87 protein-coding genes, 1 tRNA gene, 2 pseudogenes and 1 riboswitch are annotated in these 107,582 nt (G+C 70.8%); of the genes and pseudogenes, 20 read left to right on the top strand and 70 right to left on the bottom strand.

The window, feature by feature from the left end:
* Positions 1-129: 129 nt before the first annotated feature.
* The 3 genes from uvrB to rpsA form a co-directional block, all read right to left on the bottom strand.
* Entirely contained in the window at positions 130-2,250 is a 2,121-nt protein-coding gene (gene uvrB / locus Aut01nite_RS38060) for an excinuclease ABC subunit UvrB (protein WP_043523760.1), read from the bottom strand.
* Between the two features lie 266 nt (positions 2,251-2,516).
* Positions 2,517-3,704, bottom strand: coding sequence for a dephospho-CoA kinase (gene coaE, locus Aut01nite_RS38055; RefSeq protein ID WP_043523761.1), 1,188 nt, complete (start codon positions 3,702-3,704; stop codon positions 2,517-2,519).
* A gap of 151 nt (positions 3,705-3,855) precedes the next feature.
* The gene (gene rpsA / locus Aut01nite_RS38050; protein ID WP_043523762.1) at positions 3,856-5,358 is read right to left on the bottom strand and encodes a 30S ribosomal protein S1; all 1,503 of its coding nucleotides are present in this window, start codon (positions 5,356-5,358) and stop codon (positions 3,856-3,858) included.
* Positions 5,359-5,710: 352 nt separating this feature from the next.
* On the opposite strand from rpsA, the gene Aut01nite_RS38045 reads away from it, so the two are divergent.
* On the top strand, positions 5,711-6,499 hold the full coding sequence (locus Aut01nite_RS38045) for a class I SAM-dependent methyltransferase (RefSeq protein ID WP_239124637.1): 789 nt from the start codon (positions 5,711-5,713) through the stop codon (positions 6,497-6,499).
* A 95-nt stretch (positions 6,500-6,594) separates the two neighbouring features.
* Here the strand turns inward: Aut01nite_RS38045 and Aut01nite_RS38040 are convergent, their stop codons facing one another.
* Positions 6,595-6,987: a hypothetical protein gene (locus tag Aut01nite_RS38040; protein WP_152628579.1), complete on the bottom strand. Its 393-nt coding sequence runs from the start codon at positions 6,985-6,987 to the stop codon at positions 6,595-6,597.
* Positions 6,988-7,240: 253 nt separating this feature from the next.
* On the opposite strand from Aut01nite_RS38040, the pseudogene Aut01nite_RS38035 reads away from it, so the two are divergent.
* Positions 7,241-7,366, top strand: a pseudogene (locus tag Aut01nite_RS38035) (DUF3140 domain-containing protein); the annotation flags it as partial.
* A 31-nt stretch (positions 7,367-7,397) separates the two neighbouring features.
* On the opposite strand, the gene Aut01nite_RS38030 reads toward Aut01nite_RS38035, so the two are convergent.
* From Aut01nite_RS38030 to Aut01nite_RS37990, 9 genes are all read right to left on the bottom strand, one after another.
* Entirely contained in the window at positions 7,398-7,721 is a 324-nt protein-coding gene (locus tag Aut01nite_RS38030; protein ID WP_043523764.1) for an ArsR/SmtB family transcription factor, read from the bottom strand.
* Positions 7,722-8,042: 321 nt separating this feature from the next.
* The gene (polA, locus tag Aut01nite_RS38025; RefSeq protein WP_043523765.1) at positions 8,043-10,745 is read right to left on the bottom strand and encodes a DNA polymerase I; all 2,703 of its coding nucleotides are present in this window, start codon (positions 10,743-10,745) and stop codon (positions 8,043-8,045) included.
* A gap of 94 nt (positions 10,746-10,839) precedes the next feature.
* Complete coding sequence (locus tag Aut01nite_RS38020; protein WP_043523766.1) at positions 10,840-11,550, bottom strand: ABC transporter ATP-binding protein; 711 nt, start codon at positions 11,548-11,550, stop codon at positions 10,840-10,842.
* On the bottom strand, positions 11,540-12,478 hold the full coding sequence (locus Aut01nite_RS38015; protein ID WP_052163440.1) for an ABC transporter ATP-binding protein: 939 nt from the start codon (positions 12,476-12,478) through the stop codon (positions 11,540-11,542). The genes Aut01nite_RS38020 and Aut01nite_RS38015 overlap by 11 nt, the downstream gene beginning before the upstream one ends.
* The gene (locus tag Aut01nite_RS38010; RefSeq protein WP_373871566.1) at positions 12,471-13,583 is read right to left on the bottom strand and encodes a branched-chain amino acid ABC transporter permease; all 1,113 of its coding nucleotides are present in this window, start codon (positions 13,581-13,583) and stop codon (positions 12,471-12,473) included. Before Aut01nite_RS38010 ends, Aut01nite_RS38015 begins: the two co-directional genes overlap by 8 nt.
* A 38-nt stretch (positions 13,584-13,621) precedes the next feature.
* Positions 13,622-14,614 carry a branched-chain amino acid ABC transporter permease gene (locus Aut01nite_RS38005; protein ID WP_043523768.1) on the bottom strand — a complete coding sequence of 331 codons (993 nt, stop codon included), beginning with the start codon at positions 14,612-14,614 and terminating at the stop codon, positions 13,622-13,624.
* 64 nt (positions 14,615-14,678) lie between these two features.
* A complete protein-coding gene (locus tag Aut01nite_RS38000) occupies positions 14,679-15,833 on the bottom strand; it encodes a branched-chain amino acid ABC transporter substrate-binding protein (protein WP_043523769.1) in 1,155 nt (384 codons plus the stop codon).
* 243 nt (positions 15,834-16,076) lie between these two features.
* Positions 16,077-16,835: a hypothetical protein gene (locus tag Aut01nite_RS37995; protein ID WP_152628580.1), complete on the bottom strand. Its 759-nt coding sequence runs from the start codon at positions 16,833-16,835 to the stop codon at positions 16,077-16,079.
* A 398-nt stretch (positions 16,836-17,233) separates the two neighbouring features.
* Entirely contained in the window at positions 17,234-17,848 is a 615-nt protein-coding gene (locus tag Aut01nite_RS37990; RefSeq protein WP_043523771.1) for an ANTAR domain-containing response regulator, read from the bottom strand.
* 125 nt (positions 17,849-17,973) lie between these two features.
* Here Aut01nite_RS37990 and Aut01nite_RS37985 point away from each other — a divergent pair.
* From Aut01nite_RS37985 to Aut01nite_RS37975, 3 genes are all read left to right on the top strand, one after another.
* A tRNA-Leu gene (locus Aut01nite_RS37985) sits at positions 17,974-18,060 on the top strand.
* Positions 18,061-18,350: 290 nt separating this feature from the next.
* Positions 18,351-18,854, top strand: a complete 504-nt coding sequence (locus Aut01nite_RS37980; protein WP_236642614.1) for a hypothetical protein — start codon at positions 18,351-18,353, stop codon at positions 18,852-18,854.
* Between the two features lie 177 nt (positions 18,855-19,031).
* Positions 19,032-19,907, top strand: a complete 876-nt coding sequence (locus tag Aut01nite_RS37975) for a hypothetical protein (RefSeq protein WP_236642607.1) — start codon at positions 19,032-19,034, stop codon at positions 19,905-19,907.
* 511 nt (positions 19,908-20,418) lie between these two features.
* On the opposite strand, the gene Aut01nite_RS37970 is transcribed toward Aut01nite_RS37975, so the two are convergent.
* The 4 genes from Aut01nite_RS37970 to gltB all read right to left on the bottom strand — a co-directional run bounded on the left by Aut01nite_RS37970 (position 20,419) and on the right by gltB (position 29,278).
* Positions 20,419-21,288, bottom strand: coding sequence for an acyl-CoA thioesterase (locus Aut01nite_RS37970; RefSeq protein ID WP_152628581.1), 870 nt, complete (start codon positions 21,286-21,288; stop codon positions 20,419-20,421).
* A 2-nt stretch (positions 21,289-21,290) separates the two neighbouring features.
* Entirely contained in the window at positions 21,291-22,727 is a 1,437-nt protein-coding gene (gene pyk, locus Aut01nite_RS37965; RefSeq protein ID WP_043523774.1) for a pyruvate kinase, read from the bottom strand.
* A gap of 517 nt (positions 22,728-23,244) precedes the next feature.
* Positions 23,245-24,714 carry a glutamate synthase subunit beta gene (locus Aut01nite_RS37960; protein ID WP_043523775.1) on the bottom strand — a complete coding sequence of 490 codons (1,470 nt, stop codon included), beginning with the start codon at positions 24,712-24,714 and terminating at the stop codon, positions 23,245-23,247.
* Complete coding sequence (gene gltB / locus Aut01nite_RS37955) at positions 24,707-29,278, bottom strand: glutamate synthase large subunit (RefSeq protein WP_052163442.1); 4,572 nt, start codon at positions 29,276-29,278, stop codon at positions 24,707-24,709. The genes Aut01nite_RS37960 and gltB overlap by 8 nt, the downstream gene beginning before the upstream one ends.
* Before the next feature lie 226 nt (positions 29,279-29,504).
* Here gltB and Aut01nite_RS37950 point away from each other — a divergent pair, with 226 nt between their 5' ends.
* Positions 29,505-30,323, top strand: coding sequence for a GNAT family N-acetyltransferase (locus Aut01nite_RS37950; protein WP_236642608.1), 819 nt, complete (start codon positions 29,505-29,507; stop codon positions 30,321-30,323).
* A gap of 428 nt (positions 30,324-30,751) precedes the next feature.
* On the opposite strand, the gene Aut01nite_RS37945 is transcribed toward Aut01nite_RS37950, so the two are convergent.
* The 5 genes from Aut01nite_RS37945 to trpC form a co-directional block, all read right to left on the bottom strand.
* Positions 30,752-31,930, bottom strand: coding sequence for an FAD-dependent oxidoreductase (locus tag Aut01nite_RS37945; protein ID WP_043523778.1), 1,179 nt, complete (start codon positions 31,928-31,930; stop codon positions 30,752-30,754).
* A gap of 16 nt (positions 31,931-31,946) precedes the next feature.
* A complete protein-coding gene (gene lgt / locus Aut01nite_RS37940; RefSeq protein WP_083998662.1) occupies positions 31,947-33,047 on the bottom strand; it encodes a prolipoprotein diacylglyceryl transferase in 1,101 nt (366 codons plus the stop codon).
* 79 nt (positions 33,048-33,126) lie between these two features.
* The gene (trpA, locus tag Aut01nite_RS37935; protein WP_043523779.1) at positions 33,127-33,927 is read right to left on the bottom strand and encodes a tryptophan synthase subunit alpha; all 801 of its coding nucleotides are present in this window, start codon (positions 33,925-33,927) and stop codon (positions 33,127-33,129) included.
* A complete protein-coding gene (gene trpB / locus Aut01nite_RS37930) occupies positions 33,924-35,165 on the bottom strand; it encodes a tryptophan synthase subunit beta (RefSeq protein ID WP_043523780.1) in 1,242 nt (413 codons plus the stop codon). Before trpB ends, trpA begins: the two co-directional genes overlap by 4 nt.
* The gene (gene trpC, locus Aut01nite_RS37925; protein ID WP_043523781.1) at positions 35,162-36,028 is read right to left on the bottom strand and encodes an indole-3-glycerol phosphate synthase TrpC; all 867 of its coding nucleotides are present in this window, start codon (positions 36,026-36,028) and stop codon (positions 35,162-35,164) included. The genes trpB and trpC overlap by 4 nt, the downstream gene beginning before the upstream one ends.
* Before the next feature lie 357 nt (positions 36,029-36,385).
* On the opposite strand from trpC, the gene Aut01nite_RS37920 reads away from it, so the two are divergent.
* On the top strand, positions 36,386-36,670 hold the full coding sequence (locus Aut01nite_RS37920; protein WP_043523782.1) for a hypothetical protein: 285 nt from the start codon (positions 36,386-36,388) through the stop codon (positions 36,668-36,670).
* Here the strand turns inward: Aut01nite_RS37920 and Aut01nite_RS37915 are convergent.
* Genes Aut01nite_RS37915 through hisI form a run of 3 tightly spaced genes read right to left on the bottom strand, consistent with a single transcriptional unit; the run spans position 36,667 to position 39,064 of the window.
* Positions 36,667-37,197, bottom strand: a complete 531-nt coding sequence (locus Aut01nite_RS37915; protein ID WP_043523783.1) for a Trp biosynthesis-associated membrane protein — start codon at positions 37,195-37,197, stop codon at positions 36,667-36,669. The two genes, Aut01nite_RS37920 and Aut01nite_RS37915, sit on opposite strands and share 4 nt — an antisense overlap.
* Positions 37,194-38,705 carry an anthranilate synthase component I gene (locus Aut01nite_RS37910; protein WP_043523784.1) on the bottom strand — a complete coding sequence of 504 codons (1,512 nt, stop codon included), beginning with the start codon at positions 38,703-38,705 and terminating at the stop codon, positions 37,194-37,196. The genes Aut01nite_RS37915 and Aut01nite_RS37910 overlap by 4 nt, the downstream gene beginning before the upstream one ends.
* Positions 38,702-39,064 carry a phosphoribosyl-AMP cyclohydrolase gene (gene hisI / locus Aut01nite_RS37905; protein ID WP_043523785.1) on the bottom strand — a complete coding sequence of 121 codons (363 nt, stop codon included), beginning with the start codon at positions 39,062-39,064 and terminating at the stop codon, positions 38,702-38,704. Before hisI ends, Aut01nite_RS37910 begins: the two co-directional genes overlap by 4 nt.
* Before the next feature lie 189 nt (positions 39,065-39,253).
* Between hisI and Aut01nite_RS37900 the strand changes: the two genes are divergently transcribed.
* Complete coding sequence (locus tag Aut01nite_RS37900) at positions 39,254-40,915, top strand: hypothetical protein (protein ID WP_043523786.1); 1,662 nt, start codon at positions 39,254-39,256, stop codon at positions 40,913-40,915.
* Between the two features lie 113 nt (positions 40,916-41,028).
* Here Aut01nite_RS37900 and Aut01nite_RS37895 read toward each other — a convergent pair whose 3' ends face one another.
* Positions 41,029-41,766 carry a DUF2470 domain-containing protein gene (locus Aut01nite_RS37895; protein WP_043523905.1) on the bottom strand — a complete coding sequence of 246 codons (738 nt, stop codon included), beginning with the start codon at positions 41,764-41,766 and terminating at the stop codon, positions 41,029-41,031.
* A 70-nt stretch (positions 41,767-41,836) separates the two neighbouring features.
* On the opposite strand from Aut01nite_RS37895, the gene rpsD reads away from it, so the two are divergent.
* Positions 41,837-42,445, top strand: coding sequence for a 30S ribosomal protein S4 (gene rpsD / locus Aut01nite_RS37890; RefSeq protein ID WP_043523787.1), 609 nt, complete (start codon positions 41,837-41,839; stop codon positions 42,443-42,445).
* A gap of 109 nt (positions 42,446-42,554) precedes the next feature.
* On the opposite strand, the gene Aut01nite_RS37885 is transcribed toward rpsD, so the two are convergent.
* On the bottom strand, positions 42,555-44,315 hold the full coding sequence (locus Aut01nite_RS37885) for an ABC transporter ATP-binding protein (protein WP_043523788.1): 1,761 nt from the start codon (positions 44,313-44,315) through the stop codon (positions 42,555-42,557).
* Positions 44,312-46,075, bottom strand: coding sequence for an ABC transporter ATP-binding protein (locus tag Aut01nite_RS37880; RefSeq protein ID WP_173476650.1), 1,764 nt, complete (start codon positions 46,073-46,075; stop codon positions 44,312-44,314). The genes Aut01nite_RS37885 and Aut01nite_RS37880 overlap by 4 nt, the downstream gene beginning before the upstream one ends.
* A gap of 105 nt (positions 46,076-46,180) precedes the next feature.
* On the opposite strand from Aut01nite_RS37880, the gene Aut01nite_RS37875 reads away from it, so the two are divergent.
* The gene (locus Aut01nite_RS37875; protein ID WP_043523789.1) at positions 46,181-46,807 is read left to right on the top strand and encodes a TIGR03085 family metal-binding protein; all 627 of its coding nucleotides are present in this window, start codon (positions 46,181-46,183) and stop codon (positions 46,805-46,807) included.
* Between the two features lie 65 nt (positions 46,808-46,872).
* Entirely contained in the window at positions 46,873-48,168 is a 1,296-nt protein-coding gene (locus tag Aut01nite_RS37870) for an APC family permease (protein WP_043523790.1), read from the top strand.
* Here the strand turns inward: Aut01nite_RS37870 and pdxR are convergent.
* Both pdxR and Aut01nite_RS37860 read right to left on the bottom strand, forming a co-directional pair.
* The gene (gene pdxR / locus Aut01nite_RS37865) at positions 48,057-49,463 is read right to left on the bottom strand and encodes a MocR-like pyridoxine biosynthesis transcription factor PdxR (protein WP_043523791.1); all 1,407 of its coding nucleotides are present in this window, start codon (positions 49,461-49,463) and stop codon (positions 48,057-48,059) included. The genes Aut01nite_RS37870 and pdxR overlap by 112 nt on opposite strands.
* Positions 49,454-50,329 carry a carbohydrate kinase family protein gene (locus tag Aut01nite_RS37860; RefSeq protein ID WP_052163443.1) on the bottom strand — a complete coding sequence of 292 codons (876 nt, stop codon included), beginning with the start codon at positions 50,327-50,329 and terminating at the stop codon, positions 49,454-49,456. The genes pdxR and Aut01nite_RS37860 overlap by 10 nt, the downstream gene beginning before the upstream one ends.
* Positions 50,330-50,473: 144 nt before the next feature.
* Between Aut01nite_RS37860 and Aut01nite_RS37855 the strand changes: the two genes are divergently transcribed.
* Positions 50,474-52,297, top strand: a complete 1,824-nt coding sequence (locus Aut01nite_RS37855) for an AMP-dependent synthetase/ligase (protein ID WP_043523793.1) — start codon at positions 50,474-50,476, stop codon at positions 52,295-52,297.
* Between the two features lie 380 nt (positions 52,298-52,677).
* Here the strand turns inward: Aut01nite_RS37855 and Aut01nite_RS37850 are convergent, their stop codons facing one another.
* The 4 genes from Aut01nite_RS37850 to yczR all read right to left on the bottom strand — a co-directional run bounded on the left by Aut01nite_RS37850 (position 52,678) and on the right by yczR (position 59,146).
* Entirely contained in the window at positions 52,678-55,623 is a 2,946-nt protein-coding gene (locus tag Aut01nite_RS37850; RefSeq protein WP_052163444.1) for an NHL domain-containing protein, read from the bottom strand.
* Positions 55,608-56,600: a COG1470 family protein gene (locus Aut01nite_RS37845; RefSeq protein ID WP_043523794.1), complete on the bottom strand. Its 993-nt coding sequence runs from the start codon at positions 56,598-56,600 to the stop codon at positions 55,608-55,610. Before Aut01nite_RS37845 ends, Aut01nite_RS37850 begins: the two co-directional genes overlap by 16 nt.
* Before the next feature lie 36 nt (positions 56,601-56,636).
* Positions 56,637-57,611, bottom strand: coding sequence for a hypothetical protein (locus Aut01nite_RS37840; protein WP_043523795.1), 975 nt, complete (start codon positions 57,609-57,611; stop codon positions 56,637-56,639).
* Positions 57,612-57,691: 80 nt separating this feature from the next.
* Positions 57,692-59,146, bottom strand: a complete 1,455-nt coding sequence (gene yczR / locus Aut01nite_RS37835) for a MocR-like transcription factor YczR (RefSeq protein ID WP_043523796.1) — start codon at positions 59,144-59,146, stop codon at positions 57,692-57,694.
* Between the two features lie 58 nt (positions 59,147-59,204).
* Here yczR and yczE point away from each other — a divergent pair, with 58 nt between their 5' ends.
* Complete coding sequence (gene yczE / locus Aut01nite_RS37830; protein WP_236642609.1) at positions 59,205-59,828, top strand: membrane protein YczE; 624 nt, start codon at positions 59,205-59,207, stop codon at positions 59,826-59,828.
* A 25-nt stretch (positions 59,829-59,853) separates the two neighbouring features.
* Positions 59,854-60,282 carry a hypothetical protein gene (locus Aut01nite_RS37825; protein ID WP_043523797.1) on the top strand — a complete coding sequence of 143 codons (429 nt, stop codon included), beginning with the start codon at positions 59,854-59,856 and terminating at the stop codon, positions 60,280-60,282.
* Positions 60,283-60,342: 60 nt separating this feature from the next.
* Here the strand turns inward: Aut01nite_RS37825 and hisF are convergent, their stop codons facing one another.
* Both hisF and Aut01nite_RS37815 read right to left on the bottom strand, forming a co-directional pair.
* Complete coding sequence (gene hisF, locus Aut01nite_RS37820) at positions 60,343-61,104, bottom strand: imidazole glycerol phosphate synthase subunit HisF (protein WP_043523798.1); 762 nt, start codon at positions 61,102-61,104, stop codon at positions 60,343-60,345.
* On the bottom strand, positions 61,101-61,985 hold the full coding sequence (locus Aut01nite_RS37815; protein WP_052163446.1) for an EamA family transporter: 885 nt from the start codon (positions 61,983-61,985) through the stop codon (positions 61,101-61,103). Before Aut01nite_RS37815 ends, hisF begins: the two co-directional genes overlap by 4 nt.
* 72 nt (positions 61,986-62,057) lie before the next feature.
* On the opposite strand from Aut01nite_RS37815, the gene Aut01nite_RS37810 reads away from it, so the two are divergent.
* Positions 62,058-62,966 (top strand): LysR family transcriptional regulator, encoded by a 909-nt coding sequence (locus tag Aut01nite_RS37810; protein WP_043523799.1) that lies wholly within the window; start codon positions 62,058-62,060, stop codon positions 62,964-62,966.
* Here the strand turns inward: Aut01nite_RS37810 and priA are convergent.
* The 6 genes from priA to hisD are packed head-to-tail and all read right to left on the bottom strand — an operon-like array spanning position 62,932 to position 67,666.
* Entirely contained in the window at positions 62,932-63,651 is a 720-nt protein-coding gene (priA, locus tag Aut01nite_RS37805; protein ID WP_043523800.1) for a bifunctional 1-(5-phosphoribosyl)-5-((5-phosphoribosylamino)methylideneamino)imidazole-4-carboxamide isomerase/phosphoribosylanthranilate isomerase PriA, read from the bottom strand. The genes Aut01nite_RS37810 and priA overlap by 35 nt on opposite strands.
* Before the next feature lie 17 nt (positions 63,652-63,668).
* Entirely contained in the window at positions 63,669-63,986 is a 318-nt protein-coding gene (locus tag Aut01nite_RS37800) for a hypothetical protein (protein WP_043523801.1), read from the bottom strand.
* A complete protein-coding gene (gene hisH, locus Aut01nite_RS37795; protein WP_043523802.1) occupies positions 63,983-64,600 on the bottom strand; it encodes an imidazole glycerol phosphate synthase subunit HisH in 618 nt (205 codons plus the stop codon). Before hisH ends, Aut01nite_RS37800 begins: the two co-directional genes overlap by 4 nt.
* Positions 64,597-65,208 carry an imidazoleglycerol-phosphate dehydratase HisB gene (hisB, locus tag Aut01nite_RS37790; RefSeq protein WP_043523803.1) on the bottom strand — a complete coding sequence of 204 codons (612 nt, stop codon included), beginning with the start codon at positions 65,206-65,208 and terminating at the stop codon, positions 64,597-64,599. Before hisB ends, hisH begins: the two co-directional genes overlap by 4 nt.
* Entirely contained in the window at positions 65,205-66,359 is a 1,155-nt protein-coding gene (locus tag Aut01nite_RS37785) for a histidinol-phosphate transaminase (RefSeq protein ID WP_083998663.1), read from the bottom strand. The genes hisB and Aut01nite_RS37785 overlap by 4 nt, the downstream gene beginning before the upstream one ends.
* Positions 66,356-67,666: a histidinol dehydrogenase gene (gene hisD / locus Aut01nite_RS37780; protein ID WP_043523804.1), complete on the bottom strand. Its 1,311-nt coding sequence runs from the start codon at positions 67,664-67,666 to the stop codon at positions 66,356-66,358. The genes Aut01nite_RS37785 and hisD overlap by 4 nt, the downstream gene beginning before the upstream one ends.
* A 265-nt stretch (positions 67,667-67,931) precedes the next feature.
* Between hisD and Aut01nite_RS37775 the strand changes: the two genes are divergently transcribed.
* Entirely contained in the window at positions 67,932-68,639 is a 708-nt protein-coding gene (locus Aut01nite_RS37775) for an LON peptidase substrate-binding domain-containing protein (protein ID WP_043523805.1), read from the top strand.
* Positions 68,640-69,145: 506 nt separating this feature from the next.
* On the opposite strand, the gene Aut01nite_RS37770 is transcribed toward Aut01nite_RS37775, so the two are convergent.
* The 27 genes from Aut01nite_RS37770 to Aut01nite_RS37640 form a co-directional block, all read right to left on the bottom strand.
* Positions 69,146-70,252 carry a hypothetical protein gene (locus Aut01nite_RS37770; protein ID WP_201775474.1) on the bottom strand — a complete coding sequence of 369 codons (1,107 nt, stop codon included), beginning with the start codon at positions 70,250-70,252 and terminating at the stop codon, positions 69,146-69,148.
* A 30-nt stretch (positions 70,253-70,282) separates the two neighbouring features.
* On the bottom strand, positions 70,283-73,816 hold the full coding sequence (gene dnaE / locus Aut01nite_RS37765) for a DNA polymerase III subunit alpha (RefSeq protein ID WP_043523806.1): 3,534 nt from the start codon (positions 73,814-73,816) through the stop codon (positions 70,283-70,285).
* Positions 73,817-73,917: 101 nt separating this feature from the next.
* Positions 73,918-75,393, bottom strand: coding sequence for a MinD/ParA family ATP-binding protein (locus tag Aut01nite_RS37760; protein WP_043523807.1), 1,476 nt, complete (start codon positions 75,391-75,393; stop codon positions 73,918-73,920).
* 185 nt (positions 75,394-75,578) lie between these two features.
* A complete protein-coding gene (locus tag Aut01nite_RS37755; RefSeq protein ID WP_043523808.1) occupies positions 75,579-76,586 on the bottom strand; it encodes a hypothetical protein in 1,008 nt (335 codons plus the stop codon).
* A 15-nt stretch (positions 76,587-76,601) separates the two neighbouring features.
* Positions 76,602-77,534: an RluA family pseudouridine synthase gene (locus Aut01nite_RS37750; protein ID WP_043523809.1), complete on the bottom strand. Its 933-nt coding sequence runs from the start codon at positions 77,532-77,534 to the stop codon at positions 76,602-76,604.
* Positions 77,531-78,145, bottom strand: coding sequence for a signal peptidase II (gene lspA, locus Aut01nite_RS37745; protein WP_083998667.1), 615 nt, complete (start codon positions 78,143-78,145; stop codon positions 77,531-77,533). The genes Aut01nite_RS37750 and lspA overlap by 4 nt, the downstream gene beginning before the upstream one ends.
* Positions 78,118-78,537, bottom strand: a complete 420-nt coding sequence (locus Aut01nite_RS37740; RefSeq protein ID WP_043523810.1) for a TraR/DksA family transcriptional regulator — start codon at positions 78,535-78,537, stop codon at positions 78,118-78,120. The genes lspA and Aut01nite_RS37740 overlap by 28 nt, the downstream gene beginning before the upstream one ends.
* 293 nt (positions 78,538-78,830) lie before the next feature.
* Positions 78,831-79,139 (bottom strand): DUF167 domain-containing protein, encoded by a 309-nt coding sequence (locus tag Aut01nite_RS37735; protein WP_043523811.1) that lies wholly within the window; start codon positions 79,137-79,139, stop codon positions 78,831-78,833.
* On the bottom strand, positions 79,136-79,933 hold the full coding sequence (locus Aut01nite_RS37730; protein WP_043523812.1) for a hypothetical protein: 798 nt from the start codon (positions 79,931-79,933) through the stop codon (positions 79,136-79,138). The genes Aut01nite_RS37735 and Aut01nite_RS37730 overlap by 4 nt, the downstream gene beginning before the upstream one ends.
* A 32-nt stretch (positions 79,934-79,965) precedes the next feature.
* Positions 79,966-80,781: a DivIVA domain-containing protein gene (locus Aut01nite_RS37725; protein WP_043523813.1), complete on the bottom strand. Its 816-nt coding sequence runs from the start codon at positions 80,779-80,781 to the stop codon at positions 79,966-79,968.
* A 43-nt stretch (positions 80,782-80,824) separates the two neighbouring features.
* Positions 80,825-81,130: a YggT family protein gene (locus tag Aut01nite_RS37720; protein WP_043523814.1), complete on the bottom strand. Its 306-nt coding sequence runs from the start codon at positions 81,128-81,130 to the stop codon at positions 80,825-80,827.
* Positions 81,131-81,175: 45 nt separating this feature from the next.
* Positions 81,176-81,895, bottom strand: coding sequence for a cell division protein SepF (locus Aut01nite_RS37715; RefSeq protein WP_043523815.1), 720 nt, complete (start codon positions 81,893-81,895; stop codon positions 81,176-81,178).
* A gap of 257 nt (positions 81,896-82,152) precedes the next feature.
* Positions 82,153-82,860 (bottom strand): YggS family pyridoxal phosphate-dependent enzyme, encoded by a 708-nt coding sequence (locus tag Aut01nite_RS37710; protein WP_043523816.1) that lies wholly within the window; start codon positions 82,858-82,860, stop codon positions 82,153-82,155.
* Between the two features lie 113 nt (positions 82,861-82,973).
* Complete coding sequence (gene ftsZ / locus Aut01nite_RS37705; protein WP_043523817.1) at positions 82,974-84,101, bottom strand: cell division protein FtsZ; 1,128 nt, start codon at positions 84,099-84,101, stop codon at positions 82,974-82,976.
* A gap of 295 nt (positions 84,102-84,396) precedes the next feature.
* Entirely contained in the window at positions 84,397-85,164 is a 768-nt protein-coding gene (locus Aut01nite_RS37700) for a cell division protein FtsQ/DivIB (RefSeq protein WP_052163447.1), read from the bottom strand.
* A gap of 4 nt (positions 85,165-85,168) precedes the next feature.
* Positions 85,169-86,572: a UDP-N-acetylmuramate--L-alanine ligase gene (gene murC, locus Aut01nite_RS37695; RefSeq protein WP_236642616.1), complete on the bottom strand. Its 1,404-nt coding sequence runs from the start codon at positions 86,570-86,572 to the stop codon at positions 85,169-85,171.
* A gap of 55 nt (positions 86,573-86,627) precedes the next feature.
* Positions 86,628-87,734, bottom strand: coding sequence for an undecaprenyldiphospho-muramoylpentapeptide beta-N-acetylglucosaminyltransferase (gene murG / locus Aut01nite_RS37690; protein WP_043523820.1), 1,107 nt, complete (start codon positions 87,732-87,734; stop codon positions 86,628-86,630).
* The gene (locus Aut01nite_RS37685; protein WP_052163448.1) at positions 87,734-89,158 is read right to left on the bottom strand and encodes an FtsW/RodA/SpoVE family cell cycle protein; all 1,425 of its coding nucleotides are present in this window, start codon (positions 89,156-89,158) and stop codon (positions 87,734-87,736) included. Before Aut01nite_RS37685 ends, murG begins: the two co-directional genes overlap by 1 nt.
* Positions 89,159-89,355: 197 nt before the next feature.
* Complete coding sequence (locus tag Aut01nite_RS37680) at positions 89,356-90,033, bottom strand: collagen-like domain-containing protein (protein ID WP_052163449.1); 678 nt, start codon at positions 90,031-90,033, stop codon at positions 89,356-89,358.
* Positions 90,034-90,247: 214 nt separating this feature from the next.
* Complete coding sequence (mraY, locus tag Aut01nite_RS37675) at positions 90,248-91,366, bottom strand: phospho-N-acetylmuramoyl-pentapeptide-transferase (protein ID WP_043523821.1); 1,119 nt, start codon at positions 91,364-91,366, stop codon at positions 90,248-90,250.
* Positions 91,363-92,742, bottom strand: coding sequence for a UDP-N-acetylmuramoyl-tripeptide--D-alanyl-D-alanine ligase (locus tag Aut01nite_RS37670; RefSeq protein ID WP_043523822.1), 1,380 nt, complete (start codon positions 92,740-92,742; stop codon positions 91,363-91,365). Before Aut01nite_RS37670 ends, mraY begins: the two co-directional genes overlap by 4 nt.
* Positions 92,739-94,244 (bottom strand): UDP-N-acetylmuramoyl-L-alanyl-D-glutamate--2,6-diaminopimelate ligase, encoded by a 1,506-nt coding sequence (locus Aut01nite_RS37665; RefSeq protein ID WP_043523823.1) that lies wholly within the window; start codon positions 94,242-94,244, stop codon positions 92,739-92,741. The genes Aut01nite_RS37670 and Aut01nite_RS37665 overlap by 4 nt, the downstream gene beginning before the upstream one ends.
* Before the next feature lie 56 nt (positions 94,245-94,300).
* Complete coding sequence (locus Aut01nite_RS37660; RefSeq protein WP_043523824.1) at positions 94,301-96,586, bottom strand: penicillin-binding transpeptidase domain-containing protein; 2,286 nt, start codon at positions 96,584-96,586, stop codon at positions 94,301-94,303.
* 5 nt (positions 96,587-96,591) lie between these two features.
* On the bottom strand, positions 96,592-97,035 hold the full coding sequence (gene ftsL / locus Aut01nite_RS37655) for a cell division protein FtsL (RefSeq protein ID WP_052163450.1): 444 nt from the start codon (positions 97,033-97,035) through the stop codon (positions 96,592-96,594).
* 248 nt (positions 97,036-97,283) lie between these two features.
* A complete protein-coding gene (gene rsmH, locus Aut01nite_RS37650; protein WP_083998669.1) occupies positions 97,284-98,372 on the bottom strand; it encodes a 16S rRNA (cytosine(1402)-N(4))-methyltransferase RsmH in 1,089 nt (362 codons plus the stop codon).
* 272 nt (positions 98,373-98,644) lie between these two features.
* Positions 98,645-99,076 (bottom strand): division/cell wall cluster transcriptional repressor MraZ, encoded by a 432-nt coding sequence (gene mraZ / locus Aut01nite_RS37645; protein WP_043523825.1) that lies wholly within the window; start codon positions 99,074-99,076, stop codon positions 98,645-98,647.
* A gap of 720 nt (positions 99,077-99,796) precedes the next feature.
* Positions 99,797-100,585, bottom strand: a complete 789-nt coding sequence (locus Aut01nite_RS37640) for a C40 family peptidase (RefSeq protein WP_052163451.1) — start codon at positions 100,583-100,585, stop codon at positions 99,797-99,799.
* 54 nt (positions 100,586-100,639) lie between these two features.
* A riboswitch (cyclic di-AMP (ydaO/yuaA leader) is annotated at positions 100,640-100,825 on the bottom strand.
* Positions 100,826-101,210: 385 nt separating this feature from the next.
* Between Aut01nite_RS37640 and Aut01nite_RS37635 the strand changes: the two genes are divergently transcribed.
* Genes Aut01nite_RS37635 through Aut01nite_RS37625 form a run of 3 tightly spaced genes read left to right on the top strand, consistent with a single transcriptional unit; the run spans position 101,211 to position 103,921 of the window.
* A complete protein-coding gene (locus tag Aut01nite_RS37635; RefSeq protein WP_043523922.1) occupies positions 101,211-102,431 on the top strand; it encodes a Mur ligase family protein in 1,221 nt (406 codons plus the stop codon).
* Complete coding sequence (locus tag Aut01nite_RS37630) at positions 102,421-103,143, top strand: type 1 glutamine amidotransferase (RefSeq protein WP_043523826.1); 723 nt, start codon at positions 102,421-102,423, stop codon at positions 103,141-103,143. The genes Aut01nite_RS37635 and Aut01nite_RS37630 overlap by 11 nt, the downstream gene beginning before the upstream one ends.
* 49 nt (positions 103,144-103,192) lie before the next feature.
* Positions 103,193-103,921: a TVP38/TMEM64 family protein gene (locus tag Aut01nite_RS37625; protein ID WP_043523827.1), complete on the top strand. Its 729-nt coding sequence runs from the start codon at positions 103,193-103,195 to the stop codon at positions 103,919-103,921.
* Between the two features lie 223 nt (positions 103,922-104,144).
* On the opposite strand, the gene leuS is transcribed toward Aut01nite_RS37625, so the two are convergent.
* A complete protein-coding gene (leuS, locus tag Aut01nite_RS37620) occupies positions 104,145-106,946 on the bottom strand; it encodes a leucine--tRNA ligase (RefSeq protein WP_373871565.1) in 2,802 nt (933 codons plus the stop codon).
* A gap of 462 nt (positions 106,947-107,408) precedes the next feature.
* Between leuS and Aut01nite_RS37615 the strand changes: the two are divergent.
* Positions 107,409-107,582, top strand: a pseudogene (locus Aut01nite_RS37615) (AAA family ATPase); the annotation flags it as partial.

Here is a 107,582-nt window from a genome sequence, read left to right as displayed (position 1 = left end):
GCCAGCACTGTCTCACCAACCCCGAGACAACCGTGAGAGCCAGCTGACAGGAGCCGGCGCCCTGGGAACGCTTGTGCCCATGCCACCCGGCGGGATGTGGCATGGGCACGCGTGGATCGCCGGGGATGGTTACTGGACGCCGGCGGAGTCCATGCCGCGCAGCTCCTTCTTCAGCTCGTGGATCTCGTCGCGGATCCGGGCGGCCAGCTCGAACTGCAGCTCGCGGGCCGCGCCGAGCATCTGGTCGTTGAGCTCCTGGATGAGCTGGGCGAGTTCGGCCCGGGCCATGCCGGCGCTCGCGGCGGGAGTGGCGGCGGACCGGCCCCGGGCGCGGGTCTCGGCCACCGACGCCTTGCCGCGGGACATCTGCCGGCCGCTGCCGCTGGCGGCCGGGCTGCCGACCACCTCGTCGGTGTCCTCGGCCTCCTTGTAGATGTCGTCGAGGATGTCGTGGATCTTCTTACGGAGGGCCTGCGGCTTGATGCCGTTGGCCTCGTTGTGGGCGATCTGCTTGGCGCGGCGGCGGTCGGTCTCGTCGATGGCGTCACGCATCGACGGGGTGATCTTGTCCGCGTACATGTGGACTTCGCCGGAGACGTTCCGGGCGGCACGGCCGATGGTCTGGATGAGCGACCGGCCGCTGCGCAGGAAGCCCTCCTTGTCGGCGTCGAGGATGGCGACCAGCGACACCTCGGGCAGGTCGAGGCCCTCCCGGAGCAGGTTGATGCCGACCAGGACGTCGTAGTCGCCCTTGCGCAGCTCCTTGAGCAGCTCGACGCGGCGCAGCGTGTCCACCTCGGAGTGCAGGTAACGGACGCGGATCCCGTTCTCCAGGAGGTAGTCGGTGAGGTCCTCGGCCATCTTCTTGGTGAGGGTGGTGACCAGGACCCGCTCGTCCCGCTCGGTGCGCAGCTTGATCTCGTGCATCAGGTCGTCGATCTGGCCCTTGGTGGGTTTCACCACCACCTGCGGGTCGACCAGGCCGGTGGGGCGGATGACCTGTTCCACGAACTCGCCCTGGGCCTGCCCCATCTCCCAGTTGCCGGGGGTGGCGGAGAGGAACACCATCTGGCCGACACGCTCGAGGAACTCGTCGAAGCGCAGCGGCCGGTTGTCGGCGGCGCTGGGCAGCCGGAACCCGTGCTCGATGAGGATCCGCTTCCTCGACGCGTCGCCCTCGTACATCCCGCCGATCTGCGGGATGGTCACGTGCGACTCGTCGATGACGGTGACGAAGTCGTCGGGGAAGTAGTCGAGCAGGGTGTAGGCGGGCTCGCCGAAGGTGCGCCCGTCCATGTGCATCGAATAGTTCTCGATGCCGTTGCAGAAGCCGACCTGGCGCATCATCTCGATGTCGTAGGCGGTGCGCATCCGCAGGCGCTGCGCCTCCAGGAGTTTGCCCTGCCGCTCGAACTCGGCCAGCCGCTCCTCCAGCTCGGCCTCGATGTCGCGGATCGCCCGCTCCATCCGCTCCGGGCCGGCGCCGTAGTGGGTGGCCGGGAAGATGATCAGCTCGTCGACCTCGCGGACCACGTCGCCGGTGAGCGGGTGCAGATAGTAGAGCTTCTCCACCTCGTCGCCGAAGAGCTCGATCCGGATGGCCAGCTCCTCATAGGCCGGGATGATCTCCAGGGTGTCGCCGCGGACCCGGAACGTGCCGCGCTGGAAGGCCATGTCGTTACGCGAGTACTGGATGTCGACGAGGCGGCGCAGCAGCTTGTCACGGTCGAAGTCCTCACCGACCTTGACCCGGACGGCACGATCCACGTACTCCTGCGGGGTGCCGAGGCCGTAGATGGCGCTGACGGTGGCCACCACGATGGTGTCGCGCCGGGTGAGCAGCGACATGGTGGCCGAGTGCCGCAGCCGCTCCACCTCCTCGTTGACCGACGAGTCCTTCTCGATGTAGGTGTCGGTCTGGGCGATGTACGCCTCGGGCTGGTAGTAGTCGTAGTAACTGACGAAATATTCCACGGCGTTGTTGGGCAGCAGCTCGCGGAACTCTTTCGCCAACTGGGCGCACAGGGTCTTGTTGGGGGCGAGCACCAGCGCGGGCCGTTGCAGCCGCTCGATGAGCCAGGCCGTGGTCGCGCTCTTGCCGGTGCCGGTGGCGCCGAGCAGGACGGTGTGGCGATCGCCGCGGCGGACCCGCCGCTCCAGCTCGTCGATCGCGGCGGGCTGGTCACCCGCGGGCTGGTAGTCGCTGATGACCTCGAACCGGCCGTCGAGTCGTGGGATGTCGAGCGCCATGCCACCACCGTACGTGGGGGGTATGACAAGTTCGCGAACCGGCGTGCTCAGGGTGCACATTCAGCGGGCTTCACGGTCCCGGCCGGGCTGCCTACGCTGGACGGGCAGGCCGCTCGCGGCGGCTGCCGGCAGCATGCGGGTCACACGGTCCCCTGCCGCCGCACCACGGTCGCTGCGCCCCGGACGCCCTGGCGAGCGCACCCGTGGTGGGTCAGCGGACCCGGCCGCCGCGAGAGTCCTGGTCAGAATGGCCGCGAGAGTCCCGGTCAGAAGAGTGGCGGCTGCCAGCCGGTCGTCACCGCCCAGTCGTCGGCGGCCCGCGCCTCGGCCGCGAACCACGGCTCCTTCGCTTCCGCGTACGCCGCACGGTCGTGATGTTCGGCGGCCAGCCGCTCCTTGGCCGCCGCGTAGGCGTCCCGGGCCTCCGGCACCGCCCGCAGGTGGTCACGCATCAGCAGGGCGAACCGCCAGCCCGGCGAGCCGGCCACTCGGACGTGCAGGTTGACCCGGTAACCGGGGTCGGCGCAGCCGTGCAGCCGTTTCGGCCAGGTGCCGCCGGGGATGCCGTGCGCGTGGTCGGCCCAGTCCCCCGGCCGGGCCGGGAAACCGAGCTCACCGAGGCGCCCGGCCAGCGTGTCCGCCTCGTCGAGGGTACGCACGCTCAGCATCAGATCGATGATGTTCTTGGCCGGGAGCCCCGGCACCGCGGTGGATCCGATGTGATGGACGTCATGTCCGCTGCCGAGCCCATGCTGGATCCGGGCGATCAGCCGGGCCGCCGTCCGCGGCCACTCCGGGTCGGCCGGCAGGATCCGCAATCGTGGGCTCTTCACCACGGAACGCCCGGCCCGCAGGTTCCGCTCGAACTCGGTCAGCCGGTCGCGCCACAGCTCGTCCACGCGGGCGTACAGGCCGTCCAGGTCACCCTCGTTGACCAGGACCACGTCGGCGGCGGCCCGGCGCTGCTCGTCGCCGGTCTGCGCGTCGATCCGGGCGGCGGCTTCCGCCGCGGGCATGCCACGCAGGCGGGTGAGCCGGTCCAGCCGCAGGTCACGGTCGGCCAGGACGACGATCACCAGGTGGTACGTGGCCGCGAGCCCCGCCTCGACCAGCAACGGCACGTCGTTGACCACGATCGCGTCCGGCGCCGCCGAGGTGGTCAGCTCGACGGTCCGGGCTCGTACCCGGGGATGAATGATCTTCTCCAGGCGGCGGCGGGCCGCCTCGTCGCCGAAGACCTTGGCCCCCAGCGCCGGCCGGTCGAGCGTGCCGTCGGCGGTGAGCACGCCGGACCCGAACGCCCCGACGATCTCGGCCAGCCCGTCCGTGCCCGGCTCGACCACCTCGCGGGCCAGCAGGTCGGCATCGATGATCACCGCGCCCCGCTCGGCGAGACGGCGGGCGACCGCACTCTTGCCGGCACCGATTCCACCCGTCAGTCCCACTCTCAGCATGGGCTAAGTATCGCCAGATGTTCTTGGCGGGCGGAACCGGGAGGCCGCGGTGTTCCGCCGGACGGCGAAAGGCCGCCCCGACCGGAATCGGGACGGCCTTTCTGGGTACTACCGGCTGCTTGACTCGCGTCAGGCGGTGCCTCGCGTCAGATCACTTGCCGCCGGCCAGCTTCTCGCGCAGAGCCGCGAGAGCCTCGTCGGTGGCCAGGGTGCCCGCCGGCTCCTCCGCCGAGCGCGCCGGACCCGACGAGCTCGAGGTGGAGGTCGACGACGAGGTGGTCACGCCGCCGGCCGGAGCCGGGTTGAGCGCGGCCTCGGCGTCGGCGTCGCGGGACGCCTGAACCTGCTTGGTGTGGGCCTCCCAGCGCTCGCGGGCGTCGGCGTACTGCTTCTCCCACGTCTCGCGCTGCTTCTCGAAGCCCTCGAGCCACTCGCCCGTCTCCGGGTCGAAGCCCTCCGGGTAGATGTAGTTGCCCTCGGCGTCGTACGTCGCGGCCATGCCGTAGAGGGTCGGGTCGAAGTGCTCCTCGCCCTCGACGAAGCCCTCGTTGGCCTGCTTGAGCGACAGCGAGATCCGGCGGCGCTCCAGGTCGATGTCGATGACCTTGACCAGGACGTCCGAACCGACCTGGACGACCTGCTCGGGCAGCTCGACGTGACGCTCGGCCAGCTCGGAGATGTGCACCAGGCCCTCGATGCCGTCGTCGACGCGGACGAACGCGCCGAACGGGACGAGCTTGGTGACCTTACCCGGCACGATCTGGTTGATCGCGTGGGTCCGGGCGAACTGACGCCACGGGTCCTCCTGCGTCGCCTTCAGCGACAGCGAGACGCGCTCGCGGTCCAGGTCGACGTCGAGAACCTCGACCTCGACCTCCTGGCCGACCTCGACGACCTCGGAGGGGTGGTCGATGTGCTTCCAGGAGAGCTCGGAGACGTGCACCAGGCCGTCCACGCCGCCAAGGTCAACGAAGGCACCGAAGTTGACGATGGAGGACACGACGCCCTTGCGGACCTGGCCCTTCTGCAGCTTGTTGAGGAACTCGGTACGAACCTCGGACTGCGTCTGCTCGAGCCAGGCGCGGCGGGACAGAACCACGTTGTTGCGGTTCTTGTCCAGCTCGATGATCTTCGCCTCGAGCTCGCGGCCGACGTAGGGCTGCAGGTCGCGGACGCGGCGCATCTCGACCAGCGAGGCCGGGAGGAAGCCGCGGAGACCGATGTCGAGGATGAGGCCACCCTTGACAACCTCGATGACGGAGCCGCGAACGACGCCGTCGTCCTCCTTGATCTTCTCGATGGTGCCCCACGCGCGCTCGTACTGCGCACGCTTCTTCGAGAGGATCAGGCGACCTTCCTTGTCCTCCTTGGTGAGGACGAGGGCTTCGATGTGGTCGCCAACCGACACCACTTCCGCGGGGTCCACGTCGTGCTTGATCGACAACTCGCGCGAGGGGATGACACCCTCGGTCTTGTAGCCGATGTCGAGCAGGACCTCGTCCCGATCGACCTTGACGACGGTGCCTTCGACAATGTCGCCGTCGTTGAAGTACTTGATGGTCTCGTCGATGGCCGCGAGGAATGCTTCCTCGGATCCGAGATCGTCGACGGTGACCTTGTTGGCGCTCGAGGTGGCCTCGATGCTGCTCGTCATGTGGACAGTTGCTCCGAACGGAATGGATTGGTGGTGTCTCTGCGCTCCACGGAACTGCCGCTGGAAGCGACACGAGCGAGCTGGACGACCACTCCGTCGAGCAGTCTGTTCAATGCAGTCGATCATGTCGGGACCAGCGACCACGGAACCTGCTCCCTGCCGAGGCACACGATCCGCGAGCGCATCGACTAGCTTACCGTGCGCATTACCACAGGTTGCAAGCCCTCCTGAGGAGCGCGGCACATTGTGGGTCGGGAACCCGTCAGCATGCCCTTTATGAGGTGATTCGGGACGGCCGACACGCCTGCCGTACCGTTGCCGGGTGACCTCACCGGACCTTTCCCACGGTCGCGTGACCGAGACCGAGGCGCGCCGGGCCAACCGCTCCTGGTGGGACCTCGACGCCGACGACTACCAGGACGAGCACGGCGTCTTCCTCGGCGACGTCGACTTCCTCTGGTGCCCCGAGCGGCTGCGGGAGGCCGACGCGCGCCTGCTCGGGCCCGTACCGGGGAAGAAGATCCTGGAACTGGGCGCCGGCGCCGCGGCAGCCAGCCGGTGGCTGCGCCGTGAGGGCGCCCACCCGGTCGCCCTCGACCTGTCCGCTGGCATGTTGCGGCACGCACGCGACGCGGCAGAGCGCAGCGGGGTACGGGTTCCCCTGGTCCAGGCCGACGCGCTGGCCCTGCCGTTCGCGGCGGAAACGTTCGACATCGTGTGTACGGCGTTCGGGGCCATCCCGTTCGTGGCGGACTCGGCGGCCGCGATGCGGGAGGTGGCCAGAGTGCTGCGGCCCGGCGGAAGCTGGGTGTTCTCCGTCACACACCCGATGCGATGGATCTTCCTGGACGAGCCGGACGAGCACGGGCTGCTGGCGAGGAACTCGTACTTCGACCGCTCGCCGTACGTGGAACGTGACGAGGACGGCGAGGTCACCTACCTGGAGCAGCACCGGACCCTCGGCGATCGGGTCAGGGAACTGGTGGCGGCCGGGTTCGTGCTGCGCGATCTGGTCGAGCCGGAATGGCCGGAGGGCCACGAGCAGATCTGGGGGCAGTGGAGCCCGCTGCGTGGCCAGCTCTTCCCCGGCACCGCGATCTTCGTCTGCGACATGCCCAAGCCCAGTAGTCGAAAGTCATGAAACAGGTGCTCACCACCTGAGTCATCAGCGTGCGACGCGTCATTCCGCTCCGAGTCACCGAAGTCACCCGGAGCGTAATGCACGTTTCCCAAAGATCAGACGCAGTTGGTCTGGTAGGTCACGTAGACCTTCGAAGTGCTTGGGATTCTCCGCCAGTTCCGGATCTGGTCAGCGCCGAGCGACGTTGTAGTGGCGCCTTCCCTGACGGTTCCGGGACACTGCAGCTTGAAGGCGTCGACATCCGTCATGCGCGCCGGCGAACTCTTGCCCGGCAGGAGCACCACAACTGCACCGGTCGGGCCGCTTGCACCCCACCGGGTGATGAAGACAGCCTCGGTCGAGTTGTTGTATACCTCACCACAGATAACCGAGGTGGGTAAGGTAGAGCACTCAGCGGCGGCAGCCGGCGATGCCGGAACCACAGTCACGACCAGGGCGGCGGCTAGCGAGCCAGCGGCAGCGGTGATTCGCCGGGTCAGCTTCGTCAAGACACACTCCACTCTTAGATGAACATCGACGGATTCCTCCGCAATGTCCAGCAATCTTAAGCACGTCGATGCAAGAGTGGGAAGCGCCAAGGTCGCCAGGCGACTAGAGTAGACAAATGCGAATATTTGTTACGCATAACAAGCCGACAAATATCGCAGAAGGTGCCAAGGTGGGTTGGTGGAGCCATGATGAAGCGTCCACAGCACCGTCCCGCAGAAAATCACCAGGCGGACCGAGACCGCGGGCCGACGAGCAGCACTGCGGCAGGTGGTCGGGTACGTGCACCGGCACCTGGCGCAGCGCCCGGACGGCGACGTCACCGGCACCCGCTGGCGGCACTCGCTGATGCACTGGGGCCACGACCCCCTGAAGAAGTGACCGGGCGCCGTCCGCGGTCGCCCCAGCGCCGTCAGGCGGGGGTGAGGGCTGCGCGGTCGGCGACGAGGACGCCGGCCAGGCGGGTGAGCTCGGCGGGAAGCGCACGGTAGTAGACCCAGGTGCCGCGGCGGGTGCCGTGCACCAGGCCGGCCTCGCGCAGGATCCGCAGGTGGTGGGAGATCGTCGGGCCGGTCAGGGAGAAGGCCTCGGTCAGGTCACACACGCAGATCTCGCCGTCGGCGGCTGAGGCGATCATCGACAGGAGGCGGAGCCGCACCGGATCGCCGAGCGCCTTGAAAGTCCCGGCGAGACGCCCTGCCCGGTCGAGGTCCAGCGGCCCCTCGGTGAGCGCCACACCATCCTGCCCGGCCGCGGCTGCCGCAACGGCCGCACCCGGTGCCGCGGCAGCGGCAGGAACGCTCGGGGTGGCGGAACCTGTCGGGGACACCCGGCTCCGATGAGGAGCGATCCCCGGGCGAACCTCCATCGACGTCGATTGACTCGGCATCGGCCCAGGGTTTCAGATCAGCGCAAACAGCGCACGAGCACCACCCGGTCGGGTGCCCGGCAGAGTCACGGGATCACCCGACCGAGCAACACCGGCACACCCGAGGTCAACCCACCGTCACGGTACGCATCCGCGCCGCCCTCCTGGTGGAGGCGGCGCGGGCGGGTGTCAGTGGTCGGCGCCATTCCAGTCGCGGCCGGTGCCGATGGAGACCTCCAGGGGGACCGACAGCGGGTAGGCGCTGCCCATCTCGCGGCGGACCAGCTCCTCGAGGGTGTCGCGTTCGCCGGGGGCGACCTCGAAGACCAGCTCGTCGTGGACCTGGAGGAGGACGCGGGAGCTGAGGCCGGTGTCCTTCAGCGCCTCGTCGACCCGCAGCATCGCGATCTTGATGATGTCGGCGGCGGAACCCTGGATCGGCGCGTTCAGGGCCATCCGCTTGGCCATCTCCTGGCGCTGGCGGTTGTCGCTGGTCAGGTCGGGCAGGTAGCGGCGGCGGCCGAGGATGGTCGCGGTGTAGCCGTCGGTGGTGGCCTGCGCGACGACGGTCTGCAGGTAGTCGCGGACGCCGCCGAAGCCCTTGAAGTACTCCTCCATGAGGCCCTTGGCCTCGTCGTTGGAGATGCTCAGCTGGTTGGACAGGCCGAAGGCGCTCAACCCGTACGCCAAGCCGTAGTTCATGGCTTTGATCTTGCGGCGCTGGTCGGGGGTGACCTCGTCGAGGCCGACGTGGAAGACCGAGGAGGCGGTCGCGGCGTGGAAGTCGGCGCCGGAGTTGAACGCGGCGATCAGCGCGTCGTCGCCGGACAGGTGCGCCATGATCCGCATCTCGATCTGGCTGTAGTCGGCGGTCATCAACTGCTCGTAGCCCGATCCGACGATGAAGGCGCGGCGGATGCGGCGGCCCTCCTCGGTGCGGATCGGGATGTTCTGCAGGTTGGGGTCGGTGGAGGACAGCCGGCCGGTGGCGGCGACGGTCTGGTTGAAGGTGGTGTGGATGCGGCCGTCGTCGGACACCGACTTGAGCAGCCCATCGATGGTCGACTTGAGCTTGGCGACGTCACGGTGGCGCAGCAGATGCTCCAGCAGCGGGTCGCCGGTCTGCGCGAACAGGCTGGTCAGCGCGTCGGCGTCGGTCGTGTAGCCGGATTTGATCTTCTTCGTCTTGGGCAGGTTGCGCTCGACGAAGAGGATCTCCTGCAGCTGCTTGGGCGAACCGAGATTGAACTCGCGGCCGACGACCTCGTGGGCGGCCTGCTGCGCGGCTTTCACCTCGGCGGCGAAATGCGACTCCAGCTCCGACAGGTAAGCGGTGTCGGCGGCGATGCCCCGCTGCTCCATCTCGGCGAGCACGACCGACAGGGGCTGTTCGACGTCGGCGAGCAGCCGCACCGACTCGCCGCCGTCCCGGGACAGGTCGGCGATCAGGACGTCGGCCAGCTCGAGGGTGGCCCGGGCCCGCAGCATCACACCCTGCTCGGCGGCGTGGTCGTCACCGTCGCCCTCGAAGCTGAGGGCGAGCTGGCCGTTGTCCGGCTCCTCCACCTTGAGCTCGCGCTTGAGGTAACGCAGGGCGAGGTCGTCGAGGCCGTAGGTGCGCTGGTCGGGCTTCGCCAGGTACGCCGCGAGGGCGGTGTCGGTGGTGACGCCGGCGAGCCGCCAGCCGTGGGCGTGGAAGGCGAGCAGGGCCGGTTTCGCATCGTGCACGACCTTGGGCCGGGCCGGCTCGGCGAGCCAGGCGGCGACGGCACGCTCGTCGTCCTCGTCGAGGGCGGTGGGGTCGAACCAGGCGGCCGGGCCACCGGCGGTGGCGACGGCGACACCGGTGAGGGTGCCGGTGCCGCGGCCGAACGTGCCGGTGACGGCGACGCCGACCGGGGCGGTGCCGGCGTGCTCGCGCAGCCAGGCGGCCACCTCACCGGTGCGCAGGACCTGACCGTCGATCTCGAAACCGGCCTCCGCCTCGGCCTCCGGCTCAGCCGTGCCGAGATAGGAGTAGAGCCGCTCGCGCAGGACCCGGAACTCCAGGGCGTCGAAGAGCTGGTGGACGGCCTCCTGGTCCCAGCCCTCCCAGCGCCCGTCCGCCGGCCGGACCGGCAGCTCCAGGTCGCGGACCAGGTTGTTGAGCTCGTAGTTGCGCAGCACGTCGGCGAGGTGGGCCCGCAGGTTGTCGCCGGCCTTGCCCTTGATCTTGTCGACGTTGGCGACGACACCCTCGATGCCGCCGAACTCGGTGATCCACTTCGCGGCGGTCTTGGGACCCACGCCGGGGACGCCGATCAGGTTGTCGCTGGTCTCGCCGACCAGCGCGGCCTTGTCCCGGTAGAGATGCGGCGGAACGAGCTGTTTCTCCTCGACCAGGGCCGGGGTCATCCGCCACACCTCGGACACGCCACGGCTCGGGTAGAGCACGGTGATGTGGTCGTCGACCAGCTGAAGGGCGTCGCGGTCACCGGAGGAGATCAGCACCTCCATCCCGGCGTCCCGTGCCTGGCAGGCGAGTGTGGCGATGACGTCGTCGGCCTCGAAGCCGTCCTTCTCCACGACGATGATGCGCAGCGCCGCCAGGATCTCCTTGATCAGGCTGACCTGACCGTGGAACTCCTTGGGCGTCTCCTTGCGGCCGGCCTTGTACTCCGGGTATTTCGCGGTGCGGAACGACACCCGGGACACGTCGAAGGAGACCACGATGTGCGTCGGCTTCTCGTCGCGCAGCATGTTGATCAGCATGGAGGTGAAGCCGAACACCGCATTCGTGTGCTGGCCGGTCGCCGTGCTGAAGTTCTCCTTGGGCAGCGCGTGGAACGCGCGGTAGGCCAGGGAATGGCCGTCGAGCAGCAGCAGGCGGGGGGTCACGGCGTCGTCGCTCACGCCCCAGGACTCTAGTCGCCGGGTCTGACAAGTTCCGCGCACACCACGGGGCGGCCCTCCCCGGAAGGGAAGACCGCCCCGTGATCAGGATCGCTCAGGCGACGCCGAGGTACGCCTCCTTGACCGCCGGGTCGTGCAGGAGGTCCTGACCGGTGCCCTCCTTGACGATCCGGCCGGTCTCCAGCACGTACGCCCGGTGTGCCCGCGACAGCGCCTGCTGCGCGTTCTGCTCCACCAGCAGCACCGTGGTGCCCGCCTGGTTGATCTCGACGATGATGTCGAAGATCTGCTGGATGATCATCGGGGCGAGGCCCATCGACGGCTCGTCCAGCAGCAGCAGCTTCGGCCGGCTCATCAGCGCCCGGCCGACGGCCAGCATCTGCTGCTCACCGCCGGACAGGGTGCCGCCCGGCTGCTTCCGCCGCTCACGCAGCCGCGGGAACATGGTGAGCACCTTCTCCAGGTCCTCCGCGATCCCCCTGCTGTCCTTGCGGGTGTAGGCGCCCATGTCCAGGTTCTCCAGCACCGTCATGCCGGGGAAGATCTGCCGGCCCTCGGGGGACTGGCACAGGCCGCGGATGACCCGCAGGTCGGCCCGCAGCTTGGTGATGTCCTCACCGTTGAAGGTGATCCGGCCACTCGACAGCGACCGGGTTCCGGAGATGGCCCGCATCGTGGTCGTCTTGCCGGCGCCGTTCGCGCCGATCAGCGCCACGATCTCACCCTCATTGACGGTGAGGTTGATGCCGTGCAGGGCTTCGATCCGCCCGTACGACACCGTCACATCGTCCAGCTCAAGCATCATCGGTGGACTCCCCCAGGTACGCGGCGATGACCTTCGGGTTCCGGCTGACCTCAGCCGGTGAACCGTCGGCGATCTTCCGCCCGAACTCCAGCACCACGATCCGGTCGGTGACACCCATGACCAGGCGCATGTCGTGCTCGATCAGCAGCACCGTGATGCCCTGAGCCCGGATCTTACGGATCAGCTCGAGCAGCTCCTCCTTCTCCGCCGGGTTGAAGCCGGCGGCCGGCTCGTCCAGGCAGAGCAGCTTCGGCTCGGTGCCGAGCGCCCGGGCGATCTCCAGACGGCGCTGGTAGCCGTACGGAAGGTTGCGGGCCGCGTCGTTGGCCCGGTCGGCGATGCCGACGAACCGCAGGAGCGCCAGGGCTTTGTCCTCGGCCGCCCGTTCCTCCAGGATGTGCCGGGACAACCCGAACACCTTCGCGAAGGCACGGCGGGCCTGCTGCCACGCCCGGACCGCCCCGTTACCGGAGTCGACCCTCGGCAGCTCGTGCTCCTTGGGCCGGACCCGGTAGAGCCGGAACAGCGCCCCCGGCACGCTCGTCTTGTGCCGTGAGTCGGTGCCGACCATGACGTTCTCCAGTGCACTCATCTCCGGGAAGAGACGGATGTTCTGAAACGTCCGGGAGATACCCATCTGGCTGATCTGGTGCGGCTTGCGGCCGGTCACCTGCTGCCCGGCAAACCGGACCGCACCCGACGTCGGCTTGTAGACGCCCGTCATCACGTTGAACGTGGTCGTCTTACCGGCACCGTTCGGGCCGATCAGGCCGAGGATCTCGCCCTCGTGGATGTCGAAGGCGACCCCGTCGAGGGCGACCACGCCACCGAACCGCAGTGTCACGTTGTCGATCTCGAGCAGCTTCTTACCGGGCGCCGGCGGGGCCGGCACGTCCCGCGCCGGGACCGTGGTGGTCTCGTCAGACATGAGCGGGCGCCTCCTCTGCCTCCGCCGCACGATCCTTCAACTCTCGGGCTCTCCGCCGGCTCGGGATCAGGCCCTGCGGGCGCAGGATCATCACCAGAACCATCGCGACACCGAACGCCAGGAACCGGTAGTCGGCAACTCCACGGAACCGTTCCGGCAGGTAAACCAGCAGGAACGCACCGAGCGACACACCCATCATGTTGCCCGAGCCACCGACCACGACCATCGCCACGAACAGGATCGACGTCATCGGGTCGAACTTCGTCGGGTCGATGAACGCCTGCCGGCTGGCGAACAGCACACCGGCCACACCACCCAGCGCCGCGCCGATCGCGAACGCCCACAGCTTGAACTTGAACGGGTTCACACCCATCACCGCCGCGGCGTCCTCGTCCTCACGGACCGCCAGCCAGGCCCGGCCGACCCGGCTGTGCTCCAGCCGCCGCACGAAGAACACCATGATCAGTACGAAGGTGATCGCCAGCCAGTACCACGGCTTCAGATCGATCAGCCCGAACACCGTGTTCGTCGCCGACGGCGGGCCCTCCGGCCCGGGAATCGCCGAGATGCCGGCGTTGCCGTTGGTGACCGTGGTGACGTTCTTCGCCACGATCCGGATGATCTCACCGAAGCCGAGCGTGACGATCGCCAGATAGTCACCGCGCAACCGCAGCGTAGGCCAGCCCAGCAGCACACCGGAGACCATGGCCAGCGTGATCGCGATGAACAGGCAGATCGCCCAGCCCACCGCCCACGTCGCCGGCAGGTCGAACCTCTCCTGAATCGCCTTCACCACCGGCGAGTTCACCGACCCGAACAGGCCGACACCGTAGGCGCCGATCGCGAAGAAGCCGATGTACCCCAGGTCCAGCAGACCGGCGAGGCCGATCACCACATTCAGGCCGATCGCCACCAGCACATAGATGGCACACGTGAACAGCGTGCCGGCCCAGCTGCTGCCGCCCTGGATGTAGTCGGTCCGGAACCAGGTCAGACCGGGAATACCGAGCAGGGGCAGGTAGTAGAGGAACGCCACGAACGCAACGAAACCCAGCGACCGCTGCCACTTCGGCAACGCCCGCCACCGGTCCCCGACCGCTTCCATCCGGCCCACGTGGGGCGCTGTCGCATTCACACTCTGGCTCATGCGCGGGCCCTCCCCAGCGACTCGCCCAGCAGACCGGTCGGACGGAACATCAGCACCACGACCAGCACGACGAAGGCGATGACATCCTCCCACTGACTGCTGAACAGGGTGGCGCCGTACACCTCCACCAAGCCGAGGAACAGGCCGCCCACCAGCGCACCGCGCAGGTTGCCGATACCACCGAGCACCGCGGCGGTGAACGCCTTCAGGCCCAGCACGAAACCGATCGTGTTCTGCGTGACGCCGAACCGCATGTTCCACAACAGCGCGGCCGCGCCCGCCATCGCACCACCCAGCACGAAGATCAGCATGATCACGCGCTCCTGGTTGACGCCCATCAGCGCGGCCGTCTCCGGGTTCTGCGCCACCGCCCGCACGCCCCGGCCGTACCGGGTCTTGTTGATGAACCGGTCCAACGCGAACATCATCAGCATCGCCGACACGAAGACGATCGCCTGAACGTTGGTGACGCTCGTGTCACCGATCGTGAACAGATTCTTGTGCTCCAGAACCGTCGGCATACCGAGCAGCTGCCGCGGACGGCTGAACAACGTCGACATCGTGAAACCCGAGTCACCGAAAAGCTTCGGCAACAGCACGCCGAACACCTCGACGAGCACCAGCGAGACGCCGATCGCGGTGATCAGGAAGACGAGCGGCGGCGCGTTCTTCTTCCGCAACGGCCGATAGGCGACCCGCTCGATCGCCAGAGCCGTGCCGCCCGAGGCGACCGCCCCCACGATCAGACCGACCACGAGCGCGATGATCGCCGTACCGAGCGGGGGGTTGTTCTGCAGGCCCATCGCGGTCCACGTGCCGAACACCGCGAAGGTGCCGACCATGAAGACCTCGGAATGGGCGAAGTTGATGAGGCGCAGGACGCCGTAGACCAGGGTGTAACCGAGCGCGATCAGCGCATAGATCGCACCCTTGGACAGGCCATTGACGGTGTGTTGGCCGAATTGGCCGATGAGTTCGTCGAAATTCACCAAGTTCTCCTTGCGATGAAGACGGCCGGGGCGTGAACCCCGGCCGCACCCTCAGCGCTTATCGTCAGCTGAGCTTGAGCTCCTGCAGCGGCTCGAACGTGGTGCCCTTGACCTGGTACGACCAGATCACGACCTTCGTCGGGTCGACGTCACCGTTCTCAGCGAACTTGATGTACTTCGAGACACCCTGCTTGTCGTACGCCTTCACGAACGCCAGGATGTCGGCCCGCGACTTCTTGCCGGCCTTGAACGCGTCGATGTAGATCATCGCGCCGTCGAAGCCCTCAGCACCGTACGAACCCGGCGCGATCTTGTACTCCTTCTCGTAGTCGGCCGAGAAGGTGCCACCCGCCTTGGCGGCCGGCAGACACGGGCAGGTGATGATCGCGCCCTCGGCACCGCTCTGCGCACCCTGCGGGAACGCCGGGTCGTACAGACCGTCCGGGCCGACGAACTTCGCCTGCACACCAGCGGCCCGCATCTGGCGAACCAGCGGAGCGGCCTCACGGGTGTAGCCACCGTAGAAGACGAAGTCGGCCTGCGCCGCCTTGATCTTCGAGATGGTCGCGTCGAACTGAGCCTGCTTCTCCTGGATCTTGTCCTTGCCGGCCAGCGAGGTACCCAGGTTCTTCTCCAGCTCGGCAGTGATGCCCGCGCCGTAGGCGGAACCGTCGTCGATCATGAAGACCTTCGCCGCGTTCTGCGACTTCAGGTACGTCGACACAGCACCAGCCTGCGTGCCGTCGTTACCGACCACACGGAAGAAGGACTTGTTGCCCTTCGCGGTCAGGTCCGTCCGGGTCGCGGACGGGCTGACCATCGCCAGACCAGCGGCCTCGTACACCGGCATCGTCGCGTCCGACTCACCGGAGAAGTGACCACCGATCACACCCAGGAACGACGGGTCGCCCGCCACCTGGCTCGCGATCGGCGTCGCCTGCGCGGCGTCACCCTGCGTGTCGAACTCCTGCAGCGTGATCTGGCAGTCCGCGTTCGCCGCGTTGTGCTGCTTGATCGCCAGCTTGGCGCCGTTCAGCGACGGAATCACCAGACCGGCATTGTCACCCGTGAACGCGCCGAAGATCGCAATCTTGCCGCCACAACCCGCCGCAGCGGTGCTGCCCGTGTTCCCGCCGCCCGAGTCCTGGCAGCCAGCCGCAGCGAACATGGCGGCAGCGAGACCGACCGTCCCGAGAACCCGTGAATAGTTACGCCTCAAGGCTTCTGACCTTTCATCCTGGTGCAGGATTCGGCGTACCGAGGCCGGGCGGAGACCACAAGATCTTCATCCCCCCGCTCGCCCACGCACCACGAACCTGCGCACTGCTCGTGTTGGCGCAGCGTACTGGGCTCCGCATCGACAGTTAAGAACTTGGAGCCACACTTGCCAAACCGTTACCGAGAGCCACTCGAACGACCCACTGAGAATGATCTTCACGGACCATCCCCCAGCAGGAAACCTTCACGTCGCCGAAACGGCCGTGAAAACACGACCCGAAACCCCGTCATCCGACGACACCACCAAAAGCCCCGGACCAGCCGAAACAGACAGACCGCTGCCCGACACCCCCCGAACCGCACGCGGCGACACCAGCGGCCGCCACCCCGACCCGCCATCGTCGGAGACCCACAACCCGAACGCCGACCCGTCGCCCACCGCAGCCACCAACCGCGAACCCGACACCGCCACCGCCCGAACCCCCGACCACGCCGACGGCGACACCGAACCGAATGACCCCACCGGCCGCCACCGATCCGACTCCAACCGCCACACGCCCAGCGCCGAACCCCGCAACCCCAACGCCACCGGCACCCCACCCGCCAGCGCCACCCGCTGCAACTCCTCGTACTCCCCCGACGCGCCCTCCGCCGTCAGCCGCCGCCACACCCCGTCACCCGACGACCGCCAGCCCACCGGATCACGATCCGGACGGCCCGCCGGCATCAACCCACCGGCCACCACCCAACCACCGTCCACCGCCACCGCATCCGCGGCCCACGTCACACCCGACGCGTCCGACGCCAGACCCGGCACACCCTCCGCGACCTCGAACGCCGACCCGTCCGCCGACGACCACACCGCCGCACCCGACACCCGGTTACCCGTGATCAGGAACCCCGGCGGACCCGCCACCAACCGCGACACGTTCACCGCCGACGGACCACCGAACAACTCGAAGCGCGCCGAAACCTCCCGCAACACCCCGCCGCCGTCCAGCAACCACGAGCTCGTCCGCGGGTTACCGTGCGCACCACCCGGCTTGTCACCGACCGCCACCAGCCGGCCGTCCCGGCACGCCGCCGAGAACAACACGTTCTGCTTGCCGTAGAAACTCTCCGCCGCCACCGACACCGGCGACCACGACACCCCGTCCGCGCCCGCACGCCACACCGCCGGACTCGTCACCCTCGCCGCATCACGCACCCCGCCCACCACGAACCAGGCACCGCCACACGCCACCGCATCCCGCACCACCGGCGCGCCCGACACCCCCGCAGCAAGCGGAAGAGCCGCCTCCCGCCAGTCCAGAGACAGGGGAGACGGCTCAGCGTCAGAACTCGACGAGCACCCGACGACCGACAACAACAACGCTGTCACCACCGCGGCGCCCGCACGTCTCATTTCGGAGGTTCCCCCTCAGCCTGCTGCTCAGCCAGAATCCGGTCCGCGACCTCACGCATCGTCATCCGATGATCCATCGCCGTCCGCTGAATCCACTTGAACGCCTGCGGCTCGGTCATCGAATACTTCGTCATCAGCTCGCCCTTGGCCCGCTCCACCGACTTCCGCGTCTCCAGACGCTCCGTCAGCCCCGCCACCTCGGACTCCAACACGGCGATCTCCGAGTACCGCGACAACGCGATCTCGATCGCCGGCACCAGATCAGACTTCTGGAACGGCTTCACCAGGTACGCCATCGCACCGGCGGCACGCGCCCGCTCCACCAGATCACGCTGGCTGAACGCCGTCAGGATCACCACCGGCGCGATCCGGCCACCCGCGATCCGCTCCGCGGCCGCCAGCCCATCCATGATGGGCATCTTGATGTCGAGGATCACCAGGTCGGGCTTCAGATCCTCGGCCAGGCGCACGGCCGTCTCGCCGTCACCGGCCTCCCCGACGACGTCGTAGCCCTCCTCGACGAGCATCTCGGCGAGGTCCAGGCGGATGAGGGCCTCGTCCTCGGCGATGAGCACCCGCTTGCGCTCGGCACCAGCCTGCGTGTCGGCCACGGAAACCCCTACCCCCAGAACGTCGATGACGCGACACCCCGTATGTGGGTGTCGCCGCCCTAAGCCTAGTAGGTACTCTGTCACTTGCTCGGGTTGGCGTGACCTTGTCTCGCCGGGTCGAGCATGCCGGGGTGGTGGAATCGGTATACACAAATGACTCAAAATCATTCGCTCGAAAGGGCATGCGGGTTCGACTCCCGTCCCCGGCACCAGAAAAGTTGTCATACCCCCATCCGATGATGGGGGTATGCATCCCCCTCAGGTCCATGCGAGAGCTTTGAAGCTGAGAGCCGAAGGCGTTCCCTTCGGTGAGATCTGCCGCGATCTTGGATTGCCACGGCGCACGGTCGGTCACTGGTTCTATGGGGACCGCCCACGAAGACGGGCGGAACGTGAGGCTAATCCGTCGCGGTGCGCACGCTGCTCGGACCCACCAGCCGATCTTGAGAATCAGCGGGATTACGCCTATCTATTAGGCCTCTACCTGGGCGACGGTCACCTGGTGACCTCGACGAAGGTGCCGGTTCTCCGCGTCTATTGCACGGCCGGCTGGCCTCGGCTCGTCGATGCCTGCGAGACGGCGATGCTGCGCGTGCTGGCCAAGAAGGTGCAACGCGTCAACCGCACCGGCTGCATCGCGGTCCAGAGCTACTCGAATCACTGGCCCTGCCTTTTCCCGCAGCATGGGCCGGGGACCAAGCACACAAGAGCAATCATCTTGGTGCCATGGCAGGAGCAGATAGTCGATCACCACGCCGAGGAATTCCTTCGCGGGCTGTTTCACTCCGATGGCTACCGTGTCATCAACCGGATAAGGCGCCCGAAGAAAACGTATGAGTATCCGCGCTATCACTTCTCGAACGAGTCCCTCGACATCATGGGGCTGTGCCGGAAATCGCTCGACCAGCTCGGGATCGGATGGCGGATGTGCAAGCCCAACATGCTGTCGGTGGCCCAACGCGAGGGGGTGGCGCGACTCGACGAGTTCATCGGACCAAAATCGTGAGCCGCGTTACTCCGTACCAGCAAGCGGTCTTGATCTTGGTTTGAGGCGGCCCGGAGGGGTCCCGGGGCGCGCCCAATCTGGGCGAACGGCGGGCCGGTGAGTGCGCTGGATGCTGTCATGGCAGGGACAGCTTCAGCGGGAGGCCTCATGTTGTCGTCCGGTTCCGCACCTCTGACCGTGAAGCGCGCGAGCATCTGGGGTTTCCTGCTGTTCGCGGCGGCGGCGTGGCTGGTGATCGGCTGGGCGGTGTTGCGGCTGGAACCGAGGGATGCGGCGGCGGTCGCGGGTCCGGTGGTGCTGTTCGGTGCGGTGTGTGAGGGTCTGCGGACGCTGGCCGGGACGAAGACGTGGTGGTTGAACGCGGGGCTGGCGGTGTTGTTCGCGGCGACGGGCGGGGTGTTGCTCGCCGAGGCCGGGAGCGGTTCGTCGTTCACGGCGCCGGCGTCGCTGGTGGGGTGGTATCTGTTGGTTCGCGGCGCGGTGGATGTCGCGGTGGGTTTCATGACCCGGGGGCAGGATCGGGTGTGGGGCCTGCTGGTGACCGTGGGTGTGCTCGAGACGGGGCTGGGGTTCTTCTCGGCGAGTCCGTTCGCGCGGGCCGCGGATCTGGTGCTGGTGGTACTGGGCGCTCTCGGGATTCTGCGGGCGGTGGCGGATCTGGTGACGGCGTTGCGGTTGCGGGAGATGGCGCCGCCGCGGCGGGATGTCCTCGAGTTGCCGCCGGAGCGGGCCGCCGGGGTGGCGGGGTACGCGGCAGGGCTGGCGGACGGGGAAGGCGCACCGCGGTCGCGGGCGCGGCATCGGGCCCGGCCGGGTGGTTCGACGGTGACGGAGCCGGCCGCGGTGGGGCGGCATGCGCAGGACAGCTTTCATGATCATGTGGTGCGGACGACAGCTGATCTGGATGCGATGTTGGCGCAGGCGGGGATCACGGGGCCGCGGCCTGGGACGGCGGTGGAGGTTCCGCCGGATGTGGTGGTGCCGGACTCGCCGGCGGGAGTGGAACGGCCGTTGCCGGTGGCGGGGGCGGAACGGCCGGCCGCGGGGCGTTGAGCTCGTCTCCCCTGCCCCGCCGGTGGTGGGTCTTCGTGTCGGCCGGTCGCCAGGTCGTGATCCACTCCGGCGGGGTCTTCCGGCGCGAGAGCGGAGACTATCCCGGTACGAGAGCGGAGGTTCTTCCCCGCGAGAGCGGAGACTCTTCCCCGCGAGAGCGGAGACTCTTCCCCGCGAGAGCGGAGACTCTTCCCCGCGAGAGCGGAGGCTCTTCCGATATGAGGGCGGAGACTCTCCCGGCGCGAAAGCGGAGGCTCTCCCGGTACGAGAGCGCGGACAGGGAGCGTCGCGCGGAAGGCGCGGACCAGGCCGGAGCGCCAGGCGGAAACGCAGATCAGGCGTGAGAGCCCCACGCACCTAACGCGGACCAGGCGCGCGAGCCCCACACGGAAGGCGCGGGCCATGGCGCGCGTGCGCGCCGGGCGGGAACGCACGACCAGGCGCGCGAGCGCCACGCGGACACGGCGGATGACGCCGGGAGCGAGCGTCCCGCGGAGGTGAACCGCGGGGGTCAGCCGCCGATGCGGCGCAGGAGGCCCTCTTGGACGGCGCTGGCGATGTGCCTGCCGTCGCGGGTGAACATGCGCCCGTTGGCGAGGCCGCGTGCTCCGCTGGCGGAGGGGCTGGTGCTGTCGTAGAGGAACCATTCGTCGGCGCGGAACGGCCGGTGGAACCAGAGGGCGTGGTCGAGGCTGGCGCCGATCACGCCGCCGGGTCCCCAGACTTCGCCGTGGGTGGAGAGGACCGCGTCGAGCAGGCTCATGTCGCTGGCGTAGGTGAGGGCGCAGGCGTGGATGAGCGGGTCGTCGGGGAGCCGGCCGTCGAAGCGCATCCAGACGCGTTGCTGGGGCTGGATCTCGCGGTCGCCGGGTGGGACCCAGCCGGGTACGCCGACGTAGCGCACGTCGACGGAGCGGGGTGAGGAGTTGAACATGGCCATGCGGTCGGGGTATTTGGCGACCCAGTCGAGCATGGTGGGGACGTCTTCGGGGGCGGGGACGTCGTCGGGTGTGGTGGTGTGGTGGTCGAGGCCTTCTTCGGGGATCTGGAAGGAGGCCGACATGAAGAAGATGGTCTTGCCGTGCTGGCGTGCGGTGGCGCGGCGGACGGAGAAGCTGCGGCCGTCGCGGATGTTCTCGACGTGGAAGGTGATGGGCACGGTGGGGTCGCCGGCGCGGACGAAGTAGCCGTGGAGGCTGTGGACGTGCCGGGCGGGGTCGACGGTGCGGCCGGCGGCGACCAGCGCCTGTCCGGCGACTTGGCCGCCGAACACGCGCTGGGCTCCGGTTTGCGGGCTTTCGCCCTGGAAGGTGGCCGCGTCGACCTGCTTCAGGTCGAGGAGTTCCAGAAGCTGGTCGACGGCGGCCTGTCCCTGCAACAAGGTCAGACCTTCGCGGTCTCGACGAGCGAGCCGATCTGGTGGACGCGCAGGGTGTTGGTGGAGCCGGGCGCGTTCGGCGGGGAGCCGGCGACGACGACGACGTAGTCGCCGGGCTTGGCCAGGCCCATGCTGAGCATCTTGGCGTCGACCTGCCGGAACATGTCGTCGGTGTGCTCGACGAAGTCGGTGAGGAAGGTTTCGACGCCCCAGCTGAGGGCGAGGGTGTTGCGGACCTCAGCGACCGGGGTGAAGGCGTAGAGCGGCAGGTCGCAGTGCAGGCGGCTGAGGCGCTTGACGGTGTCGCCGGTCTGGCTGAAGGCGACGAGGGCCTTGGCGCCGATGTTGCGGGCGATCTGCGAGGCGGCGACGGTGAGGGCGCCGCCGTGGGTGCGCGGGTCGTGCTGCAGGCGCGGGACGCCCATGCCGCCGGCCTCGGTGGTGGTGACGATCTTCGCCATGGTGCTGACGGTGAGGACCGGGTACTTGCCGACGCTGGTCTCGCCGGAGAGCATGACGGCGTCGGTGCCGTCGAGGACGGCGTTGGCGACGTCGGAGGCCTCGGCGCGGGTCGGCCGCGAGTTCTCGATCATGGAGTCGAGCATCTGGGTGGCGACGATGACCGGCTTGGCGTTCTCGCGGCAGAGCTGGACGGCGCGCTTCTGGACCAGGGGGACCTGGTCGAGGGGGAGCTCGACGCCGAGGTCGCCGCGGGCGACCATGACGCCGTCGAAGGCGAGGACGATGGCTTCGAGGTGTTCGACGGCCTCGGGCTTCTCGACCTTGGCGATGACGGGGACGCGGCGGCCCTCCTCGTCCATGATCTTGTGGACGAGGTTGATGTCCTCGGGCGCGCGGACGAAGGAGAGCGCGACCAGGTCGACGCCGAGGCCGAGGGCGAAACGGAGGTCCTCTTCGTCCTTGTCGCTGAGGGCGGGGACGCTGACGGCGACGTTCGGGAGGCTGACGCCCTTGTTGTTGCTGACCGGGCCGCCTTCGGTGACCAGGCAGTGGATGTCTTCGCCTTCGACGGCGGTCACCTCGATGGCGACCTTGCCGTCGTCGATGAGGAGCCGGTCGCCGACCTTGACCTCGTGCGGGAGCTTCTTGTAGGTGCAGCTGACGCGCTCTTTGGTGCCGAGGATCTCGTCGCTGGTGATGACGACACGGTCGCCGGTCTCCCAGCGGTGCGGGCCGTCGGCGAACTTGCCGAGCCGGATCTTGGGACCCTGGAGGTCGGCGAGGATGGCGACCGGGCGGTCGGCCTGCTCGGCGGCGGCGCGGACCAGCTCGTACATCTCCCGGTGGTTCTCCCGGGTGTCGTGGCTGAAGTTCATCCGGGCCACGTTCATGCCCGCTTCGACAAGTCCGAGCATCCGCTCGGGTGACTTGGTTGCGGGGCCCATCGTGCAGACGATCTTTGCGCGGCGTGTCACGGCCATCAGGCTAGTCCTTCTCCTGGGGCGGCCCGGCGGCCGACCCCCGTCCTCGGCATGAACTGCGGGTGTCGACGGCGAGGTCAACCCGCGAGGTGTGGCGGGGTGCGCTGCGTCGTCCGCGGGCTTCAGCGACCGCCGGTTCAGCCTAGCGGTCGCCTTGCGGCGTCCGTCGGCACATGCCCCAACCCCTTCGGCGGTACGGGCCACGAGCGCTCCTGCCAGCGGAAACGCGCGATGGCGGTGCCGTTCGCCGGGGTCGGGAGCCGCGCCGGCGGGACGGAGGCGGTGGCCGTGCCGGTCTCGTCTGCCTCGCGGGCCGGCCCGCGAACCCGTTTTCCTCCGGCGCCGGCCCGGTTCTCCGGTAATTCTTCTCGCCGCGCCGATCATCGATAGACGCCATTGCGGCGGATCCTCCCCCGTGCCATTAACGCCCGTTTTGGCGGGCCGTTTCCGGCGCGGTCCGGGAAACGCCGCGGCCCGCCTCCCCGGGTGGGGTGACGGGCCGCGGGCGTGGCGTGGATCAGACGGACAGGGGCTGCGAGTCCGACCGGACCGGGGCGGGCAGATCGCCGGCCGCGCCCAGGTAGTTGTGGATGGCCGCGGCGGCGGCCCGGCCCTCGGCGATCGCCCAGACGATCAGTGAGGCGCCCTTGTGCATGTCGCCGGCGACGAAGACGCCCTCGGCCGCGGTCTGCCAGCCGGCGTCGGCGTCGAGGACGTTGCGCCGGTTGCGGGTGAGCCCGAACTGGGCCAGCAGCGGCTGGTCCTCGGTGCCTTCGAAGCCGATGGCGAGCAGGACCAGGTCGGCGGGCAGTTCGCGTTCGGTTCCGGGGGCGACGACGACGGTGCGGACACCGTCGACGCGCTGGACGGACACGTCGGCGATACGGACCGCGACCAGGTTGCCCTGGTCGTCGCCGACGAACTCCTGGACGGCGACGCCGAAGACGCGCTCGCCGCCTTCCTCGTGGGCGGCGTAGTTGCGCAGGATCAGCGGCCAGGTCGGCCACGGGTCCTTGACGCCGCCGCGCACGTCGGGGGGAAGCGGGTACTGGTCGAGCTGGGTGATCGACGCGGCGCCCTGGCGGTGGGCGACGCCGAGGCAGTCGGCGCCGGTGTCGCCGCCGCCGATGATGACGACGTGCTTGCCGCGGGCGTCGATCGGGGTGGTGTCCGCGAGGCCGGCGACGATCCGGTTGGCCGGGACGAGGTGCTCCATGGCCAGGTGCACGCCCTTGAGGCCCCGGCCGGGGGTCTCGTGGGTGTCGCGGCCGGCCAGCGCGCCGGCGGCGAGCAGCACCGCGTCGTAGCGGTCGCGCAGGTCGTCGGCGGTAATGTCGGTGCCGACGTCGACGCCGGTCTGGAACTCGACGCCCTCGGCGCGCATCTGAGCGAGCCGCGCGTCGATGACGTGCTTCTCGATCTTGAAGTCGGGGATGCCGTAGCGCAGCAGGCCGCCGATGCGGTCGTCACGTTCGTAGACGGTGACGGCGTGCCCGGCCCGGGCCAGCTGCTGGGCGGCGGCGAGTCCGGCCGGGCCGGAGCCGACGACCGCGACCGACTTGCCGGACGCCACCGGCGCCGGCTGCGGGACGAGCCCGGCGCCGAACGCGTAGTTGGCGATCTCCACCTCGACCTGCTTGATCGTCACCGGGTCGTCGCCGATGCCGAGCACGCAGGCCGCCTCACACGGCGCCGGGCAGAGCCGGCCGGTGAACTCGGGGAAGTTGTTGGTGGCGTGCAGCGAGTCCGCCGCGGCCGCCCAACCGCCGGTACGGACCAGGTCGTTCCAGTCCGGGATGCGGTTGCCCAGCGGGCAGCCGTCGTGGCAGAACGGGATGCCGCAGTCCATGCAGCGGGTGGCCTGGTCGCGGATGAGCTCCTCGCCCGCGGGCGGGTAGACCTCCTTGAAGTCCAGGATCCGCACCGGCACCGGGCGCCGCTTCGGCAGCTGCCGCTCGTAGCGGAGGAAACCGTTAGGGTCAGGCACTGGTAACCCCCATGACCGCCTCGTCAACGTTACGACCGGCGGCTTCGGCGGTCTTGATCAGTTCCATCACGCGCTTGTAGTCGCGCGGCACCACCGCGGTGAACTGCTCGACGGCGGCCGGCCAGTCCTTGAGCAGGCGCCCGGCGACGGCCGAGTCGGTCTCGGCGTGGTGCTTCTCGACCAGGCCGCGCAGCACATCGCGCTCCTCATCGGACAGCGGCGCGAGGTCGACCAGCTCGGGGTTGACCAGGTTCTGGTCGAGGTCGAGCACGAACGCCTTGCCGCCGCTCATGCCGGCGGCGAAGTTGCGGCCGGTGGGCCCGAGCACGACCACGACACCGCCGGTCATGTACTCGCAGCCGTGGTCGCCGACGCCCTCGACGACGGTGGTGGCGCCGGAGTTGCGGACCGCGAACCGCTGGCCGACCCGGCCGCGCAGGAACACCTCGCCGCTGGTGGCGCCGTACAGGATGGTGTTGCCGGCGATGGTGTTGTCCTCCGCCGTGAACGGCGCGTCCTCGGCGGGGCGCACGATCACGCGGCCACCGGAGAGGCCCTTGGCGACGTAGTCGTTGGTGTCGCCGATGAGCCGCAGGGTGACGCCGCGCGGCAGGAAGGCGCCGAACGAGTTGCCGCCGGTGCCGCGCAGGGTGAAGGAGATGGTGTCGTCGGGCAGGCCGTTGCCGCCGTACCGGCGGCTGACCTCGCCGCCGAGCATGGCGCCGACGCTGCGCTGGTCGTTGCGGGTCGCGAGCTCGGCGCGGACCGGCTGGCCGCCGGTCAGCGCCGGCTGGGCGAGCTCGATCAGCTGGTTGTCCAGGGCCTTGTCGAGGCCGTGGTCCTGAGCGACGACGCCGCGGCGGGCGGCGCCCTCGGGCAGCTCGGGCACGTAGAGGACGGGGGCCAGGTCGAGGCCCTTGCCCTTCCAGTGGTCGATGGCCTCGACCACGTCGAGCACCTCGGCGCGGCCGATGGCCTCGTCGATGCTGCGGAAGCCGAGCTCGGCCAGCAGTTCGCGGACCTCTTCGGCGAGGAACATGAAGAAGTTCTCGACGAACTCGGGCTTGCCGGTGAACCGCTCGCGCAGCACCGGGTTCTGGGTGGCGATGCCGACCGGGCAGGTGTCCAGGTGGCAGACCCGCATCATGATGCAGCCGGAGACGATCAGCGGCGCGGTGGCGAAGCCGAACTCCTCGGCGCCGAGGAGTGCGGCGACGACCACGTCGCGGCCGGTCTTGAGCTGGCCGTCGACCTGCACGGTGACCCGGTCGCGGAGCTTGTTGAGCAGCAGCGTCTGCTGGGCCTCGGCCAGGCCGAGCTCCCACGGGGTGCCGGCGTGCTTGAGGGAGTTCAGCGGGGACGCGCCGGTGCCGCCGTCGTGGCCGGAGATCAGGATGACGTCGGCCTTGAGCTTGGCGACACCGGCGGCGACGGTGCCGACGCCGATCTCGCTGACCAGCTTGACGTGCACCCGCGACATCGGGTTGACCATCTTGAGGTCGTGGACCAGCTGGGCCAGGTCCTCGATGGAGTAGATGTCGTGGTGCGGCGGCGGGGAGATGAGGCCGACGCCGGGGGTGGCGTGCCGGGTCTTGCCGATCCACGGCCACACCTTGTTGCCGGGCAGCTGGCCGCCCTCGCCGGGCTTGGCGCCCTGTGCCATCTTGATCTGCAGGTCGTCGGCGTTGACCAGGTACTCGCTGGTCACACCGAAGCGGCCGGAGGCGATCTGCTTGATCGCGGAGCGGCGCTCCGGGTCGTAGAGGCGCTCGACGTCCTCGCCGCCCTCGCCGGTGTTCGACTTGGCGCCGAGCCGGTTCATGGCGATCGCGAGGGTCTCGTGCGACTCGGCGGAGATGGAACCGTAGCTCATCGCGCCGGTGGAGAACCGCTTGACGATCTCGCTTGCCGGCTCGACCTCGTCGATCGGGACCGGCGGGCGGTCCGGGTTGAACCGGAACAGGCCGCGCAGGTGCCCGGCCTGGGCGGCCAGCTCGTCGACCTTGGTGGTGTAGCGCTTGAAGACGTCGTACTGCTTGCTGCGGGTGGCGTGCTGCAGCAGGAAGACGGTCTCCGGGTTGAACAGGTGCAGTTCGCCCTCGCGGCGCCACTGGTACTCGCCGCCGACCTCGAGGCGGCGGTGCGCCCGCTCGGCCCGGTTCGCCGGGTACGCCTTCTCGTGCCGCGCCTTGATCTCGGCGTGGATCTCCGCCAGGCCGACGCCGCCGATCCGGCCGCTGGTGCCGGCGAAGTAGCGCTGCAGCAGCTTGTTGTCCAGGCCGACGGCCTCGAACACCTGGGCGCCGCAGTACGACGAGACGGTCGAGATGCCCATCTTCGACATGATCTTCAGGACGCCCTTGGAGAGCGCCTTGATGTAGTTGCGCACGGCCGTGCGGGGCTCGACGCCGACCAGGGCGCCGGTGGCGATCAGGTCCTCGGCGGTCTCGAAGGCCAGGTACGGGTTGACCGCCGCCGCGCCGAAGCCGATCAGGGTGGCCGCGTGGTGCACCTCGCGGCAGTCGCCGGACTCCACGACCAGCGCCACCTGGGTGCGGGTCTGCTCGCGGACCAGGTGCTGGTGCACGGCCGCGGTGAGCAGCAGCGACGGGATCGGCGCCAGGTCGGCGTTGGAGTCGCGGTCGGAGAGCACGAGGATGCGCACGCCGTCCTCGATCGCCTCGGACACGTGCCGGCAGATCTGGGTGAGCCGGGCCTTGATGCCTGCCGCGCCGTCGCGCAGCGGGTACAGCCCGGAGACCCGGACGGCCTTGAAGCCGGGCAGGTCGCCGTCCTCGTCGATCGACAGGATCTTGGCGAGCTCGTCGTTGTCGATCACCGGGTACGGCAGGACGATCTGCCGGCAGGACGCCGGGCCCGGCTTGAGCAGGTTGCCCTCGGGGCCGATCGTCATCGACAGGCTGGTGACCATCTCTTCCCGGATGGCGTCCAGCGGCGGGTTGGTGACCTGCGCGAACAGCTGGTGGAAGTAGTCGAACAGCAGACGCGGCCGGGTCGACAGCGGTGAGATCGGGGTGTCGGTGCCCATCGAGCCGAGCGGCTCGGCGCCGGTGCGCGCCATCGGCGCCACCATGATCTTCAGCTCTTCCTCGGAGTAGCCGAAGACCTGCTGGCGGCGGATGACCGAGTCGTGGGTGTAGATGACGTGCTCGCGGGCGGGCAGGTCGCCCAGCTCGATGAGCCCGGCGTGCAGCCACTCCGCGTACGGCTCGGCGGCGGTCAGCTCGGCCTTGATCTCGGCGTCGTGCACGATGCGCCCGGCGGTGGTGTCGACCAGGAACATGTTGCCCGGCTGCAGGCGGCCCTTGGCGATCACATCGGCCGGGTCGACCTCGATGATGCCGGCCTCGGAGCCGAGCGCGACCAGGCCGTCGCGGGTGTGCCACCAGCGGCCGGGGCGCAGGCCGTTGCGGTCCAGCACGGCGCCGATGATCGCGCCGTCGGTGAACGCGACGGCGGCCGGGCCGTCCCACGGCTCCATCAGGCTGGCGTGGAACCGGTAGAAGGCCTTGCGGGCCGGGTCCATCTCCGAGTCGTTCTCCCACGCCTCGGGGATCATCATCAGCACCGCGTGCGGCAGGCTGCGGCCGGCCAGGTGCAGCAGCTCGAGGACCTCGTCGAAGCTGGCGGAGTCGGACGCCTCCGGCGAGTTGATCGGGAAGAGGCGCTTGATGTTGCCGGGCAGGTTCGGCGACGACAGCAGCGCCTCGCGGGCGGCCATCCAGTTCTTGTTGCCGCGGATCGTGTTGATCTCGCCGTTGTGAGCGATCAGCCGGTACGGGTGCGCCAGCGGCCACGACGGGAACGTGTTCGTCGAGAACCGGGAGTGCACCAGCGCGATCGCGCTCTGCACCCGGGCGTCGACCAGGTCCGGGAAGAAGTCCGGCAGCTGCTCGGGGGTGAGCATGCCCTTGTAGGTGATGGTGCGCGAGGACAGCGACGGAAGGTACGCCGCGACGCCGCGCTGCGAGGTCTCCCGCTCGGCCTGCTTGCGGATGCAGAACGCGACCCGGTCCAGCTCGATGCCGCTCAGCGGCTCACCGGCGGGGCCGGCGGGCGAGTCGACGAGCCGGTCCGCGGCCAGGAACACCTGGCGGATCGCGGGGCGGGCGTCCTCGGCGGTGGCGCCCAGGTCGGACGGGTCGACCGGCACGTCGCGCCAGCCGAGCACCTCGCCGCCCTCGACGAGCACGTACTTCTCGAAGACCTTGATGGCACGGGCCGCATCGTCGGGGTCCGTTGGCAGGAACACGAGGCCGGTCGCGTACGACCCGGCGGGCGGCAGCTCGAAGCCGGCGATCGCGCGGTAGTAGGCGTCCGGAACCTGGATCATGATGCCGGCGCCGTCACCGGTGTTCTGCTCGGCGCCACGCGCGCCCCGGTGATCGAGGCGAATAAGCGCGGAAAGACCCTTGGCCACCACATCGTGGGAGCGACGGCCGTGAATGTCGGCAACAAATGCGACACCACAGGCGTCTCGCTCCGACTGAGGGTCATAAAGCCCCTGGGGGTGCGGATATGCCACCGGGCCTCCTGTCGTCACTGGTGTTTCATTCTGAGGTCGGGACGACGTCGGCCCTGCAAAGTCTCTTGAGTCTACGTTAAGAGGCTCTGATCTCCGCCAGATGCGGATTGATCACACCTCGGACCGGTGCGCACCGATCCGCGGACGAACTGAATAGCACAGCCGGTACGCCGACCGGTAGTCTCGCGCGATGGCGCCAGCGGATTCCGGCCTCTTTGACCGACTCGAACGGTTCTACGACGCTATGCCCCGACCCTGGGCGCGGATCGAGGAGATCGGCTCGCTCGTTCTCTTCATCCGCGAGGGAGAGGGCTGGCCCTACTATGCCCGTCCCAGGCCGGGTTCGCCCACCCCTTCGGCAGCCGAGATCACCGAAGTCCGGGCCCGGCAGCGTGACCTGGGCCTTCCCGAAACGTTCGAGTGGGTACACGAGACCAGTCCGGACCTGTTGGCGGTGGCCCGATCGGCGGGTCTCGACGTGTTGCTGGCCCCGTTGCTGGTGCTCGACCCGGCCGCGCTCGTGCCGGATCTGCCGCTGCGTGACGCCACCCTGCGCTACCTGGATCCGGCCGGCCCCACGTTCGCCGCGGACCTGCACGCCTCGCGCACCGTCAGCCGGCTCGGGTTCGCCGCGCCCGCCTACCAGGCGCCGCTGGAGATGGCCGAGAAGGCGCTGTTCATCCAGGGTGCCGGGCCCACGGAGCGGGACGCCGCCGAGCCACTCGACGCGGAGGCGGTGCGGCAGGCGCGGGAACTGTTCGCCAGCGGCGCGTTCCTGACGGCGGTGGCCGAGTCGCCGGCCGAGGGGATCGTGGCGACCGCGACCAGCCAGCGGGACGGGGACGTGGCCGAGGTGGTCGGGGTGGCCACGCTGCCGTCGGCACGGCGGCGCGGGTACGCCTCGCAGCTCACCGCCACCCTCAGCGGGCGCCTGGTGGCCGACGACGTCGACCTGGTGTTCCTGTCCGCGGGGGACGACGACGTGGCACGGCTGTACACCCGGGTCGGCTTCCGCCGGGTGGGCACGGCCTGCATCGCCGAACCGGCGGCCGCGCTGCTGTAGCGGGCGGCACGGCGGACCCGGCGGCCGGGCGCGGCGTCCGTGATTGGTCACAAATCCCAGATACTGGTACGTGGTAAGTACCGTCACGACAGTGGCTCCTTACCGGCCGGGTGCCCGGACGCCGCCGAGCACCCGGTCCGGCCCCGGCGGACGAGTGTGTCGTACGGGTGAACAGCGCTGTGAGATGTTCCACGCCCGAACCCCGGCTGCTCGTCAGGTCGTCCCAGCGCCGCTGAGACGACCCTGACAGCCGGCCGGAACCAACCGCCACAGCCCGGTGGCCGCGTTGCGGCCCGGTGACCCGCCGACCGCGCGCGGGAGTCACGGAACGGCGGAAATGGGTGGCGACGATTCACGGCGTACAAGAAAGGCGGGAAAGAGAGGAAACGCATCGCCGCACCCGGCGGAACACCTCGGAAAGCGCGCGCCTATTCCGGTGGGTTCCAATCGGCGCCCGGATGAGCCAGCATTCGCGGGCGCATGTGATTGAGCGCGGCGTCGCGGGCCCGCAGCGCGAGCCGGCCGCGGGCCTGGACCACCGCGGACATCCGGCGGTTCTGCCGCACCACCGTGGTGGTGCGCGGACGGCGCAGACGGCTGTAGGCCTCGACGGCCGCCCGCAGATCGGCGCCCGGCTGCGCGGCGGCGGCCAGCGCCGACAGCGTCGCCGCGTCCTCGAACGCCAGGCAGGCGCCCTGCCCCAGGTGGTGCGGCATGGCGTGGGCGGCGTCGCCGATCAGCACGATCCCGCCGGAGCCGCACGGAAAACCGTAGGAACGCGGCAGCGGCCGCAGCTCGCGGACACCCTGCGGAACCAGATCCTCCGGGCGGGTCGCGTCCAGGAGCACACCGACCGGCTCGTGCCAGCCGGCGAACCAGCGCCGCAGCAGTGCCAGCTGGGTGGCGGGCGACTCCGGCCGGGCCGCGCCGGCGGCGGTGGCCACCCAGTAGACACCACCCCGGCCGGCGGCCCGCTCCCCCAGCGGGATCGCCACGAACCGGTAACCGGCGCCCAGCGTCTCCCCGCCCACACACCGGCTCTCGTCGGTGCGCGGCAGCCGGAACGCCGGGATCACGGCCTGCCAGGCGGCGAAACCGGAACCGACGGCCACCGACTCGGGCGCCACCGCGGCACGGACCCGGCTGTCGATGCCGTCCGCGCCGACCAGCAGATCCGTCTCGATCATCGTGCGGCCGTCACCGACCGCCGGGCGCTGCCCCGGACCGGTACGGACCGTGGTCGCCTCGAAACCGGTGCGGATCTCGGCGTCACCGAGACCCGCGACCAGAGCGTCGTACACATCCTCCAGGTGGGCGGCGGCCGGCGCCGGCGCCGCTCCGGGCCGGGCGCGCGGCGCGACCAGCCACTGCCCGTCCGGGCGGCGGACCCCGCCGTCCGGCAGCGGCGACGCGATCGCCGGCCAGCCGCCGTCCGGGTGGAGCGCGTGCAGCGCCCGCAGCCCGTTGGGCCACAGCACCACCGCGGTCGGCGGGGCGGCGATCCGCTCCGCCCGTTCCAGGACCGTCACCCGCCAGCCGGACCGCGACAGCGCGCCCGCCGCGGCCAGGCCGGCCATCCCGGCGCCCACCACCACGGCTGTCCGCATCACCCGGGCCCCGGCGTCAGTTCTCGTCGGTCTTGCCGGGCTCGGCGGCCGCATCGGGCTCGGCGGGCTTGCCCACCGTCGCGGACACCGGCTCGGTGGCGGTCTCCGCGGGCAGCACCCCGGTGCGCTGATACTCCAGGAAGCGTTCCTCGCTGACCACCTGGTAGGCGACCGGCTGCCGGTTCGCGCCGCCGGTGGCCGGCTCGGCGGACACGTCGACCTGCGAGACGTCGCTCTCCGCCTGCTCCCGGCCGGCCTCGGCGGTGTCCGGGGCGTCGGCCGGCACCACGTAGTCGCGGGGGCCGCGGACGACCGCGAAGTAGATCGCCGCGCCGAGGAAGACCAGGATCGACACGTAGACGTTGATCCGGACGCCGAAGAACTCGGTCGCGGTGTCCTCACGGAGCATCTCGATCCACAGCCGGCCGGCGGTGTAACCCATCACGTACAGCGCGAACGCGCGGCCGCGGCCGAACTTGAACTTGCGGTCCAGCAGCCACACCATCGCGGCGACACCGAGGTTCCACAGCAGCTCGTAGAGGAACGCCGGGTGATAGAGACCGGGCAGCGTCACCGGCTCGCCGTCGATCATCTTGGCGTGACCCTGGTTCGACGAGTCCATGTCGTGCACTTCCAGGCCCCACGGCAGGGTGGTGGCGCTGCCGTACAGCTCGTTGTTGAACCAGTTGCCGAGCCGGCCGATCGCCTGCGCCACCGGCAGCGCGGGGGCCAGGGCGTCGGCGAAGATGCTCAGCGGAAGACCGATCTGCCGGGCCGCGATCCACGCGCCGAGCGCGCCGCCGGCCACCGCGCCCCAGATGCCGAGGCCGCCCTCCCAGATGTAGAAGGCCCGGATCGGGTCGCCGCCGGAGCCGAAGTACTCCTGCGGGGAGGTGATCAGGTGATAGATCCGGGCGCCGATGATGCCGAACGGCACCGCCCAGACCACCAGGTCCAGCGAGACCCACGGGGCCACGCCGCGGTGGCGCAGGCGCTGCTCCGTCAACAGCGTCGCGGCGACCATGCCGGCGATGATGCACAGCGCGTACGCGCGGATCGGGAACCCGAGCACATGCCACACCGACTCGGTGGGACTGGGGATGGCGGCGATGTTCACGGGTGCACACGGTACCGGCGGGAAGCGAATCTGTGACGCCCAGGGCACCGGCTATTTCGCCGATGCCCTCAGGTACGTCTCAGCGGCCGGTGCGCACGCCGTCGGCCAGTTCGGCGCTGAGCGCGCGCAGGTCCGTCAGGGCGGTCGCCCGGTCCGGGGCCTCCAGCACACTGCGGATCAGCGCGCTGCCGACGATCACACCGTCGGCGAACGCGGCCACCTCGGCGGCCTGGCGGCCGTTGCCGACCCCGAGGCCGACACCGATCGGCAGCTCCGGGTCGACCGCGCGGATCCGCGCCACCAGGTCCGGGGCCTGCGAGGAGACGCTGGTCCGGGCGCCGGTGACGCCCATCAGCGCGGTCGCGTAGACGAAGCCCCGGCAGTTCTCCAGGGTCATCCGGATCCGCTCGTCGGTCGACGACGGCGCGACCAGGAACGTGCGATCGATCCGGTGCCTGTCGGAGGCGGCGATCCACTCGGCCGCCTCGTCCGGGATCAGGTCCGGCGTGATCAGCCCGGTGGCGCCGGCCGCGGCCAGGTCCCGGGCGAACGCGTCGACGCCGTACTTCTCGATCGGGTTCCAGTAGGTCATCAGCACGACCGTGGCCCCGGCCGACGCGACCGCCTCGATGATCTTGAGGGTGTCCCGGGTGCGGACCCCGTTGGCGAGCGCGATGTCGCTCGCCTTCTGGATCACCGGGCCGTCCATCACCGGGTCCGAGTACGGCAGCTCGACCTCGATCACGTCACAGCCGGCCTCGTGCATCGCGATCATCTGCTCGATGCTGTGGTCGACCGTCGGGAAACCGGCCGGCATGCAGCCGATCAGCACCGCGCGGTCCTCCGACTTCGCCTTGGCGAAGGTCTCCGAGATGCTCACGTGTTCTCCCCCGGCACGAGCGTCTCCGCCTGGTCCAGGATCCCGAAGTACGCGCCGGCGGTGTGCACGTCCTTGTCACCGCGGCCGGACAGGTTCACCACGATCGTCGGCGTGCGGCCCAGCTCCTCGCGCAGCCGGGGCGCGATCTTCGCGGCGCCGGCCAGCGCGTGCGCGCTCTCGATCGCCGGGATGATCCCCTCGGTACGGCACAGCAGCTGGAACGCGGCCATCGCCTCGGCGTCGGTGACCGGCTCGTAGACCGCCCGGCCCGCGTCGTGCAGCCAGGCGTGCTCCGGGCCGACACCCGGGTAGTCCAGGCCGGCCGAGATCGAATGCGACTCGATGGTCTGCCCGTCGTCGTCCTGCAGCAGATAGGTGCGGTTGCCGTGCAGCACACCCACCGAGCCGCCGGTGATCGACGCCGCGTGCCGGCCGGTCGCCACGCCGTCGCCGCCGGCCTCGAAGCCGTACAGCCGCACGCCGGCGTCCGGCACGAACGCGTGGAAGATGCCGATCGCGTTCGACCCGCCGCCCACGCACGCGGCCACCGCGTCCGGCAGCCGGCCGATCTGCTCCAGGCTCTGCGCCCGCGCCTCGACACCGATGCCGCCGACGAAGTCACGGACCAGCTCCGGGAACGGGTGCGGCCCGGCCGCGGTGCCCAGCAGGTAGTGGGTGGTGTCGACGGTGGACACCCAGTCCCGCAGCGCCTCGTTGAGGGCGTCCTTGAGGGTCCGGGAACCGTTCGTCACCGGGATCACGGTGGCGCCGAGCATCCGCATCCGGGCCACGTTCAGCGCCTGCCGCTGGGTGTCGGTCTCGCCCATGTAGACCACGCACTCCAGGTCCAGCAGGGCGGCCGCGGTCGCGCTGGCCACGCCGTGCTGGCCCGCGCCGGTCTCGGCGATCACCCGGGGCTTGCCCATCCGCTTGGCGAGCAGCGCCTGGCCCAGCACGTTGCGCACCTTGTGGGCGCCGGTGTGGTTCAGGTCCTCCCGCTTGAGCCAGACGTCCGCGCCCAGCGCCTCGGACAGCCGGGTCGCCCGGTACAGCAGCGACGGCACGCCCGCGTAGTTGAGCAGCAGATCCTGGAACCGCGCCTGGAACTCCGGGTCCGCCTTGGCCGAGCGGTACGCGGCGTCCAGTTCGTCCAGAGCCTTGATCAGGGCCTCCGGGACGAACCGGCCGCCGTACCGGCCGAAGTGCCCGGCCAGGTCGGGCAGCGACTCGACGCTCACCGGACCGGCCTCGGCGTGGCCGGGTGGTTGCCCGCGTTGACCAGCTCCGCCACCGCGTCGCGCGGCGACTTCTGGGTCACCAGGCCCTCACCGACCAGCACGGCGTCGGCACCGGCCGACGCGTACCGGATCAGGTCGTGCGGGCCGCGGACACCGGACTCGGCGATCTTCACCACGTTCTGCGGCAGGCCGGGCGCGATCCGCTCGAAGACCGACCGGTCCACCTCGAGGGTGCGCAGGTCACGGGCGTTCACACCGATGACCTTCGCGTTCGCCTCCAGTGCCCGGTCCGCCTCCTCCTCGTTGTGCACCTCGACGAGGGCCGTCATGCCCAGCGACTCGATGCGCTCCAGGAGACCGACCAGAACGTTCTGCTCCAGCGCCGCCACGATCAGCAGCACCAGGTCGGCGCCGTGCGCGCGGGCCTCATGGATCTGGTAGCTGGAGACCACGAAGTCCTTGCGCAGCACCGGGATCTTCACCGCGGCCCGCACCGCGGCCAGGTCGTCCAGGGAGCCGCCGAACCAGCGGCCCTCGGTGAGCACGCTGATGCAGCGGGCGCCACCGGCCGCGTACTCCCCGGCCAGCTCGGCCGGGTCCGGGATGTCGGCGAGCGCGCCCTTCGACGGGGAGGCCCGCTTCACCTCGGCGATGACCGCCACCCCGGGCTTGCGCAGGGCCGCGTACGCGTCGATCGCCGGCGGGGCCGCCGCGGCGAGTTCCCGGACTCTCTCCAGGGGCACCTGTGCCTGCCGCGCCGCGACGTCCTCTCGGACGCCGGCGAGGATCTCCTCGAGGACGTTCTGCTTTGCCGCTCCGCGAGCGGGACCGCCACTGCCCGCTGCCGCCTGATCGGATGTCACCTAATGACTCCCCTCTCCGGGTGTCTTCGGCCTGATGCTAGGAGGTGACAGGGTGTGACGACCTCCTGGGGGTATGGCGCGCCTCACCGAATGGACTGCGGCATAATGCCAGGCTGCCTGTCACCGATGTCTCATCCTTCACATTCGGCGATCCGCGGGGAACCCCTGTGCAGGTCTCCTTCCCCCTTTCGGCCGATGCCATCCCTTCGTTGACGGCGGCGTCACCATGCGGAAATAGGACTCCCCCATCATGGGAGTCGGGCAGACTTGTCCCGGTGCCGGTTTCGCTCCCACGCGCTCCATGGGACAGAAGCCGCCGCACCGTCAGCCAGCCGGACGATGATGCGGAGTCGACCCATGGCCACTGATTCGCACCAGCCGATGAATTTCGCCCTCGTCTCGCGGGTCCTCGTCTCCGTGGCGGCCGAGGTCGCCACGGGCGTGCAGCGCGCCGTCGTCGGCCCCGCCAACGTGCGCACCGCCCGGGAGAACGCGTGGGACGCCATCCAGGCCGACCGCGCCCGTGCGGCGGCCCGCGCGGAGACCGCCCGCGCGGTGGCCGCCATGCTCGCCGACCGGCCCGCCCCGAGCCACCGGCTGCGCGCCGCCAAGCGCGGCACGTCGCTGGCCGGCACCCGCTAACCGGCGGTCGGATCCTCCCCGCGGTCCAGGGCGTCCCAGAGCGCCCGGCCGCCGGGCGTCTCCTCCTTCTCCACCGGCCCGGCCGGGCGGCGTTCGTACCGTGACGACATCGCCGCCCACCGGTGGCCGTGCCGCGCCGTGACCACGCCGCCCACCGCCACCACCGCGCCGCCGATCACGCACGCCACCGGCCAGAGCGTGCCTGCCGCGCCGACCGCGCCCGGGTCGGCGCCGGCCCGGGCCAGCACCGCGCCCACCGCGATCCCGGCGCCGGAGAGCGCCAGCAGCACCCCCAGCACCCGCCGCACCACGCCACGGGTGGCGAACAGCGCGCCCGCGCCGGCCAGCGCCACCAGCGCCAGACCGGTCAGCCACGGCTGCACGTCCGAGCCGGTCTGCTCGGTGCGCAGGTCGGACAGGCCGGGCCGCTGCTCCACCTGCACCGCCCAGACGCGGGTCGCCGCGTACAGGGTGAGGGCCGCGCCGGCCAGACAGGCGAGCACCGCGGCGAGCCGGTGGCGTGTCATCGGGCGGCGCGCAGGGTCTCCGCGGAGGCGATCGCGGCGAGCACCGCGGCGGCCTTGTTGCGGGTCTCGGTCTCCTCGGCCGCCGGATCCGAGTCGGCCACGATGCCGGCGCCCGCCCCGACGTAGGCGACACCGTCCTTGAGCAGCGCGGTCCGGATCGCGATCGCCATGTCCATGTCGCCGGCGAAGCCGAAGTAGCCGACCGTGCCGCCGTAGAGGCCGCGGCGGGTCGGCTCCAGGCTCTCGATGATCTCCATGGCGCGGACCTTCGGCGCGCCGGACAGCGTCCCGGCCGGGAACGTCGCGGCCAGCGCGTCGAACGCCGACCGGTCCCGCCGCAGCCGGCCGACCACCGTCGACACGATGTGCATGACGTGGCTGTACCGCTCGATCCGGGCGAACTCCGGCACCTCCACCGAACCCGGCTCGCACACCCGGCCCAGATCGTTGCGGCCCAGGTCGACGAGCATCACGTGCTCGGACCGCTCCTTCGGGTCGGCGAGCAGCTCGGCGGCGAGCGCCGCGTCCTGCTCCGGGGTGGCGCCGCGCCAGCGGGTCCCGGCGATCGGGTGCAGCAGCGCGGTCCGGTTGGCGCTGACCTTCAGGTGCGCCTCCGGCGACGAGCCGACGATGTCGAAGTCGTCGAAACGCAGCAGGTACATGTACGGGCTCGGATTGGTGGCCCGCAACACCCGGTAGACGTCCAGCGCGTTCGCGTCGGTGGGCCGCTCGAACCGCTGCGCCACCACGATCTGGAAGCACTCGCCGGCCCGGATCGCCTCCTTGGCCTCCTCGACCGACTTCTGGTAGTCGCCGGGCAGGGTCCGGCTGACCGGCTCACCGGCCGGCCGACGGTCCACCAGCGACACCATCGGCGGGGTGGGCCGCGACAGCGCGGTGGTCATCGCGTCGAGCCGGCCGACCGCCTGGTGGTAGGCGGCGAGGCGGGCCGCGTCGTCGGCGTCGTCGTCCAGCACCGCGTTCGCCACCAGCAGCGCCGAGCCCTCGTGGTGGTCCAGGACCACCAGGTCGGTGGCGAGCATCATGCCGAGCTCGGGCAGGCGCAGGTCGTCGGCCGCGGTGGACGGCAGCTTCTCGAACCGGCGGACCAGGTCGTAGCTGAGGTAGCCGACCATCCCGCCGGTCAGCGGCGGCAGGCTGCCGTCGGGCTCGCCGCCGGTCAGCGCGGCCACCGTCGCGCGCAGCGCCACCACCGGGTCGCCGTCGAGCGGCACCCCGGACGGCGGCACGCCCAGCCACCGGGCCCGGCCGTCCCGCTCGACGAGCGTCGCCGCGCTGCGCACCCCGACGAACGAGTACCGCGACCAGGCCAGGCCCTGCTCCGCCGACTCGAGCAGGAAGGTGCCCGGCCCACCGGCCAGTTTGGTGTAGACCCCGACCGGGGTCTCCCCGTCGGCGAGCACCTTGCGGGTCACCGGGACCACCCGGGTGCCGCGGGCCCGCTGCAGGAAGACGGTCTCGTCCGGGCTCACCACTCCGCTGGTCACTGGCCCTCCAACAGGTCGTCGGTGAAACAGGTGTGCGTGCCGGTGTGGCAGGCCGCGCCGGTCTGCACCACGGTGACCAGCAGCGCGTCGCCGTCGCAGTCCAGCGACACCTTCACCACCCGCTGGTGGTGGCCCGAGGTCGCACCCTTCACCCAGTACTCCCCGCGGCTGCGGGACCAGTAGGTGGCCTTGCCGGTGCTCAGGGTGCGATGCAGCGCCTCGTCGTCCATCCAGGCGAGCATCAGGACGTCGCCGGTGCCGTGCTCCTGCACGACCGCCGCGACGAGGCCGTCGGGGGTGCGCTTGAGCCGGGCGGCGATCGCCGGGTCCAGGGTGGTCTCTGCTTCGGGTACGGACACGATTCAGGATTGTCCCCCATCGCGTGCGGCGGCGGTGACGACCGGGGGTGGGCCCACGATCCGGTAACCGGGGGTGTGCTCGGCGGGGTACAGCGGTACCGTCGCCGGGAAGCGCGGTACGTGCCAGACTGCCCGGCTCCCGCCGCCCCCGGCGGCGGCGCGGCCTCGCGACGGGAGTGGTGAACCGAGATGGAGCCGACGTCCAGCCCCGACAACACCCGGCCCTCCCCTGGCCTGGCCCGATTCTGGCAGGTCCGGCCGGAGCCGGAGAGCCCACCCGAGCCGTTGCCGCCCGGCCGTCCCGAACCACCGGAGACGCCCGCCGATCTGCTGGCCGGCTCCCTGCTGGGCGGCTTCCGCAGCCGGCCGATCCCGCCGCTGGCGCCGATCGCCTCGGCCACCCGCCATCCGAACGGCGAGGCCGACCCGTTCGGCCTGAACCGGGCGGCCGGGCGGGTCCCGCACCAGCCGGCCACGAACCACCCGCCGGCTGCCGGCCGGCACGGCGATCCTGATCACTCGGGGCCGCCGGAGGACCGGGCGGACCCCGGCCAGGCCGTACAGTCCGAGGAACCGCCTGGCGACTCCTTCGGGGGCTTCGGCCTCGGCGGAGGCGCCGGAAGATCCTTCTTCGGCGGCGCCGGCGCCGAGCCGGCGGACGAGAGCGGAGCCGGCGATTCTCAAGTCGGTGACGGGCCGGCCGACGAGGAGACCACCGCGGCGGACGAGCCCGTGGACCAGACGCCGCGGGACGCCGGCCAGGACGAGGACGACGCCGCCGAGCCGGCGGAACCCAGCGACGAGAACGGACGTGACGACATGAACGGACGGGCAGGGGCACCCGGTTACGCCCAGACCGGCGAGGCCGGCCCGGACGGGGCCGGCGAGCCGGCCGAGGAGGCGCCGGGACAGAACCCGGCCGACTCGGCACGCCCGGCCGCGGGCTGGGCCACGGTGCCCGGCACGACCCCGCCGGCCACGCCGACCTCGGGGGTTCCGGTGTCGCCGGCGTACCCGCCGAACCCGTACTCGGCCGCCGACTTCACCCCCGACCACCCGGCGGGCGCCCTGCGGCCGGTGTCCGGCCTGCCCGAGCAGCCCGAGCAGCATGAGCAGCCCGAGCAGCCGGACGACCCGGCCACTCCGGCGCCGGTGTCGCCCGCCCAGGCCGCCACCGGTCAGGCAGCGGTGCAGATCCCGGCCACCCGGACCCCGCCGGACCTGACCATCGACCAGACGCCCGAGCCGGTCGGATACCCGGGGCTGCCGGGTTCGGCCGAGGGCGGCTACGGGTTCGCGACGTCCGGATACAGCCTGGGCCGCGCCCCGGAGGCCTTCGGCGTGGCGTCGGTCACCCCGCCCGCCCCGCCGGCTCCGCCCGCCCCGGTGGCCACCCCGCCGGACTTCCGGGCCTTCCCGCCGGCGGCCGAGTCGCTGACCGTCGCCGTGCCGGTGGTGCGCCCGGAGCAGACCCGCCGGTCGGCGAGCCTGGAGGACGCCGAGCCGGTCCGCCGGATCGGCCGCCGCTCCTCTATGGACGAGCCGGTCCCGGCGAGCGACCAGGCCGCCGAGGAGCTGGTGACCGGCCGCACGATCTGGGACGAGGACGCGGCACGGCACTTCCGGGCGGCGTGGCACGAGGTGAAGGCGGAGTTCGTCGACGACCCGGAGCGGGCTCTGACCCGGGCGCACGACCTGCTCACCGACGCGGTGAACGAGCTCACCGAGGTGCTGCTGGCCGAGCGGGACGAGCTGGACCCGCTGCGCGGCAACGGCACCCCGGACACCGAGAGCATGCGGATGGCGATGCGCGGCTACCGGGAGTTCCTCGACCGCATCCTCTCGCTGTGAGAGGACCCGTCACGATGTGAGCCCTGCCACCCGCGGCACCGGGTGGCAGGGCTCGAAGACGGGATCCCGCGGCCTGACGGCGGCAGAAGGACGGCCGGGGATCCCGTCTCGTTCTAGGCGGCGCTGCTGTCGCAGCAGCGCCGGCACAGGATGGGGTGCAGCAGGTGCGCCAGATCGTGCCGGTCGGTGACCGGGCGCGGGAAGGCCAGGCGCGCGCTGCGGCCGCCCATCCGCACGAGGAAGCCGTACCGGTCCATCCGGACGACCTTGGGGTCGTCGTCGGGGCGGGCGTTCCCGCCCAGTTGGCGGCGCACGTAATCGCTCATCTCGGCCGTGTGGTGGTCGGCCAGGTCGGCGATCAGATCGAACTCGACGGCGCGCAGCGGGTCGGGGGTGGCCTCGGCGTAGTCGTCCGGGTCGATCTCGACGAGCTTCTCGTGACGCTCGTAACGGACCTCGGCGACCTCCATCCGGTACAGCGACTGGCTTTCGCCGATGTCCAGCAGGTCACCGCAGGCGTCGGTGTCGGCGTAGTCGAGGGCCGCGGCCCGGGCGTCGTCGCCGTCGAGTCTCACCGCCCATCCGGAGATCCAGACCCGGCCCAGCGACGGGGAGGTCGCCATGGGCGGGACATCCTTGATGTCCAATACCAGCGCGGTGTCGTCGTTACCGTCCTGTGGGCGAAGTGCGGCGGCGAGGGTACCCTCGCTGGGCACTAGCAGAAGCACGCGTCCCTGTGCATCGGTGACGTGCCTGACCGGAATCGGTCCGGGACGGCAGGCGATGTGGGCGACGGCGGGCAGGTGACCGGCGGCGAGCGTGCGCGCGATCTCGGCGGGACTGGGTTGCATGACGAGCACCTCCGGGCACCGGTTAGGCTTACCTAAGTTAGGCAAGGCTTACCGTAACAGGAGATCGCAGTTGAACAACTCTCGACCCAAGGCGAAGCTGTCGCGCGCCCTCGGCATCCCTCTGACGCGTAAGTGCGTCAAGTACTTCGAGCGGCGGCCGTTCCCGCCGGGCGTGCACGGCCGTGGCCGTCGCAAGGCTTCCGACTACCAGGTCCGTCTGCTGGAGAAGCAGCGGCTGCGCCACCAGTACAACATCAGCGAGGTCCAGATGCGGGCCGCGTACGACGCCGCCCACAAGGCCGAGGGCAAGACCGGCGAGACCATGGTCACGCTGCTCGAGCGCCGGCTGGACGCGACCGTCTTCCGCGCCGGCTTCACCCGGACCATCTACCAGGCCCGCCAGCTGGTCGTGCACGGTCACTTCACCGTGGACGGCAAGAAGGTGGACCGCCCCGGTTACAAGCTCAAGCCGGGTCAGGTCATCGAGGTCCGGGAGAGCAGCCGGCAGAAGCCGCCGTTCCAGATCGCGGCGACCGGCGCGCACATCGACGGCCCGACCGCGCCGTACCTCTCCACCGTTCTGGAGGAGCTGCGCACCACGGTGATCCGGGCCCCGCAGCGCACCGAGGTCCCGGTGCTCTGCGACGAGCAGCTCGTCGTCGAGTACTACGCCCGATAAGCCCTTCAGGCTCTTGAATCGCTGAAATGGCGGGCCTCTCGCAGCGGTCGCGACACCGCGGCCGCTGCGAGCGACGCGCTCATCTCACCGGCCTTCCGCGGAAGGCCGGTCAGCGTGTCTGTTCCAACCAGCTGGCGTAGAGCTTGGCGTAGATCGAATCCTGCTCGGCGACGAGACGGGAGTGCGGGCCGCGTTGCACGACGCGGCCCGCATCCACCACGATGACCTCGTCCGCGGCCTGCGCCGTGGACAGCCGGTGTGCGATCGCGACAGTGGTGCGGCCCCGCGTGACCAGGTCCAGGGCGTGCTGCAGGCGTACCTCGGTGGCCGGGTCGACGGCACTCGTCGCCTCGTCCAGCACGAGCAGGTCGGGATCGGCGACATACGCCCGGACCAGCGCCACGAGCTGCCGCTCCCCCACACTGAGCGTCTCCCCGCGCTCGCCCACCGGCGTGTCCAGCCCCGCCGGCAGACCGGCCAGCCAGTCCCCCAGCCCCAGCTCGGTGAACGCCGTCCGCAGCTGATCGTCGGTGAGTGACGGCTCGGCGAACCGGATGTTCTCGGCGACCGTCGCGTCGAACAGGAACCCGTCCTGCGGCACCATCACCACCCGCGACCGCAGCGACGAGAACCGCACCTCGGTCAGCGGCGTCCCGGACAGCAGCACCCGGCCCTCCGCCGGATCCATCAGCCGGGTCAGCAGTTTCGCGAACGTCGTCTTGCCGCTGCCGGTCTCGCCGACCACCGCGTACTTGCGGCGCGCGTCCAGGGTCAGGTCCACGTCGGCGAGCACCACCGGGCCGCCCGGGTAGCGGAACGACACGTGGTCGAAGCGCACCGACAGCGGCCCCTCCGGCAGCGCGACACCCCGGTCGTCCGGGTCGGCCACGTCCGGGTCCACATCGAGCACGTCCAGGATGCGCCGCCAGCCGGCGACCGCGTTCTGCGCCTCGTTGAGCTGCTCGGTGGCGATCTGCACCGGCTGGATGAACAGGGTCACCAGGAACAGGAACGCCGTCAGGCGGCCCACCGTCATGTCACCGTCGATACCGAGCAGGGTGCCGGCCACCACCACCCCGGACAGTGCCAGGCCCGCCGAGATCTCACCGCTGGAGAAGCTGGTGACGCTGGTGCGCATGGCCTTCTGCTGAGCCTGCCGCAGCTCGTCGACGGCGGTGTCGAGGCGCTGCCCGGTGCGGCCGGCCACCCCGTACGACCGGATCACCGTGGCGCCCACCACACTCTCCGCGACGGTGCCGAGCATCGTGCCGCTGCGCTCGCGGACCGTCCGGTAGGCGGCGGCCAGCCGTTTCTGGAAGAACCGGATCACCCCGATCGCCGGGGCGAAGGCGAGCAGCACCACAGCGGTGAGCTGCCACGAGTAGACGAACATCACCGCCGTGGAGACGATCAGCTGCCCGGCCGACAGCAGCAGCTGGATGCCGCCGGTCTGCAGGAACTGGGAGATCTGGTCCACGTCGCCGGTCACCCTCGACACCATCGAACCGCGCCGCTCGGACTGCTGGTGCAGCATCGACAAGTCGTGGATGTGTCGAAACGTACGCGAGCGCAGCCCGCCGAGCGCGGTCTCGCTGACGGTGAACAGGCGGCGGGTCATCAGATAGCCACACACGGTGGACCCGGCCAGCACGGCGAGGGTGACGGCGACCACACCGAGTACGAACCGGGTGTCCGGGCCGCCGGGGCCGTTGATGCCGTGGTCGATGCCCTGCTGGACGGCGATCGGCACGGCCACCCGCCCGGCCATCTGGAGGATCGCCAGGCCCAGGGTGCCGGCCAGCCCGGTCCGCAGCTCCGGCGACAGCGACAGCCCCCGCCGGATCGTGGCGAAGGTGCCCAGGTCGCTCACTTGCCATCCTTCTCGTACGCCGTGACCAGGTCCCGGTATCCCGGCTGAGACTCCATCAGCTCCGCGTGCGTCCCGGTCGCCACCACCCGCCCCTGATGCAGGTAGACCACCTCGTCGGCGAGCGCGATGCTGGCCCGTCGGTACGCCACCACCAGCAGCGACGTCCCCGCCTGCCGCAACGCGCCGAGGATCGCCGCCTCCACCCGCGGGTCCACCGCGCTCGTCGCGTCGTCGAGCACCAGCAGCCGCGGTTGCCCGGCCAGCGCCCGCGCCAGGGTGAGCCGCTGCCGCTGCCCGCCGGACAGGGACGTGCCCCGCTCCCCGACCGCGGTGTCCAGCTGCTCCGGCAGACCCTCGATGAACCGGTCGGCCTGCGCCAGGCGCAGCGACGCCCACACCCGGTCGTCGTCGATGCCGGGCCGGTCGAGGGCGACGTTGCCGCGGACCGTGTCGTCGAACACGAACGGAATCTGCGGCACCAGCGCGGTCGCCCCGGCGAGGGCCGGCGCCGACAGGTCGGGCAGTTTCACCCGGTCCAGCGAGACCGTGCCGGAGTCCGGGTCGACCAGGCGCATCGCGCACGCGGCCACCGTGGACTTGCCGGAGCCGGTGGCGCCGACCAGGGCCACGGTCTTCCCGGCGGGCACCGTGAAGGTGACGTCGGTGAGCACCGGCGGGCCCTGGGCGTACCGGTAGCCGACCCGCTCGAACCGCAGCTCGGCCGGGCCGCCGGCGGGCAGGTCGCCGGACCCGTACGCCAGATCGCCCTCGGCCGTCAGCACCGCCTCGACCCGCTCCCATCCGGCGACGCTGCGCGGCAGCTCGCCGATCACCCAGCCGATCGCCCGCACCGGGAACGCCAGGACGGTGAACAGGAACGCCACACTGATCAGCTCGGTCACCCCGATCGCGCCGGTCTGCAGCCGCCAGGTGCCGAGCAGCAGCACGGCCAGGGTGCCGACGCTGGGCAGGCTCTCCATCAGCGGGTCGAACACGCCGCGCAGCCGGCCCACCGACACGAGCGCGTCGCGCAGCTCGGTGACGAAGACCCCGAACCGGCGCGACTCGTCGGCCTCCCGGCCCATCGTCTTGACGACCAGGGCGCCGTCGAAGCTCTCGTGCGCCACCGCGGCGACCTTGGCCCGCATCCGCTGCGCCTGGATCTGCCGCGGCGACATCCGCCGCGAGTAGAAGAAGTTCAGCGCGAACAGCGCCGGGAACAGCGCCACCCCGACCAGCGCGAGCACCCAGTCGGTGAGGAACAGCGTGACCAGCGCCCCGAGGATCATCACGATCGTGCCGACCGCGAACGGCATCGGCGCGATCGGCGCGAACGTGGCCTCCACGTCGGAGCTCGCGTTGGAGAGCAGGGTGCCGGTGGCGTGCCGCTGATGCCACTCCGGCGGCAGCGCCAGATAGCGGCGGGTCACCGCGCGCCGGTACCGCGCCTGAAGCCGGAACTGCATGAAACCGGCGCCCAGCCGGCGGGCGAAGATCGTCGCCACGCGCAGCCCGCTGATCCCCAGCAGCACCGCGACGACGAGCGCGAGGCTGCCGGTGCTCACCCGGCGCTCGGCGAGCGCGGGCACGACGACCCGGCCGACGATCCCACCGACGATGTACGAGTTTGCAACGATCAATAGCCCGAACAGGCTGCTTCCGAGTGCACTGACGACGAAGAGCCGGGGTTCCGTGCGGATCGCCCGGCCGAGCACTCGCAGACCCCGTCCCAGCACGTCATTGCTGGTCTTGCTGCTCACATGGATGACCTGACGTGGTAAGTGTTAGTCGGCAGCTTCGACCTTACCCACCCGGCCCGCCCGCTGTTTACAGTGTGGCCACGATTACACGCCTATCATCGACTGATGACCAACTATGCCCGGGTGGAGCGCGACCTCCTCGCCGATCTGCTGCTGAGTGCCGGACCGGACGCGCCGACGCTGTGCGAGGGCTGGACCACGCGGGACCTGGCCGCGCACATCGTGGTGCGGGAGCGGCGGCCGGACTCCGCGGCCGGCATGGTGATCAAACCCTTGGCGGGGTACGGGGAACGCGTCCGCCTGGCCCGTGCGGCGCTGCCGTACGAGGAGTTGATCGCCCAGCTGCGCACCCCGCCGATGTGGAGCCCGGTGAGCAATCCGCTGGTGGATCCGCTGGCCAACACCATGGAGATGTTCATCCACCACGAGGACGTCCGGCGCGGTGACGGCCAGTGGGAGCCGCGCGTGCTGGGTGAGGCCATGGACGCCACGCTGTGGGGCAACGTGAAGCTGCTGTCCCGGGCCGCGCTGAAACGTCTCGGCATCACCGCGGAGATCCAGGCGACCGGGCTGTCCGCGGTCCGCAACAGCGCCGATCCGCAGGTCCGCATCACCGGGGACGCCGGTGAGCTGGCACTGTTCTTCTTCGGCCGGCAGCGCGCCACCCGGGTCACCGTCGAGGGCAGCCCGGAGCTGGAGGAGCGGATCCGTACCGCTCGTCTCGGCCTCTGATTGGCCCATCGATCCGGGCCGGAATCGGCTCGTCCGCGACGCCGATCGGCCTCTAGGTTCGTGCCATGACCGCACGTACCGACCTGTCCGTCGCGCAGGGCGCCGCCCTCTCCGTCGGCGCCGTCCTGGGCACCGGGCTGATCTCGCTGCCCGCGCTCGCCGCCGACGCGGCCGGCCCCGCCTCCCTGGTCGCCTGGCTCGCCCTGATCGTTCTCTCCGCCCCGCTGGCCTGGACCTTCGCCGCCCTCGGCGCGCGGTACCCGGACGGTGGCGGGGTCTCCACCTATGCGCAGATGGCGTTCGGCCCGCGGGTGTCGGCGGCGGTCGGCTGGTGCTTCTACTTCGCGGTGCCGCTCGGCGCGCCGGTCGCGGTCGGTTTCACTGGCGGGTACGTCTCCGATGTCATCGGCGGCGGCAGGGTCACCGAGATCGCCACGTTCCTGGTGATCGTCGGTACGGCGTACGTCATGAACTGGTTCGGTCTCCGCGTCTCCGGCGGGGTGCAGGTGGTCATGTCGGTGTCCCTGGCGGCCCTGCTGGTGGTGACCGTGATCGCCGCGCTGCCGCACGCCCGCTGGGAGAACCTGACCCCGTTCAACCCGCACGGCTTCGCCGGGATCGGCGCCGCGGCGGCCCTGCTGGTCTGGGGTTTCGCCGGCTGGGAGGCGCTGTCCTCGCTCTCCGGCGAGTACCGCAACCCGCGCCGGGACGTGCCCCGGGCCACCCTGATCGCGGTCGCCGTCGTCGGTGTCCTCTACCTGGCCGTCGCGCTGGTCAGCGTGCTCGCCCTGGGACCGGCGCTGGCCGGCAGCCGGGCCCCGCTCGCCGATCTGCTGGCGATCGGCCTGGGCGGCCCGGTCCGGATCATCACCGCGGTGGTCGCGGTGGTGCTGACCCTGGGCGCGGTGAACGCCTACTTCGCCGGGTCGAGCCGGCTCGGGGTGGCCCTGGCCGCCGACGGCGCACTGCCGGCCCGGGTCTTCGGCGGCCGGCGGCGCTCGCTGACCTTCATCTTCCTGGCCGGCATCGGATGCGTCTTCCTGCCACTGGACCTGCACACCTCGGCGCTGTTGACCACCGGCTGTTTCACCCTGGTCTACGTGATCGGCACGGCCGCCGCGCTGCGCCTGCTGCCCGGCGTGTGGCAGCGGATCGTGGCCGGTCTCGCCTTCACCGCGGTGGTGTCGCTGCTCTGGCTCACCGGGCCGCCCGCACTGCTCAGCCTGGTGATCGCCGGCGGCGCCGTGGCCTACCGGGCGATCAGCCGCTCCAGGACGGCCAGGCCCTCCTCGATCAGTTCCGCCTCGATCGCGCCGAACCCGACGACCAGGCCACGCTGCGAGGAGGGCTCGGTCGTGTAGGCGGCCAGGTCCTCCACGGCGACCCCGGCGCGGCGGGCCCGCGCGACCGTCCGCCGCGGATCGCCGGAGTCGCACAGGACGGTCAGGTGCAGGCCGGCGGCGGTCGGGATGACGTGCAGGCCGGGGATCCGGGCGAGGCCGGCGGTGAGCCGGGTGTGCCGGTCCTGGTACGCCCGCCCGGCCCGCCGCACGTGCCGGGCGAACATCCCGTCGTCGATGAACCGGGCCAGCGCCGCCTGCACCGCCGTCTGCCCGTGCCCGTCGCTGATCTGCCGGGCCGCCACCAGCGCCGGTCGCAGACCGGGCGGGGCCAGCACGAACCCGGTCCGGATCGCGGGCAGCATGCTCTTGGAGAAGGTGCCGACGTAGAGCACCCGGCCGCCGCGGTCCAGCGTGCACAGCGGCTCCAGCGGCCGGGCCGAGAACCGGAACTCGCTGTCGTAGTCGTCCTCGACGATCGCGGCCCGCCGGTCCCGGGCCCAGGCCAGCAGCTCCTGCCGGCGGGCCAGGCTCATCACCCGGCCCAGCGGGAACTGGTGCGACGGGGTCACGTAGACCAGCCGGGCGCGATCCGGCAGTTCGGACACGACGAGACCCTCGGCGTCGACCGGGACGCCCGTCACCCGTACCCCGAGAGAGGTGAGCAGGCGGCGGGCCGGCGGATAGCCGGGCTCCTCCACCGCGGCCACGTCGCCGGGGCGCAGCAGCACCCGGGCGATCAGGTCCAGGGCGTGCTGGGTGCCGTTGGTCACCACCACCTCGCCGGCGGTGGCGGGGACCGACCGGGCGTACCCGAGGTAGCGGGCGATCGCGGCACGCAGCGCGGGATGGCCGGCGGGTTCGGCGTACGTCCCCGGGCCGTTGGCGCCCAGCCGCAGCTCCGCCGTGACCAGCCGCCGCCACGTGTCGAACGGGAACAGGCGGGCGTCCGGGATGCCGGCCCGGAAGTCGTACCGGGGCGCCGGCGCCTCCCCGCTGGCCGGCTCGGGCCGCAACGTCCAGCCGGCACGCGGCCGCAACGGGTCGCCGGACGTCCGCCGGGCCGCCGGCCGCGGGGCGCCGAACGCCACGAACGTCCCGGCGCCGACCTTCGCGGCCAGGAATCCCTCGGCGGTCAGCCGCTCATACGCCCCGGCCACACTCCCGCGGGAGATGCCCAGGTCGGCGGCGAGCGCCCGGGTCGACGGCAGCCGGTGCCCGGACGGGACCCGGCCGTCGACGATCGCCGCCCGCAGCGCGCGGTAGACCGCGGCGGTCCGTTCCCCGCCCGGCTCCGGTTCGAGGATCAGGTCCAACGGCCGGCCAGGGTGTCCCGGTCGATGAAGGCGCCGGCGCCGACCGGGGCGGTGCACGCGTACGCCCCGGCGATGACCGCCCGGTCCAGGCACGCGCCGTCGTCCGCCCCGCCCAGCCAGGCGCTCAGGAAGGCCGCCGCGAACGCGTCGCCGGCGCCGTTGGTGTCCACGATCGGCGCGCCCGGATCGACGGCGTCCCGGTGCGCCGTGCCGTCCCGGGTGTACAGGTCGGCGCCCTTGCCGCCGTCGGTGACGACGACCTTGGTGGCCCGGCCCTCGGCCAGGATCCGAGCGGGCGCGCCCTCGGCGAGTTGCACAGCGCTGACGAAGACGATGTCCGCGCCGAGCGCGAAGTCCAGGTGGTGCGGGTTCGCGCCGTCCCAGTCGTGCAGGTCGGTGGAGATGGTGACGCCGGACTCGCGCAGCGACGGCAGCAGGTGCCGGGCGTAATCCATGATCGTGACGTGGGCGTGCCGGACGCCGGCGGGCAGCGGGCGGTGGAACTCCTCGGGCAGGCGGTACCCGGGGACGTCGCGGCCGTCGTACAGGGAGAGACGCCGCCCGTCCGGGCTCATCAGGTTCACCGCCCGCCGCGTCCCGGCCGGGGCGGGCGCGGCCCGCAGCTCGATCCCCCACTCCGCGAACGCCGCGACGACTCGCCGGCCCGGCTCGTCGTCACCGACCGTGTCGATCACCGTGACCCGCTCACCGAGCGCCTTGAGCGCGAGGGCCACGCACGTGCCGGTGTGCGACACGTGGTCGGTGATGGGACCACGGGGACGGGCCGAGTCGGCGCCGAGCACCGGAAGATCCGCCACCGGCACGACGGTGTCGACGCCGGTGCCGCCGATCACGAGGAAAGTCATGCCGGACAACGTAATGGTGGGCTGACTAGGATGGAACCACCGGCGCAGGTTGATCAGGATCTAGCCGTGCTGCCGCACGACCATTACTGTGCGGTAACACATACGTTTCGTACCCCCCCGTTGATGTGGTTAAGGCGGCGCCCGATGGCTCTCGAGGTTCCCTACCGGTCGATCCCGGACATGCTGTTCCAGCGCGTGGCCAAGACCCCGGACGCGCAGGCGCTCGCCGGGCCGAACGCGACCGACACCGGGGCCGACTGGCTGACCTGGCGGCAGGTCGGCGAGCGGGTCAAGGCGATCGGCGCCGGCCTTCGTGAGCTGGGCATCGGCCTGGAGGACCGGGTCGCGATCCTGTCCAACACCCGGCTCGAGTGGGTCCTCGCCGACCTGGGCATCAACGTGGCGGGCGCGGCGGCCACCACGGTCTACCCGACCACCGAGCCGGAGGACACCACGTTCATCGTGTCCGACTCCGGTTCCAAGATCCTGATCGCGGAGAACGCGAAGCAGGCCCTCAAGATCGCCGGGGCGGAGACCGCGATCACCAAGGTGGTGCTGATCGACGGGCCCGCCGACGCCGGCGCCACCCCGCCCCAGATCACCCTGGCCGACCTGGAGAAGCTGGGCGCCGACGCGCTGGCCCGCAACCCCGGCCTGATCGACGACGTGATCGCCCAGCTCGGGCCGGACAACGTCGCCACCCTGATCTACACCTCCGGCACCACCGGCCGCCCCAAGGGCGTCGAGCTGCTGCACAAGGGCTGGACCTGGGAGGGCGTCGCGCAGGAGGACCTCGGCCTGTTCTCCCCCACCGACCTGCACTACCTGTGGCTGCCGATGTCGCACGCGTTCGGCAAGACGCTGCTCTGCGGCATCCTGCACGTGGGCGTCCCGACCTACGTCGACGGCCGCGTCGACCGGCTCATCGACCTGCTCGGGGTGATCAAGCCGACGCTGATGTGCGCCCCGCCGCGCATCTACGAGAAGGTCTACAACAAGACCGTCACCAGCGGCCTCTCCGGCACCGGCCTGAAGCCGAAGATCTTCAGCTGGGCCGTCGCCACCGGCAAGAAGCGGGTCGGCTACCTGCAGGCCGGCAAGCCGGTCCCGGCCGGTCTCGCGATCCAGTACTCGATCGCCGAGAAGCTGGTCTTCAGCAAGCTCCAGCAGAAGCTCGGCGGCAACATCAAGGTCCTGGTCAGCGGCTCGGCCGCGCTCAGCCGCGACATCTCCGAGTTCTTCGCCGCGGCCAACCTGCCGATCCTCGAGGGCTACGGCATGACCGAGGCCTCCGCCGCGAACTTCGTCAACCGGCGCGGCAAGCTCAAGATCGGTTCGGTCGGGCAGGCGCTCGGCGACCTCGAGGTCCGCATCGACGCCGACGGCGAGGTGCTGCTGCGCGGCGCCCCCGTCATGCGCGGTTACCACAACCTGCCCGACGCCACCGCCGAGGCGTTCACCGAGGACGGCTTCCTGCGCACCGGCGACATCGGCGAACTCGACGCCGACGGGTACCTGCGCATCACCGACCGCAAGAAAGACCTGGTCAAGACGTCAGGTGGCAAGTTCATCGCCCCGTCGGCGATCGAGGGCGCGTTCAAGGCCGTCTGCCCGTACACCTCACAGGCCATCGTCGTCGGGCAGAACCGCAACTTCGTCACCATGCTGATCGCCCTCGACGAGGAGGCCATCGTCGCCTGGGCCGCCTCCGGGCCGCTGGCCGGCAAGTCCTACGCCGAGATCGTCGCCGCCCCGGAGACGATCGCGCTGGTCGAGGGCTACATCAAGGAGCTCAACGCCAAGCTGAACCGCTGGGAGACGGTGAAGAAGTTCGCCCTCCTGCCCCGCGACCTCAGCATCGAGGCCGGCGAGGTCACCCCCTCCATGAAGATCAAGCGCCGCAGCGTCGAGTCCAACTTCGCCGCTCAGATCGACGAGATGTACGCGGGCTCCCTCGCCCAGATCTGACCCGCACTCCGACGAGGCCGGCGCACCCGCAGGGGTCCGCCGGCCTCGTCGTCTGCGGTTCGCCCAGGGCCTGCCCCGGCTCAGGTCTCTTCACACCCGATGCCGGTACGCACGAGGCCGTCCCTCGCCGGACCACGAGTCCCGCCGGCGCCACGCGACATCCGCCCCGCTCACGGCCGTAGCGCCGCCTGCCGGCTGATGCGATGGTCACCGGCTGGTCGCCCATCGGCCCCGGCACCATACGGAACGTCGTGATGATCGACGCGCTGCTGGAGCGCGGGGCCGCCGGTCACCGAACGGGCACGCCCCGCCCGGCGCCGTGGCCGAACCGGGCGCGGTCCGGATGGAGTCCTCGTCCGTACCGGAGGGATGTGGTCGGTTCAGTAGGCGCCGGTCACGCCGTAGGTGACAGTGCCGGTGTAGACGCCCGGAGGTTGCAGGTAGTCGGCCTTCATCCGGCTGATCACCTGCACGACGTCGCCGTTGACCGAGGTCGGCCGGCTGGCGGTGACCATGGCCTCGCCGGCGGGGAGGTAGCCGGCGTAGGAGCCGCTGGTCCCGGTGAACTGGCCGGCTCCCCCGACCGTGACGGTGTATCCGAACCGGTTGGCCGCCGGGGAGGCGACCGCTCCCGTGAGGCCCGTCGACGACGCCTGGGTGAGCGTGCCGGAGGTGCCGGTGACGGCGGTGCCGGCCACCGTGACCGAATAGCCGTGGGCCGCGTTCGTCTGCACGGTCACGGTGGAGGTGACGGTGTTGCCTGCGGCGGCCGACGGGTCGACGTGGAGGATCATCGAGGCGGGCGCCGTGATCCTCGCCGACGGTTCCGGCTGCACGAAGACCGGCGCCGTGTTGCCGAGGTAGATCGGGCCGGCGCGGGACTCGTCGATCGTCGCGCCGCCGGCGGTCAACGTGGTGACGGTGCTGGGGTAGAGACCGGTCGTGCCGCCGTTGGTGAACCCGCCGACGGAGAGGTAGAGGTGCCGGCCCGCCGGTATCGTCACCGCCGTGCCGAGTGTGTAGGTCACCACGCGACCGGTGGGGTTGAAACTGAGTGTGCCGGTCGCCGGCAGGTTGACCGCACTGACCGTGTAGAGCCCGGTGGTGCCGGCGATCGCGGACGGTGCCGTGAAAGTGATGCTCTTGACAGCCGTGGCGGTCCGTGACACGAATTCCCAGCCGTAGACGACACCGGTGCGGTTGATCGTGGCATCGCTGATCCAGAAGAAGGCGGCCGTGTTCTCGATGATCAGCGTCCGGACCCGCAGTTCGCCGGAGGCGGCGATGTGCAGCCACCCGGACGAGTCGAACGCCATCCGGGCGGGGGTGTACAGCCGTGAGGCGGAATCCGTGCCGGCGAGACCGTCACCCGCGTACGACGGGCTGCCCTGCCGTCCGGCGACGGTGCTGATGGCGCCGTGCTTGTCCACCCGCCGGACCACGTGGGAGCCGTCGGCGATGTACAGGTTGCCGCTGTCGTCGATCTCCAGGCCGAGCGGGTTGTCCATGTCCGACGCCGTGGCGAGGCCACCATCGGTCGAGACCGTCCACGCGGCTCCGGTGCCGGCGACCGTGGTGATGATCCCGTTGTGGATCTTGCGGACGCGACGGTTGCCGCTGTCGGCGATGTAGATGTCCCCGGAAGCGTCGACGACGACGTCCCGCGGCCCGTTCAGCCGTGCCGAGGTGGCCGGGCCACCGTCGCCGCTGAACGTCGCCGTCAACGGATCCACCGTGCCGGCGATCGTGGTGATGGTGGTACCGCTGATCATCCGGACCGCGTTGTTGCCGTGGTCGGCGAAGTAGATCTTGCCGTTCGCGACGGTGATGCCGTACGGGTAGCTGATCCGGGTGGTCGTCGCCGTCCCGGTGTCGAGGACGCCGGCGGCACCGGTGCCCGCGATCGTGCTGATCACGCCGCCGGGGGTGACCTTACGGATCCGGTGGTGCCAGGTGTCGGAGATGTAGAGCGTGCCGTCGCTGCCGGCGAACACGTCCTGCGGGTTCGACAGGTTCGCCCCGGTGGCCGGGCCGCCGTCGTTGATCCCGCTGTTCGCGGTCAGACCGGTGCCGGCCACGGTGCTGACGATCCCACCGGTGACCTTGCGGATCCGGTTGTTGCCGGAGTCGGCGATGTACATGGCGCCGGAACCGTCGAACGCGACACCGCCGGGGCGGTAGAGCTGCGCGTTGGCGGCGGGCCCGCCGTCTCCGGCGTAGGTGGGCCAGGTGTTGCCCGCCACGGTGGAGATGGTGCCACCCACCGTGAACTTGCGGATGCCCCAGTACGCGTTGGTCAGAGCCATGTCGTCGCCCTGGCTCACGTAGAACGTGCCGTCGTCGTCGCGGACCAGTCCGTACGGCTGGTCGAGGGTCGCGGCGGCGGCTGCGCCACCGTCGCCGGAGATCCCTGCCGTGCCGGTGCCCGCGACCGTGCTGATCGTGCCGCCGACCGTGAATCGCCGGACCCGGTCGTTGCCCGAGTCGGCGAAATAGATCACGTCGGACGGATCGACGACGAGGCCCCGCGGGCAGAAGATGCCGCCCCCGGCTGCGGGCGCTCCCTCGGCCGCGAGGCCGGACAGGCCCGTGCCGGTTCCGGCCACCGCGGTCATGGCGCCGCCCGCGGCGTCGAACCGCAGGATGACGTGGTTCTGGCAGTCACCGACGTAGACGTTTCCGGCGCTGTCGAAGGCGATGTCGCTGAGCCGGCCGGTGGAGATGGTGGCGAAGGTCGTGACCGTGGCGCCGGTCATCTTGAAGATGCGGGCGACTCCGGTGTTCGGGGCGGTCGGATGCTCGGTGAAGAAGATGTTGCCCGACGGGTCGACCGACACCCCTTGCGGGTTGCTCAGCATCGCTGTGGTGCCATCGCCGTAGGCGGTGAAGATCTTGGCCGTGCCGAGGTCCACCCTGCGGATGCGCTGGTTGCTCTGTGCGGCGATGTAGATGTTGCCGGCCGCGTCGGCGGCGACGTCGATCGGCTGGTTGATACCGGCGACGGTCGCCAGGCCGGTGTCCCCGAGATTGTTGGCGGCGCCCATACCGGCGTAGACCGAGGACATGCCGGTGATCAGGTCGATCTTGCGGATGGCGTTGGCCAGGTAGTCGGCCACGTAAAGATCCGAGTCGACGAGGGTCATGCCGCGGGCGGCCATCGCGAGCGAGGTCGCGGGGCCGGTCGCGACCGAGCCGGCCGAGGTGGTGAGGTCACCGGAGACCGCGGCACGGGCGGCCGTCACGGTGACGATCTGCGCCACCAGCACGACGATCACCCCGACCAGCGCGGCGCGGGCCCGGCTCAGCCGGTTCACGCCGGCCGCCACGAACGTGCAGCGTGGCGGAACCTCGTCCGCTGCCCCTCGAGCTCCCGGCGCTGAGCCGCACGGCGACGGCGCAGGTAGTACCAGTACGACAGCAGCAGCACCAGGAGAACGCAGAGGCCGATGATCGTCGGCCACGGGATGATCAGCACGGTCTGGCCGGTCGCCTCCGCCACGTGGGCGATGCCGTTGCCGTTGCCGTACAGGATCTGCGCCTTGGGCTCGGCCAGCAGGAAGAGGCCGCGTACCTCGTACTCGTAGGTCAGGTCCCGCTTCGTTCCGGCGGGGAAGAGCTGGAGCTCGGCGTTGGACTGGTAGACGCCGACGTTTTCATGGGTCAGCCGGGAGTCGATCCGGACCTGGCCACGGCCGAGCGACGCCGCCGTCCCGACGTTGCGGACCTCATAGGTGTGCTGGTAATCGGCGCCGAGGTGGAAGAAGGCGGCCCGGTCCACCTCGATCTCCATCTCGCGCTCGCTCGCGCCGGGGATCTCGACGGTGACCAGCGCGCCGATCTGGTGGTAGAGACGGATGCCGGCGTTCGGATCGGACGGTTGCGCCTCCACCACGAAGCCGAGCAGGTAGATGTCCGGAAGCGTGTTCGGCGGCACCCGCAGCGTCACCGGCACCCGCTTGTAGGCCTGGGCCGCGAGCCGCAGCGAGCTCGGGTACTCGACAGCCGACGACCACGCCGCGTCGGGCCGGCCGGTGAAGGACACCTGGCCGTTGTCACCGGGGTCGACCCCCACCGACCGGATCTCCACGGCGAGTTCCCGGGGGCCGTTGTTGGCGATGGTGAGCACGGTCCGGATCTCGTTGTTCTTGTCCGGGTAGAGCCGGTCCGATGTCGTACTGACCGCGAAGTCGGCCGATCCGGTCTTGGTCTGGGCCGGGGGCATCGGTGCGGCGAGCACGCCGGTCGGCGTCCCCAGGCCGAGAACGGCGGTCAGAACAGCGGTCAGTGCCATGAGCTTCCGCACCGGTGCCTCCCATCTTCGGTCAGTACGAGGAATCCGTCAGTACGAGGGCAGAACCGTGTAGGTGATCGACCCGGTGTACTTACCGGTCGCCTGCAGATGGTTGACGGCCGCCCGGTTGCGCAGCACGTAGGTGTCGCTGTTCGTGGCCCCGCCGTAGACCGCGATGTTCGCGGGAGCCAGATGGTCGTATCCGGCGTACCCGGTAGCGAGCTGCCCCTGTACCGCGGCGGCCCGGGAAGCGCTGGAGATGGTGTATCCGAAACTGTTGGCCGCCGGGGCCGGCACCGACGCGCCGACCGTGCCCGCCACCGCGGAGAGCACCGTGCCACCCGAGGTCGTCAGTTGCTGGTTGATCCTGGTCTGCAGGGTGTAGCCGTTGATCGCGTTGGTCTTGACAGTCAGGGAGACATCCCTGGTCTGGGTGGCCAGCGCCGTCACCGACGGGTCCATCAGCATGGTGATGCCGGTGGTGTCGCTGGTGAACGCGGTCGACCGGGGCACCACGACCGTGACCGCCGTGCTGCTGTTGCTGAAGGTCAGGGTGTTGCTGGCGGCCGAGTCGATGGTGGCGTTGCCCACGCTGTCCTGCGTGGTGACCGTGCTGGTGGCATCGCCGGGAGTGCCGCTGTTGATGAATCCGTCGATCGAGATCAGGATCGGGGTGCCCGCGGCGATGGATGCCGCCGGGAGGGCCACCGTATAGGTCACGACGTTGCCGACCAGCGCCACGCTGCCGGCCCCGATCCCGTAGAAGTCGGCCACCGAGAGAACACCGCTCGTCGTGCCGACCGGGACCGTCATGGTCACTGCGGCGAGATCGTTGGGGCTGGTGGTGGCGGTGGTGAAGGTCCACGTGTAGCGGACGTTGGCAGCGTTCGGCTGCGGCTGGGAGGTCGCCCAGCTGACGGAGGTGAGGGCTGCGGCGTGGGCGGGCGGCGCTGTCGCCAGGACCGCCCCGATCGCCAGGGCGACTACCGCGGCAACCCGCTGCCGCGTTCTGCTGCTTGACATGAAGCCTCCGAGGAGCCGATGAGGTTACGTCGCTGTCATCGGCATCCCCTGGAGCGGGTTGAGTTGTGGCCCGGTTGCGGTCAGGCGATGACGGTCGGGGTGCGCCAGGTCGGGCGGGCCGCGTGGTCGAGATCGTGGCGGACGGAGGCGAGGCGGCGGACGGCTTCGGTGAGGTCGTCGGCGGCCAGGGTGAACGGGAGGCGCACGAAGCGTTCCAGAGTGCCGTCCAGGCCGAAGCGCGGGCCGGGGGCGAGGCGCACCCCGACGTCCTCGGCGGCGCGGGAGAGGGCGCTGGAGATCGGCCCGTCGAGCTCGGCCCAGAGCGTCACACCGCCGCCGGGGATGCGGAAACGCCATTCCGGGAGCTGGTCGCGCAGGGCTTCGACGAGGGCGTCGCGGCGGAAGCGCAGCTGGGCGCGGCGGGCGGCGACGATGTCCGCCGACTGGCGCAGCAGGTGTACGGCGACGAGCTGCTCCAGGACCGGGCTGGCCATGTCGACGCCGACCCGGATGGCGGCGAGGCGCTGCACCAGCGGGGCGGACGCGCGGACCCAGCCGATGCGGAGGCCACCCCAGTACGGTTTGCTCATCCCGCCGATCGAGGTGACGCGGGAGTGCCTGTCGAAGACGGCGACCGGGGGCGGCATCGCCGGGTCGTCGAGGGGCAGGTCCACGAAAGCCTCGTCGACGATCAGCTCGGTGCCGGTGGAGTGCGCGGTGGCGACGAGACGTTCGCGCAGCTCGGCGGGCATCAGGTGGCCGGTCGGGTTGTGGAATTCGGGGATGAGATAGGCCATCCGCGGCCGGGTCTGGCGCAGCGCGCCGAGCAGCATCTCGCCGTCCCAGCCGTGGTCGATGTCGAGGCCGTGGGTGCTGATCCGGGCGCGGCGGGCGGCGAGCGCGGCGAGCGCGTTGGGATAGGTCGGCGTCTCCACCAGGACCGGTGCGCCGGCCGGGACGCTCAACCGCAGCACCAGGTCGAGGGCCTGCTGGGTGCCGCTGGTGATGAGGATCTGCTCGGCCGAGGTGGGCACACCGCGAGCCGTGTAACCGTCGGCGACGGCGGCCCGCAGCTCCGGCAGCCCGATCGGGTGGTAGCCGGAGCTGCCCAGGTAGCGGGGCAGGTCGTCGGCGGCGGCGCGGGCGGCGTGCACCAGCTCGACCGGCGCGGCCGAGGCGGCCACCCCGAGGTCGATCATGTCGAGGTCGTCGTCGGGGGCCCACAGGCCGGACGAGGCGACCCGGTGGCCGTGCGGCAGGGTGGTCCAGCTGCCGGCGCCGCGCCGGCTGGTCAGGTGGCCGGTCTCGCGGAGCGCACGGTAGGCGGCGGACACGGTGGTGCGGCTGATCGCGAGGGCTTCGGCGAGCTCCCGCTCGGCGGGCAGGCGCACGCCGAGAGCGAGCCGGCCGTCGGTGAGCAGACCGCGGACGGCGGCGGCCAGCGCGGCGTAGTCGGGGCTGCGCCGACGGCCGGGCAGGGCATGCCACCGCCCCAGCAACCGGGCCAATTGGTCTCCACGAACCGACGTCGTCATAGCCACCTCCAGAGGATTGGCACTTTAGCACCGGCCGATTGGCATGAAGAGTGGCAGCATGAACCTCTATCGCCGCGTCCCGCAACTGTTCGCCGGGCTCGTTCTCTACGGCGTCAGCATTGCCCTCATGGTCGAGTCGGGGCTCGGGCTGAACCCGTGGGACGTCTTCCACCAGGGCCTCTCCGAGGTGACCGGGATCAGCTTCGGGTGGATCGTGCTGCTCGTGGGCGTACCGGTGCTGCTGCTCTGGATCCCGCTGCGGCAGAAGCCGGGAATCGGCACGGTGGCCAATCTGCTCGTCGTGGGTTTCGCCGCGGACGCGGCGCTCGCGGTGCTTCCCGCCGGGCAGGCGATCCCGGCGCGGGTCGGCTATCTGGTCGGCGGGATCCTGCTGAACGGTTTCGCGACCGGCCTCTACATCGGCAGCCGGATGGGGCCCGGCCCGCGCGACGGCCTGATGACCGGGCTCGCGGCGCGGTTCCCGAAACTGTCGGTACGGGTCGTCCGCACCGGCATCGAGGTGACCGTGCTGGGCGCCGGATTCCTGCTCGGTGGCACGGTCGGCGTGGGGACGATCGCCTATGCGGTGTCGATCGGCCCGCTGGTGCATCTGTTCCTGCCGAAGCTGACCGTGCCGCAGCCGGTCCGCAGTGATCTTCCGGACACATTCGCTTCCCGGTGACGCCACGGCACGGCATCATTGCGGCATGGGGGCCGGTGACTGGAACTGGAACGACGCTTGGATCTTCGTCTCCGCGGTCATCGCCGAGCGCCTGGAGCGTGACCGGGCACTGCACGCGGCGCTGCCGGTGACCGGGGCGACCCTGGCCGACCTGCTGGCCGCCGCCGATTTCCTGCACCACAGCGTGCCGAGCCGGGAGGACCTGGAGGAGTCGGTGCGCCGGCTGGCCGGGGCCGGGCTGATCCTGGTGGAGGACGACATGATCGAGGTCGCCCCGGCCGGGGAGCAGCTGTGGCGGACCCGGCCGTTCAGCGGCCTGTCCTCGGCGGTGATGACCCTGCAGACGCAACTGAACCGGGCCGCCGAGCCCGGTTACACCGACTGGGATCTGGGCGAGCAGGCGTACAACGCCGCCGTCCGCGAATACAGCCTGCGGCTCGCCGACGGCCGCTGACACGACGGTGGGTGCCTTTCGGGCGCCCCGGGCGGCTGAGATCCACCCGGCATCGACGCGCTAGCGGACCGGGTTCCCGGCCGCGCGCAGGCTGTCCTTGACCTCGCCGATGGTCAGGTCGCCGAAGTGGAAGACGCTGGCCGCGAGCACCGCGTCCGCGCCCGCGTCGACCGCCGGCGCGAAGTGCTCGACCGCCCCGGCGCCGCCGCTGGCGATCACCGGGATGTCGACGACCTTGCGGACCGCCCGGATGAGGTCCAGGTCGAACCCGGCCTTGGTGCCGTCGGCGTCCATCGAGTTCAGCAGGATCTCCCCGGCGCCCAGCCCGGCCACCCGCTCGGCCCACTCGATCGCGTCGAGCCCGGCGCTGCGGCGGCCGCCGTGGGTGGTGACCTCCCAGCCGCTCGGCTGCTCCGCCGACCGCCGCACATCCAGCGACAGCACGAGGACCTGGTTGCCGAAACGCTCGGCGATCTCCTTGATCAGCTGCGGGCGGGCGATGGCCGCCGTGTTGACGCCCACCTTGTCGGCGCCGGCGCGCAGCAGCACGTCCACGTTCTCCGGGGAACGGACGCCGCCGCCCACGGTGAGCGGGATGAACACCGTCTCGGCGGTGCGCCGGACCACGTCGAGCATGGTGCCGCGGTCGTCGGAGGAGGCGGTCACGTCGAGGAAGGTCAGCTCGTCGGCGCCGGCCGCGTCGTAGGCGGCGGCCAGCTCGACCGGGTCGCCCGCGTCCCGCAGGTCGACGAAGTTGACGCCTTTCACCACCCGACCGGCGTCCACGTCCAGGCAGGGAATCACACGTACCGCGACCGTCATGCCCCCACCCTAACCAGCGGTTCGGTGGTCGCGGACCGGGCCCTGACCAGTCCCAGGAGCACGCCGCCGACGACCAGGACCCCGCCGGCGACGTCGACGGTGTGGACCGGCTCGCCGAGGATCAGGGCGGCCGAGGCGATGCCGAAGAACGGGACGAGCATGGAGAAGGGCGCGACGGTCGAGGCCCCGTACCGGCGCATCAGATGTCCCCAGCCGGCGAAGCCGGCCAATGTCGACAGCAGAGCGATGTAGAGCAGGGCCAGCACGGCCTCGGTGTCGATCGCGCGCAGCGCGGCCAGGTCGGCGGCCGGCCCGTCCACGATCAGGGTGAGGATCAGCAGCGGGCCGGTGGCGAGCGCGCTGACCCAGACCATGAATCGCAGGGTGTCCGGCGGGGACGCCTTGCGGGTGGCGATGTTGGACACGCCCCAGGCCGCGGCCGCGCCCAGCAGCAGCAGGAAGGCCGGCAGGTTCGCGGTCATCCGGGTGGCCACCAGGGCGACCCCGGCGACCGCCACGCCCAGGCCGGCCAGCTGCATCGGCCGGGGCCGCTCCCGCAGGAACAGCACCGCGAAGAGCATCGTGAAGATCGCCTGGCTCTGCAGCACCAGCGAGCTCAGCCCGGCCGGCATCCCGGCCCGCATGCCGATGAACAGCAGGCTGAACTTGACCACCCCGAGCACCAGCGCGACAGTGATCAGCCACTTCCAGGGCACCTGCGGGCGGCCCACGAAGAGCAGGGCCGGGAAGGCGGCGAGGCCGAAGCGCAGAGCGGAGAAGAGCAGCGGCGGGAAGTGCTCCAGCCCGGTGTCGATCACGACGAAGTTGACGCCCCAGACGGCCGCCACGGCGACGGCGAGGGCGAGGTCACGCGGTCTCATGCGGCCACCCTCACCCGGCGTGACAGTTAAGCACCAGCGAAATAACCTACACCGTCGATGTAGCATCGCTACATGATCGATCTGGGCCGGCTCCGGGCTCTGCACGCCGTCGCCAGTTACGGCACCGTTCTCGCCGCCGGGCAGGCGCTGCACTGCACCCCGTCCGCGATCTCCCAGCAGCTCGCCAAACTGGAGCGGGAGACCGGCGCCACCCTGGTCGAGAAGGACGGGCGGAGACTACGGCTCACCGAGGCCGGGCGGCTCCTCGCCGATCACGCCGAGCGGGTGCTGACCGGCATGGACGAAGCCGAGGCGGCGCTCGCCGCACACCGGGACACGGTGACCGGGCGGCTCACCGTGTCGGCGTTCGCGACCGCCTGCCGGGCGCTCATGCCGCACGCGCTGCACAAGCTGGCGGCCGAGCATCCGTCGCTGAGCATCGGGCTGATCGAGGTCAATCCGCACGAGGGTCTCGAGCTGCTCCGGCGCGGTCATGTCGACGTGGCGGTGCTCGACGATTGGCCGGAGGTGGCGTTGCGCTATCCCGAGGGCATCTCCCGGACTGAGCTGGGCCTTGATCACGCCGACCTGGTCGTGCCGCACGACCACCATCTGTCCGGAAAGATCGAACTCGAGCAGGCGCGCGGCGAGCGCTGGATCGGCGTCCGTGCGGGCGACGTCTGCTATGAGTACCTGATCCGCCGCCTGCCGGGCGTCGTCCCGGACTTCCAGGTCGGGGAGTTCGAGACTCAACTGACGCTGATCGCGGCGGGATTGGGAGTCGGGCTCATCCCCCGGCTTGCGCGCAGCGATCTGCCGGAAAAGGTCCGAATCGTCGAACTGAATCCGGCACCGATGCGGCGAGTGGTCATCGCCTGGCGGGACTCCTCAGCGGCCCGGCCCGCCATCCGGGCCGCCGAACAGGCGTTACGCGAGGCGTGGCGGATCAACCGAGAACGGCAAGCGCTTCTCGTACGGTGAACGCGCCCGCGTACAGCGCCTTGCCCGCGATCACGCCCTCCACCCCGATCGGCTCCAGCGTCGCCAGGGCCCGCAGGTCGTCCAGGCTCGACACGCCGCCACTGGCGATGACCGGCTTGTCGGTGGCCGCGCACACCTCACGCAGCAGGTCCAGGTTCGGGCCCTTCAGCGTGCCGTCCTTGGTGATGTCGGTGACGACGTACCGGGACGCGCCGGCCTTGTCCAGCCGCGCGAGAACCTCGTACAGGTCGCCGCCGTCCCGGGTCCAGCCCCGCGCCGACAGGGTCCGGCCGCGCACGTCCAGGCCGATCGCGACCCGGTCGCCGTACTCGCCGCAGATCCGGTCGCACCACTCCGGGTCCTCCAGGGCGGCGGTGCCGATGTTGACCCGCTGCGCGCCGGTGGCGAGGGCCCGGGTCAGCGACGCGTCGTCGCGGATGCCGCCGGACAGCTCCACCTTGACGTCGAGGCGGCGCACCACCTCGGCGAGCAGTTCGGCGTTCGAGCCCTTGCCGAACGCCGCGTCCAGGTCGACCAGGTGAATCCACTCGGCGCCGTCGTTCTGCCAGGCCAGAGCGGCCTCCAGGGGGTCGCCGTAGGCGGTCTCCGAACCGGCGGCGCCCTGGACCAGGCGGACGGCCTGACCGTCGGCGACGTCGACGGCGGGAAGGAGTTGCAGGGTCATGTCTCTCCAGACGAACGCTAGGGGCGGCGGCCGAGCACCACGACGACGAGGGCCGGCACGGCGAGGACGAGCATGGCGGTGAGGATGATGCGGAGGCCGAGTTCTGGGACGAGCGTCCAGACGGCGGCGACGGCCAGCAGCGTGACGACCACGATGCCGATCCGCTGCCGCCGGCTGCGGTGGTAGATCCGGCCGTCCCGGCCGAAACGCGGCTTCAGTCTCTTCACGAGGGCACGGCGACGGTCCCGGCGGGCCACTCTCCGGGCGCGGGCGGCCTTCTCCCGGTCCAGGACGGCGAGCCGCTCGGCCCGCCGCCGGGCACGTTCCTTGCTCACGGAAGTGTCTTGACCCAGTTGCTGAGCAGCGCGAAACCGGCGTCCGCCGACTTCTCCGGGTGGAACTGGGCGGCGCTCAGCGCACCGGCCTCCACCACCGCCGCGAACGGCAGGTCGTGACTCGCGGTGGTCACCTTCGCTTCGCTCAGCAGATCGAGATCCTGAGCGGCGTACGAGTGGACGAAGTAGAACCGCGCCTCCCCGTCGAGTCCCGCGAGCAGCCGGGACCCGTCCGGAACGGCCACCGTGTTCCACCCCATGTGCGGGATCCGCTCGGCGGACAGCTTGGTGACCGAGCCGGGCAGCAGCCCGAGCCCCTTGGTCTCCACCCCGTGCTCCACCCCGGACTCGAACAGGATCTGCATGCCGACACAGATGCCGAGCACCGGCCGGCCGGCCGCCACCCGCTCCGCGATCACCGGCCCGGCCTCGAGGGCCTCGATCCCGGCCATGCACGCCGCGTACGCCCCGACGCCGGGCACGACCAGCCCGTCCGCCTCGGCCGCCCGCGACAGATCGCTGGTCACCGTGACGTCCACCCCGGTACGGGCGACCGCCCGCTCCGCGCTGCGCAGGTTCCCCGACCCGTAGTCGAGGATCACCACGGACGTCACAGCACACCCTTGGTCGACGGCAGCGACCCGGCGTTGCGCGGGTCGATCTCGACGGCTTCGCGCAGCGCCCGAGAGAACGCCTTGAACTGGGCCTCCACCACGTGGTGCGCGTCCGGGTGACCGCCGGGACGGCAGGCGCGCAGCACGTCCACGTGCAGGGTCACCTTGGCGGCGTGGCCGAACGCCTCGAAGATGTGCCGGGTCATGCTCGTCGCGTAGACCGGGCCGATGTACGGCGTGAGCAGCGGCTCGTCGTGCACCACGTAGGGCCGGCCGGACAGGTCGACGGCGGCCCGGACCAGCACCTCGTCCATCGGGATCGTGGCCGAGCCGTACCGCCGGATGCCGCGCTTGTCGCCCAGCGCGGTCGCGAACGCCTCGCCGAGTGCGATCGCGGTGTCCTCCATGGTGTGGTGCGAGTCGATCTCCAGGTCGCCCTCGCACCGGACGGTGAGGTCGAACCCGCCGTGCTTGGCGAGCTGGTTGAGCATGTGGTCGTAGAAGCCGACCCCGGTGCTCAGGTCGCCCTTGCCGGTGCCGTCGAGGTCGATCTCGATCAGCACCTTGGTCTCATTGGTGACGCGGTCGATCCGCGCGGTCCTGCTCACAGCACTTCCTCGCTTCGCTCGTCAGTGCCGCGAGCGGAAACCCCGGCACCGTGCTCGTCGGGCCCGCTTCCCTCGCGCGAGAGGATCTCCTCGGCGGCGTCCAGGAAGGCGGTGGTCTCGTCCTCGGTTCCGGCGGTGACCCGCAGCCAGCCGGCCAGGCCGACGTCGCGGATCAGCACGCCCCGATCCAGGAACTGCTGCCAGGCGGCTCGCTGGTCGTCCCCGGTACGGAACAGCACGAAGTTGGCGTCGCTGTCGGCGACCTGGACGCCCCGGCCGCGCAGCACGGAGACGATCCGGTCACGCTGGACCTTGATCTGCTCGACGGTGGCGAGCAGCGCCGCGCTCTGCGAGACGGCGGCCCGCGCGGCGGCCTGGGTCAGCGCGCTGAGGTGGTACGGCAGGCGCACCAGCTGGACCGCGTCGACCACGGCCGGATCGGCGGCGAAATAGCCCAGCCGGCCGCCGGCGAACCCGAACGCCTTGCTCATGGTCCGGGTCACCACCAGCCTCGGGTGCCCGGGCAGCAGCTCGATCGCGCTGCGGGTGCCGGCCCGGGCGTACTCGAAATAGGCCTCGTCGACGAGCACCATGCCGCGGGCCGCACCCAGCACCGCGTCGATCACCGCGGGGTCCAGGGCGGTGCCGGTCGGATTGTTCGGCGAGCAGAGGAAGACCAGGTCCGGGTCGTGCCGGTGGATCTCGGCGACCGCCGCGTCGGCTCGCAGCCCGAAGTCGGGGTCGCGGAGCGCGCCGATCCAGCGGGTGCCGGTGCCGGCCGCGAGCAGCGGGTGCATCGAGTAGGACGGGCCGAACCCGAGAGCCGTCCGCCCCGGGCCGCCGAACGCCTGAAGCAGCTGCTGCTGCACCTCGTTCGACCCGTTGGCGGCCCACACCGACTCGTGGCCGAGGCCGTGGCCCAGGTAGGCGGCCAGGTCGGTGCGCAGCGCCACCGCGTCCCGGTCCGGGTACCGGTTCAGGTCGGCGAGCTCGGCGTCGAGGGACTTGCGCATCGCCTCGATCACCGGCTGCGGGACGGCGAAGGCGTGCTCGTTGGTGTTCAACCGGACGGCCACGTCCAGCTGCGGGGCGCCGTACGGCGTCTGTCCCCGCAGATCGTCCCGGATCGGCAGATCGTCGATCGTCGTCACTGCTTGAACCTCGCCTTGACCGCGTCGCCGTGCGCCGGCAGATCCTCCGCGTTCGCCAGGGCCACCACGTGCCCGGCGACGTCCCGGAGAGCGTCCTCGGTGTACTCCACGATGTGGATGCCGCGCAGGAACGACTGCACCGACAGCCCCGACGAGTGCCGGGCACAGCCGGCGGTCGGCAGCACGTGGTTGGAACCGGCCGCGTAGTCGCCCAGCGACACCGGCGCGAACGCGCCCACGAAGATCGCCCCGGCGTTGCGGACCCGCATCGCCCACGAGCGCGCGTCCCGGGTCTGGATCTCCAGGTGCTCGGCGGCGTACTCGTCGACGACGCGCAGGCCCTGCTCCAGGTCGTCGACCAGGACGATCCCGGACTGCTCGCCGGTCAGCGACGTGCGCACCCGCTCCTGGTGCTTCGTCGTGGCGACCTGCTTCTCCAGCTCCACCTCGACCGCGTCGGCCAGCGCCGGCGAGTCGGTGACCAGCACGCTCGCGGCCAGGGGGTCGTGCTCGGCCTGGCTGATGAGGTCGGCGGCGACGTGCCGCGGGTCGGCGGTCTCGTCGGCCAGGATGGCGATCTCGGTCGGCCCGGCCTCCGCGTCGATCCCGACCCGGCCCTGCAGCAGCCGCTTCGCCGCGGTCACCCAGATGTTGCCCGGCCCGGTGATCACGTCGACCGGCTCACAGCGGTCACCCTCGTCGACGCCGTCCGAGCCGTAGCCCAGCATGGCGATCGCCTGGGCGCCGCCGACCGCGTACACCTCGGTCACGCCGAGCAGCGCGCACGCGGCGAGCACCCGCGCGTCCGGCAGGCCGTTGTTGGCGGCCTGCGGCGGCGATGTCACCACCAGACCCTCGACACCGGCCTCCTGAGCGGGCACCACGTTCATCACCACTGTCGACGGGTAGACGGCCAGGCCGCCCGGCACGTAGAGCCCCACCCGGCGCACCGGCACCCAGCGCTCGATCACCGTGCCGCCGTCGACCACCTGGGTGGTCACGTCGGTGCGGCGCTGGTCGGCGTGCACCTTGCGGGTCCGCTTGATCGCCTCGAGCAGCGCGGCGCGCACCTCGGGGTCGAGCGTCTCAGCGGCCGCGGCGATCGCCTCGGCCGGCACCCGCAGGCGCTCCAGGGTGACGCCGTCGAATCTCTCGGTCGCCTCCCGGATCGCGCTGAAGCCATGCTCATGGACCGCCTCGACGAGCGGGCGAATCCTCTCGACGGCCACGGAGACGTCGAGCTGGGCACGGGGCAGCAGTCCGCGCGGGTCCCGACGGGCGCCGCGCAGGTCGATCCGATTCAGCACGCCGCCCAGTCTAGGCCGCCGCCAAACCGGGTTTCCCTCCGGCGACGCCCTCGGCCCGGACCGTGGGATCTCGATACGGCCACCACGAACGCCCGAGGGCTCCCGGCCGGCGGCCGGCACGCCGGTGATCAGGAGAGCCGGGCACGCGAGATCCGACGGCACCGAGGCGCGATATCGATCACAGCCGAGACGATGCGGCCGAATAGCGGCGGTCGCGACTCTCGCGGCGGGTTGACCATGGTCTTGCGGGGACTAGGCTGAACGCGTGAGCGATCGGCTGCCGGTCTTCCCGCTGAGCACGGTGCTCTTCCCCGGTCTGGTGCTGCCCCTGCACATCTTCGAGGAGCGTTACCGCGCCCTCGTGCGTGAGCTGGTGGCCAGTTCGGCGGAGACACCGCACGAGTTCGGCGTGGTCACGCTGCGCCACGGCAGCGAGGTCGCCCCGGACCCCGGCGAGGACGCCGCTCCCCCGCAGCCGCTGGTCGCCGCCGGTGATCTCTACGACGTCGGTTGCACCGCTGAGCTGCGCCATGTCACCGAGCTGCCGGACGGCCGCTTCGACATCATGACGGTGGGTCGGCGCCGTTTCACCGTCCTCAGCGTCGAGCAGGGCGCCGAGCCGTACCTCACGGCCCGTGTCCGCTGGCTTCCCGACGAGGAGGAGCCCAGCCAGACCGCCCAGATCCTGGCGCCGCGGGTGCTGACCGCCTTCCGCACCTACCTGGAGCTGCTGCGTCCCAACAGCGAGGTCCTCGACCAGGTGCCGGACGACGCCACCGTGCTGTCCCACCTGGTCGCCGCCACCGCCCAGCTGACCGTCGAGGAACGCCAGATGCTCCTGGCCATGCCCGACACCGCCAGCCGCCTCCGCGCCGAACTGCGCCTGCTCAACCGGGAGGCCGGCCTGCTAGCCCGGGTCCGCGCGGTCCCGGTTCCGCTCTCCGACCTGGCCCGCCCCGCCAGCCCCAACTGACCCGTACGCCGACCTGCTCTCCCCGCCGGGTCCGCTTCCTCCGGTGGATCGACGGCGACCAGCCCGCTACGGCGGTGGTCCGCTTCCGGTCCGCGGCTGTTCTCTCACACCATGCTCCGGTACGGGCCACGCAGCGTCCCGTGATTCGCGGCGGCCACGGCAGGCCCCGCCTCACCACCGTCGCCCGGTGCCACTCATGCATGCCCGTCCCGGTCAACCCCCGGCTGGTTGTCATTGCTGTCTCAGTAGCTGAGACAGCAATGACAACCAGCCGGACAAACCGCAACCGGACCGTTCCGCGCCGGGATCCGCTGCAGCAGCACCAGCCCCGTCCAGCGTGTGCATTTACGGCGCACCGTTCCACCCGAAGTCGACACGCTTCGATCGACGGGCGGCTCACACCGCTTTCCCGGTACGCCCGGGACAGCCCTCGACCGCGCCAGGTCAGCCCCGTCGCCCCGTGCGAGGTGCGCGCCGTAACACGGCCGGCGGGCGGGTCTACTCGGCTACGAGTCCCGCCGGTTCTGCTCGCCGCCGTGCGAAGGAGGCAGATCGGCGCCTGACGCGGCCGTCGGGTCCACCGGTGGCGGCCCATACGACGCCCCGGTGGGGTCGGTCCCCACCGGCGGCGGATGGGACGAGCCCTCCGGCCCGGCCCCGGCCGACGGCGCGTGAGGCGAGCCTCCGGCAGGCGGCGCGTAGGGCGTGGCTGCGCCAGACGGCGCGTAAGGCGATCCCGTCCTGGCCGGAGGCGTGTGATCGGCCGTCACCTGCGGCGCGTAGGGCGATCCCGTCCTGGCCGGAGGCGTGTGATCGGCCGTCACCTGCGGCGCGTACGGCGGTGGGGCGTCGTACGGCGGAGGATAGGCGTGATTCGGCCCATACCCCGGCTGGGCGCCCGGCAGATCGAGATCCGGATCGTTGGACCATCCGGCCAGCAGGGTGAGCACGATCGCCGCCACGAACGCCGGCACCAGTTTGGGCCCGGCCGCCTGCACCTCCGGCGGCGCCAGATAGGTCGCCCCGCGCGCCGCCGTCGCCATCCACTGCTCGTAGGCGCCCCGGCCGAGGAACTCGCCCGCCGCCGGCGCCACCCACCGGCCCGCCACATAGGCGCCGGCGACCACCCCGATCAGCAGCGCCGGCCCGCGGTCCCGGCGCAGCGCCAGCCACGCCCCGACCGCCACGATCAGCCCGAACCCGAGCCCGAGCAGCGTGAACCAGCCGTCGGCAGCGATGTACTGCTCCGGCGAGGGATCGGTGACCAGGATCCCCGACTCACCGGCGTCGACCACCGGGACCGTCGGCGCGAGCCATCCCCACGCCAGCCCGAGGAACACACCGAGCAGGGCGACCGCCACCGCTACCCCGAGCCCGGCCCGCAGCGTCCGCCGCCACGGCCGCGTGCTGCCCTGCAGCATGAACTGCCGCCAGTCCGGCCGCCGCGCAGCGAACCCGCCGTGCCCCGGCACCCCCGGCGGCCCACCGAACCCGGCCGGCCCCGCCGACATCCCGGGCGCGCCGGGGAACCCGCCGTGTTCCGGGGCTACGGGCGGCCCGGACATCCCCTCCCGCGGAGGGGGCGGTCCGGCCGGCTGCTCACTCGGGTGCACCCTGCGATCCTCCCAGATCAGCCCGCGCCGTCAGGCGACGGCCGACGGGCCGAGGATCATCTTGAGGTCGGCGCGCAGGGCCGGTGTCGCCGCGACCCGCAGCCCGCCGAGCCGCATGACCGTGGTCCGGCTGCCGTTCTGCAGGTGGACGTGCACCTCGGTGTCGCCGGGGTGGCTGACCAGGATCTCCTTGAGCTCGTCGACGAGCGGCGGCGTGCACCGGGTGATCGGCATCGTCAGGGTCACCGGCTTGCTATCCGGGTTGTGCGAGATGTCCGGGATGGACATGTCCATCGCCATGATCCGGGGGGCGCCGTCGCGGCGTTCGATCCGGCCCTTGACGACCACGATGGCGTCCTCGGCGATGTACTGCCCGACCAGCTCGTAGGTGTTCGGGAAGAACAGCGCCTCGACCCCGCCGGCCAGGTCCTCCAGGGTGGCCGACGCCCACGAGCGGCCCTGCTTGGTGATCCGCCGCTGCACGCCGGTGAGGATGCCGGCCAGGGTGACGACCGAGCCGTCCGGGACCGAACCCTCCTCGTTGAGCGCGGCGATGCTGGTGTCCGCCGCGTTCGCCAGCATCATCTCCAGACCGGCGAGCGGGTGGTCGGAGACGTAGAGGCCGAGCATCTCCCGCTCGAAGGCCAGTTTGTCGCGCTTGTCCCACTCGCTCTCGCCGATCGGCGGCATGCTGACCGCGGCCGATCCGCCACCGGCCTCGTCGCCGAACGCCCCGAACAGGTCGAACTGACCGGCGGCCTCGTTGCGCTTCACATCGGCGTACGCGTCGATGGCCTCGGCGTGCACCGCGAGCAGGCCCTTGCGGCTGTGCCCCATCGAGTCGAACGCGCCCGCCTTGATCAGCGATTCGATCGTCCTCTTGTTGCAGGCGACCGCGTCGACCTTGGACAGGAAGTCGTAGAAGTCGTTGTACTCGGATTTCTCCTTGCGGCACCGGACGATCGCCTCGACCACGTTGCCGCCGACGTTACGGACCGCGCCGAGACCGAACCGGATGTCCTTGCCGACCGGGGTGAACGGGCCGGCCGACTGGTTCACGTCCGGTGGGAGCACCTGGATGCCCATGCGGCGGCACTCCGCCAGGTACATGGCCATCTTGTCCTTGTCGTCGCCGACGCTGGTGAGCAGCCCGGCCATGTACTCCGCGGGGTAGTGCGCCTTCAGGTAGGCGGTCCAGAAGGACACCAGGCCGTACGCCGCGGAGTGCGCCTTGTTGAACGCGTAGCCGGCGAACGGCACCAGCACGTCCCACACGGCCTGGATGGCCTCGTCGGAGTAGCCGTGCTCCCGGCAGCCGTCACGGAACGGCACGAACTCCTTGTCGAGGATCTCCTTCTTCTTCTTACCCATCGCCCGGCGCAGCAGGTCGGCCTGGCCGAGGCTGTAGCCGGCGAGGATCTGCGCGGCGCGCTGCACCTGCTCCTGATAGACGATCAGGCCGTAGGTGGGCTCGAGGATCTCCCGCAGCGGCTCCTCCAGCTCCGGGTGGATCGGGGTGATCTCCTGGAGCTTGTTCTTGCGGAGCGCGTAGTTGGTGTGCGAGTCGACACCCATCGGGCCGGGGCGGTAGAGGGCCAGGACGGCGGAGATGTCCTCGAAGTTGTCCGGCTTCATCAGGCGCAGCAGCGACCGCATCGGCCCGCCGTCGAGCTGGAACACGCCCAGGGTGTCGCCGCGGGAGAGCAGCTCGTACGCCTTCGGGTCGTCCAGCGGCAGCGACAGCAGGTCGAGTTTCTGGCCGTGGTTGAGCTCGACGTTGCGGTTGGCGTCGTCGAGGATGGTCAGGTTGCGCAGGCCGAGGAAGTCCATCTTCAGCAGGCCGAGCGTCTCGCAGGTCGGGTAGTCGAACTGCGTGATGATCACGCCGTCGCTGGCCCGGCGCATCAGCGGGATGTGGTCGATGATCGGCTCGGCGGACATGATGACGCCGGCGGCGTGCACACCGGTCTGCCGGATCAGGCCCTCGATGCCCCGGGCGGTGTCGATGACCTTCTTGACGTCCGGGTCGGTCTCGTAGAGGCCACGGACCTCACCGGCCTCGGCGTACCGCTTGTCCTCTTTGTTGAAGATGCCGCCGAGGGTGATGCCCTTGCCCATCACGTCCGGCGGCATCGCCTTGGTGATCTTGTCGCCGACCGCGAACGGGTAGCCCAGGACCCGGGCCGAGTCCTTGATCGCGGCCTTGGCCTTGATCGTGCCGAAGGTGGCGATCTGGGCGACCTTGTCCTCGCCCCACTTCTCGGTCACGTAGCGGATCACCTCGGCGCGGCGCCGGTCGTCGAAGTCGATGTCGACGTCGGGCATCGAGACACGCTCGGGGTTGAGGAACCGCTCGAAGATCAGGCCGTGCGGGATGGGGTCGAGGTCGGTGATGCCCATCGCGTACGCCACCAGCGAGCCCGCCGCCGAGCCACGGCCGGGGCCGACCGCGATGCCGTTGTTCTTCGCCCACTGGATGAAGTCGGCGACCACCAGGAAGTACGCCGGGAAGCCCATCTGGATGATCACGCCGAGCTCGTAGTCGGCCTGCTTGACGTGCGTCTCCGGGATGCCGTCCGGGAACCGCTTGCGCAGGCCCTCGAACGCGACGTGCCGGAAGTACTCCTCCTCGGTGAACCCGTCGGGGATCGGGAACCGGGGCATCAGGTTCTTGAAGGTGAACATCCCGTCGATGTCCACCTTCTCGGCGACCAGCAGGGTGTTGCGGCAGCCCTGCTGCCACGCCTCCGAGGAGTCGACGGCACGCATCTGGTCGGCCGACTTCACGAAATAGCCGGAGCCGTCGAAGCGGAACCGGTTGGGGTCGGCCACGTTGCTGCCGGTCTGCACGCACAGCAGCACGTCGTGCGCCGCGGACTGCTCCTCGTGCACGTAGTGCGAGTCGTTGGTCACCAGCGGCGGGATGTCCAGTTTCCGGCCGATCTCCAGCAGGCCGTCACGGACCCGCTTCTCGATCGACAGACCGTGGTCCATGAGCTCCAGGAAGTAGTGCTCCTTGCCGAGCGCCTCCTGGTACATCGCGGCGGACTTGAGCGCCTCGTCGAAGTGTCCCAGCCGGAGCCGGGTCTGCACGATGCCGGACGGGCAGCCGGTGGTGCCCATGATGCCCTCGGCGTGCTCCGCGATGATCTCGAAGTCCATGCGCGGGTACTTACCGAGTTGCCCCTCCATGGAGCCGCGCGAGTTGAGCCGGAACAGGTTCTTCAGGCCGACCGCGTTCCGTGCCCACATGGTCATGTGCGTGTACGCACCGTTACCGGAGACGTCGTCCGACTTCTGCTCCGGACGGCCCCACTTGATCCGCTTCTTGTCCAGGCGGGACTCGGGAGCGACGTACGCCTCGACCCCGATGACCGGGGTGATCCCGGCGGATTTCGCCTGGTTGTAGAAGTCGTAGGCGCCGTGCATGTTGCCGTGGTCGGTGATCGCCGCGGCCGGCATGCCGAGCCGTTTCGCCTCCGCGAGGAGTTCCTTGATCCGGGCCGCCCCGTCGAGCATTGAATACTCTGTGTGCACGTGCAGGTGCACAAACGAGTCAGACACCCGGAACCCCCTCTTCCGTTGACGGTGCCGTGCAGCCTAGTCCCGGCGTACGACAAGTTGAGACCCTCGTCGACGGCGAACCGTCGGCGCTGAACGAAAACCTACTCCGCGAAGGGCTCCAACATCACCGACGCCGCGCGCAACCACGCCTGCCGCGTCTCCTGCTGGAGATCCCCGTACTCGATGGAGGAGCCCACCTCGAGCGCCGGGTCGTAGGGCACCACGGCGACCGCGCGGGTACGGGTCGCGAAGTGCTTCCGGAAGTCCTCCAGCAGCGGCAGGTGGCCCGGCGAGGGGCAGGAGATGAGCGTCACGGCGCTGGACACCATCTCGCCCATCCCGCTCTCCTCGAGCACGTCGAGCATCCAGTCCGCGGTGAACGCGGCGTCCTCCCGCGGCACCGTGGTGATCACCAGCTGGTCGGCCGACCGCATCACGGTCTGCCAGTTCACGCTCTCCACGTTGTTGCCGGTGTCCACGCAGATCACGTCGTGGGTGCGGCGCAGCAGGTCCATCACGCGGCGCACGGTGGCCTGGTCCAGCCGAGCAGCGAACCGCGGGTTCTCCTCGCCGGCCAGCACGTCGTAGGAGCCGTCCGAGGCGTGCCGCAGGTAGGCGTCCAGCTCCTGGAGCAGGACGTCGCCGTGCAGGCCCTCGATCCGCATCAGGTCGGCCAGGAGGTGCTTTATCGTCCGCGCGTGCCGGGCGCTGCCGGCCCGCAGGCCGAGGGTGCCGCGCAGCTCGTTGTCGTCCCAGGCGAGCACACCGCGCCCGCGGACGCTGCCGATGGTCGCCGCGGCCAGCACGGTCGCGGTGGTCTTGTGCACGCCGCCCTTGGGGTTGGCGAAGGCCAGCACCCGGGGCTGCCCGAGCTTGCGGCGCATCACCGACACGGCACGGTCCACGCCGTCGTCGGTGCGGCTCTGCCGCCATTCGATCCGCGCGGCGGCGGGCGCCGGCGAGACCGGCGCGGCGGCCCGTCCGGGCTGCGGGACCGGGGCCGGCGGTGGGGGCGCGACCGGTGGCGGGTACGCGGCGGGCTGTGGCACGTATCCGGTGACCGGCGGGGCGTACCCGCTGGGAGCCGCCGGCGGCGGGGCGTATCCGTTCGGCGGCGGATAGTCGCGGGCGGGGGCGGGCGCCGGCGGGTAGGCCGATCCGTACTCCCGCGCGGGCGGCGGCGGGGGTGGCGCGGACGGCGGGGGCGCCGCCGCGGACCGCTGCGGCGGGTCGAAGAAGCTGTGCGGCTGCTCGGTCTCGCCGCGGTTCTGCCAGCGCGGGTCGAGCGGGTTGATCGGCCGTTGCGGCATCGGCGGGCGCTGCTGCTCGGCGGGCCGCTCGAAGCCGCCCTGCCGGCTCGGCCGCGGGTCGAGCGGGTTGACCGGGCGGCCGACCGCCGCCGATCCCCGGCCCGGTTGCTGCTGTTGCTGGCCCCACTGCTGCTGCGGGGGTGTCTCCGGTTGCTGCGGAGCCTCCTCCGGCTCCTCGCTGCGGCCATGCCGGGCACGGTCGAGCAACGCCCGCCAGCGCGGGGCTGGTTCCGCAGGCCGGCCCCAGCCGGTCTCGGTCCCGTCCACGGCTCGTCCTTTCTGCGCCTACCCGACTACTTTCGCGGCGATGGTCTCGCCCGCCCCTGACAGGCTACGGAGGCAAACCCTATTCGGGCCACCGGCCGACCGCCCATCCCCCGGTCGTTCTTGATCACATGACGGCCCCCGGTCGTCCCTGCGTAACCCGGCCGAACGATGCGCGAACGGAGAACTTAACGGCCGGAATCGCCGCTGGATGCTCCCGGCGAGACATCCAACCCTTCATGAGCAGGGCTCGTATCCGTTGCAGAGGGTACGGCAACCGCCCCCTCGGAGGGGAATACGGCGGCGGAAGGCGTGCCGCCTGAATCATCCGGTGAGGTAGATGTCACATCCGTCCCGATCGACGACGGTAACGGTCCCGGGGGTCCGGAGGCAACGCCGGCCAGCCCGGACGGCACGCCTGCCGGGGCCGGCTCCGGCGACACCACCTCCACCTCCTCGGGCAGCGGCGGCCGGAACTCGGTCCGGTCCAGTTGCCGCACCTCCGGCGCCGGGTCCACCACCCGCACCCGGGGCCGGGCCGCGATCGTGCCGAGCACCGCGGGCGTGCCGCGCACCACCGCGGCGAAGACGCAGGCACACCCGGCCCGGTACGCGGCCGCCTCCTCGGCGGCGATCCGCGCGGCGGTCTCGTACGCCGCCCGCAGTCGTGTCTCGTTGCGACCGGAACCGGTCAGCTCCCGGCTCAGGCGCAGATAGTCGGCGCGTTCCCGGTCGCGGGTCAGCGCCGCCCCGAGCATGCCCGCCGTCACGTCCGCCGGCAGCCGGTAGACCGGGATGCGGACCACGGCGGTGCGGGCGCCGGCCACCGGGGCCCGCGTGTACACCTGGGCCACCTGACCACCCGCCAGCAGCCCGGCCAGCAGGCCCGCCTCGGTGTACTCACCGAAGGCGACGAGCGCCCAGGTGTCGCCGGCGACCGGCGCCGACGGGTCCACGAGCCGCGCCAGCTCGTCGCGGGACGAGTCGAGGTAGCCGGTGACCGACTGCCCCTCCACCACGCCCACCCGCAGCACATCGCCGGTCTCCGGCCGGATCGGGAGCTCCCGGTCGGCCCAGAAGACCACCAGGACCAGCGCTAAGGTAGCCGCCACCGCCGTTCCGGTCATGATCTGCAACCGGAGCGCGGAGCCCTCGAACCGGACGAGGACTGCCCGCATGCGATGCGCGGGGCCCACGTTGTCTCCCGACGGTCAGCCGGCGTCCTGGAGGACGTCCAGCGCGTGTTTCAGGTCGTCCGGGTAGTCGCTGACGAACCTGACCTCCTCGTACGTCCGGGGATGCGTGAACGCCAGCTCGCGCGCGTGCAGCCACTGCCGGTTCAGCTTCAGCCGGGCGGCGAGCGTCGGGTCGGCCCCGTAGGTGATGTCACCCGCGCACGGGTGCCGCATCGCCGAGAAGTGCACCCGGATCTGGTGCGTCCGTCCCGTCTCCAGCCGCACGTCCACCAGGCTGGCCGACCGGAACGCCTCGACCGTGTCGTAGTGGGTGACGCTCGGCTTGCCGCCGGACATCACCGCGAACTTGTAGTCCGCGGTCGGATGCCTGTCGATCGGCGCGTCGATGGTGCCTCGCAGCGGGTCCAGGTGCCCCTGGACCACGGCGTGGTACCGCTTCTCCACCTCGCGCTCCTTGAAGGCCCGCTTCAGGAAGCTGTACGCCTGCTCGCTCTTGGCCACCACCATGATGCCGGTGGTGCCCACGTCGAGCCGGTGCACGATGCCCTGCCGCTCGGCCGCGCCGCTGGTCGCGACGTTGTGCCCCATCGCGGCCAGCCCGCTGACCACGGTCGGGCCGGTCCAGCCGGGGCTGGGGTGGGCGGCGACGCCGACCGGCTTGTCCACCACCACGATGTCGTCGTCGCTGTAGATGATGCCCATGCCGTGCACCGGCGCGGGGACCAACGACGGCGGCGGCGCGGCCGGCGACGGCAGCGTCACCTCCAGCCAGGAGCCGGCCACCACCTTCTCCGACTTGGGGCGGGGCACCCCGTCGACCATCGCGTCGCCGGCCTCGACCAGCGTGGCGGCGGCGGTCCGGGAGAGCCCGAAGAGACGGGAGACGGCCTGGTCCAGCCGCATGCCGTCGAGCCCGTCCGGAACCGGCAGAGAACGCTGCCCACTCATGCCTTGTCCTCCGTCGCCCCGGCGGGGTCCGTCGCCCCGGCCGGAGCCGGGCTCTCCTTGGTGATCCGGCTGCCGTCGCGCTGCCGTCCGGTCAACTCCAGCAGCACCGCGAGGCACACACCGACGGTGAGGCAGCTGTCCGCGATGTTGAACACGGCGAACTTCTCCCCGTACGGCGCGAACACGCTGATCATGTCGACCACGTGGCCGTGGAACACGGCCGGCGCGCGGAACAGGCGGTCGCCCAGGTTGCCGAGCGCGCCGCCCAGCACCAGGCCCAGGGAGATCGCCCAGGGCACCGACCGCAGCCGGGTCGCCATCCAGACGATCACGCCCACCACCACGAAGGTGATCAGCGGGAACACCCAGGTGATCCCGCTGCCGAAGCTGAACGCCGCTCCGCTGTTGCGCAGCAGCGACAGGTAGATCAGGCCACCGAGGATGCGGACCGGCTCGCCGGGCTCCAGGTTCTCGGTGGACAGGTGCTTGACCCACTGGTCGACCACCACGGCGACCACCGCGGTGGCGGCCAGGACGGCCACGGCACGGGTCGCGAACCGTGGCGTGACCTGCTCGTCGGCGTTCAGCGTCGTTCCTCCAACTGCTTGCACGAGACACAGAGGGTGGCGGAGGGGAACGCAGCCAGCCGCTCGACCGGGATCTGGGTGCCGCACCGCTCACACCAACCGTAATTGCCCGACCCGAGCCGATCGATCGCACGTTCGACCTGTGTGATCCGCTCGAGCAGGTTGTTGGCCAGCGTGATCTCCTGCTCCCGCTCGAACGTCTTGGTGCCGGTGTCGGCCTGGTCGTCCCCGGCCGAGTCGGCGAGCCGCTCGCGCTGCAGCACGGTGATCTCACTGAGCGCCTGATCGTACTCGGCCTGCAGCTCGTCGAGCCGCGCGACCAGCGCCTCCCGGATCCGCTCGGTCTCCTCCGCGCTGCGGCTGCGGTCCACGGCCGGTGTGGCCGAGCCGGAACGGGTGTCGGTTGCCTTGGCCATCGTCGCTCCCTCGGCCGCGGCGAGCGCGGCGATCAACGGTTGCGGAACACCTCCGGCCGGCTCGCCGGGCCGCCCGTCTCGTGTCCCCTGGTCATGTCCCCGTGTCGGCTCGCATGGGCCCACCTGCACGAACGGCGCGGCGGGAACAACGGCCGCGCACTCGGCGAGGGTGGCAAGGATACGGAACGTGAACTATGCCGACAACCCGTCACCGCCCGCAGAAGGGACGAATCGTGGCAGAACGTCGAGGGCGCCGCCGGAAAACCGACGATACACCCCACGTGACTCTTTGATCACACGTCGCAGTCGCCGTCACGGAGTCCGGTGAGCCGCCGCTCCCACTCCGCTGCCGGGGCGGTCACCGTGAACACCTTGTCCCGGCTGGTCGCGCCGAGGCGCAGCGACACCTCGCCGGGCCGCACCCCGAGCGCGGCGGCCAGAGCCTTGCGGACCGCCTCGGTCGCCTTGCCGTCGACCGCGGGCGCGCCCACCGCGATGATCAGCGCCGGTCCGTGCGGTCCCTCATGACGGCCACCCACCCGGGTCCGCCCCGCGCCCGGCCGCACCCGCACCGGCACGGAGACGCCCGCCCCGGCTCTCAACGCTGATGCGCCACGGCGGCGACCAGACGGTCCACCGGCCGGCACAGGCCGCACGGGCTGAAACCGAGCTCGACCGCCTCGTTCACCGGCAGCGGCTCGGTGAGCCGGCCGACCAGATGCGGACAGTCGGCCATGTGGTAGCGGGGCCGGCCGTCGACGACCAGCACCTCGGTGTCGAACCGGGCCACCAGCACGGCGTCGGCGGGCCGCACCGACTGCGGCAGCGGCTCGTCGTCGGGATCGTCGTCGTCCGGCTCGTCGAACTCGTCGGCCTCGGCCGCGGTGGCCGGCCGCCACGCGTGCTCATCCGGATCCGTGGCGCGGGCGGCGGTACGGGGCGAATCAACCATGGAGTCGGAATCGGCATAGTCTGCGGGGACCGGCTCCCGGTCGCCCAGACGGGTGGCGGCGTCCCGGGCGCCGGCCGCCCGCGCCTCGTCCACGCCGGCCCGCTCGTAGCTGCCTGATTCGCCTGCGGACACCGTCGGCGCGGGGGCAGAATCGTCCGCGAAGGCCACCGGCTCGTCGAAGATCGCGGGAGCGGGCGGCGGGGGCGGATCGAGGTCGTCGAACTCGGGATCACGGCGGCCGGTCCGGCTCACCCGGGCGGCCGGCGCGGCGGAGGACTCAGCCGCGCGCCGTGCGGCCGCCTGCCGGAGGCCGATCACGAGAGCGACCGCGGCCAGCAGGCTGACCACGATCGAGGTTATGAGAAGACTGCTCGAGCCGTTGACGATGCCGAGCGCGAGAAACAGAACCGCGACGGGGATGAGCAGGAGAGTAGCAACGATCATGGCTCATCCTCGTCGCGGTGCGGGGGCTGGGCTCAGCGGCCCGATTCGATGGAGTTGGTCCGGCCGCCGCTGTACGACCCGGCGAGGCCGGCCGCGGCGAGACCACCGGAACCGCCGACGGCACGGCTGGAGTCGGCCCGGGTCAGCTCGGCCTCGAGACCCTGCCCACGACCGTCCAGGTCACGGAGCTGGCTCTCCAGGTACGCCTTGAGGCGCGTGCGGTACTCCCGCTCGAACTGCTTCAGCTCCTCGATGTGCTTCTGCAGCGCGGTCCGCTTCGCGTCCAGGCCGCCCATGGCCTCCTGGTGCCGCTGACGGGCGTCCCGCTCGAGGGCGTCGGCCTTGGCCCGCGCCTCGCGGGTGACCTCCTCCGCCTTGGAACGGGCGTCGGAGAGCAGCTTGTCGGCCTCGCGGCGGGCGTCCGCGACGTGGTCGTCGGCGGTGCGCTGCGCCATCATCAGCACGCGCAGGGCCTGCTGCTCGCCGTCGGCGGCGGACGCGGCAGCACCCGGGCCGGGGCCCTGGGCACGCACCTGCTCCAGCTCGGCCTGCATCTGGCGGGCCGCCTGCTCGGCGGCGGTCTTGTCCCGCTGCACCCGGTCCAGCTGTGCCTTGAGCTCGTTGAGCTCCGCCGTGAGGCGGGGGTCGGCACCGGGGCCGGCGGGGGCACCACCCCGGCCGCCGCGCTCCACCTGGGCGCGCAGCTCGTTGTTCTCCTCGATTAAACGGGCGAGCTCGCGCTCCACCTCGTCAAGGAAGGCGTCGACCTCCTCCTCGTCATACCCCCGCTTGCCGATCGGGGGCTTCTTGAAGGCGACGTTATGAACGTCGGCCGGGGTCAGCGGCATCGAAACTCCTCGGGTCAGTCGCGGCCGCGGTTGGGGCTGCTGTCTAGCTGTATTGCGAAATCAGTCTTCTCAGTACCAAGTCCGTGAGCACGAACAGGATAACCAGCAGCACGATGGAAGCCAGGTCCAAACTCACGTTACCAATGCGCAGCGGTGGGATCACACGCCTCAACGCCTTGAGGGGTGGATCCGTGACGCTCCACACGGCTTCGAGTGCGGCCGAGGCGCCTCTGCTGGGCTGCCAGCGCCGACCGTACTGGAGTACCGCGCTCAGCACGAACCTGGTCAACAGCACCATGGTGAAGAGGTACAGCAGGATGTAGAGGATCTGGAACACGATCGACAGCACGTCAGGTGGATCCCTCGTTCGGGTCTATCGGCTTCCGGTCGACGATCAACCCTGGGTGAAGAAGCCACCCTCGGCGATCTTGGCCTTGTCCTCCGCGGTGACCTGGACGTTCGCCGGAGAGAGCAGGAAGACACGGTTCGTGACGCGCTCGATCGTACCCCGCAGGCCGAAGGCCAGACCCGCCGCGAAGTCGACCAGCCGCCGGGCGTCCGACTCATCCATCTCGGTGAGATTGATGATGACCGGGACGCCGTCCCGGAAGTGCTCGCCGATCGTCCGCGCCTCCCGGTAGGTGGTCGGGTGCAGCGTGGTGATCTGGTATCGCTGCTCCTCCTCCTGCCGCTGGACCACCGGCTGCGGGTGGGCCACCGGCTGCGGCTTGAGCGCCGTGTTGTCCCGGGTGGGATAGGTCAGCGCGTTCGACTGCTCGGCGACCGGGGACGGCCGGGTGATGGAGCGGACGCTCGCCCGATCGAGGCGCTCGCTCTCGTCCCGGTCCAGCTCGGTGCGGGCGGTGGTGAGACGCTCACGCCGGGCCCGTGGGACGGCGCGCTCCTCTTCCTCCTCCTCGTCGGCGAACTCGTCGGCGTAGCGGTCGGTGGAGTATCGATCCCGGTCACGATCGCGCTCACGGTCGCGGTCCCGGTCACGGTCCCGCGACCGGTAGGAGCTCTCCCGGTAGTTGCGGTCGTCATAGCCGCGGTCGTCGTCCTCCTCGACGAGACCGAGCCAGACGCCTGCCTTACGAAACGCGCCACCGCTCATGCCCGTCCTCCCGTTCGGGAGTCGAAAGCCCAGCCCGTCTCCTGCCGAGAGTCCATGCCCCCACCCCTCTGTCCGCTGTTGCGGCTCGCGCCCCCTGGCGTGCCGCGTCCCCCCTCACGAGTCGGGAACCCCGGTCCGATGCGGACCCCCGACCCGTTGCGACGCTGCGTCGTCGGACGCGCCGGCCGCCGTGCGGAGATGCCCGCATGGCACGTCGCGTAAAACAACACCTGTGTAGTTTGCTGCCCGCCGCAAGGCTACCGCAGCGAGTTTCGCATCCCGAGTAAAGATGTACCGATCCGTACGTGTGTCGCCCCGTACCGGACCGCGGCCTCCAGGTCGCCGCTCATGCCCGCCGAGACGGTGCTCGCGCCGGGGTACCGAACAGCCATCTGACCAGCCAGAACCTCCAGCCGGGCGAACGCCGCGCCGGGGTCCTCGCCGCGTGGCGCGACGGCCATGACACCCGCCAGCCGCAGACCGTCCGATGAGGCCACCGCGTCGGATACCCGCCAGAGATCATCTCCCGACACTCCGCCGCGCGCCGGATCTCCGTCCAGGCTCACCTGGACGAGAACATCGATCGGACTCTCCCGTTCCACGGTGGCCCGGCCCAGCGCCCCGGCCAGGCGCACCGAGTCGACCGACTCGATCACATCGGCGTACCCGATCACCGATCTGACCTTGTTGCGCTGCAACTGGCCGACGAAGTGCCACCGCGGCCGCACGCCCTCGGCGTGCACGGCGGCCGCCTTGGCGGACGCCTCCTGGTCGCGGTTCTCCGCGACGTCGGTGACACCGAGCCCGGCGAGCAACAGCACGTCGCTCGCCGGGTAGGTCTTGGTCACCGCGGTCAGGGTGACCGCGTCCGGCGGCCTTCCGGCCGCCAGACAGGCGCGCGCGATGCGCTCCCGTACACGATCAAGGCTGGCGGCCAGTTCGGCGCGCCGTCCGGCGTCGGTCAAGGTTCAACCTTCGTGAGGGGTACGAGAGAGGTTCCGTGTGCTGGTTCCCACGCCGGGGCCCCGTGGGATGCACCACCCGGAGCCCCGGCGTCACGCGGGCCGAACGGCCCCGGTCAGGAGCCGTTCTTCAGGAAGTCCGGCACGTCCACGTCGTCGAAGAGCACCCGGCTGCGCGGCGGCGGGGTGGTCGTCACCGGCGGCGGGGCGACCGGCGTGGCCGGGATCGGCGGCAGGTTGCTGCCGGTCGACGGCGCCGGCACCTTGCGGGGCGCCTCGGCCGGCTTGTAGGAGGGCGAGCCCGCGTCGAAGCCCGCCGCGATCACGGTGACCCGCACCTCGTCGCCGAGGGCGTCGTCGATGACCGCGCCGAAGATGATGTTCGCGTCCGGGTGGGCCGCGTCGGTGACCAGCTGCGCCGCGTCGTTGATCTCGAAGAGGCCGAGGTCGGAGCCGCCGGCGATGGACAGCAGGACGCCGCGGGCGCCGTCCATGCTCTGCTCCAGCAGCGGGCTGGAGATCGCCTTCTCGGCCGCCTCCACCGCGCGGTTGTCGCCGCGGGCGCTGCCAATGCCCATCAGCGCGCTGCCGGCGTTGCTCATGACGCTCTTGACGTCGGCGAAGTCCAGGTTGATCAGACCCGGCGTGGTGATCAGGTCGGTGATGCCCTGCACGCCGGAGAGCAGCACCTGGTCGGCCTGCCGGAACGCGTCCATCATGCTGATCCCGCGGTCGCCGAGCGCCAGCAGCCGGTCGTTCGGGATCACGATCAGGGTGTCGCACTGGTTGCGCAGCTCGTCGATGCCGGCCTCGGCCTGCACCTGGCGGCGCTTGCCCTCGAAGTTGAACGGCCGGGTCACCACGCCGATGGTCAGCGCGCCCAGCTTGCGGGCGATGTTGGCGACCACGGGCGCGCCACCGGTGCCGGTGCCGCCGCCCTCGCCACACGTCACGAAGACCATGTCGGCGCCCTTGAGCACCTCTTCGATCTCGTCCCGGTGGTCCTCGGCGGCGTTCTTGCCGACCTCGGGCTGGGCGCCGGCGCCGAGGCCCCGGGTCAGTTCCCGGCCGACGTCCAGCTTGACGTCGGCGTCGCTCATCAACAGCGCCTGCGCATCGGTGTTGATCGCGATGAACTCCACGCCCTTGAGCCCAACTTCGATCATGCGGTTGACGGCGTTCACGCCGCCACCGCCGATGCCGACGACCTTGATGACCGCGAGGTAGTTGTGCGGAGGTGTCATCGGGCTCAGCCATCCCTTCCGGGGTTGGCGGATGTCGACGGCCCCTGCGGTCCCGGGAACCGCACTTCGACATCCGCATCCGTACAAGGGAGGGCGAGGAAACCCTCACCCTCTACTAGAGGTTCAGAGTTATGTCAACCACTCGAACCTCTCGAGGCAACGTATGCGGACATGCCGCCTCAGCCAAAGACCCGGGGCGGCGTGTCGCGTCCGCTAACGAGGTGAGTATCCGACTCACCCGTAACCTCGTACGCTTTTGTAGCGTTCAGAACGCTTTGTCCATTTAAGCGCATCCTTATCGTATGCTGACCACCCGGGGTGCGCTGACGTCGATCTCGTCACCCTTCTCCCGGAGCAGCATCGTGGCGACCGTGCTCTTGCGGTCGCTCTTGGTGTCGTCGCCCCAGATCACCACCCGGCCCTTGCGCAACTCCAGCCGGATCTTGACCGGGGACTCCACCGACACCGCCACCAGCTGCTCGCGCAGCTCGTCGGTGAGCGAGGCCAGCACGGTCAGCGCCGAGCGGGTGTTCCCGTCGGCGCCACCCGGCGTGGCGAGCCGGGCCAGCGGCAGACCGGCGGGCTGGGCACCCACCGTGCGGAACGGCACACCGTCGTCGTCGATCAGCGTGAACGCCGTGCCGGACGGCACCGCCGCCACCGCGACCCGCTCGACCACCTCGATCACCACTGTCGACGGCCAGCTCCGGGCCACCACCGCCCGGTCCACGGCCGGCAGGTCCCGGACCCGGTCACCGACCTCGTCCAGGTCCACCCGGGCCAGCGGGCGGTCCGGCGTCACCGCGGCGGCGGCCAGCACCTGGTCGACGGTGAGCGACTCGGTGCCGACCACCCGCACCTCGCGGACGCCGAGCACCGCGGTCCCGTACACCACCCAGGCCAGGGCGCCGCCGGCCAGCAGGACGCCGGCGCCGATCAGCCACGGCATGGCGGCGCGCAGGCGCCGCTGCCGGGCCCGGGCCATGAAACGCCGGGCCGAGGACGGCACGGCATCCGTGTCCGCCCGCACCAGCCGCCAGTTGCGCGCGCCCCCGCCGGCCACGGTGTTACCGGGCCAGATCCGGCTGGTGGTCCGCCTCGGCGAGCGCGGCCAGCAACTCGTCGCCCATCAGCGAGATCGGCGGCGCGCCCATGGTCACCACGACGTCGCCGGGACGGCTGCGCCGGACCACCTCGGCCGGGACGTCCTCCCAGTCGGGCACGAACACCTTCTGCTCCTCGGGCAGCTCGATCGCCGCGGTCAGCGCCCGGCCGCCCTCACCCGGGCCGCGGGTCTCGCCCGGCCCGAACACCTCCATGCAGATCACCTCGTCGGCGACCCCGAGGCCGTCGGCGAGCTCGGCCTGCAGGTCCCGGGTGCGGTACACCCGGTACGGCTGGAAGACGACCAGCAGGCGCCCGTCCCCGGCCACCTCGCGCAGGGTGCGGAGCGCGGCCTTCACGGAGGTCGGGTGGTACGCGTACTCGTCGTACACCCGCACGCCCGCCGCGATGCCCTTGCGCTCGAACCGCCGCCGCACACCCGGGAACGACTCCAGGGCCTCGGTGATCTTCGCCAGCGGGATGCCCAGCTTCAGAGCGGTGAGCACGGTGGCCGCGCTGTTCAGCCCCATGTGGGTGCCGGGCAGCGCCAGCTTGAACTCGCCGAGCGCCTGACCGTCCAGCTCGGCCCGGTAGCGGACCCCGCTGGTCGACGACGTCACGTCGAAGATCCGCAGATCCGAGCCGGCCGACTCGCCGTACGTGTAGACGGTCTTGCCCGCCGCCTTCAGCCCGGCGATCAGCTCCTCGGTGCCCGGCCCGTCCGCGCAGGTCACCACGAACCCGTCGGCCAGCCCGCCGAACTCCAGGAAGCCGGCCTTCAGCGTCTCCAGGTCACCCCAGTTGTTGAGGTGGTCGCCCTCGATGTTGGTGATGATCGCGACGTGCGGCCGGTAGATCAGGAACGACCGGTCGTGCTCGTCGGCCTCGGCCACGAAGTGCGGCCCGGTGCCGTGGTGCCCGTTCGACCCGGCCGCGGACATCTCGCCGCCGATCACGAACGACGGGTCCTGCCCGGCGTGCTGCAGGATCACCGTCATGATCGAGGTGGTGGTGGTCTTGCCGTGGGTGCCGGCCACCGCGATGGTCTGCCGGCCGGTCATCGCCGCGGCGAGGGCCTCCGAGCGGTGCAGCACCCGCAGCCCGCGCCGGCGCGCCTCGACCATCTCCACGTGGTCCCTGGGGATCGCGGTCGAATAGACCACGGTGTCCACGCCGTCCAGGTTGGACGCCTCGTGGGCCATGTGCACGGTGCCCCCGAGAGCGCGCAGCGCGGCCAGGGCCGGCCACTCCCGCAGCTCGCTGCCGGAGACCGGCACGCCCCGGGTGAGCAGGAGCCGGGCCAGGCCGGCCATGCCGACCCCGCCGATCCCGATCAGGTGCACACTGCCCAGGTCCTCGGCGGTCATCTCACCGGCCGGCGTCAGCTCCGCCGTGTTCACAGTTCCACTCCCTCAATCAAGATCAGCTCACCGCTTCAAGTACGTACCGCAGCAGCTGCTCGTCGCCGTCACGGCGCCCGTAGCCCGCGGCGGCGTGCCCCATCGTGGCGAGTCGCTGCCGGTCCCGGGCCAGCGGGATGATGTTGCGTTCGATCCAGTCCGGTGTCAGCTCGCTGTTGTCGACGAGCAGCCCGCCACCGGCCTCCACCACGGGCAGCGCGTTACGCCGCTGCTCCTGGTTGCTGAACGGATAGGGCACGTAGATCGCCGGCATGCCGAGCGCCGTGGTCTCCGCCACCGTGATCGCGCCACCCCGGCAGAGCATCAGGTCGGCGGCAGCGTAACCGAGCTGCATGTCCGACAGGTAGGGCACGACGACATAGGGAACCGGCAGGTCGTTCGGCACCTCGAACGGGTCGTTGCGCCCGCCCTGCACGTGCAGCACCTGGATGCCGGCGTGGGCCAGCCGCTTCGCCGCCGCGGCCACCGCCAGGTTGATCGTGCGGGCGCCGGACGAGCCGCCGGAGACGAACAGCACCGGCAGGTCCGGGCGCAGCCCGAAGTGGTAGAGCGCCTGCGGGCGCAGCGCCGGCCGGTCCATGTGCGTGATCCCGGTGCGCAGCGGCACACCGACCAGCCGGGCGTTGCGCAGCGACTCGGCCTGCTCCAGCTGGTGCGGGAACCCGACGGCGATCCGCTTGGTGAACTTCATGCCCATCCGGTTCGCGACACCCGGCGGCACGTTCACCTCGTGGATCACGATCGGCAGCTCCCGGCGCCAGGCGGCCAGGTAGGCCGGGACCGACACGTACCCACCGAAACCGACCACCACCTGGGCCTGCACCTCGTCGATGACCTCACCGGCCGCGGCGGCGGACCGGATCATCCGGTCCGGGGTGCGCAGCAGGTCCAGGTTCAGCGACCGGGGCAACTGGAACGCCGGGATGACCCGCAGGTCGTACCCGGCGGCCGGGATCAGCTGGTTCTCCATGCCCTTCGGGCTGCCCAGCGTGGTGATCCGGATCTGTGGGAAGTGGCGCCGCAGAGCGTCGGCGAAGGCGAGCAGCGGATAGATGTGACCGCCGGTGCCTCCTCCGGCGAGCACGACCGACCGCAGCAGCGGACCCATCACCGTCTCCTCTCGCCCCCCGCCCTGACTGAAGCCTCTTCACCTGCCTTCTTCTGGGCAGGCGGGCGCTGCGCCGGCCGCCGCGGCGGGGGAAGCGGCGGCAGCGGGGCCCAGACTAGTCGTACCCATCGAGGCGTCGGACGGGCGTTCAGGGCTCGCGCCGCGTCCGGCTCCGCACGGGCGAACGACGCCAGGATCCCGATGCCTGCCATGGTCACCACGAGTGCCGTTCCACCAGCGGAGATGAACGGTAGCGGAAGACCGGTGATGGGCAGCAGCTTCACCACGCCGCCCATGTTGATCACCGCTTGGATGACCAGCCAGGTGGTGATCCCGGTGGCGGCCAGACGACGGAACGGGTCGGCGGAGCGGCGGGCGATCCGGAACCCGGTGTACGCCATCACCGACAGCAATGCCAGCACCACGGCACAGCCGACCACGCCGAGCTCCTCGGCCACGATCGCGAAGATGAAGTCGTTGCCGGCCTCCGGCACCCAGCCCCACTTGAGCGCGCTCTCGCCCAGGCCGACCCCGAACCAGCCGCCCTCGAAGATCGCCGACCGGCCCTGGACGAGCTGATAACACCACTTGCCCGCCGGACTGGAGACGTCACAGCTCTCCAGCGGCTGCAAGAACGAGGTGAGCCGCGCGAGACGGTAGTTGTCGGCGCCCTCGGCGCCGGAGCCGGCGCCCCGGGAGGCGGCCGCGATGAGCAGCACCACACCGGCCAGGCCGAGCACGCCGAGCGCGCCGAAGACACGCAACCGGACACCGGCCGCCCACAGCAGGCCGACGATCAGGCCCAGCAGCACCAGCATGGTGCCCAGGTCGTTGTAACCGACCAGGATGAAGAGCAGGCCGACCACCGGGAAGAGCGGCATCGCCAGCTCCCGCCAGTGCGCCAGGGCCGGGCCCTTACGCGCGAGCATGTCGGCGCCCCACAGCACGATGGCGAGCTTCGCCAGCTCGCCCGGCTGGATGCTGACCGGGCCGAAATAGAGCCAGTTGAGGTACGCCCAGACCGGGCCGATCCGCGGCTTGTCCGGCGGACTCAGCACCCCGGCCGAGCCCAGCGCCATCAGCACGGCGAGGAAGGTGAGCAGCAGGACCGCCCCGCCGAGCAAGTACTTGCCCAGGGTCCGCAGAGTGGCCGCCGGGAGCCGCTGGCAGATCCAGAACGCGACCAGGCCGAGTAGCGCGTACACCGACTGGCTGCTGATCTCCGCGAAAGCGTTGTTCTTCTCCGCGAACGCCTTCACCGAGGTGGCCGAGAAGACCATGGTGAGGCCGATCAGCAGCAGCAGGCTGCAGCTGGAGATCAGCAGGTAGTACGACGACAGGGGCCTGGCCAGCAGCCCGTGCACCGCGGGCAGCAGCTGCCGGCTCAGTGACGGGCGGGCCGTCTGAGTACGGTCGTCCGCCATACCCCCATCATCGTCCGGCACTCACCGCATCGGTGCGCACCGTCGATGGCGTGTCGCCTGAGCCTTTGTCACGTGCGCCACGACCGGCGGGTGATCGTCACCCGCCGGTCGTTCGGCTCCCGTCACGTATCGGTCAGCTGTACTGCGCCATCACGCGGCCGGAACGGCACAGCCGTCCTGCCGTCGGAGGGAGGTGCTCAAACCTGGAAGACGGCGCCCGATTCTCCGGGAGGGCCCTGTTCCCCGATGGGGCCCTGTTCACCAACGGGACCCTGGTCACCGGTGAGGCCCTTGTCGCCGACCGGACCCTTGTCCCCGACGGGACCCTTGTCACCGACCGGCCCCTGGTCACCGACCACGCCCTTGTCGCCGGCCGCACCCTTGTCCCCGACGGGACCCTTGTCACCGACGGGACCCTTGTCGCCGACCGGGCCCTTGTCACCCGTACCGCCGGGCGCTCCCTGCGCTCCGGTGGGACCTTCGGGACCGGCGACTCCCTGCGGGCCGGCCGGCCCCGCCGCACCGGCGGCTCCTTGCGGGCCGGCGGGACCCTCCGGTCCGGCCGGACCCGCGGGCCCGGCGGGGCCGGCGGGGCCGGCATCGCCGTCCTCGCCCTTCGGCCCGGTGGCTCCCTTCGGCCCGGCAGGGCCCCTCGGGCCCTCGTCGTCCCAGGAGCGCAGAACCTCGCCGGTACGGCAGCCGGTCGCGGAGGCGCTGACCCAGCGCATCTCGCCGGACCTCTTGTTCACGCACACTTTGATGTCGGCCGGGGCCGCGCCGGTCGGCGCGATCTGGCCCACGGCGGCCGCCGAGGAGCCGGTCGCGAAGATGATTCCCATCGCGCCGACGGATGCGAGCAGGAGGCGTGACCTCATAGGTTTCCATCCTCTGTGAGTCTCGGATTCGCGCCCGGGAACCCCCTGTCGGCGGATGCCATGCCACCCGCCCGACAACGTTCCCAGGGCTGATTGACAGCCTAAGGACGCATAAATCACCACAAGACGAAACGGCCGGATGGACCGTTACGAAAATCTGAAGGGGCCGCGGCCGACTGGCCGCGACCCCTTCAGGCGTCTTCACCGATATGGATCAGCCCATGACCGCCAAGTGGTCGCTGTAGAACAGGCCCAGGCCGATCGCGGCGCAGATACCCGCGATGATCCAGAACCGGACCACGATGTTGACCTCGCTCCAGCCCGCCAGCTCGAAGTGGTGCTGCAGCGGCGACATCCGGAAGACCCGCTTGCCGGTGGTCTTGAACGAGATGATCTGGATCACCACGGACATCGTGATGATCACGAAGAGGCCGCCGATGATGACCGACAGCAGGGTGGTCCGGGTGGCCACCGCCAGCCCGCCGATCAGGCCGCCGAGCGCGAGCGCGCCGGTGTCCCCCATGAAGATCCGGGCCGGGTTGGTGTTCCACCAGAGGAAGCCGACGCAGGCCGCCGCCGCCGCGGCCGCGATCATCGCGATCTCCAGCGGATCTCGTACCTGATAGCAGTGCTGCGCGGTGAGCGAGCCGGCCTCGCCGACGTAGTCCTCGTCGCCGCACCAGTGCCGGTACTGCCAGAAGCCGATCAGCGAGTAGGCGCCGAGCACCAGGATCGACGCGCCGGTGGCGAGGCCGTCGAGGCCGTCGGTGAGGTTCACGCCGTTCGACATCGCCATGATCACGAAGACGAACACCATGACCGAGCCGACCTTGCCGACGTCCAGCCAGCTCACGTCCCGGATGAAGGAGATCTTCTCGCTGGCCACGGTCTGGCCGTTGGTGCTCGGGAAGTAGAGCGCGGCGATACCGAAGCCGGTACCGATGATCAGCTGGCCGAGCAGCTTGCCCTTGGCGCTGAGACCGTCCGAGTTGCGCTTGCGCACCTTCAGGAAGTCGTCCATGAAGCCCACGGCGCCGCAGAAGACGAACACGCCGAGCAGGACCAGCGCGGTCATGGTCGGCTTCTCCTGGGCGATCTGCCGGTCCGGCAGCGTGGTCAGGGCCAGGTGCCCGGCGACGTACGCGAGAACGGTGGCGAGGATGAACGCCACACCGCCCATCGTGGGGGTGCCCCGCTTGCCCAGATGGGTCTGCGGGCCGATGGTGCGGATCGGCTGACCGGCCTTGAGCGCCGAGAAGACCCGGATCGCGATCGGGGTGCCGAAGAGCGAGATGAGAAAGGCGACCGCGGCCGCGACGATGACTGCCCTCACAGGGCTGAACCTCCTGTAGAACGCAGCCGGTCGGCGACGTCCCATGTGCGGTACCGGGAACCCTTGACCAGCACGACGTCGTCGGCGCGCAGGTCGGCTTGCAGAATCTCGATCGCGGCGGCCTGGTCGGCGGCGAGTAGCCCCGTGCCCCGCCATCCGGCCACGCCGGCCGCGCCGTCCAGGATCGGGCCGGCTTCGACAGCGACCGCGATCAGCCGGTCCACCCCCAGTTCGGCGGCGAGCCGGCCGACCTCGGCGTGCCCGGACACCTCGTGCTCGCCGAGTTCGGCCATGTAGCCGAGGACGGCGGTGGTCCGTTTCCCCGCGCCCATCGACGCGAGCGACCGCAGCGCGGCCGCGGTCGACGAGGGGTTCGCGTTGTAGGAGTCGTCGATGACCGTCACGCCGTCGGCGCGGGTGAAGACGTCCATCCGGCGGCCGGAGACGATGCCGACCTCGCCGAGTGCGGTGACCAGGTCCTCGAACGCCATTCCGGCGGCCAGCGCCACGGCGCCGGCGGCCAGGCTGTTGGCGACCTGGTGCTCCCCCACCACGGAGAGCCGGACACGGCCGGATTCCGCACCGGAGGTGAGCCGGTAGGAGGCGCGGCCGGAGGCGTCCAGGGAGACGTCCGAAGCGGTCAGCGAGCCGGAGGACCCGACCATCACCACCCGGGCCCGGGTACGCGGGGCCATCCCGGCCACCAGCGGATCGTCGGCGTTCAGGATCGCCACACCCGACGGCGGCAGGGCCTCCACCAGCTCGCCCTTGGCCTGCGCGGTCCCCTGCACGGAACCGAACTCGCCGAGGTGCGCGGCCCCGATGTTGAGCACCACGCCGATCGACGGCTGGGCGATCTCGGTCAGGTACCGGATGTGCCCGATCCCGCGGGCGCCCATCTCCAGGACCAGGAAACGGGTCTCCTCGTTCGCCCGCAGCACGGTGTACGGGAACCCGAGCTCGTTGTTGAGCGAGCCGGCCGGCGCCACGGTCGGGCCGAGGCGGGACAGCAGCTGGCCGATGTAGTCCTTGGTGGTGGTCTTGCCGGACGAGCCGGTCAGCCCGACCACGGTGAGCTTGTCCAGCCGGGAGACGACCACCCGGGCCAGGGCGGCGAGGGCGTCGAGGGGGTTGTCGACGACCACGCCGGGCGCCTCGGTCTCGCGGGTGCCGAGCACGGCGACCGCACCCGCCGCGAGCGCGGCGGCGGCGAAGTGGTGGCCGTCCACCTTCTCGCCGGCGAAGGCCACGAACAGGCCGCCCGGCCCGATCTTGCGGGTGTCGTACTCGACGTCGCCGGTCACGGTCACGGCGGGGTCGCCGACGACCCGGCCGCCGGTGATCGAGGCGATCTCGCCCAGGGTCAGCGGAATCATGCGCGGGCCTCCAGCGCGGCGGCGAGTTCGATCCGGTCGTCGAACGACAGCACTTCGCCGTTCACCTCCTGCCCCTGTTCGGCGCCCTTGCCGAGCACCGCGATCACGTCACCGGGCGCGGCCAGGCGCACGGCCTCGTCGATCGCGGCGCGGCGGCCCGGCACTTCGATGACCTTCGCGCCGGTGGACGCCTCTTCGGCGCCGGCGCGGATCGACGATCGTACGACAGCGGGGTCCTCGGTCCTGGGGTTGTCATCCGTGATGATCACCAGGTCCGAGCCCTGCGCGGCGGCCGCACCCATCAGCGGGCGTTTGCCCTGGTCCCGGTCGCCACCGGCGCCGATGACGCAGATCAGCCGGCCGTGCCGCGCGGCGGCCAGGCCGCGCAGCGCCGCGAGCGCCGCGACGATCGCGTTGGGCTTGTGCGCGTAGTCGACCACACCGAGGACCTCACCGGGCGAGGCCACCCGCTCCAGCCGGCCCGGGACGCCGTTGCAGGCGCCGATGCCCTCGGCCGCCACCCGGGCGTCCACGCCCGTCGCGACCAGCAGCGCCAGCGCGAGCAGCGCGTTGGCGACGTTGTGCAGGCCGGGCAGCGCCACGCCGACCTCGACGGTCAGCCCGTCCGGGCCGTGCGCGACGAACCGCTGACCGAAATCGGACGGCCGCACGTCGGAGGCCCACCAGGTCGCCGCGGTGTCCCCGGCGGCCGAATAGGTGACCGTGGACGGTGTGCGCAGCGGCGCGAGCGCCGGATCGTCATGGTTCAGCACAGCGGCGTCGGCCCGGCCGTCGAAGAGCCGCGCCTTGGCCGCGAAGTAGTCCTCGGTGGTCGGGTGGAAGTCGAGGTGGTCCTGGCCGAAGTTGGTGTAACCGGCGGCGGCGAACCGGATCCCGTCGGCCCGGCCCATCACCAGCGCGTGGCTGGAGACCTCCATGACCACCGCCTGGACGCCGCGCTCGACACCGGCGGCGAGGATCGCCTGAAGGTCGGTGGCCTCGGGGGTGGTGCGCACGCTCTTGACCACCAGCTCGCCCAGCCGGGTCTCCACCGTGCCGACCAGACCGGTGACCAGGCCGGCGGCTCGCAGACCGGCCTCGACCAGGTACGACGTCGAGGTCTTCCCGGCCGTCCCGGTGATGCCGATCATGGTGAGCCGCCGGGACGGCTCCCCGTAGATCGCTGCCGCGGCCGCGCCGAGCACCGCCCGCGGGTCGTCGGCCACCAGCACGGGCAGTCCCGCGGCCTCAGCGGCCGGGCGACCGGCCGGATCGGTCAGAACGGCCACCGCGCCGGAGCGGGCGGCGTCCGCGACGAACTCCGCGCCGTGCCGGTTGGCGCCGGGCAGGGCCGCGTAGAGATCACCCGGACGAACCTCTCGGCTGCTGTGCGTGACACCGGTGACCGGGACGTCACCGCCGGTCAGCGCTGCCGGTAACAGTTCCGCGAGCCGCGACGTGAGGCGCGGTTCGACGGTCTCGGGACGTGGAATGCCGGACACGGCGTCAGACCCTACCCCGTACCCCGGGGCCCGTTGTCAACGCCATGCGACCCGCGTCATTCCTTGATCGTGAAGTTCGGCGACTTGCTACTGGACGGTGGCACCTCGTTACGGATCAGGGCGTAGAACATCATCTCGCTGAACGCCGGAGCCGCCACGTCGCCGCCACCGCCGCTGCTGACGTCCATCGACACGGCGATCACGAACCGCGGGTTCTCAGCGGGCGCCATGCCGATGAACGAGCTGGCGTTGTGGCTGGTGTACTCGCCGTCGATGAGCATCTTGCCGGTGCCGGTCTTGCCGGCCACCCGGTACCCCGCGACCCGCGCGGCCCGCCCGGTGCCGTCCTTGACGCTCACCACGGCCTCCATCATCAGGCGCAGCTCGCGGGCCACCTCGGTGTCGAGAACGCGGTGCGTCCGCGGCGCGGCGGCCGGGGTCTCCTTCTCGTCGTCACCGGAGATCGTCGACTTGATCAGGTGCGGCTGGATGTAGACGCCGTCGTTGGCGATCGCGGCGTAGGCGGCCGCCATCTGGACCAGCGTGGCGTCGACGCTGTGCCCGATCGGCACCGAGCCGTACGACGAGCCGCTCCAGTCCCCCGGCGCCAGCAGCTTGCCCTCGGCCTCGCCCGGCATGCCCTCGCCGGTGGCCTTACCCAGCCCGAACTTCTGCTGGTACTCGTACACCTTCTCCTTGCCGAGCCGGTCGGCGAGCAGGATCGTGCCGACGTTCGACGAGTACGCCAGCAGCCCGGGCAGGGTCATCCGGGTGCCCGACTTCTGCCAGTGGACATCCTTGAAGGGGGTGTCGCCCTTCTTGATCGCCGGCCCGATCGTCAACGTGTCGGTGGGCTTGACCAGGCCCTCCTGCAACGCGGCGCCGAAGATGAAGGCCTTGTGCGTCGACCCCGGGTCGGTGACGACGCTGCTCGCCACGTCGATCCGGTCCCGTGGCCGGGACTTCTCCGGGTCCGCCGCGTTGTAGGTCGGGTAGCTCGCCTGGGACAGCACCTCGCCGGTCTTGACATCCAGCACCACCGCGGCGCCGACCGTGGCGTTGCGCGCCCGGCCCGCCTCGTTGAGTACCCGCTGCACCTGGAACTGCAGGTCCTGGTCGATGGTGAGCTTCAGCGAGTCGCCCGGCTGGGCCGGGGTGTCGTGCTGGTAGCCGCCCGGGATCGGCGCGTCCAGCTCGCCCGCGCCGACCTCGAAGACCCGTTTGCCGTCGATGCCGTGCAGCAGCTCGTCGTAGCGCGCCTCCAGCCCGACCAGGCCGCGCTGCTCGTCGCCGGTGAAACCGACCAGGTTCGCCGCCAGGTCGCCGCCCGGCACGTCCCGGCGCTCGTCGAAGTGCGTGTAGATGCCGGGCAGCTTCAGAGCGTCCACCTGGTCGGCACGGGCGATGTTCACACCCCGGGCCAGGTACCGGAACCGGGTCCATTTGCCCAGCACGAACTTCGGCTTCATCCGCTCCATCAACACGGACTTCTGGATCCCGACGAGCGGCGCCAGCTGCTCGGCGACGGCCGGCAGGTTCTTCTGCAGCAACTCGTTCTGCGGGTCGGCGAAGACGTACCGCGCCTCGACGCTGTGGGCGAGCGGGTGACCGTCACGGTCCAGGATGCTGCCGCGCGGCGCCGGCAGCGTGACGCTGCTCAGCCGCCCCTCGCGCAGCTCCAGCAGGCTCGCCGCCTCCTCCGGGGAGGTCGCCACCTGCAGCACCACCAGCCGGACGCCGATCGTGACGAACAGCGAGAGCGCCAGGACGGTGCCCAGCCGCAGGCGGCGGGTGCTGTTGGCGAGCTTCGGCGGCTCGGACGGGACGGGCCTTCTGGTGGCGGTCCGCCGTGGTCCGGCTTTCTCCTTCGGGGTACGGGGACGCGCGTCCCGTTCCCCGGCCCGGGGCAGCTCGCGTTCCCGCTCGCGCGGCCTCTCCCGCTCACGGGGCCGCTCGCGTTCGCGGGGCTTCTCCCGGTCCCGGGGCTTCTCCCGCTCGCGCGGTTTCTCCCGGTCTCGCGGTTTGTCCTTCTCCCGCGGGGCCGGTGGCTCGACCGGCCGGCCGCGCCCCCGGGTGGCCCGCTGGCCGCTCTCGCCGCCGTCGAGCACCTGAAGCGCCGGCCGGAACGGGTCGCCCCCGCGAGCGCCGTTACGCGGCAGCCGGCCGCGCTCGGCGACCGTCCGCCCGCGCGGGGTGTACGCCCGCGCCTCGCCGATGCTGGACCGCCCGCGCCGCCCCTCCCGGGGGTCGTCGGTGTGCTCCTCGCCCGGCAGGTCGCGCGACGAACCGCGCCGGGGCTGGTCGCCCCGGCGCGGTGTGTCGTCGTCAGCTCGCGGCGCCATGCCGGTTACCGCCCGGCCGTCGGCGAGGCCGGACCCTCGCCCGGCTTCGGCGTGCCGATCTTCTCACCACTCGGCAGCTTGATGATTGCCGGATCGGTGGCCGGCACCAGACCGAGCCGTCGGGCGGCAGCGTGCAGGCTGCCCGGCGCCGACTTCTCGACGATCTGCCGCTGCAGCTCCGAGTGCTGCTTGTCGAGCTCGGCCTTCTGGTCGCGCAGGGCGGCGAGACGGAACGAGCGTTCCATCGTCTCCGTGCTGAGCAGCAGGATGCCGACCACGCTCGCCACGATCACCATGACGATCGCGGCGGCGAAGGTGGCCCGCGGCGCCCGGATCGGCAGCGGCGGCGCCACCCAGAGCCGCGGCCGGCCGCTCGGCGCCGGCTGCGGCTCCCCGGCCGTCCCGATGTCCAGCGCGGTGGCGCCGTCGACCGGCGCGACCGTTTCCACGGCCTCCCGGCCCCGGATCCCTGACCGGCGCGTGTCGGCCCCCTCGGACCGGCGCTGCCCCCGCGCGCCCGTCCCGGTCCCGGCATCGCGGCCGACCCGGCGCCCCAGCCCCCCGGCTGTGGTGCGCGCCTGCGCCCGGCCCCCCGACCGCGGCGCTCCGGATCGCTCGCTCATGCTCTTCCCTCCCCCTCATCGCTCGCCCCGGGCGTAACCGCCGTGGTCCCCCATGCGTTTGAAACTCAGTGCCGTTACGGCGTCCCGCCCCGGGACGGCCCGGCCAACCGGGGCCGCTCGCGGCCGGCCCCGAACTGCTTGTCGAACCGACGGGCCTGCTCCTGCTCGTCGATCCGCTCCACCGCTCGCAGCTTCACCGAGGCCGCCCTCGGGTTCGCCGCGACCTCCGCATCGCTGGGCAGCTCCGACCCGCGGGTCAGGAGCCTCAGGCTGGGACCGGTACCGGGCAGTTCGACCGGCAGGTCCACCGGCCCGGTACTACGCGACCTCGCGGTGAGTGCGCGCTTGACGATCCTGTCCTCCAACGATTGATAACTCATCACCACAAGGCGCCCTCGGGGCGCCAGCGCGTCCAGAGCCGCCGGAACCGCCCCTTCGAGCGCCTCCAGCTCCCTGTTGACCTCAATGCGTAACGCCTGGAAGGTTCTTTTTGCGGGATTTCCACCCGTTCGCCGCGCGGCGGCGGGGATGGCATCCTTCACCAGCTCGGCCAGCCGTGCCGTCGAGGTGATCCGCACCTTCGCCCGCTCCCGCATGATCGATTGAACGATTCGGGGAGCGAACTTCTCCTCGCCGTACTGCCGCAAAACGCGAACAAGATCACCAGGTTCGTAACTGTTGACGATCTCCTCGGCGGTCGACCCCCGGGACTGGTCCATGCGCATGTCCAGCGGAGCGTCCTGCGAATACGCGAAACCGCGGTCCGCCTCGTCCAGCTGCAACGACGAGACACCCAGGTCGAAAAGCCCACTGTGGATCGCCGGGACCCCCAGCTCGTCGAGCACCCGCGGCAACTCGTCGTAGACGGCGTGCACCAGGTGTGCCCGGTCGCCGAACCGGATCAGCCGGTGACGTGCGTGCGCCAGAGCCTCGGTGTCCCGGTCCAGTCCGATGAGGACCACGGCCGGATATCGCTCCAGGACCGCTTCGGCGTGCCCGCCCAGACCCAACGTGAAGTCGACGTGGACGGCGCCCGGCAATCCGAGAGCGGGGTCGAGCAACTCCAGACAGCGCTCGAGCAGCACCGGCACATGCGTGCCCCGCGGCTCCCCCATGTCGACCCCCATCGCCGTACCCGTTCGCGTCTCACTCGTCTGTTCCATGGTGCTGTCCGGCCCGGGGCGTCCATCCGTACCGCCAGATCCCCATCCGCTCTCATGTCCCGAGCCGGCGAACCGGTCCGAACACGCGCCTGGCGCCGGGGAAGAGGCGCCAGGAGCGGGAGCGGCTGGAGATCTCGCGTTACGGCGGCGTGAGGATCGTTCGCGACGGTGGAGACCGCCGCGAGAACCTTTCGCAAGCCGCTACTTGCGATAGGTCGCGAACAACCCTCGGACGTCCGGGCCGAACCGGCGGCTCGACCGAGTGCCACGCCTTACAGTCCGCCGGGCAGCACCCCCTCCTCGATGTCGGCGAACTCTTCCTCGCTCGCCGAGAGGTAGTCGTCCCAGGACTGCTTGTCCCAGATCTCGACCCGGGTGCTCGCACCGATCACCACGAGATCACGGCCAAGACTGGCATACTCCCGCAAATGGGCCGGAATCGTCACCCGGCCCTGCTTGTCGGGAACCTCGTCATGCGCGCTCGCGAAGAACACCCGGCTGTAAGCCCGGGCGGCCTTGTTGGTGACCGGAGCCTCCCGCAGCTGACCGGCGATGCGCTGGAACTCCGGCATCGGGAACACGTACAGACAGCGCTCCTGCCCCTTCGTGATCACGACACCTCCCGCCAGCTCATCACGGAACTTCGCCGGGAGGATCAGCCGGCCCTTCTCGTCGAGGCGCGGGGTGTGCGTGCCGAGAAACATCGGCCCCCACCCCTTTGCCGTGGCCGCCCGCTCCTTCGCGGAGAAGTGGGCCGCCTGTCAACTCGGGCCGGCAGGTCCGGCGTCGCTCCTCCGCCCTGCCACTGCGCTCCACTCTACTCCACTTCACTCCACCTGCAACCCGAAAGCGAACCCCCGCGAAGCGTTTTCGCGGACGTTAGCCCTGTTCACGGGCGGTGGAGCCGAGTGGAGGGAGCTATCAAGATCCACTTCGTCTGGTTTCCGACATCGAGCACTGGGGGTCGCCAACCCTCCGCCGAAACGGTCTTCCGACGCCTCCCGGAAGGGCGCGAAGGGCGCACGGGGAGGGAAGTGGAGGACCACCGGGGAAGGAAGTGGAGAAGCCGGGATGCCCGGAACCCCCGGGCTCGCCGGAAGAGAGGGGGAACGACCCGCGGCAAGAGCGCGGCGGTCCGGACGGCCGGAAGGCCGGACGGACGGGAAGGCCGGACGGCCGGAAGGCCGGACGGACGGGAAGGCCGGACGGACGGGAAGGCCGGACGGCCGGAAGGCCGGACGGACGGGAAGGCCGGACGGACGGGAAGGCCGGACGGCCGGACGGACGGAAGGCCGGAAGGCCGGACGGAAGCCTGCAGACGCCTGAGGGGCGTGACCCCTGGATCGGGTCACGCCCCTCAGCGGCGCTGCTATTCCTTACTTACTACGGTGCGGCACTCGCCCCGAGAAGGGGGCGCGGACCGGTCAGGCGACCAGGCGGCGTACGACGTAGTTGTTGTTCCAGATCTTGTGCAGGCCGACCCGGGCGCCACTGTGCGGCGAGTCGTAGACGTAGCCGTTGCCGGCGTAGATCCCGACGTGCGAGCCGTACGACCCGCTCCGGAAGACGATCAGGTCACCGATCTGCTTCTTGTTCTTGGCGATGCCCGTGCCGTACTTCTGCTGCAGATTCGCCTTGTGCGGCAGGGACTTGCCGGCCGCCTTCTTGTAGACGTACTTGGTGAAGCCGGAGCAGTCGAAGCGGTTGGGCCCGGAAGCGCCGTACAGGTAGAGCGCGCCCTTGTGCCGCTTCGCCTCGGCGAGAACCTTGGCGCCGCTGGCCCGCACCGTGACCCTGGTGTTGGGGCTGAGCTTCCAGTTGTACCCGGAGCCGGCGAAGAGGGTCCGGAACAGCACGTTGGAGGTCGGCTTGACGGTGAAGGTCACCCAGCCGTTGGTGGACGCCTTGGTGCTCCAGGTGCGCCACGCGCCGTTGCTCCACGCCTGGAAGCTGACGTTGCCCTTGGCGATCTTGCCGGTTTTCGGGTTGATCACCTTCGTGGTGACCTTGAGGGTGGAACCCCATGGGATGTTCCGCGAGGCGGTGTAGACGGTCTGCTTCGGCGTGACCTTCGCGGCCGCCGCGGCCTGAGCGACCGGGACTGTCGTGGCGTTCACCGGGGCGGCGGCCGCCGCGGCGGCCGGCGACGAGGCGAACAGCTGGCCCGCGCAGAGGCACAGCCCCAGCGACAGGACGGCGGTGCCAGGGCCCATGGTGGACGGGCGGCGATGGCGAGGACGGCTCGAACGATGTCCGTGCACGGTAGAGAATTCCCTCCGGCACGCCTGCGAGGTTAGCTGTCGGGTTCGGGCGGGAAGGCTTGCCCGGCCGCGGGTGGGCGGCTTCACCCCGAGGTCCTCCCGAGACGCCGCCGGAGCGACGATGCGGAAGTGACCGGTATTGGGTCCCCCGTCCCTGCCCCCGAATGCCTTGTGGTCCGGCTTACTACTGCGGTGTCGCACCGTCCGGCCCGGGGCAGGGCTCGGCGTTAACCGATCCGGTGCGGCCGGCGGGCGGAGTGCCACCGGCGGATCCTTGCTACCTGAATTCCGCCATGATCGTCAGCCCCAGGCTGATCACGTAGAGTGATTGGCATATTAGTTACTGTCCAGTTTGTTACCTCCACGAGACAAATGCCATTACAGATCGCTTTCACCCAAACACGGTGCGTAGAAGGTTACGGGTGAATCAGAACACACAAAAAATCAGTGCCCCGGCCGCGGCCACGTCCGAATCGTCCGGACCGGGGAAAACACCGAACGCCTCGTGATCTTGACCGTCTGGCAACGCGACGTGACCTTCGCTTCCGGTACCCTCGCTGGCGTGACGGACGGGAAGATGCCACTCATCGCCAAGGTCGCGACCTCGGTGTCGAAGACCGCTGCGGCGCTCTCCAGGGCCGCGGGCCGCGGCGACGGCTCGGTGATCGGCGGCTGGATCGGCCTCAAGATCGACCCTGACCTCCTGGCCCACCTCGCGTCCGGGCGTGCTGTGGCTCTGGTCTCCGGGACCAACGGCAAGACCACCACGACCCGGCTCACCGCGGCCGCGGTCGGCGTGCTCGGCCGGGTCGCCACCAACTCGTTCGGCGCCAACATGCCGACCGGCCACACCTCGGCCCTGGCGCGGGAGGGGCACACCCCGTTCGCCGTCCTCGAGGTCGACGAGCACTACCTGGCTCAGGTGATCGACGCCACCCGCCCCAAGGTGGTCGCGCTGCTCAACCTCTCGCGCGACCAGCTCGACCGGGCCAAGGAGGTGGCGATGATGGCACAGCTGTGGAAGACCACCCTCGCCGGCCACCCGGAGATCAAGGTGGTCGCCAACGCTGACGACCCGATGGTGGTGTGGGCGGCCTCGGCCAGCCCGCAGACCACCTGGTTCAGCGCCGGCCAGCGCTGGCTCGACGACTCGTTCGTCTGCCCGGAGAGCGGTCATCCGATCGAGCGCGCCCAGGGCGAGTGGTGGTGCACCGGCTGCCCGCTGCGCCGGCCGCGCCCGCAGTGGGTGGTCGAGGACGAGGGCGTGATCGACCCGCGCGGCGACTGGCACCTGGTCAAGCTGCAGCTGCCCGGCAAGGTGAACATCGGCAACGCCGCGACCGCGCTGGCCGTGGCCGGCGAGTTCGGGGTCCGCCCGATCGAGGCGCTGCCCCGGTTGGCCCGGGTGGCGTCGATCGCCGGCCGCTACGCCCAGGTCGACAAGGACGGCCGCAACATCCGGCTGCTGCTGGCGAAGAACCCGGCGAGCTGGCTGGAGGCCTTCGACATGGCCGACCAGGCGCCGACCCTGCTCTCGATCAACGCGCGGGACCCCGACGGCCTGGACACGTCGTGGCTCTACGACGTGGACTTCTCGCCGCTGCGCGACCGGCCGGTGCTGATCACCGGCGACCGGGCATACGACCTGGCCGTGCGCCTGCAAGTGAACCAGGTGCCGTTCCGGCACGTACAGAGTTTCGACGAGGCGCTGGCCGCCGTGCCGCCCGGCCGCCTCGAAGTGATCGCCAACTACACGGCGTTCCAGGACATCCGAGCGGAGTTGGACCGTGTCAACTGAGGCCCTGCGGATCGTGTGGATCTACCCGGATCTGCTCTCCACCTACGGCGACCGGGGCAACCTGCTCATCCTGGCCCGCCGGGCCGCCGACCGCGGCATCCCGGTGGAGACCTATGAGATCCGCTCCGACCAGCGGATGCCCAACGGCGCCGACATCTACCTGATCGGCGGCGGCGAAGACGGCCCGCAGGCGCTCGCCGCGCAGCGCCTGCTCGCCGACGGCGGCCTGCACCAGGCCGTCGCCCGGGGCGCCTCGGTCCTCTCCATCTGCGCGGGTTACCAGTTGCTCGGTCACTCGTTCTACGCGAAGGGGGCCAAGTGCGCCGGTCTCGGCCTGCTCGACATCTCCTCCGACCGAGGCGAGACGCGGGCGGTCGGCGAGCTGCGCGGTGACATCGACCCCCGGCTCGGTCTGCCCCCGCTGACCGGCTTCGAGAACCACGGCGGCCGGACCCACGTCGGCCAGCACGCCGCGCCGCTGGCCCGGGTGACCGGCGGCATCGGCAACGACGGCCAGACCGAGGGCGCCTGGGCCGGCAAGATCCTCGGCACCTACTCGCACGGCCCGGCGCTCGCCCGCAACCCAGCGATAGCCGATCTGCTACTGCGTTGGTCCACCGGCGCGGATAGGCTTGCGCCGCTTGACGACAGTTGGACCGAGCAGCTCCGCAACGAGCGGCTCACCGCGGCAAGCCCGGCACGACCGGTATGACCTGCATGACCTTGACCTGAACCGATGAGAGCTGGGGCGGTAGGCCTGCATGATCGACACGCTGAACGCCCCACGGGGCATCGACTCCGTGGACCCTCAGACCGTTGATCAGGCCGGACCCACCAGCTGGCGGAAGCGCCTCGCACGGTTCGCCCTGCTGGCCGCCGGGGTGGGGGCGCTCGGCGGGGCGGCGGCGCTGCTGCCGCTCCGCGAGATCGCCGAGACCCTGTCGGCGATGGGCCCGAGCGCGGTCTTCGCGGTCGCGGTGATGGGCGGGATGCTGCTGTCGGTGCTCGTCCCCCGCACCATCATCACGATGACCTGCGGCGCTCTGCTCGGCCCGCTCACCGGTGGCACCGCCGCCCTCGCCGCCGCGGTGATCGCCGCGGTCGCCACCTACTACGCGGGCCGCTGGGCCGGGCGCGGCGCTCTCCAGGCCCGCGCAGGCAGCCGGCTGGCGCGCCTCGACGGCTGGCTCAACCGGCGTGGCCTGGCCGCGGTGCTGCTGGTCCGGTTCCTTCCGCTGGCCCCGTTCGGCCTGGTCGGCTACGCCTACGGCACCACCAGCGTGTGCCGCAACCGCTACCTGCTCGGCACCACGATCGCCGCGATCCCGTCCACGGTCACCTACGCCGTGATCGGCGCCGCCGTCGTCGCGCCCGGCGAGATGAACTTCCTGACCCTGGTGCCCGCGCTGGTCAGCTTCGCGATCTCCACGGCGATCGTCCTCCGGTGGCGGCACACGGCCCGGCGCGACGCGGCCCGCGCCGCCGCCTGAAGATCTTCTTCACGATCAAGACCGCTTCCCTCGTACGCCGCGAACTGCTCTCCGCCCGCACCGGAACCGCCCACCCGGTCCCCGCGAGGTCTCCCCGCCGCAAGGTCAACTCCGGCTGGTCGTCAGTGCTGTCTCGGCGCGGATGAGACAGCAGTGACGACCAGCCGGGGGTAGGCAACGGCCCGCCGCGAGGGTTCGCGACGGGCCGTTCTCGTGGGTGGTGTCAGACGACGACGCTGACCAGGCGGCCCTTGACCACGATGACCTTCTTCGGCTCGCGGCCGGCCAGCACCTCGGCGACCTCGGCCAGCGCGGCCGCCCGTACGTCCGCCTCAGCGGTGTCCGGGGAGACCTCGACCCGGCCGCGGACCTTGCCGTTGACCTGCACCGGGTAGGTGATCGCGTCGGCGACCAGCTGGGCCGGGTCGGCGATCGGGAAGTCCGTGTACGCCAGCGAGCCCTCGTGTCCCAGCTTGCCCCACAGCTCCTCGGCCATGTGCGGGGCGAACGGGGACAGCATCAGCACCAGCGGCTCCACCGCCTCGCGGGAGGCGACCGGCAGCGGGGTCAGCGCGTTCGTCAGCTCGATCAGCTTGGCGATCGCGGTGTTGAACCGCAGCTCGGCCATGTCCTCCCGAACCCCGGCGATGACCTTGTGCAGGATCTTGCGGGTCTTCGGGTCCAGCGGCTCGTCACCGATCCGGACGGCGCCGGTCTCCTCGTCGACGACCAGGCGCCAGACGCGCTGCAGGAAGCGCTGGGAGCCGACGACCGCGCGGGTGTCCCAGGGGCGGGAGACGTCCAGCGGGCCCATCGCCATCTCGTACACCCGGAACGTGTCGGCGCCGTACTGCTCGCACATCTCGTCCGGGGTGACGACGTTCTTCAGGCCCTTGCCCATCTTGCCGTACTCGCGGTAGACCTCCTGGTCGCCCAGGTACCACTTGCCGTCGCGCTCGACGACCTCGTCGGCGGGCACGATCATGCCGCGGGCGTCACGGAACGCGTACGCCTGGATGTAGCCCTGGTTGAACAGCTTCTTGAACGGCTCGAAGGACGAGACGTGACCCAGGTCGAACAGCACCTTGTGCCAGAAGCGGGAGTACAGCAGGTGCAGCACGGCGTGCTCGACACCGCCGACGTACAGGTCCACGCCACCGGCGTCGCCGTCGGCGCGCGGGCCCATCCAGTAGGCCTCGTTCTCCGGGTCGACCAGGAACTTCTCGTTCTTCGGGTCCAGGTAGCGCAGCTCGTACCAGCACGAACCCGCCCACTGCGGCATGGTGTTGGTCTCGCGGGTGTACGTCTTCAGGCCGTCGCCCAGGTCCAGCTCGACCTGCACCCACTCCTTGATCCGGGACAGCGGGGTCTCCGGCTCGGTGTCCGCGTCGTCCGGGTCGAAGGTGCGCGGCGAGAAGTCGTCGGTGTCCGGCAGCACGATCGGCAGCATCGACTCGGGCAGCGCGATCGGCAGGCCGGTCTCGTCGTAGACGATCGGGAACGGCTCGCCCCAGTACCGCTGGCGGCTGAACAGCCAGTCCCGCAGCCGGTAGGTGGTCGCGCCCTCACCCTTGCCGTTCGCCTCCAGCCACTCGATCATGGCGGCCTTGGCGTCGTCCTTGTTCTTACCGTTCAGGAACCCGGAGTTGATCACCTCGCCGTCGCCGACGTAGGCGCCCTCGAAGCCCTCCGGGGTCGCGATGGTACGCACGATCGGCAGCTCGAAGACCGTGGCGAACTCGAAGTCACGCACGTCGTGCCCGGGCACCGCCATGATCGCGCCGGTGCCGTAACCGGCCAGCACGTAGTCGGCGATGAACACCGGGACGCGCTCGTCGTTGACCGGATTGACCGCGTACGCCCCGGTGAAGACGCCGGTCTTCACCTTGCCGTCGGCGGTCCGCTCCTCCTCGGTCTTCGCCGCGGCGGTCGCCCGGTACGCCGCGACGGCCTCGGCCGGGGTCGCGTGCCCGCCCGTCCAGACGTCGTGGGTGCCCTCCGGCCAGGCCGCCGGGATGATCGACTCGACCAGCTCGTGCTCCGGCGCCAGCACCATGTAGGTGGCGCCGAACAGGGTGTCCGGGCGGGTGGTGAAGACCCGGATGTGGCTGCCGTCGATCGGGAAGTCGACGTGCGCGCCCTTCGACCGGCCGATCCAGTTGCGCTGCATCAGTTTGACCGGCTCCGGCCAGTCCAGCGCGTCCAGGTCCTCGACCAGACGGTCCCCGTACGCGGTGATCCGCATCATCCACTGCTTCAGGCTGCGCTGGAAGACCGGGTAGTTGCCCCGCTCGGACCGGCCGTCCGGGGTGACCTCCTCGTTGGCCAGCACGGTGCCCAGGCCGGGACACCAGTTGACCGGGGCCTCCGACACGTACGCCAGGCGGTGCCCGTCGATCACCTTGCGCTTCTCGACGGCGGACAGGCCGGCCCATTCCGGGCCGCGAGCGCCTGACTCGTACGCGTCGATCAGCTCTTGAATGGGCCTCGCCTTGCCCACCGACGGGTCGAACCAGGAGTTGAAGACCTGCAGGAAGATCCACTGGGTCCAGCGGTAGTACTCCGGGTCGGTGGTCGAGAACGAGCGCCGGTCGTCGTACGCCAGGCCCAGCCGCCGCAGCTGCTGCCGGTACCGCTCGACGTTCGCCGCGGTGGTGACCGCGGGGTGGGTGCCGGTCTGCACCGCGTACTGCTCGGCGGGCAGGCCGAAAGCGTCGAAGCCCATCGGGTGCAGCACGTTGAAGCCGGCCATCCGCTGGAAGCGGGTGTAGCAGTCGGTGCCGATGTAACCCAGGGGGTGCCCGACGTGCAGGCCGGCGCCGGACGGGTACGGGAACATGTCCTGGACGTGCAGCTTGGGGGCGCCGGCCCGCGGATGCCCGGGGTCGGCCAGGTCACCGACCGGGTTGGGCGCGTGGAAAGTCCCGTTCTTGTCCCAGAAGTCCTGCCAGCGCAGTTCGATCTCGTCGGCCATCACGGCCGTGTAACGGAAGGGCGGGGTCTCGGTCTCGCTCATCTTCACCATCTCGTCGTCTACGTCTCGTCGTCGGCGTTCGGGCCTGCGGCGCGGGCCTTGCGAAGGGCATAAAAAAGCCCCTCGCGCAGGAGGGGTTGCCGTGCCTGGTCCGCTGGGTCAGCGAATCAGCACGGCCGGCTAAGGAGCAGGACAGACCGAGCCATGCGATGCATGATACTCCCCGCCCGTCACGGACGGCGACCGGTATGGCGGGCGCGTGACATACTCCCGGCTGTCCACAGGCGACCAGCCTGGGATGGCGGATGGCACGAGTTCGTCCCTATTCCCCCCTCGCCGTTATCAACAGGGCCCCGATCAGGCCTTTCGGCAACACGTATGTACGGGGATAACCTGTGGGGACGGGCGGCGAGCGCCGGAGGCCCACGGCCGCTGGGCGCCCGCGACCTTACGGTGCCCTTGACGGTGGGTGATCTCCGCCCTACGGGGGTAGACACGTTTTGGAGGAGGCCCGTGACAACGCCGACCTGGGGTGAGCCGGTAGGCCCGCTGACGAGCGCCGAGTTCCGCGCTGCGGCCCAAGCCATCATGGCCAACATCGAGCAGGTCATCGAGGGCAAGAGCGCGACGGTGCGGCTGGCGGTCGCGGTCCTGCTCGCCGAGGGCCATCTGCTGATCGAGGATGCG

The organism is Actinoplanes utahensis (assembly GCF_016862455.1).
Taxonomy (GTDB): domain Bacteria; phylum Actinomycetota; class Actinomycetes; order Mycobacteriales; family Micromonosporaceae; genus Actinoplanes; species Actinoplanes utahensis.
Note: the sequence above shows the minus strand (reverse complement) of the source record. Positions and strands in the feature narration are given on the sequence as shown.

Bases quoted from the DNA above. Each gene is read 5' to 3' on its own strand.
- yczR (WP_043523796.1), bottom strand. From the start codon at position 59,146: ATGACGACGTCGGTTCGTGGAGACCAATTGGCCCGGTTGCTGGGGCGG.
- Aut01nite_RS37840 (WP_043523795.1), bottom strand. From the start codon at position 57,611: ATGTCAAGCAGCAGAACGCGGCAGCGGGTTGCCGCGGTAGTCGCCCTG.
- pyk (WP_043523774.1), bottom strand. From the start codon at position 22,727: ATGGCCGTGACACGCCGCGCAAAGATCGTCTGCACGATGGGCCCCGCA.
- murC (WP_236642616.1), bottom strand. From the start codon at position 86,572: ATGACCGCCGAGGACCTGGGCAGTGTGCACCTGATCGGGATCGGCGGG.
- priA (WP_043523800.1), bottom strand. From the start codon at position 63,651: ATGACCCTGCAACTCCTTCCCGCCGTCGACGTCGCCGACGGTCAGGCC.
- Aut01nite_RS37625 (WP_043523827.1), top strand. From the start codon at position 103,193: ATGATCGACACGCTGAACGCCCCACGGGGCATCGACTCCGTGGACCCT.
- leuS (WP_373871565.1), bottom strand. From the start codon at position 106,946: ATGGTGAAGATGAGCGAGACCGAGACCCCGCCCTTCCGTTACACGGCC.
- Aut01nite_RS37810 (WP_043523799.1), top strand. From the start codon at position 62,058: ATGATCGATCTGGGCCGGCTCCGGGCTCTGCACGCCGTCGCCAGTTAC.
- Aut01nite_RS37900 (WP_043523786.1), top strand. From the start codon at position 39,254: ATGGAGCCGACGTCCAGCCCCGACAACACCCGGCCCTCCCCTGGCCTG.
- Aut01nite_RS38015 (WP_052163440.1), bottom strand. From the start codon at position 12,478: ATGTCTGACGAGACCACCACGGTCCCGGCGCGGGACGTGCCGGCCCCG.
- Aut01nite_RS37715 (WP_043523815.1), bottom strand. From the start codon at position 81,895: ATGAGCGGTGGCGCGTTTCGTAAGGCAGGCGTCTGGCTCGGTCTCGTC.
- Aut01nite_RS37640 (WP_052163451.1), bottom strand. From the start codon at position 100,585: ATGGGCCCTGGCACCGCCGTCCTGTCGCTGGGGCTGTGCCTCTGCGCG.
- ftsZ (WP_043523817.1), bottom strand. From the start codon at position 84,101: ATGACACCTCCGCACAACTACCTCGCGGTCATCAAGGTCGTCGGCATC.
- Aut01nite_RS37730 (WP_043523812.1), bottom strand. From the start codon at position 79,933: ATGATCGTTGCTACTCTCCTGCTCATCCCCGTCGCGGTTCTGTTTCTC.
- Aut01nite_RS37945 (WP_043523778.1), bottom strand. From the start codon at position 31,930: ATGCGGACAGCCGTGGTGGTGGGCGCCGGGATGGCCGGCCTGGCCGCG.
- Aut01nite_RS38020 (WP_043523766.1), bottom strand. From the start codon at position 11,550: ATGATGCTTGAGCTGGACGATGTGACGGTGTCGTACGGGCGGATCGAA.
- Aut01nite_RS37750 (WP_043523809.1), bottom strand. From the start codon at position 77,534: ATGAGTGGGCAGCGTTCTCTGCCGGTTCCGGACGGGCTCGACGGCATG.
- mraZ (WP_043523825.1), bottom strand. From the start codon at position 99,076: ATGTTTCTCGGCACGCACACCCCGCGCCTCGACGAGAAGGGCCGGCTG.
- Aut01nite_RS37950 (WP_236642608.1), top strand. From the start codon at position 29,505: ATGCCCCGACCCTGGGCGCGGATCGAGGAGATCGGCTCGCTCGTTCTC.
- Aut01nite_RS37825 (WP_043523797.1), top strand. From the start codon at position 59,854: ATGGGGGCCGGTGACTGGAACTGGAACGACGCTTGGATCTTCGTCTCC.
- Aut01nite_RS37635 (WP_043523922.1), top strand. From the start codon at position 101,211: ATGCCACTCATCGCCAAGGTCGCGACCTCGGTGTCGAAGACCGCTGCG.
- Aut01nite_RS38010 (WP_373871566.1), bottom strand. From the start codon at position 13,583: ATGGAAGCGGTCGGGGACCGGTGGCGGGCGTTGCCGAAGTGGCAGCGG.
- hisF (WP_043523798.1), bottom strand. From the start codon at position 61,104: ATGACGGTCGCGGTACGTGTGATTCCCTGCCTGGACGTGGACGCCGGT.
- Aut01nite_RS37685 (WP_052163448.1), bottom strand. From the start codon at position 89,158: ATGGCGGACGACCGTACTCAGACGGCCCGCCCGTCACTGAGCCGGCAG.
- Aut01nite_RS37725 (WP_043523813.1), bottom strand. From the start codon at position 80,781: ATGCCGCTGACCCCGGCCGACGTTCATAACGTCGCCTTCAAGAAGCCC.
- Aut01nite_RS37895 (WP_043523905.1), bottom strand. From the start codon at position 41,766: ATGCAACCCAGTCCCGCCGAGATCGCGCGCACGCTCGCCGCCGGTCAC.
- Aut01nite_RS37870 (WP_043523790.1), top strand. From the start codon at position 46,873: ATGACCGCACGTACCGACCTGTCCGTCGCGCAGGGCGCCGCCCTCTCC.
- Aut01nite_RS37915 (WP_043523783.1), bottom strand. From the start codon at position 37,197: ATGACACGCCACCGGCTCGCCGCGGTGCTCGCCTGTCTGGCCGGCGCG.
- Aut01nite_RS37740 (WP_043523810.1), bottom strand. From the start codon at position 78,537: ATGGCCAAGGCAACCGACACCCGTTCCGGCTCGGCCACACCGGCCGTG.
- yczE (WP_236642609.1), top strand. From the start codon at position 59,205: ATGAACCTCTATCGCCGCGTCCCGCAACTGTTCGCCGGGCTCGTTCTC.
- murG (WP_043523820.1), bottom strand. From the start codon at position 87,734: ATGGGTCCGCTGCTGCGGTCGGTCGTGCTCGCCGGAGGAGGCACCGGC.
- rpsA (WP_043523762.1), bottom strand. From the start codon at position 5,358: ATGACGAGCAGCATCGAGGCCACCTCGAGCGCCAACAAGGTCACCGTC.
- coaE (WP_043523761.1), bottom strand. From the start codon at position 3,704: ATGCTGAGAGTGGGACTGACGGGTGGAATCGGTGCCGGCAAGAGTGCG.
- Aut01nite_RS37680 (WP_052163449.1), bottom strand. From the start codon at position 90,033: ATGAGGTCACGCCTCCTGCTCGCATCCGTCGGCGCGATGGGAATCATC.
- Aut01nite_RS37860 (WP_052163443.1), bottom strand. From the start codon at position 50,329: ATGACTTTCCTCGTGATCGGCGGCACCGGCGTCGACACCGTCGTGCCG.
- Aut01nite_RS37815 (WP_052163446.1), bottom strand. From the start codon at position 61,985: ATGAGACCGCGTGACCTCGCCCTCGCCGTCGCCGTGGCGGCCGTCTGG.
- Aut01nite_RS37660 (WP_043523824.1), bottom strand. From the start codon at position 96,586: ATGGCGCCGCGAGCTGACGACGACACACCGCGCCGGGGCGACCAGCCC.
- Aut01nite_RS37920 (WP_043523782.1), top strand. From the start codon at position 36,386: ATGGCCACTGATTCGCACCAGCCGATGAATTTCGCCCTCGTCTCGCGG.
- Aut01nite_RS37875 (WP_043523789.1), top strand. From the start codon at position 46,181: ATGACCAACTATGCCCGGGTGGAGCGCGACCTCCTCGCCGATCTGCTG.
- Aut01nite_RS37855 (WP_043523793.1), top strand. From the start codon at position 50,474: ATGGCTCTCGAGGTTCCCTACCGGTCGATCCCGGACATGCTGTTCCAG.
- rsmH (WP_083998669.1), bottom strand. From the start codon at position 98,372: ATGGAACAGACGAGTGAGACGCGAACGGGTACGGCGATGGGGGTCGAC.
- Aut01nite_RS37670 (WP_043523822.1), bottom strand. From the start codon at position 92,742: ATGATTCCGCTGACCCTGGGCGAGATCGCCTCGATCACCGGCGGCCGG.
- uvrB (WP_043523760.1), bottom strand. From the start codon at position 2,250: ATGGCGCTCGACATCCCACGACTCGACGGCCGGTTCGAGGTCATCAGC.